The 97,953-nt window shown below is 71.0% G+C and carries 80 protein-coding genes, 1 rRNA gene and 5 pseudogenes (1 of these 86 cut by a window edge); 29 read left to right on the top strand and 57 right to left on the bottom strand.

The genetic code is table 11. The features are described from left to right. The 4 genes from AB0927_RS07690 to thyX form a co-directional block, all read right to left on the bottom strand. Positions 1-92 (bottom strand): 16S ribosomal RNA (locus AB0927_RS07690); the annotation flags it as partial. 490 nt (positions 93-582) lie between these two features. After that, a complete protein-coding gene (locus AB0927_RS07685; RefSeq protein WP_366666618.1) occupies positions 583-2,268 on the bottom strand; it encodes a ribonuclease J in 1,686 nt (561 codons plus the stop codon). 185 nt (positions 2,269-2,453) lie between these two features. Then, positions 2,454-3,353 carry a 4-hydroxy-tetrahydrodipicolinate synthase gene (dapA, locus tag AB0927_RS07680; RefSeq protein ID WP_366666617.1) on the bottom strand — a complete coding sequence of 300 codons (900 nt, stop codon included), beginning with the start codon at positions 3,351-3,353 and terminating at the stop codon, positions 2,454-2,456. 211 nt (positions 3,354-3,564) lie between these two features. Next, complete coding sequence (gene thyX, locus AB0927_RS07675; RefSeq protein ID WP_366666616.1) at positions 3,565-4,314, bottom strand: FAD-dependent thymidylate synthase; 750 nt, start codon at positions 4,312-4,314, stop codon at positions 3,565-3,567. Positions 4,315-4,491: 177 nt separating this feature from the next. Here thyX and AB0927_RS07670 point away from each other — a divergent pair, with 177 nt between their 5' ends. Both AB0927_RS07670 and AB0927_RS07665 read left to right on the top strand, forming a co-directional pair. After that, complete coding sequence (locus AB0927_RS07670) at positions 4,492-4,728, top strand: hypothetical protein (protein ID WP_366666615.1); 237 nt, start codon at positions 4,492-4,494, stop codon at positions 4,726-4,728. A 90-nt stretch (positions 4,729-4,818) separates the two neighbouring features. Then, positions 4,819-5,376 carry a phage holin family protein gene (locus AB0927_RS07665; protein ID WP_366666614.1) on the top strand — a complete coding sequence of 186 codons (558 nt, stop codon included), beginning with the start codon at positions 4,819-4,821 and terminating at the stop codon, positions 5,374-5,376. A 126-nt stretch (positions 5,377-5,502) separates the two neighbouring features. Here AB0927_RS07665 and AB0927_RS07660 read toward each other — a convergent pair whose 3' ends face one another. The 5 genes from AB0927_RS07660 to rpsO form a co-directional block, all read right to left on the bottom strand. Beyond that, positions 5,503-5,958, bottom strand: a complete 456-nt coding sequence (locus tag AB0927_RS07660) for a hypothetical protein (RefSeq protein ID WP_366666613.1) — start codon at positions 5,956-5,958, stop codon at positions 5,503-5,505. A 14-nt stretch (positions 5,959-5,972) separates the two neighbouring features. Continuing rightward, the gene (dapB, locus tag AB0927_RS07655; protein ID WP_366666612.1) at positions 5,973-6,725 is read right to left on the bottom strand and encodes a 4-hydroxy-tetrahydrodipicolinate reductase; all 753 of its coding nucleotides are present in this window, start codon (positions 6,723-6,725) and stop codon (positions 5,973-5,975) included. 82 nt (positions 6,726-6,807) lie between these two features. Beyond that, the gene (locus tag AB0927_RS07650) at positions 6,808-8,187 is read right to left on the bottom strand and encodes a pitrilysin family protein (RefSeq protein WP_366666611.1); all 1,380 of its coding nucleotides are present in this window, start codon (positions 8,185-8,187) and stop codon (positions 6,808-6,810) included. Continuing rightward, positions 8,184-10,400 (bottom strand): polyribonucleotide nucleotidyltransferase, encoded by a 2,217-nt coding sequence (locus AB0927_RS07645; protein WP_366666610.1) that lies wholly within the window; start codon positions 10,398-10,400, stop codon positions 8,184-8,186. Before AB0927_RS07645 ends, AB0927_RS07650 begins: the two co-directional genes overlap by 4 nt. Positions 10,401-10,717: 317 nt before the next feature. Further along, a complete protein-coding gene (gene rpsO, locus AB0927_RS07640) occupies positions 10,718-11,005 on the bottom strand; it encodes a 30S ribosomal protein S15 (RefSeq protein ID WP_030177470.1) in 288 nt (95 codons plus the stop codon). A gap of 284 nt (positions 11,006-11,289) precedes the next feature. Between rpsO and AB0927_RS07635 the strand changes: the two genes are divergently transcribed. Next, positions 11,290-11,583: a DUF397 domain-containing protein gene (locus AB0927_RS07635; RefSeq protein WP_366666609.1), complete on the top strand. Its 294-nt coding sequence runs from the start codon at positions 11,290-11,292 to the stop codon at positions 11,581-11,583. 91 nt (positions 11,584-11,674) lie between these two features. Here the strand turns inward: AB0927_RS07635 and eccD are convergent, their stop codons facing one another. Beyond that, complete coding sequence (gene eccD / locus AB0927_RS07630) at positions 11,675-13,180, bottom strand: type VII secretion integral membrane protein EccD (protein WP_366666629.1); 1,506 nt, start codon at positions 13,178-13,180, stop codon at positions 11,675-11,677. 301 nt (positions 13,181-13,481) lie between these two features. On the opposite strand from eccD, the gene eccCa reads away from it, so the two are divergent. From eccCa to AB0927_RS07605, 5 genes are all read left to right on the top strand, one after another. Next, complete coding sequence (eccCa, locus tag AB0927_RS07625; protein WP_366666608.1) at positions 13,482-17,447, top strand: type VII secretion protein EccCa; 3,966 nt, start codon at positions 13,482-13,484, stop codon at positions 17,445-17,447. A gap of 138 nt (positions 17,448-17,585) precedes the next feature. After that, positions 17,586-19,571: a lamin tail domain-containing protein gene (locus tag AB0927_RS07620; protein WP_366666607.1), complete on the top strand. Its 1,986-nt coding sequence runs from the start codon at positions 17,586-17,588 to the stop codon at positions 19,569-19,571. Between the two features lie 227 nt (positions 19,572-19,798). Beyond that, positions 19,799-20,254, top strand: a complete 456-nt coding sequence (locus tag AB0927_RS07615) for a hypothetical protein (protein WP_366666606.1) — start codon at positions 19,799-19,801, stop codon at positions 20,252-20,254. 6 nt (positions 20,255-20,260) lie between these two features. After that, positions 20,261-22,486 carry a hypothetical protein gene (locus AB0927_RS07610; protein WP_366666605.1) on the top strand — a complete coding sequence of 742 codons (2,226 nt, stop codon included), beginning with the start codon at positions 20,261-20,263 and terminating at the stop codon, positions 22,484-22,486. A gap of 14 nt (positions 22,487-22,500) precedes the next feature. Then, the gene (locus AB0927_RS07605) at positions 22,501-23,220 is read left to right on the top strand and encodes a hypothetical protein (protein ID WP_366666604.1); all 720 of its coding nucleotides are present in this window, start codon (positions 22,501-22,503) and stop codon (positions 23,218-23,220) included. A 67-nt stretch (positions 23,221-23,287) separates the two neighbouring features. Here the strand turns inward: AB0927_RS07605 and AB0927_RS07600 are convergent, their stop codons facing one another. From AB0927_RS07600 to AB0927_RS07575, 6 genes are all read right to left on the bottom strand, one after another. Continuing rightward, complete coding sequence (locus AB0927_RS07600) at positions 23,288-23,569, bottom strand: hypothetical protein (protein ID WP_366666603.1); 282 nt, start codon at positions 23,567-23,569, stop codon at positions 23,288-23,290. 242 nt (positions 23,570-23,811) lie between these two features. Further along, positions 23,812-24,111 (bottom strand): WXG100 family type VII secretion target, encoded by a 300-nt coding sequence (locus tag AB0927_RS07595; protein ID WP_366666602.1) that lies wholly within the window; start codon positions 24,109-24,111, stop codon positions 23,812-23,814. A 44-nt stretch (positions 24,112-24,155) separates the two neighbouring features. Further along, positions 24,156-24,515 (bottom strand): WXG100 family type VII secretion target, encoded by a 360-nt coding sequence (locus AB0927_RS07590; RefSeq protein ID WP_366666601.1) that lies wholly within the window; start codon positions 24,513-24,515, stop codon positions 24,156-24,158. Between the two features lie 71 nt (positions 24,516-24,586). After that, positions 24,587-25,801 (bottom strand): S8 family serine peptidase, encoded by a 1,215-nt coding sequence (locus tag AB0927_RS07585; protein WP_366666628.1) that lies wholly within the window; start codon positions 25,799-25,801, stop codon positions 24,587-24,589. A gap of 99 nt (positions 25,802-25,900) precedes the next feature. Then, positions 25,901-27,682: a hypothetical protein gene (locus tag AB0927_RS07580; protein ID WP_366666600.1), complete on the bottom strand. Its 1,782-nt coding sequence runs from the start codon at positions 27,680-27,682 to the stop codon at positions 25,901-25,903. Continuing rightward, the gene (locus tag AB0927_RS07575) at positions 27,683-28,138 is read right to left on the bottom strand and encodes a hypothetical protein (protein WP_366666599.1); all 456 of its coding nucleotides are present in this window, start codon (positions 28,136-28,138) and stop codon (positions 27,683-27,685) included. A gap of 418 nt (positions 28,139-28,556) precedes the next feature. On the opposite strand from AB0927_RS07575, the gene AB0927_RS07570 reads away from it, so the two are divergent. Next, on the top strand, positions 28,557-29,069 hold the full coding sequence (locus tag AB0927_RS07570; RefSeq protein WP_366666598.1) for a hypothetical protein: 513 nt from the start codon (positions 28,557-28,559) through the stop codon (positions 29,067-29,069). 57 nt (positions 29,070-29,126) lie between these two features. After that, a pseudogene (locus tag AB0927_RS07565) lies at positions 29,127-29,411 on the top strand (hypothetical protein); the annotation flags it as partial. Positions 29,412-29,623: 212 nt separating this feature from the next. Here AB0927_RS07565 and AB0927_RS07560 read toward each other — a convergent pair. Genes AB0927_RS07560 through eccB form a run of 3 tightly spaced genes read right to left on the bottom strand, consistent with a single transcriptional unit; the run spans position 29,624 to position 33,008 of the window. After that, the gene (locus AB0927_RS07560) at positions 29,624-30,223 is read right to left on the bottom strand and encodes a hypothetical protein (protein ID WP_366666597.1); all 600 of its coding nucleotides are present in this window, start codon (positions 30,221-30,223) and stop codon (positions 29,624-29,626) included. Continuing rightward, on the bottom strand, positions 30,220-31,464 hold the full coding sequence (gene mycP / locus AB0927_RS07555) for a type VII secretion-associated serine protease mycosin (RefSeq protein ID WP_366666596.1): 1,245 nt from the start codon (positions 31,462-31,464) through the stop codon (positions 30,220-30,222). The genes AB0927_RS07560 and mycP overlap by 4 nt, the downstream gene beginning before the upstream one ends. Before the next feature lie 11 nt (positions 31,465-31,475). Further along, the gene (eccB, locus tag AB0927_RS07550; protein WP_366666595.1) at positions 31,476-33,008 is read right to left on the bottom strand and encodes a type VII secretion protein EccB; all 1,533 of its coding nucleotides are present in this window, start codon (positions 33,006-33,008) and stop codon (positions 31,476-31,478) included. A 199-nt stretch (positions 33,009-33,207) separates the two neighbouring features. Here eccB and eccE point away from each other — a divergent pair, with 199 nt between their 5' ends. The 3 genes from eccE (at position 33,208) to AB0927_RS07535 (ending at position 38,641) form a co-directional block, all read left to right on the top strand. After that, positions 33,208-34,545 carry a type VII secretion protein EccE gene (gene eccE / locus AB0927_RS07545; protein WP_366666594.1) on the top strand — a complete coding sequence of 446 codons (1,338 nt, stop codon included), beginning with the start codon at positions 33,208-33,210 and terminating at the stop codon, positions 34,543-34,545. Positions 34,546-34,622: 77 nt separating this feature from the next. Then, entirely contained in the window at positions 34,623-35,321 is a 699-nt protein-coding gene (locus tag AB0927_RS07540) for a hypothetical protein (RefSeq protein ID WP_366666627.1), read from the top strand. A 311-nt stretch (positions 35,322-35,632) separates the two neighbouring features. Beyond that, positions 35,633-38,641: an SCO5717 family growth-regulating ATPase gene (locus AB0927_RS07535; protein WP_366666593.1), complete on the top strand. Its 3,009-nt coding sequence runs from the start codon at positions 35,633-35,635 to the stop codon at positions 38,639-38,641. A 107-nt stretch (positions 38,642-38,748) separates the two neighbouring features. Here AB0927_RS07535 and AB0927_RS07530 read toward each other — a convergent pair whose 3' ends face one another. From AB0927_RS07530 to rimP, 9 genes are all read right to left on the bottom strand, one after another. Continuing rightward, entirely contained in the window at positions 38,749-39,696 is a 948-nt protein-coding gene (locus AB0927_RS07530; protein WP_366666592.1) for a bifunctional riboflavin kinase/FAD synthetase, read from the bottom strand. A 141-nt stretch (positions 39,697-39,837) separates the two neighbouring features. Beyond that, positions 39,838-43,371 (bottom strand): serine protease, encoded by a 3,534-nt coding sequence (locus AB0927_RS07525; protein WP_366666591.1) that lies wholly within the window; start codon positions 43,369-43,371, stop codon positions 39,838-39,840. A 242-nt stretch (positions 43,372-43,613) separates the two neighbouring features. Next, positions 43,614-44,519, bottom strand: a complete 906-nt coding sequence (truB, locus tag AB0927_RS07520) for a tRNA pseudouridine(55) synthase TruB (protein WP_366666590.1) — start codon at positions 44,517-44,519, stop codon at positions 43,614-43,616. Then, positions 44,516-44,968, bottom strand: coding sequence for a 30S ribosome-binding factor RbfA (gene rbfA / locus AB0927_RS07515; protein WP_366666589.1), 453 nt, complete (start codon positions 44,966-44,968; stop codon positions 44,516-44,518). Before rbfA ends, truB begins: the two co-directional genes overlap by 4 nt. A 46-nt stretch (positions 44,969-45,014) precedes the next feature. Beyond that, entirely contained in the window at positions 45,015-45,308 is a 294-nt protein-coding gene (locus AB0927_RS07510; RefSeq protein WP_366666587.1) for a DUF503 domain-containing protein, read from the bottom strand. Between the two features lie 296 nt (positions 45,309-45,604). Continuing rightward, on the bottom strand, positions 45,605-48,646 hold the full coding sequence (gene infB, locus AB0927_RS07505) for a translation initiation factor IF-2 (RefSeq protein WP_366666586.1): 3,042 nt from the start codon (positions 48,644-48,646) through the stop codon (positions 45,605-45,607). 144 nt (positions 48,647-48,790) lie between these two features. Beyond that, entirely contained in the window at positions 48,791-49,087 is a 297-nt protein-coding gene (locus tag AB0927_RS07500) for a YlxR family protein (protein WP_366666585.1), read from the bottom strand. A gap of 112 nt (positions 49,088-49,199) precedes the next feature. Beyond that, a complete protein-coding gene (nusA, locus tag AB0927_RS07495) occupies positions 49,200-50,177 on the bottom strand; it encodes a transcription termination factor NusA (RefSeq protein ID WP_366666584.1) in 978 nt (325 codons plus the stop codon). 2 nt (positions 50,178-50,179) lie between these two features. Next, positions 50,180-50,686 carry a ribosome maturation factor RimP gene (gene rimP / locus AB0927_RS07490; RefSeq protein WP_366666583.1) on the bottom strand — a complete coding sequence of 169 codons (507 nt, stop codon included), beginning with the start codon at positions 50,684-50,686 and terminating at the stop codon, positions 50,180-50,182. Positions 50,687-50,916: 230 nt separating this feature from the next. Between rimP and AB0927_RS07485 the strand changes: the two genes are divergently transcribed. From AB0927_RS07485 to AB0927_RS07475, 3 genes are all read left to right on the top strand, one after another. Then, complete coding sequence (locus tag AB0927_RS07485) at positions 50,917-51,438, top strand: hypothetical protein (RefSeq protein ID WP_366666582.1); 522 nt, start codon at positions 50,917-50,919, stop codon at positions 51,436-51,438. Then, positions 51,435-51,962: a ferritin-like domain-containing protein gene (locus AB0927_RS07480; RefSeq protein WP_366666581.1), complete on the top strand. Its 528-nt coding sequence runs from the start codon at positions 51,435-51,437 to the stop codon at positions 51,960-51,962. Before AB0927_RS07485 ends, AB0927_RS07480 begins: the two co-directional genes overlap by 4 nt. A gap of 105 nt (positions 51,963-52,067) precedes the next feature. Next, positions 52,068-52,979 carry an aminoglycoside phosphotransferase family protein gene (locus AB0927_RS07475; RefSeq protein ID WP_366666580.1) on the top strand — a complete coding sequence of 304 codons (912 nt, stop codon included), beginning with the start codon at positions 52,068-52,070 and terminating at the stop codon, positions 52,977-52,979. Between the two features lie 81 nt (positions 52,980-53,060). Here the strand turns inward: AB0927_RS07475 and AB0927_RS07470 are convergent, their stop codons facing one another. From AB0927_RS07470 to AB0927_RS07455, 4 genes and pseudogenes are all read right to left on the bottom strand, one after another. Continuing rightward, positions 53,061-54,764, bottom strand: a complete 1,704-nt coding sequence (locus AB0927_RS07470; RefSeq protein WP_366666579.1) for a proline--tRNA ligase — start codon at positions 54,762-54,764, stop codon at positions 53,061-53,063. Between the two features lie 75 nt (positions 54,765-54,839). Then, the gene (locus AB0927_RS07465; RefSeq protein WP_366666578.1) at positions 54,840-55,370 is read right to left on the bottom strand and encodes a GNAT family N-acetyltransferase; all 531 of its coding nucleotides are present in this window, start codon (positions 55,368-55,370) and stop codon (positions 54,840-54,842) included. A 19-nt stretch (positions 55,371-55,389) separates the two neighbouring features. After that, a complete protein-coding gene (locus AB0927_RS07460) occupies positions 55,390-56,238 on the bottom strand; it encodes a GNAT family N-acetyltransferase (RefSeq protein ID WP_366666577.1) in 849 nt (282 codons plus the stop codon). A gap of 212 nt (positions 56,239-56,450) precedes the next feature. Next, positions 56,451-56,693, bottom strand: a pseudogene (locus AB0927_RS07455) (IS30 family transposase); the annotation flags it as partial. A 100-nt stretch (positions 56,694-56,793) separates the two neighbouring features. Here AB0927_RS07455 and AB0927_RS07450 point away from each other — a divergent pair. Beyond that, positions 56,794-57,827, top strand: a pseudogene (locus AB0927_RS07450) (site-specific integrase); the annotation flags it as partial. A gap of 44 nt (positions 57,828-57,871) precedes the next feature. Here AB0927_RS07450 and AB0927_RS07445 read toward each other — a convergent pair. The 3 genes and pseudogenes from AB0927_RS07445 to AB0927_RS07435 form a co-directional block, all read right to left on the bottom strand. Further along, the gene (locus AB0927_RS07445) at positions 57,872-58,285 is read right to left on the bottom strand and encodes a hypothetical protein (RefSeq protein WP_366666576.1); all 414 of its coding nucleotides are present in this window, start codon (positions 58,283-58,285) and stop codon (positions 57,872-57,874) included. A 507-nt stretch (positions 58,286-58,792) separates the two neighbouring features. Further along, entirely contained in the window at positions 58,793-59,080 is a 288-nt protein-coding gene (locus AB0927_RS07440) for a hypothetical protein (RefSeq protein WP_366666575.1), read from the bottom strand. Next, positions 59,073-59,422 (bottom strand): annotated as a pseudogene (locus AB0927_RS07435) (hypothetical protein). The gene AB0927_RS07440 and the pseudogene AB0927_RS07435 overlap by 8 nt, the downstream one beginning before the upstream one ends. A gap of 313 nt (positions 59,423-59,735) precedes the next feature. On the opposite strand from AB0927_RS07435, the gene AB0927_RS07430 reads away from it, so the two are divergent. Beyond that, entirely contained in the window at positions 59,736-60,734 is a 999-nt protein-coding gene (locus tag AB0927_RS07430; protein ID WP_366666574.1) for a transcriptional regulator, read from the top strand. A 483-nt stretch (positions 60,735-61,217) separates the two neighbouring features. Here AB0927_RS07430 and AB0927_RS07425 read toward each other — a convergent pair whose 3' ends face one another. Next, positions 61,218-61,523 (bottom strand): hypothetical protein, encoded by a 306-nt coding sequence (locus AB0927_RS07425; RefSeq protein ID WP_366666573.1) that lies wholly within the window; start codon positions 61,521-61,523, stop codon positions 61,218-61,220. 37 nt (positions 61,524-61,560) lie between these two features. Between AB0927_RS07425 and AB0927_RS07420 the strand changes: the two genes are divergently transcribed. Further along, complete coding sequence (locus tag AB0927_RS07420; protein ID WP_366666572.1) at positions 61,561-61,764, top strand: hypothetical protein; 204 nt, start codon at positions 61,561-61,563, stop codon at positions 61,762-61,764. A gap of 261 nt (positions 61,765-62,025) precedes the next feature. Here AB0927_RS07420 and AB0927_RS07415 read toward each other — a convergent pair whose 3' ends face one another. The 4 genes from AB0927_RS07415 to AB0927_RS07400 all read right to left on the bottom strand — a co-directional run bounded on the left by AB0927_RS07415 (position 62,026) and on the right by AB0927_RS07400 (position 65,056). Beyond that, on the bottom strand, positions 62,026-62,331 hold the full coding sequence (locus AB0927_RS07415; protein ID WP_366666571.1) for an Imm53 family immunity protein: 306 nt from the start codon (positions 62,329-62,331) through the stop codon (positions 62,026-62,028). A gap of 21 nt (positions 62,332-62,352) precedes the next feature. After that, complete coding sequence (locus AB0927_RS07410) at positions 62,353-63,831, bottom strand: RHS repeat-associated core domain-containing protein (RefSeq protein WP_366666570.1); 1,479 nt, start codon at positions 63,829-63,831, stop codon at positions 62,353-62,355. Positions 63,832-63,962: 131 nt separating this feature from the next. Continuing rightward, entirely contained in the window at positions 63,963-64,220 is a 258-nt protein-coding gene (locus AB0927_RS07405; protein WP_366666569.1) for a DUF397 domain-containing protein, read from the bottom strand. Then, positions 64,217-65,056 (bottom strand): helix-turn-helix transcriptional regulator, encoded by an 840-nt coding sequence (locus tag AB0927_RS07400; RefSeq protein WP_366666568.1) that lies wholly within the window; start codon positions 65,054-65,056, stop codon positions 64,217-64,219. The genes AB0927_RS07405 and AB0927_RS07400 overlap by 4 nt, the downstream gene beginning before the upstream one ends. Before the next feature lie 135 nt (positions 65,057-65,191). Here AB0927_RS07400 and AB0927_RS07395 point away from each other — a divergent pair, with 135 nt between their 5' ends. Beyond that, positions 65,192-65,611: an ATP-binding protein gene (locus AB0927_RS07395; protein WP_366666567.1), complete on the top strand. Its 420-nt coding sequence runs from the start codon at positions 65,192-65,194 to the stop codon at positions 65,609-65,611. A 23-nt stretch (positions 65,612-65,634) separates the two neighbouring features. Here the strand turns inward: AB0927_RS07395 and ispG are convergent, their stop codons facing one another. The 7 genes from ispG to AB0927_RS07360 form a co-directional block, all read right to left on the bottom strand. After that, positions 65,635-66,792, bottom strand: a complete 1,158-nt coding sequence (gene ispG, locus AB0927_RS07390; protein ID WP_366666566.1) for a flavodoxin-dependent (E)-4-hydroxy-3-methylbut-2-enyl-diphosphate synthase — start codon at positions 66,790-66,792, stop codon at positions 65,635-65,637. A 192-nt stretch (positions 66,793-66,984) separates the two neighbouring features. Next, positions 66,985-68,286: a site-2 protease family protein gene (locus AB0927_RS07385; RefSeq protein WP_366666565.1), complete on the bottom strand. Its 1,302-nt coding sequence runs from the start codon at positions 68,284-68,286 to the stop codon at positions 66,985-66,987. Then, the gene (dxr, locus tag AB0927_RS07380) at positions 68,283-69,554 is read right to left on the bottom strand and encodes a 1-deoxy-D-xylulose-5-phosphate reductoisomerase (RefSeq protein WP_366666564.1); all 1,272 of its coding nucleotides are present in this window, start codon (positions 69,552-69,554) and stop codon (positions 68,283-68,285) included. The genes AB0927_RS07385 and dxr overlap by 4 nt, the downstream gene beginning before the upstream one ends. 144 nt (positions 69,555-69,698) lie before the next feature. After that, complete coding sequence (locus AB0927_RS07375; protein ID WP_366666563.1) at positions 69,699-71,636, bottom strand: acyl-CoA dehydrogenase family protein; 1,938 nt, start codon at positions 71,634-71,636, stop codon at positions 69,699-69,701. A 191-nt stretch (positions 71,637-71,827) separates the two neighbouring features. After that, the gene (locus tag AB0927_RS07370; RefSeq protein WP_366666562.1) at positions 71,828-73,273 is read right to left on the bottom strand and encodes an aldehyde dehydrogenase family protein; all 1,446 of its coding nucleotides are present in this window, start codon (positions 73,271-73,273) and stop codon (positions 71,828-71,830) included. A gap of 130 nt (positions 73,274-73,403) precedes the next feature. Continuing rightward, positions 73,404-74,999, bottom strand: a complete 1,596-nt coding sequence (locus AB0927_RS07365; protein WP_366666561.1) for a PucR family transcriptional regulator — start codon at positions 74,997-74,999, stop codon at positions 73,404-73,406. Positions 75,000-75,076: 77 nt separating this feature from the next. Further along, entirely contained in the window at positions 75,077-77,488 is a 2,412-nt protein-coding gene (locus AB0927_RS07360) for an ATP/GTP-binding protein (RefSeq protein ID WP_366666560.1), read from the bottom strand. A gap of 257 nt (positions 77,489-77,745) precedes the next feature. Here AB0927_RS07360 and gabT point away from each other — a divergent pair, with 257 nt between their 5' ends. Continuing rightward, positions 77,746-79,080 carry a 4-aminobutyrate--2-oxoglutarate transaminase gene (gene gabT, locus AB0927_RS07355; RefSeq protein WP_366666559.1) on the top strand — a complete coding sequence of 445 codons (1,335 nt, stop codon included), beginning with the start codon at positions 77,746-77,748 and terminating at the stop codon, positions 79,078-79,080. A gap of 438 nt (positions 79,081-79,518) precedes the next feature. Then, entirely contained in the window at positions 79,519-80,187 is a 669-nt protein-coding gene (locus AB0927_RS07350) for a phosphatase PAP2 family protein (protein ID WP_366666558.1), read from the top strand. On the opposite strand, the gene AB0927_RS07345 is transcribed toward AB0927_RS07350, so the two are convergent. The 8 genes from AB0927_RS07345 to AB0927_RS07310 form a co-directional block, all read right to left on the bottom strand. Then, positions 80,126-81,955: a glycoside hydrolase family 18 protein gene (locus AB0927_RS07345; protein WP_366666557.1), complete on the bottom strand. Its 1,830-nt coding sequence runs from the start codon at positions 81,953-81,955 to the stop codon at positions 80,126-80,128. The genes AB0927_RS07350 and AB0927_RS07345 overlap by 62 nt on opposite strands. A gap of 85 nt (positions 81,956-82,040) precedes the next feature. Next, entirely contained in the window at positions 82,041-82,499 is a 459-nt protein-coding gene (locus AB0927_RS07340; RefSeq protein WP_366666556.1) for a hypothetical protein, read from the bottom strand. A gap of 124 nt (positions 82,500-82,623) precedes the next feature. Further along, positions 82,624-84,054, bottom strand: coding sequence for an FAD-dependent oxidoreductase (locus tag AB0927_RS07335; RefSeq protein ID WP_366666555.1), 1,431 nt, complete (start codon positions 84,052-84,054; stop codon positions 82,624-82,626). Positions 84,055-84,092: 38 nt separating this feature from the next. Further along, the gene (locus tag AB0927_RS07330) at positions 84,093-84,893 is read right to left on the bottom strand and encodes an ABC transporter permease (RefSeq protein WP_366666554.1); all 801 of its coding nucleotides are present in this window, start codon (positions 84,891-84,893) and stop codon (positions 84,093-84,095) included. Continuing rightward, on the bottom strand, positions 84,894-85,823 hold the full coding sequence (locus AB0927_RS07325) for an ABC transporter permease (protein ID WP_366666553.1): 930 nt from the start codon (positions 85,821-85,823) through the stop codon (positions 84,894-84,896). Beyond that, complete coding sequence (locus tag AB0927_RS07320) at positions 85,823-86,968, bottom strand: ABC transporter ATP-binding protein (protein WP_366666626.1); 1,146 nt, start codon at positions 86,966-86,968, stop codon at positions 85,823-85,825. The genes AB0927_RS07325 and AB0927_RS07320 overlap by 1 nt, the downstream gene beginning before the upstream one ends. An 8-nt stretch (positions 86,969-86,976) precedes the next feature. After that, positions 86,977-88,224, bottom strand: coding sequence for a spermidine/putrescine ABC transporter substrate-binding protein (locus tag AB0927_RS07315; protein ID WP_366666552.1), 1,248 nt, complete (start codon positions 88,222-88,224; stop codon positions 86,977-86,979). Positions 88,225-88,331: 107 nt separating this feature from the next. Beyond that, the gene (locus tag AB0927_RS07310) at positions 88,332-89,867 is read right to left on the bottom strand and encodes a gamma-aminobutyraldehyde dehydrogenase (protein WP_366666551.1); all 1,536 of its coding nucleotides are present in this window, start codon (positions 89,865-89,867) and stop codon (positions 88,332-88,334) included. Positions 89,868-90,075: 208 nt separating this feature from the next. Between AB0927_RS07310 and AB0927_RS07305 the strand changes: the two genes are divergently transcribed. Beyond that, positions 90,076-90,669: an NADAR family protein gene (locus AB0927_RS07305; RefSeq protein ID WP_366666550.1), complete on the top strand. Its 594-nt coding sequence runs from the start codon at positions 90,076-90,078 to the stop codon at positions 90,667-90,669. A gap of 25 nt (positions 90,670-90,694) precedes the next feature. On the opposite strand, the gene AB0927_RS07300 is transcribed toward AB0927_RS07305, so the two are convergent. Further along, positions 90,695-91,468 carry a DUF4190 domain-containing protein gene (locus AB0927_RS07300; protein ID WP_366666549.1) on the bottom strand — a complete coding sequence of 258 codons (774 nt, stop codon included), beginning with the start codon at positions 91,466-91,468 and terminating at the stop codon, positions 90,695-90,697. A gap of 219 nt (positions 91,469-91,687) precedes the next feature. Here AB0927_RS07300 and AB0927_RS07295 point away from each other — a divergent pair, with 219 nt between their 5' ends. The 3 genes and pseudogenes from AB0927_RS07295 to AB0927_RS07285 all read left to right on the top strand — a co-directional run. Beyond that, positions 91,688-92,830, top strand: coding sequence for an adenosine deaminase (locus AB0927_RS07295; RefSeq protein WP_366666548.1), 1,143 nt, complete (start codon positions 91,688-91,690; stop codon positions 92,828-92,830). A 19-nt stretch (positions 92,831-92,849) separates the two neighbouring features. Then, a complete protein-coding gene (locus tag AB0927_RS07290; RefSeq protein WP_366666547.1) occupies positions 92,850-93,533 on the top strand; it encodes a glycerophosphodiester phosphodiesterase in 684 nt (227 codons plus the stop codon). A gap of 260 nt (positions 93,534-93,793) precedes the next feature. Then, positions 93,794-94,726: pseudogene (locus AB0927_RS07285) on the top strand (serine hydrolase domain-containing protein); the annotation flags it as partial. Here the strand turns inward: AB0927_RS07285 and AB0927_RS07280 are convergent. Beyond that, positions 94,713-95,237: a hypothetical protein gene (locus AB0927_RS07280; protein ID WP_366666546.1), complete on the bottom strand. Its 525-nt coding sequence runs from the start codon at positions 95,235-95,237 to the stop codon at positions 94,713-94,715. The pseudogene AB0927_RS07285 and the gene AB0927_RS07280 sit on opposite strands and share 14 nt — an antisense overlap. Before the next feature lie 162 nt (positions 95,238-95,399). On the opposite strand from AB0927_RS07280, the gene AB0927_RS07275 reads away from it, so the two are divergent. The 3 genes in view from AB0927_RS07275 to AB0927_RS07265 are tightly spaced (at most 30 nt apart) and all read left to right on the top strand, a layout consistent with a single transcriptional unit that may run on beyond the window. Continuing rightward, positions 95,400-96,569, top strand: coding sequence for a DUF1343 domain-containing protein (locus AB0927_RS07275; RefSeq protein ID WP_366666545.1), 1,170 nt, complete (start codon positions 95,400-95,402; stop codon positions 96,567-96,569). A 30-nt stretch (positions 96,570-96,599) separates the two neighbouring features. Further along, entirely contained in the window at positions 96,600-97,577 is a 978-nt protein-coding gene (locus AB0927_RS07270; RefSeq protein ID WP_366666544.1) for a GNAT family N-acetyltransferase, read from the top strand. Continuing rightward, positions 97,574-97,953, top strand: the 5' end (the start) of a protein-coding gene (locus AB0927_RS07265) for an extracellular solute-binding protein (protein ID WP_366666543.1). The gene runs 937 nt beyond the window's last position; only the first 380 of its 1,317 coding nucleotides appear in the window; it begins with the start codon at positions 97,574-97,576; its stop codon lies off the right edge, out of view. Before AB0927_RS07270 ends, AB0927_RS07265 begins: the two co-directional genes overlap by 4 nt.

Below are 97,953 nucleotides of genomic sequence, written 5' to 3'. Positions count from 1 at the left end.
CTAATCCACCCCGAAGGGCTTCATCGTTCGACTTGCATGTGTTAAGCACGCCGCCAGCGTTCGTCCTGAGCCAGGATCAAACTCTCCGTGAATGTGTACCGGTAATCCGGTGAGACACCACGGGGAGCGGAACGGTCGGAGGAATAGTCCGACCGTTCACAGCGTCCTCGCTGTGTTTTTTCAAAGGAACCTCGACCATCGGTTGTCCGATGGACGGGGTATCAACATATCTGGCGTTGACTTTTGGCACGCTGTTGAGTTCTCAAGGAACGGTCGCTTCCTTTGTACTCACCCTCGCGGGCTTTCCTCCGGGCGCTTCCCTTCGTTCTTGCGTTTCCGACTCTATCAGATCTTTCCGATCCGATTTCCTCGGTGCTTTCCAGGTTTCCGCTTCCGCGTTTCCCTTTCCGGCGGTTCCGACTTTATCAGAAGTTCTCAGTCGGTTTTCCCACCCGGTCCGGGGCACCATGTCCAGCGCGTGAAGTGCTGGGGTTCCCAACCGGGCGAGGTCGCAAACGTACTGGAGCGGGGCGCCCCGATGCAAATCGAGGCGCCCCGCTCCAGGTCCGAGCCGACGGGTCGTCAGACCTCCACGACCACAGGCAGGATCATCGGCCTGCGCCGGTAGTGGTCCGAGACCCACTTGCCGAGGGTACGGCGGATCAGCTGCTGGAGCTGGTGGGGTTCCACCACGCCGTCCTGGGCGGACCGTTCCAGGGCGTCGTTGATCCGCGGGATGACGTCGGTGAAGGCCGAGTCCTCGATGCCCGAGCCGCGGGCCTGGACGTGCGGACCGCCGGTGATCTTGCCGGTGGAGGAGTCCACGACCACGAAGACCGAGATGATGCCCTCGTCGCCGAGGATCTTGCGGTCCTTGAGGGCGGGTTCGCCCACGTCGCCGACGGAGAGCCCGTCGACGTAGACGTAACCGGCCTGGACCTTGCCGGAGATCTTGGCCTTGCCCTCGACCAGGTCGACCACCACGCCGTCCTCGGCGATGACGATCCGGTCGTGCGGGACGCCCGTGAGCGCGCCCAGTTCGGCGTTGGCGCGCAGGTGGCGCCATTCGCCGTGCACCGGCATCAGGTTCTTCGGGCGGCAGATGTTGTAGAAGTACAGCAGCTCGCCCGCGGAGGCATGGCCGGAGACATGCACCTTGGCGTTGCCCTTGTGGACGACGTGGGCGCCCCAGCGGGTCAGGCCGTTGATCACGCGGTAGACCGCGTTCTCGTTTCCAGGGATCAGCGACGAGGCCAGGATGACCGTGTCGCCGTCGACGATGCGGATCTGGTGGTCGCGGTTGGCCATCCGGGACAGCGCCGCCATCGGCTCGCCCTGGGAGCCCGTGCAGACGAGGACCACCTCGTGGTCGGGCAGGTCGTCCAGCGTCTTGACGTCGACCACCAGGCCCGGCGGGACCTTCAGGTAGCCGAGGTCACGGGCGATGCCCATGTTGCGGACCATGGAGCGGCCGACGAAGGCGACCCGGCGGCCGTACTCGTGCGCCGCGTCCAGGATCTGCTGGATGCGGTGGACGTGGCTGGCGAAGCTCGCCACGATGATCCGCTTGCGGGCGCCGGCGAAGACCTGGCGCAGCACGTTGGAGATGTCCCGCTCGTGCGGGGTGAAGCCGGGGACCTCGGCGTTCGTGGAGTCGGTCAGCAGGAGGTCGATGCCCTCCTCGCTGAGCCGCGCGAACGCGTGCAGGTCGGTAAGGCGGTTGTCCAGCGGCAACTGGTCCATCTTGAAGTCGCCGGTGTGCACCACCATGCCCGCGGGGGTGCGGATGGCGACGGCCAGGGCGTCCGGGATGGAGTGGTTGACCGCGATGAACTCGCAGTCGAAGGGGCCGATGCGCTCGCGGTTCCCCTCCGCCACCTCCAGGGTGTACGGCCGGATGCGGTGCTCCTGGAGCTTGGCCTCGATCAGCGCGAGGGTCAGCTTGGAGCCGATCAACGGGATGTCCGGCTTCTCGCGGAGCAGGAAGGGGACGCCGCCGATGTGGTCCTCGTGGCCATGGGTGAGGACGATGCCCTCGATGTCGTCGAGGCGGTCCCGGATGGACGAGAAGTCCGGCAGGATCAGGTCGATTCCGGGCTGCTCCTCCTCGGGGAAGAGCACTCCGCAGTCGACGATCAGCAGACGGCCGCCGTACTCGAAGACCGTCATGTTCCGGCCGATCTCGCCGAGACCGCCGAGCGGGGTGACCCGCAGGCCGCCTTCGGGGAGCGACGGGGGCGCGCCGAGTTCAGGATGCGGATGACTCAAAAGACTCTCCTCAACCACACACGCCACGTACCGGTACGGCACGTGGCGTGCATGACGTTCGTGCGAAGCAGTTGTCGTGGTGGGATGCGGGCACCGGTGGCCCGCGTATTCGGTTGTCGTGCCTTCAGTGGTGAAGCCCGGGGGCTTCTGGACCGCGAGGGTCCGGGTGGTGCTGAAGTCTGTTGCTAGAGCTGTACCCCGCCGGCGGCAAGATCGATCTTGAGCTGGGCGATCTCCTCGGGCGAGCACTCGACCATGGGCGAGCGCAGCGGGCCCCCGGGCAGTCCGAGCAGGTCGAGCGCGGCCTTGGTGGTCATGACGCCCTGGGTGCGGAACATGCCGGTGTAGACCGGGAGCAGCTTCTGGTGGATCTCGGTGGCCTTGACGACGTCGCCGGAGAAGTGGGCGTCGACCAGGGCACGCAGGTCGGGCGTGACCAGGTGGCCGACCACCGACACGAAGCCGACCGCGCCCACGGAGAGCAGGGGCAGGTTCAGCATGTCGTCGCCGGAGTACCAGGCGAGGCCGGACTGGGCGATGGCCCAGCTGGCGCGGCCGAGGTCGCCCTTGGCGTCCTTGTTGGCGACGATCCGGGGGTGCTCCGCGAGCCGGACGAGCGTCTCGGTGTTGATCGGGACGCCGCTGCGGCCGGGGATGTCGTAGAGCATGTTCGGCAGGCCGGTGGCGTCGGCGATGGCCGTGAAGTGCCGGTACAGGCCCTCCTGCGGGGGCTTGTTGTAGTACGGCGTGACGACCAGGAGGCCGTGGGCGCCGACGCGCTCGGCCTCGCGGGCCAGTTCGATGCTGTGGTGGGTGTCGTTGGTGCCGACGCCGGCGACGACCTGGGCGCGGTCGCCGACCGCTTCCAGGACGGCTCGTACCAGGTCCGATTTCTCCGCGTCACTGGTGGTGGGGGACTCGCCGGTGGTGCCGTTGACGACCAGGCCGTCGTTGCCTGCGTCCACCAGGTGGGCGGCGAGCCGCTGCGCGCCGTCGAGGTCGAGTGCGCCGTCCGCCGTGAAGGGCGTGACCATGGCGGTGAGGACCCGCCCGAAGGGGGTCTGCGGAGTCGAGGTCGGAGCCATGGGTAACACGCTACTCGGTGCTCCGTGCGCGGTCTGCCCTCGGGGGGCCGGGTAAGTCAGGACAAATGCGGAACCCGGCACTGCCTGCTCGGGGGTTCAAGCAGTGCCGGGTCCGTTTGATCAGGCTAGATGAACTTCTCTAAATGCCGCAATACGGACACTTCAGGAGGCTGACCCGTACATCCGTTCCGCGCGGCGGGACAGTGCCTCGTTACGGGGCCACGCGGCCGTTCGCGTTGTAGGCGGCGTATGTCAGCGGCATGAGCTTCGCCCACTCCGCCTCCATCTTCTCGCCCACCATCTCGATCTCCCGCTGCGGGAAGGACGGCACCTTGGCCAGCTCGTGCTGGGTGCGCAGGCCGAGGAAGTGCATCAGGGAGCGCGCGTTGCAGGTGGCGTACATCGAGGAGTACAGGCCGACGGGGAGCACCGAGCGGGCGACCTCGCGGGCGACGCCCTCGGCGAGGAGCTGCTGGTAGGAGGCGTACGACCGCTCGTACGACTCTTCGAGGGTGCCTTTGACCGCGGCGTGCTGCTCCGGGGTGCCCTCGACGAAGACGTACTTGCCGGGGCGGCCCTGCTGCACCAGCTTGCGGGAGGTGTCCGGCACGTAGAAGACGGGCTCCAGCTCGCGGTAGCGGCCGGACTCCTCGTTGTACGACCAGCCCACGCGGTGCCGCATGAACTCGCGGAAGACGAAGATCGGGGCGCTGATGAAGAAGGTCATCGAGTTGTGCTCGAACGGGCTGCCGTGCCGGTCGCGCATCAGGTAGTTGATCAGGCCCTTGGAGCGCTCGGGGTCCTTCTTCAGCTCGTCCAGGGACTGCTCGCCCGCGGTGGAGACACGGGCGGCGAAGAGGACGTCGGCGTCCGAAGCGCTGGACTTCACCAGCTCGACGGTGACATCGCTGCGGAACGTGAGCGACTCGGGGGTGGTCACGGGGGTTGGGGTCCTTCCCATCACTTCGGTGGTTCGCGCCCACCTTACGGGGCACCCGCGGGGGCCCGAGCGGGACCTCACCCGCAAAAAACGTGCCGACGATTTTTTCGGACATGGGCACCTTTTGCGGTACTCGATCGTCTGTACCGGTGAGTCCCGCACGTTCGATCACGAACCGGAAAAGGAGTGACACCCGCGATGTCCCGTCGGCGCGAGCCCATACCCTTCGCCTTCCTCGCCGAGGCCGACACGTTCCGCAGCAACGTGACGCCCCCGCCGCGGCACCGGGCGTCCTTCGGTGAGGCGGCCGGGCGCTGGCTGCTGGGTCTGACCGTGGTGGCCGGGCTGGTGGGCGCGCTGATCATCGGCATGCCGGCGCTGTCCACGCCGTCGGATGCGCCGGTGCCGCAGTCCCAGGCGTCCCAGGGGCGCTGACCCTTACGGCGGCTCCGGGCTGGTGAGCGGGAAGGCGGCCGGATAACCTCACCGGGCACAGCCCCCGCGAGGACCGAGTGAGGAACCGCCGTGCCCCTGCCCTTCCTGACGGCCGACCGTACCTTCGAGGCGGCCTCCGAGAGCGCACTGCCGTACGACGACCGGGACCGCTGGCGGCGGCCCTACCGGCCCGGTCCCTGGCGGGTCGGGGTGGCGGCGCTGGTGCTGATGGTCGCGTCGTTCGTGCTGTTCGCGGCGGTGCTGATCGCGTTGACCGGGACCCCGTCGTCCGCGGGTGCCGTCCTGGGCATCGGTCTGGTGGTGATCGCCGGGGCGTTGCGGCTGCTGCGGATGGGGGTGTGGGTGAGTCCGCGGGGAGTCCGGCAGGTCGGACCCGTGATGACGCGGACCGTGCCGTGGGCGCGGGTGGTGTCGGTGCGGACGGTGCAGCAGCCGGTGCGGTGGCTGGGGCTGCCGCGGACGGTGCAGGGGCAGGCGCTGGTGCTGGCCCGCAAGGACCGGGCGGCCGGGGAGACGGCGCCGCTGCTCACCACGCACTCGTTGGACTTCCTCGGCCGCCCCGCGGCGTTCGACCGGGCGGCGGACGCGGTGGAGGCGTGGGAGGCGGAGAACCGGCGCGACGGCTGAGGCCCGACGGGGTCGCTCGCCCGGCGCCGGTCGCGGGCCCGACGCCCGGCCCTGCCTGGGGGCGGGCCGCCCGCCCGGGGCCGATCGGAAGCCGCCTCCCCCGCGTGCCGCCGCGGCGGCGGTGGGTCAGGCGTCGCTCGGGATCCGGCCCGCGTGGAGGGCGATGGCCCGCTGCATCGCCTTGCGGGCGCGGGGCGTGTCACGGGCGTCGTGGTAGGCGACGGCCAGCCGGAACCAGCAGCGCCAGTCGTTCGGGGAGGACTCCGTCTCGGCCTTGCGCCTGGCGAAGACCTGGTCGGCCGAGTCACGGTCGATCCGGCCGCCCGCGGTGCGTTCGAGCTCGTCCACGGGCAGGCCCCCCTCCGCGTCGAGTTCGGCGGCGAGCTGGTTGGCCCGGCGGACGAACTGGGTGTTCTTCCACAGGAACCACAGGCCGATGACCGGCAGGATCAGCACCGCGATCCCGAAGGTGACGGTGAGGGCCGTACCCGTCTCTATGAGCAGCACGCCGCGGCTGCCGACCAGGACGAAGTAGAAGACCAGGACGGCGGCCGTGACAAGGTAGTTGATCTTCGCGCGCATGGCAGGGACTGTTCTCAGCTCAGGTCGAGGAAGTGCTCCAGGCCGAAGGTCAGGCCCGGAGTGGTCACCACGCGGCGCGCGCCGAGCAGGATGCCCGGCATGAAGCTGCTGTGGTGCAGGGAGTCGTGGCGGATGGTGAGGGTCTCGCCCTCGGCGCCGAGCAGCACCTCCTGGTGGGCCAGGAGACCGCGTAGCCGGACGGCGTGCACGGGGACGCCGTCCACGTCGGCGCCGCGGGCACCGTCGAGCGCGGTGACCGTGGCGTCCGGCGCCGGGGCGGTGCCGGCCGCGCGGCGGGCCTCGGCGATGAGCTGCGCGGTGCGCGTGGCCGTGCCCGAGGGCGCGTCCACCTTGTTGGGGTGGTGCAGCTCGACCACCTCGACCGACTCGAAGTACGGCGCGGCGATCTGCGCGAACTTCATGGTCAGCACGGCCCCGATGGAGAAGTTCGGGGCGATGAGCACGCCGGTCTGAGGGGACCGGTCGAGCCAGCCCTTCAGCTGCGCGAGGCGGTCCTCGGTCCAGCCGGTGGTCCCGACGACCGCGTGGATGCCGTGGCGCACGCAGAAGTCGAGGTTGCCCATGACCGAGGCGGGGGTGGTCAGTTCGACCGCGACCTGGGCGCCGGTCTCCGCCAGCGTCTCCAGCTTGTCGCCCCGGCCGAGGGCGGCCACCAGCTCCATGTCCTCGGCGGCCTCGACCGCCCTGACCGCCTCGGCCCCGATCCGGCCCTTGGCCCCGAGGACCGCCACGCGCAGCTTGCTCATCTTCGCTTCCCTACCGATCTCGCTGACGTACCGACTTGCTGACGTACCGACTTGTCGACGTGCCGTCCGGGGACGGCGGGGGTCAGGCGACGGCGTCGTGCAGCCGCGCGGCCTGTTTGTCCTTGAGCGGGCCGATGACCGACAGCGACGGGCGCCTGCCCAGGATGTCGCGGGCGACCGCGCGGACCTCGTCCGGGGTGACCGCGGCTATCTTCGCCAGCATCTCGTCCACGGACATCTGCTCGCCCCAGCACAGCTCGCTCTTGCCGATACGGTTCATCAGCGCGCCGGTGTCCTCCAGCCCGAGGACCGTGGAGCCGCGCAACTGGCCGATGGCGCGGGCGATCTCGTCGTCGGTCAGCCCGTTGGCGGCGACGTGGTCGAGTTCGTCGCGGCAGATCCGCAGCACGTCGTGCACCTGGCTGGGACGGCAGCCGGCGTAGACGCCGAACAGACCGCAGTCGGCGAAGCCCGAGGTGTACGAGTACACGCTGTAGGCCAGGCCGCGCTTCTCCCGGACCTCCTGGAAGAGCCGCGAGGACATGCCGCCGCCGAGGGCGGTGTTGAGGACGCCCATGGCCCAGCGGCGGTCGTCGGTGCGGGCGAGGCCCGGCATGCCGAGGACCACATGGGCCTGCTCGGTCTTGCGGCCGAGCAGTTCGACCTTGCCGAAGGTGCGGATCGTACGGCTGCCGTCGCGCGGGGCGATGGGCTGTGCGTCCGGGTTCCTCAGCGCGCCCGCCTTCTCGAAGGCCGCGCGGACCTGTCGTACGACCTTGTTGTGGTCGACGTTGCCCGCGCAGGCGACCACGAGGTGGGTCGGGTCGTAGTGCTTCTTGTAGAAGCGGCGGATGCGGTCGGCGGTCAGGGCGTTGACGGTGTCGACGGTGCCGAGGACGGGGCGGCCGAGGGCGTTGTCGCCGAACATGGTGTGCGCGAACAGGTCGTGCACGCAGTCGCCGGGGTCGTCCTCGGTCATCGCGATCTCTTCGAGGATCGCGCCGCGTTCGACGTCGACGTCCTCCTCGACGATGAGCGAGCCGGTCAGCATGTCGCAGACGACGTCGATGGCCAGCGGCAGGTCGGTGTCGAGCACGCGTGCGTAGTAGCACGTGTACTCCTTGGCCGTGAACGCGTTCATCTCGCCGCCGACGGCGTCGATCGCGGCGGAGATGTCCAGGGCGGAACGGCGCTCGGTGCCCTTGAAGAGCAGGTGCTCCAGGTAGTGCGTGGCGCCGTTCAGGGACGGGGTCTCGTCACGGGAGCCGACGTGCGCCCAGATGCCGAAGGTCGCGGAGCGGACCGAGGGCAGGGTCTCGGTGACGACGCGCAGGCCCCCGGGGAGGGTGGTCTTGCGGACGGTGCCGATGCCGCCGGTGCCCTTGATGAGCGTTTGGGTACGGGCGACGGCCCGCGCCTCCGAGGAGGAGCGGGCCGTCACCTTCGAGCCACGGGACGTCACTTGTCGGTGTCGTCCTTCGCCTCGTCGCCGTCCTCGCCCTCGATCACCGGGATGAGGGAGAGCTTGCCGCGCGAGTCGATCTCGGCGATCTCGACCTGGACCTTCTGGCCCACGCCGAGGACGTCCTCGACGTTCTCCACGCGCTTGCCGCCGGCGAGCTTGCGGATCTGCGAGATGTGCAGCAGACCGTCCTTGCCGGGCAGCAGGGAGACGAACGCACCGAAGGTGGTCGTCTTGACGACCGTGCCCAGGTAGCGCTCGCCGACCTCGGGCATCGTCGGGTTGGCGATGCCGTTGATCGTGGCGCGGGCGGCCTCGGCGGCCGGGCCGTCGGAGGCGCCGATGTAGATGGTGCCGTCGTCCTCGATCGTGATCTCGGCGCCCGTGTCCTCCTGGATCTGGTTGATCATCTTGCCCTTGGGGCCGATGACCTCACCGATCTTGTCGACCGGGATCTTGACGGTGATGATCCGCGGAGCGTTCGGGGACATCTCGTCGGGCCGGTCGATGGCCTCCATCATCACGTCGAGGATGTGGAGACGCGCGTCGCGGGCCTGCTTGAGGGCCGCGGCCAGGACGGACGCCGGGATGCCGTCCAGCTTGGTGTCGAGCTGGAGGGCGGTCACGAACTCCTTGGTGCCGGCGACCTTGAAGTCCATGTCGCCGAAGGCGTCCTCCGCACCGAGGATGTCGGTGAGGGTGACGTAGTGCGTCTCGCCGTCGATCTCCTGGGAGATCAGACCCATGGCGATACCGGCGACCGGGGCCTTCAGCGGCACACCGGCGTTCAGCAGCGACATGGTGGAGGCGCAGACCGAGCCCATGGACGTCGAGCCGTTGGAGCTCAGCGCCTCGGAGACCTGGCGGATCGCGTAGGGGAACTCCTCGCGCGTCGGCAGCACCGGCACGAGGGCGCGCTCGGCGAGGGCGCCGTGGCCGATCTCGCGGCGCTTCGGGGAGCCGACGCGGCCGGTCTCGCCGGTGGAGTACGGCGGGAAGTTGTAGTTGTGCATGTAGCGCTTGCGGGTCACCGGGGAGAGGGTGTCCAGCTGCTGCTCCATGCGGAGCATGTTGAGGGTGGTGACGCCCAGGATCTGGGTCTCGCCACGCTCGAACACCGCGGAGCCGTGCACCCGCGGGATGGCCTCGACCTCGGCGGCGAGCGTACGGATGTCCGTCACGCCGCGGCCGTCGATGCGCTTCTTCTCCTTGATGACGCGCTCACGGACCAGGGACTTGGTCAGCGAGCGGTACGCGGCGGAGATCTCCTTCTCGCGGCCCTCGAACTCCGGGAGGAGCTTCTCGGCGGCCAGACCCTTGACGCGGTCCAGCTCGGCCTCGCGCTCCTGCTTGCCGGCGATGGTGAGCGCCTGGGCCAGCTCGGGCTTGACCGCGGCGGTCAGGGCCTCCAGGACGTCGTCCTGGTAGTCCAGGAAGACCGGGAACTCGCCGGTCGGCTTGGCGGCCTTGGCGGCGAGGTCGGCCTGGGCGCGGCACAGGACCTTGATGAACGGCTTCGCGGCTTCGAGGCCGGCGGCGACGATCTCCTCGGTCGGCGCCTCGACGCCGCCCTCGACCAGCTTGAGGGTGTTGTCGGTGGCCTCGGCCTCGACCATCATGATCGCGACGTCGCCGTCCTCCAGGACGCGGCCCGCGACGACCATGTCGAAGACGGCCTCCTCAAGCTCGGTGTGCGTCGGGAAGGCGACCCACTGGCCGCGGATCAGCGCGACGCGGACGCCGCCGATCGGGCCGGAGAAGGGCAGGCCGGCCAGCTGCGTGGACGCGGACGCGGCGTTGATCGCGACGACGTCGTACAGGTGGTCGGGGTTGAGCGCCATGACGGTGCAGACGACCTGGATCTCGTTGCGCAGGCCCTTCTTGAAGGACGGGCGCAGCGGGCGGTCGATGAGGCGGCAGGTGAGGATCGCGTCCTCGCTCGGCCGGCCCTCGCGGCGGAAGAAGCTGCCGGGGATCTTGCCGGCGGCGTACATCCGCTCCTCGACGTCCACCGTGAGGGGGAAGAAGTCGAGCTGGTCCTTGGGGTTCTTGGAGGCGGTGGTGGCCGACAGCACCATGGTGTCGTCGTCCAGGTACGCCACGGCGGAGCCGGCGGCCTGCTTGGCCAGGCGGCCCGTCTCGAAGCGGATGGTACGGGTGCCGAAGGCGCCATTGTCGATGACGGCCTCGGCGTAGTGGGTCTCGTTCTCCACTAGCGTTTTCTCCGTTACTTATCGTCTTTTGTCCCTGGCCTGCCCGTGTGGCAGGGGGACGGTGGTGGAGAAGCGCGCCTGCGGTGCGGGCCGGTCTTCGATCGAAGCACCCGGGGTTCGCTTCCCCCGGGGGCCACTACCGAGGACCGGCGGCGGCGTGGTGCGCATCTCCTCGTTCTGTGTCGTGCGTCCTGCGTGTTGCGTTGTGCGTGTGCTACCACACTACAAAGCGGGTGTGACACCGCGCACGTTTCCGTACGTACAGCAAAGGGAGCGGCCCCCGAGTCCTGCCGGGAACCGCTCCCCTCACGGCGTCCTTACTTGGCACCGGCCGCACCGCGGCGGATGCCGAGGCGGTCGACCAGCGCACGGAAGCGCTGGATGTCCTTCTTCGCCAGGTACTGCAGCAGGCGACGGCGCTGACCGACCAGGATCAGCAGGCCACGACGGCTGTGGTGGTCGTGCTTGTGGGTCTTGAGGTGCTCCGTCAGGTCGGAGATCCGACGGGACAGCAGAGCGACCTGGACCTCGGGGGAGCCGGTGTCACCCTCCTTGGTACCGAACTCGCCGATGATCTGCTTCTTCGTAGCGGCGTCGAGCGACACGCGTACTCCTCATAGTCTGTGTTGAGGCCACCGAGTGCCCCCGGTCTGCATCTCGGGGGAGCTTCCGTGACTCGGAAGGCGGGGATCCGCTGCGCGCGGCCTCCAGGGCACGGGGCTCCGGGGGTGCGTACACGAACGGCCGTCACTCAGGGTACCAGGAGGCGGCGGGCCGGTTTCCCCCGGTCGGCGAACGTCTCCGCGGGGCGGCGCACGGCCACTAGGGTGAACGCCGGAACCGTACGTCACCGGGACCGTACGTTACGTCGGGAAGGGGTCGCCGCACGATGGCGGAAACGGAAGCCGAGACCAAGGCACGCAAGGAGCGCGAGCGCGACGAGCTGTACGCGCTCGACATCTCGGGCGTCGAGTGGCACTGCGCCCCGGGCACCGAGGAGCACGAGGAGCGCGTGGAGATCGCGTACCTCCCCGAAGGGGCCGTGGCGATGCGTTCCTCGCTGGACCCGGACACGGTGCTCCGGTACACGGAGGCCGAGTGGCGGGCGTTCGTGCTGGGGGCGCGCGACGGGGAGTTCGACCTGAAGCCCATGGCGCACAACGGGGGGCTGGACGCGCAGTAGGGGCGTCGGGGACGGCGAAGGGGCGGCACCCGGGGGTGCCGCCCCTTTTGCTTCCGGCCCTTGGTTCAGGTGCGGGGCCCGCCTCACCGCGTCATTTGCTCGTCATCGCCCGCGCGCTCGCGTACACGTCGAAGACCGCCAGGGCCAGCGGGATCAGCGTCAGCAGCACGAAGCCCTCGCAGATCTCCAGGAAGCGGCCCCAGAAGGGGGTGAGCCCGCCGCGCGGCAGGATCAGGCCGAGTGCCGTGACGACGGCCGCGGCCGCGGCGATGGCGGCGATCAGCCAGATGGTGCGCAGGTCGAGGCCGGCACGGTCGCCGGCCAGGGCCTCGCGCATCACGTCCTGCGGCGGGTTGAGGGCGAGGCCGAGGCCCAGCAGGACCAGGCAGGAGAGGCCGGCCGCGAGGACGGGGGCGACCTGGGCGGTGTAGCGGAAGAGGCCGGCGCGCATCAGCATCGCGATGCCGGTGGCCAGCGCGAGCAGTTGGGCCCAGAGGTCGGCGGAGAAGCCCAGCACCGCGGCGGCGCCCACGGCGAGCAGCGCGCAGCCGCCGACCAGGCCGACGAGGAGTTCGTGACCGCGGCGGGCCTGCGCCTCGATGCGGCCGGTGTCCACGGGTTCCGGCGCGGCCGACTCGGTGCCGTAGGCGGAGCGGGAGGTGCCGCTGCTGGGGTTCTCGAAGCCGATCGGCAGCCGGGCGAAGCGCATGGACATGCCGGGCAGGAAGGCGAGGGCGCCGACGGCGACCGGTGCGCACACGGCGGCCATCTCGGTCGCGGACCAGTGGACGAGGGTCGCGACGAAGACGACGACCAGGGCGACCGCGGAGGCGAACACGAAGGCGACGAACGGGCCGTCGCCGTGCGGGGAACTCAGGGTGAGGACCAGGGCGGCGACGAGCACGGCCGCGCACGCCAGCAGGAACTGGAGCCTGCCGATGCCCTCCCCGTCGCTCAGCGCCAGCAGTCCGCTGCCGGCGACGCCCAGGTTGGGCAGGGCGCCGAGGCCGAGGGCGACGGCCGAGCCGCGGTCGGTGTAGACGCGGGCGCGGACGCAGGAGAGGACGACCAGCAGGACGCCGGTGACGGCGGCGAGGATGCCGGCCAGGCCGTGCATGTCGTGGCGCGGGTCGGCGGTCCAGGCGACGAAGGCGAGCAGCGCGGGCAGCACTCCGCCGCCGACCAGGCCCGCGGCCCGGGTCAGGTCCCCGTGCCAGAGCCTGTGCTGCTTGGTGACGGCGGACGCGACGGCCTCGGCGACGTCGTCGAAGACGGCCGGCGGCAGGGACTCGGCGAACGGCCGCAGGGTGAGGAGTTCACCGTCGAGGATCCGCTGGGCGGCGAAGGAGCGCGCGCTGTCCAGCACGGTGCCGTCGGTGCGGACGAGGTGGTAGCCGACCGGGGCGCCCGACCCGGGGCTCTGCTGGGACAGCCGGAGGATCTCCGGGTACAGGTCGGCGACCGGGACATCGTCGGGCAGCGCCACGTCGATACGGCTGTCCGGCGCGACGATGGTGACCCGGCAGAAGCCGAGTCCGTTGGTGCCGGACCCGGAAGGGGCTCCCGTCCCGGGTCCGCCGTTGGCGGCGGCCGTCATGCTCACCTGCTGCTCCCCCTCAGTGGTGGTGGTGCGTCTACTTCGTGAAGGTCTCGTGCCGGCGTACGCCGTACCCCGGTGGCGCCACTGCCGCGCGCCGGGCTCCCGGGGCCGTTCCGCCTCGCCATCAGGGGAGTTGCCCCGTTTTGCCCTGCCCGCTCGACATATGCTCACGCGGACATCCGGCACCCTACCGCTCACCCACTGCGCGGGAACTCAGTAGGATCGCGCGGCGGCCTGCGCTCGCCGGACACGGGGCGGTGGGCGGAACGCCTGGGTCGGGCAAGGGAATTGGTGAGCAGTGAGCCAGATCGTCGTCAAGCGCCCGTCCAGGGCGCTGCCATCCGAAGTGCCCACGGATGAGATCCTTGTCCAGGCACCGCCCGAACTGCCGCGGGGGCATCAGGAAAGCGTGCTGATGCAGCTCCTGCCCACGCTGGGCATGGGCGGCTCGGTGGTGTTCTTCTTCACGAACGGTCAGCCGTTCATGAAGATCATGGGCGTGATCATGATCGCCTCGACGGTGGCGATGTCCATCGCGATGGTGATCCGCTTCCGCCGCGGTTCGCAGGGCCAGTTGGCCGACATGCGCCGCGACTACCTCAGCTATCTGTCGCAGATCCGCAAGGCCGCCGTGGAGACGGCGAAGGCGCAGCGGGACGCGCAGTACTACCTGCACCCCGCGCCCGAACAGCTCTGGGCGCTGGTCGCCGAGGGCAGCCGGGTGTGGGAACGGCGGCCCGGCGACGAGGACTTCGCACATGTGCGCGTCGGCCTGGGCCAGCAGCCGCTGGCGACCCCGCTGATCGCCCCGCAGACCGGTCCGGTGGAGCAGCTGGAGCCGTTGACCGCGGGCGCGATGCAGCGCTTCCTCGCCACCCACGGCACCCTCGGCGACCTGCCGATGGCGGTGTCGCTGCGCGCCTTCTACCACGTCACGGTCAGCGGCGAGCCGCAGGCGGTACGGGCCTCGGCCCGCGCCCTGGTCGGCTCGCTCGCCTCGCTGCACTCCCCCGAGGACCTGGTCATCGCGGTGGCCGCGGGCCGCGAGGCGCTGGCGCACTGGGACTGGGCCAAGTGGCTGCCGCATGTGCAGGTGTCGGGCGCGGTGGACGGCGCGGGCACCCGCCGGCTGATCGGCCCCGACCCGCGGGAGCTGGAGGACCTGCTGGCGTCCCGGCTGACCGGCCGCCCGCGTTTCCATCCCGCGGGCGCGCCGCTGCTGGACCAGCCGCACCTGGTCCTGGTGCTCGACGACCTCTCCCTGCTGCCGGACTCGGTGCTGGCCAACCCGGAGGGACTGCAGGGCGTCACCATCGTCGAGGTGGTGGCGGGCGAACTCACCAAGGCGGGCGGCGACCTGTCGATCGTCGTACAGCCGGGCCTGCTGCGCCTGGAGTCCGGACACGGTGAGGTCTACGACGGCACTCCGGACACCCTGTCGTACGAGTCGGCCGAGGCCCTGTCCCGGCAACTGGCGCCGCTGCGCATGGCCTCGGGCGGCGACGACGACGAACCGCTGCTCGCCAACCTGGAGTTCACCGACCTGCTGAGCCTCGGCGACGCCGCCTCCGTGGACACCAAGCGGACCTGGCGCCCGCGTGCCCTGGCGGAGCGGCTGCGGGTGCCGATCGGTGTGGGCGAGGACGGCCGCCCGGTGATGCTGGACCTCAAGGAGGCCGCCCAGGAGGGCATGGGCCCGCACGGCCTGTGCGTGGGCGCGACCGGTTCCGGCAAGTCGGAGCTGCTGCGCACCCTGGTGCTGGGCCTCGCGGTCACCCACTCCTCGGAGACCCTGAACTTCGTCCTCGCCGACTTCAAGGGCGGTGCGACCTTCGCCGGCATGGCGCAGATGCCGCACGTGGCGGCGGTCATCACCAACCTGGCCGACGACCTCACCCTGGTCGACCGCATGGGCGACTCGATCCGCGGCGAGCTCAACCGCCGCCAGGAGATGCTGCGCGACGCGGGCAACTACGCCAACATCCACGACTACGAGAAGGCGCGCGCGGCCGGCGCCCCGCTCCAGCCGGTCCCCTCGCTCGTGCTGGTGATCGACGAGTTCTCCGAGCTGCTGACCGCCAAGCCGGACTTCATCGAGATGTTCGTGCAGATCGGCCGCATCGGCCGTTCGCTGGGCGTGCACCTGCTGCTGGCCTCGCAGCGCCTGGAGGAGGGCCGGCTGCGCGGCCTGGAGACGTATCTGTCGTACCGGATCGGTCTGCGCACCTTCTCCGCGGCCGAGTCCCGCGCGGCCCTCGGCGTGCCGGACGCCTACGAACTGCCGAACGTGCCCGGTTCCGGCTTCCTGAAGTTCGGCACGGACGAGATGGTGCGCTTCAAGGCGGCCTACGTCTCCGGGGTCTACCGCTCGGGCGCCCAGCGCGCGGCCCTGCCCGGCGGTCAGCTCCCGGTGGACCGGCGCCCGGTGCTGTTCACGGCCACCGAGGTGCCGGTGCGGTACGCCGCCGTCCCGCAGCAGCGCGCCGAGGCGGCGCACGAGGTGGACGAGGCACTGGCCGACACGGTCCTCGACGTGATCGTGCGCCGGCTGGAGGCGCAGGGTCCGGCGGCCCACCAGGTGTGGCTGCCGCCGCTGGAGAGCCCGCCGTCGCTGGACGCCCTGCTGCCCGGCCTGGCGGCGGTGCAGGGCCGTGGCCTGACCCAGCCCGACTACGAGGGCGCGGGCCGCCTCGTCATCCCGGCCGGCCTGGTCGACAAGCCGTACGAGCAGCGCCGCGACCGTCTGATGCTCGACTTCTCGGGCGCGGCGGGCCACATGCAGATCGTCGGCGGCCCGCAGTCCGGCAAGTCGACGCTGCTGCGCACGCTGATCTGCTCGTTCGCCCTCACCCACACCCCGCACGAGGTGCAGTTCTACGGCCTGGACTTCGGTGGCGGCGGCATGGCCGCGCTGGACGGCCTGCCGCACGTCGGCGGCATCGCCTCCCGCCTGGACCCGGAACGCGTGCGGCGCACGGTGGCCGAGGTGTACGGCGTGCTGACGCAGCGCGAGGAGTACTTCCGCTCGGCCGGCATCGCCTCCATCGCGGACTTCCGCGCCCGCCGCGCCCGCGGCGACATCTCGGTGACGGAGCAGCCCTGGGGCGACGTCTTCCTGGTCATCGACGGCTGGGGCAACTTCCGCAGCGATTACGAGGGCCTGGAACAGCTCGTCCTGGACCTCGCCGCCCGTGGCCTGGGCTACGGCATCCACGTGATCATCACGGCGTCCCGCTCGATGGAGGTCCGCGCGAACCTCAAGGACCACCTGATGAACCGCCTGGAACTGCGGCTCGGTGACACCATGGACTCCGAGATCGACCGCAGGGTGGCGGCGAACGTCCCGGCCGGCGTGCCCGGCCGCGGTCTGTCCCCCGAGAAGCTGCACTTCATGGCGGCGGTGCCACGCATCGACGGCCTGACCTCCGACACCGACCTGGCCGACGCCACGGCGGCGCTGACCGGCGAGATCGGCCGCCACTGGCAGGCGCCGGGGGCGCCCCGGGTGCGGCTGCTGCCGCGCCGGCTGGAGGCGGCCGAGCTGCCGCCGGGCGACCGCTTCCCGCGGCGGGGCGTCGCCTTCGCCCTGGACGAGGACAACCTGGAGCCGGTGTTCCTGGACTTCGAACAGGACCCGTTCTTCCTGGTCTTCGGCGAGAGCGAGTCCGGCAAGTCCAACCTGCTGCGGCTGCTCATCCAGCAGCTGACGCTGCGGTACGGCGGCAACGAGGCGAAGTTCTTCGTCGTCGACAACCGGCGCGCCCTGCTGGACGTCACGCCGGCCTCGCACCTGGCCGAGTACATCCCGATGTCCAGCCAGATGGACCATCACATGGCGGCGCTGGCGGACCTGATGCAGCGCCGCACGCCCACCGCCGACGTGACCCCCCAGCAGTTGCGGGACCGAAGCTGGTGGCGGGGGCCGCAGGTCTTCGTCGTCATCGACGACTACGACCTGGTCTCCAACTCCAGCGGCAACCCGCTCAGCGGTCTGACCGAGATGCTGCCGTTCGCGCGTGACGTCGGCGTCCGCTTCATCATCGCCCGCTCCTCCGCGGGCGCGGGCCGCGCCGCCTACGAGCCGTTCATGCAGCGCATGAAGGAGCTCGGCGCCCAGGGCCTCGTCCTCGCCGGTGACCCGGCGGAGGGCGACCTCATCGGCGGGGTCCGGCCCCGGCCGATGCCCGCGGGCCGGGGCGTCTTCGTGTCCCGCAAGCGGGGGAAGCCGTTGGTTCAGACGGGCTGGGTGGACGTGGAGTACTGAGCGGGGCGGGGAAGGGAGGACGCCGTGCCCGCCGCGTCCTCCCCCCGCTGCCACGCCCGTCCGGCGTTCCGACGGCCAGCAGGTGGCGTTCAGCCGAAGTACACGCCGAGTCAAGGTCGTTTCAGCAACGTCTGGTCCATGCCAACCTCACGCTCGCGTGCCTACGCCGCCTCTGTGTGCACCGCGGCCCTGACCCTTTCGGGACTCTTCCTCACCGGGGTGGTCGCCGCACAGCCCGCGGCCGCCGCGGACCCGGCCGACTACCAGAACATCCGGATCAACGAGGTCACCTCGTCGGACGACGACACGGTGGAGCTGTACAACACCGGCTCGACCCCGGTGAGCATCAGCGGCTGGAAGGTGTCCGACGACGGCTTCTCGCCGCAGTCGTTCAGCCCGTCCGCCGGCACCGTCCCGGGCCACGGCTTCGTCACCTTCGACTCGCCCAAGGGGCTGGGCGACTCGGACAAGGTGGTGATCTACACCTCGGCCGGCACGGTGGTCGACCGCGTCGAGTGGGCCACCGGCAAGGCGAAGCCGGCGATGGCGCGTTGCGGCGGCGACGGCACCGGGGCGTGGGTCACCACGGCCACGGCGACCACGTTCGGCGCCGCGAACGCCCCGGGCTGCCCGGCGTCGGTTCCGGCGGCGAGCCAGGTGCGGATCAACGAGGTCACCTCCAGCGACGCCGACACCGTGGAGCTGTACAACGGCGGGAAGAGCGCGGTCGGCGTCGGCTCGTGGAAGTACGTCGACGGCGACACCGGCCACTCCGCGGCCTCCGTCTCGTCCTCCTCGCCGAGCGCGACCAGCATTCCGGCCGGCGGCTACGTCACGTTCGACTCCGGCATCGGCCTGGGCGACAACGACTCGCTCTTCCTCACCGACGGCAACGGCGACACGATCGACTCCGTGACCTGGGCGACCGGTGGCGCCAAGCCGTCGGACGAGCGCTGCGCCGACGGCACCGGCTGGTTCCAGACCTCCACGGCCGCGACGCTCGGGAGCGCGAACTCCTGCCCGGACGGCAGCGGCGGCAGCGGCGGTGACCCCGGTGGGGACACCGGCCGGCTGCTGGGTGGCGGCGGCTCGCTCACCAGCGGCTGCACCCCCGAGGCGCCCACCGGTACGGGTTCCGCCCCGGCGGGCACCCTGGCGTGGCCGGGCGGGAAGGACGTCACGATCGCCGACGACGTCTGCGCCTTCACCACGTCCACCGGGCCCGAGGGCCGTGACCTCAGCGGCCTGGCGTTCGACCCGTCGAACCCGTCGGTGCTGTGGGCGGCCAAGAACAAGAACTGGCTGTTCAAGCTGGTCAAGAGCGACGGCAAGTGGATCCCGGACCCGTCGTGGAGCGCGACCGGCAAGCAGATCCGCTTCCTGGGCGGCTCCGGCGAGCCGGACTCCGAGGGCCTGACGGTCGGCGGCAACGGCCACCTCTACGTGACCTCCGAGCGCGACAACACCAAGAACACGGTCCCCAAGGACACGATCATGGAGTTCGATCCCTCCGCCACCGGATCGACGCTCACGCCGGTCCGCCAGTGGGACATGACCGCGCAGTTCCCGCAGCTGAACACCGGCGACAAGGACATCGCCAACCTGGGCTTCGAGGGCGTCGCCTACGTGCCGGACGGCTGGCTGACGGCCAACGGCTGGGTCGACCCGCTCACCGGCGCCGCCTACGACCCGGCGAACTACCCGCTGCACGGGTCGGGCCTGTTCTTCGCCGGCCTGGAGCGGGACGGCACGCTGCACGTCTACGGCCTGAACTCCGACGGCACGTTCACCACGTTCGGCACGGTCTCGACCGGCAAGGCCTCCGTGATGGACGTGACGTTCGACGCCGGAACGCAGCGCGTCATCGCCACCTGCGACAACACCTGCGGCGAGACGCACACCCTCATGAAGATCAATGCCGCCGGCGCGCTCGTTCCCGACGTGACGTACACGAACCCGGCCGTCATGCCGGTCGACAACCTGGAGGGCTTCGCCCTCGCGCCGGCCTCGACGTGCGTCGACGGCTCGCGCGAAGCGGTCTGGACCGACGACGGGATCTACGGCTTCGGCTCCGGAAGCTCCTCGTCCGGACACGCCCTGTACAGCGGCACCTTCCCCTGCTGAGCCGTCCGCGGGAACGAAGCTCCCTGCAGGCGGGTCCGCGATCACCCGCCGTTTGCCGGGAGCTTCGTCGTATCCGTCGCCGTCGCCCGGAAGCCAGGAAGCCGCTGTTTCAGGCCAGGACCGCGAACAGTCCGTGCCGAGTCGAGTACGCACCGCCACGCCGCTGGTAGCGTGTCCGGACTCCCGCCTACGGGCGGGCCGGTGGGGAATCGGCGGAGGAAACGCGCATGCCGTGGGACGAATGGGAGCAGCTGAAGGCCGAAGCCGCGAAAGGACGGTCGCCGCACATGCGGCTCAACCAGCTGGCCGCGGATTCCGGGGGCGGGGGCGGCGCCTCCCGGCAGGGCGATCTCACCGTGCACCAGACCGACCTCGCCGCGGTCGGCTCCGCCGCGTACGACCTCTTCAACCAATTCACCACGTTCAGCACTCACGCCCGCGTCGCTTCCATGACGGCGGCCGGCGGACTCACAACCCAGGGCTTCGCCCTCGGCGCCGCCCTCGACCATGTCGCCGAACGCTGGATCGACCAGTCCCAGACTCTCCTCGACGCCTGCGCCCAGATCTCCAACCACCTGCGCTACACCCGCGATCGGCACGCCGCGGACGAGCACTACGTCGCCGGCACGCTCAGCAGCATCCACCAGCTGGACCAGGGCTTCGACCACCGGAAGGGTGCCTGACACCTCATGGACTTCGACGCCCTGCGCGACGGAAGCTTCTCCCAGCTTCAAGACGCCATCGCCGACTGGGAGCAGATGACCAAGAACCTCGCCACCCTCGCGAGCGATGCCCGCGACAATCTCAAGGCCAAAGCCAACAAGGCGAACTGGACCGGCGTCAACGCCCAGGTGAGTCGCGAGTTCATCGACAAGACCGCCGAGGAGTTCACGGACGCCCACACCCAGGCGGACTCCATCACGAGCATCCTCAAGGACACCCACGGCGAACTCCTCGGCTACCACGGCCAACTCCACGACGCCCTCACCCGAGCCCAGCAGCACAACATCGTCGTCACCGACACCGGCCACGGCACCTTCCGCGTCATGTCGGGCCCCGCCACCGGCGACACGACCCAAAAAGACGTCGACGCCGTTCGTGACGAGATCCAGCGCATCCTCACCAAAGCCACCACCAGCGACACCACCGCAGCCAGGGCGCTGCGGATGCTGGTCGACGAGACCAAGTACGGCTTCTCCGACGCCTCCTACAGGAACCGTGACCAGGCCGCCAAGGCCCTCCAGGAAGCCGACGAGTTGGCGAAGCTCGCGAAGAAGAACCCACGGGATCTGACCGCGCAGGACATCGAGGCGATCAACGAGGGCCTGAAGAAGTACCACAACGACCCCTTGTTCTCCCAGGAGTTCACCGAACACCTAGGCGCCAAGGGCACGGAGAACTTCTGGCTCGGCCTCACCGACGGCCGCGAAGGTGCACCCGTGGGCTACGAGATCACCACCAAACTCGCCGATCTGCAGAAAAACCTCAGCCTCACCCTGGCCACCGCCAGCCACTCCGACAGTCCTGACATGACGGCCTGGAAACAGCAGGTCATCGGCAACGGCGGCGAGGCCGTTGGCACTCGTGGCAACGTCCTCGGTTTCCAGGTCATGAGCAACCTGATGCGCGACGGCGACTTCGACGACACGTTCATGACTAATTACGGCCAAGCGTTGATGAAGACCGAGCGCTTCTACACCGACGACGGCAAGAACATGGCCTGGCAGCACAACCCGACCGGCCTCAGACTCAACTACGAAGGTGGCAAGAACGGCGACGACGGCTGGGACCCCGTCAACGGCTACCTGAAAGGCCTCTCCCACAACCCCGACGCCGCGACCGACTTCTTCAACGACGATTTCATTTCCCAGGACTCACACCACAAGTCCGCAGTCTCCAACTTCAAGTATCTATTCACCGAGCGTCACTGGCCCAACGACTCCATCAACCTCAACAACACCGCCGGCCAGAAGTACCTCAGCCAGGCCATCGAAGCCGCCACCACCGGCCACCCCGCCGGCGAGAGGCCGACACTCGCCCTCACTGGCCACAGTGCCGGCGAAGCACATCTGTACTCAGATCTCGTCAACACCATCGCCGACAAGCCCGAGCTCCTCACCGACCGCAGTTATATGGCCGGCAACTTCGGGCAGATCACGTCGGAGTATCTGCCCGACATCAACCGGGGTGTCAGCGACTCGCCGAACAAGGATCATCTGTATCCCATCAACGGCTCCTCGGCCCAGCTCGGTTTGACGAACACAAGTAAATTCCTGTTCGCCCTGGGGCAAGACCCGCATGGTTACGCACCGGTCGAACTGAGCCAGAAGGCATACCTGTCGAACCTGCTCCAGTATCAACTGGACCCGGACCTGCCCGCCAACCAACACGCCGGTCTCTCGCCCATGTCGATCGTACGGGACACCACGACGGACACCGGACAGATTTCTGGCATGCTCCACGAGGGCCGTATGGAGGCCATCGGAAGCGCGGCAACCGGAAAAGACGATTCTTACGGTCATGCTGCCGCCCAGTATCAGAATTTGATCTCCGGCGTCGTCGGCACCGGAATCGGAGCCGGCACGTCATGCATCGGCTCCCCTCTGGCCGGGGCGGTCGTGGGCGGAGCCGCAGGAACCGCAACGAACGCGGCCCTGCAGTGGCTGTTCCAGGACGCAGAAGGGAATGCGACGGACGACGCCCACAGCGACGAGGGAGACGCTTGGGACCATGGCCTGGATATCAATAAATCCTACGCGGGAGAGGCAACAAAGCTGGCTGTCCAACGCTACCACCTAAAATCAGGCGCCGACCTCGAAGACACCGCAGAAATTGAAGCAGGACGCGGCTATCGAAGCGCACAACAAACTTTGCACGGCGTGGCTCCGGGCATCAACAAAGACGTCACCGGCTGAACGGAATAATGCCTTTGAACGCCATAAAGGTCGGCACAGTGGTGCGGCCTCGAACAATGGTGGTAGCCGCTGCCGCGACGATACTCAGCCTGAGTGTTTCCGCATGCAGCCATCACACAGCAACGGATCCGACCGCGACCACAGCAGCCCAAGCCTGCGACTCCACGCTCGACGCCTCCGGAGTAGCGGCACTCCAACGCCTACTCGGCACGGACACCGGCAAGTTCGTCGAGACCACCGGAGACGGCCTCAGCGACAAGTTCTCCCTGCGGGAAGCAGCAAAGAATGTTCGTAACAACACGCAAGCCAAAGGGCGAAATTACTGCATCATCGGCAAATACAAAAAAGGGGGGAAGCGCACGATCTCGGAAATATCTTTTGATGCCGTTCAGCGATCCAAGGTCGCCCACTTATTCTCTGACGGAGTACGAGTGCGCTACCCCATGGGCATCCGCGCAGAAACGATGACCGATGGACCCAGCGACGACGTCGCCTACACGACCTACATCGATTTCACGTGCCCTCTCCGGACAACCGGCAAAAAGAGCAGCTTAACGCAATACGTCGAGGCAGTACTCTCCGTCACCAGAACAGGGGAGCACGCCGGTGGCGAGGCGAGGGACACCATGCTCGTCCTCAACCCCGTCGCTCGCGCCATGGCGAAAGAGCTCGGGTGCCTCTCCCAGGCAAACCTGCCCCTGCATGTACCATCGCCCACCCCGCGCAAGAGCTGATCACCATCCCAGCACTCCAGGGTGATCGGCACCGGCGAGGGACAGTTCGTCGACATATCGGCGATGGTCAGAGAGACGCGGTGGCCGGCGAGGGCGAGGTCGACGGCCATGATTCAAACGGCTGTGGCATCGGGATGGTCCAGCGGATCCCCGCGTCCGGGCGCCGTACTGCGGCCAGCCGGTGGTCCTTCGTCAGGACGTACACCGCCTCCGCATGACGGCCAGCAGCGACGTGGCTTCGGCGGGCGCCGTCCACTTGGCTCGCCCGTGGACGGCACGAAGTCGCTTCGCCGCCGATGATGTAGTCGCTCTCGTCGGCATCGAGGACGCGTGCCGTCGGCGTCTTCACGGCGGGCGGGATGGTGAACAGCTCCTCGCGGCCCGGACGGGGAAGTGCGAGAAGAACGGTGGGCCGGCCGTCGACGCAGGGACCCTGGGCGGGGGTCGGTCCTCCAGAGTGGTGATCAGGTGGTACAGGCCCACATGCCGCCGCGTCTGCGTGGTCCTGCGCGTCGCTGCGCCGGGTGCGTACCGGACATGGCAGAGGGTGGGCACCCTCCGTGCGTGCCCACCCCGCCGTCGCACTGCCGCTTACGCGAAGTAGCTGGCGGCTTTCTTGTCGCCGCCCATGTAGTCACCGCCGGCCGCGTGCACGGCGTGACCGATGGCGACCAGGGCCTCGTGGATGCCGCGGGCCTCGCGGTCCCAGGCGGTCATCTGGTGGAGGTACTCGGTGTGCGCCTCGCCCTCCCACATGCCGGAGACGTTCTGGATGTCCTGCTTGATCTTCGCCAGGGAGGCCTCGAGCTTCTCGGCCGCCTTGCCGATGTCGGTCGCCGTCTGGTCGAGGCCGTCGTAGTGGACCTCTGTCACGCCGTCGTGGGCGCCCATGTTTTCCTCCGTTGGTGAGAAGTGGTGGTTCGGACCGAGCGGTATCAGTAGCCCGCGAGCACGGACTGCGAGCTCGCCGCCGAGTGCGAGCCGCCGTAGTCCACGTCGATCTTCTGGACCTGGGCGCGGACCTGGTCCTCGGTGCTGTCGTTGATCTTCATGGTGGAGTTCATGGCGTCCATGAACTTGACCAGGATGTTGCCGATCCGGACCATGCGCTCGTTGATCTCGGTCTGCTTGGCGTTGAACGCGCCGGCGCCGATGCCCTTCCAGTGGCCCTCAAGGGTGTCGATCAGGTGCTGGAGGGTCCGGAGCTGCGTCTGGATGTGCTCGAACTGCGTCTTGAGACCCTGTTCGAGCTTGACTACGGAATCGACGGTGATTTTCTGAGTGCCTGCACTCATTGCGATGCCTTTCTCTGTGAACTGACGGACCTCTGCCCGTTCGGCGAACGAGCAGTAGTACGGGAGACCGGTCAGGCGTTGCGTCGCGAGCGCAGCACGGCGAAACCGGCGCCTCCGAGGACCAGTACGGCGGCTGCGGCACCGATGATCACCCACGTCTGGGTGCTGCCGCCGGAACCTGTCTCCTTCGCGGCGGAGGTGGAGCCGGTGGCGGCGGCTCCGGTGCCCTTGGCCTTGCCCTCGGCCGAGGACGGGGGCGCGGCGGAGAGGCTCGGGGTGGCTGTGACGTCCGCGTCCGCGGCCGTTCCGTTCTCGGCGTACAGGGGATCCCTGTTGGCCGCGCCGGGATCGATGTTCTTGTCGGACAGCACGAGGCGCGGGCGGAGGATGCCGTAGCCGAGGTAGGTGCTGGGCGTGTTCTTCGGCCAGTCACGCCCGGCGGTGTCGATGAGGGTCCGCAGGACCTGGTTGGCGGTCCAGTCGGGGTGGGCGGACCAGATGAGGGCGGCGGAGGCGGAGGCGACGGCGGATGCCTGGCTGGTCCCCCCGGACATGCAGTACTGGGTGAACTTGGTGTCGCACCACATGGGGACGTTCTCACCAGGTGCCGCGACGTCCACAGAGTTGCCGTGCGTGGAGTATTTGGCCACCGTTCCGCTTTTGTCGACAGAGGACACACCGACGACATACGGGTCAGCCGCAGGGTAGTTGGCCTTGTTTCCCTTGTCTGCCATGTTGCCGGTCGCGGCGAACAGGAGCTTCCCCTTGGAGGCCGCGTACTTGAGGGCGTCCGCCTCGTCGGAGTCGAAGTAGACACTGCCGTAGGACATGTTGATGATCTTGGCGTCGCTGTCGGCAGCCGCCCTGATCGCCTGGGCGGAGGTGGGGGACTTCGCCCGTTCCTTCTCGTCCTTCAGCTCGTCGGATCCCACCCGGATCGGAATGATCTTCGCGCCGGGCGCGAGGCCCTTCACGCCGCCACCGGCTCCAGTGCCCGCGATGATCTCGGCCATCGAAGTGCCGTGAGCGTCGAAGTCCGTAGTGGCGCCGTATGCAGCGGATTTGGGCACCTCGTTGACAAGCACCTGCCCCTTGAGGGAAGGGGTCCTCGGATTCACGCCACTGTCGATGACCGCGACCTTCACCCCCTTACCGGTGCTGGACTTCCACATCTCATCGGCGTGCATCGAAGTCAGGTACCACTCCTTCGACTGAGTGTCCGAGGCCACGGCGGCGGGAGCCAGCCCGGCGCAGACGACGGTCAGCGCGCCCAGCGCCGAGCACATCGCCGCCAGACGTCTCGCGTTGCGCCTTGTCACGAAAACAGTCGTCCTGCCTCGTCGGCCGGTCCCTGGCTCCATGCCCGTGTACGTCCTCGCTCGTTCTCAGTCGCTCTTCTGCGCATCACGCCGCCGCTTCAGCGACAGGCGATGCCGGTTCTTCTCCGCGGGCTCGTCGCGGTGATCGGCCTGGCGCTTCGAGCCCTGTCCGCCACCTACGGCCCCGCGGCCGAGACCTCTGGCACCGGCTTCGCCGTCAGCGCCCTTCGAGAGGGCGCCGGCACCGCCCCGAGGCGCTCCGACCACTCCCTCGGGGTTGCTCGCCGAGCGCAACACCGCCCTCTCCGCGCCGGGTTCGGCCTTCGCCGCAGGCGCTCCGATGACACCTCGCTGCCCCACGGCGCCCTTCTGCGACGCGGCAGAGGAGATCGGTTCCTCGGCGCCGACGACGGTTCCGCGCGGCACCCTGGGGCCGGAGGCCGCTCCGGGCGTACGTTCCGGGACCGGCTTTCCGCCCAGGACACCGTTGCGCATCGCGCTGGTGGGTCCCTTTGCTCCTCCGCGTCCGCTCGATGTACCGGTCGGCCTCGGTGTTCCGCCGGTGACCGCGCGTCCCATGGGTGACCGTTCGACCGGCTCGGCCGCGCCTCTCGCCGTCGACCGACCGGTCTGACCCGTCCGCCCCATGGCGCGAGCGGCCTGCCCCATCGGTCCCTGCGCCCCCCTGCCACCGCCGACGGCACGTCCCGTCTGGCCCTCGGGGCCTTCCGGCACCCGACCCGTACCGGAACGACCGTTCGCCGTGCCCGTGCGACCGAGGCGTTCCTGCGCCGAGATGGGCGACCGGTTGTTGGGGCCGTACCCGAAGGAGCGCCCGACGGTCGGCGTGATCGGCGGCCCCATCGGGCCCGGGAACGACAGCGGCGGATGCCCTCCGCCGCCTCCGGTGGTCGGAAGGGTGGGCGCGGGAGCGGCGGGCGGTGCCGCAGGGGTCTGCTGCGGAGGCAACGTGCCCACCGTGTTGATTTCCGTACCGACGTCGTGGCCGGGATGCGCGGTGGGCTGGTGGACCTCGTGGAGGGACTGCGCGTGCCCCATGACCGTCGGTGCGTCCGGGGGCGTCACCGTCTCGTGATGGGCCGTCGCCCCTTCTCGGACCTCGGCAGGAGTGGAGGATTTTTTCGAAGTGCCCTGCCCGACCCAGCCTTTCGTATCCCCCGTCGGCCTGGCCACCCCGAAACTCGGAATCTGCGAGATCTTCGGCTCTTCCAGCGCCTGCATCCCGCCCGCCGCCACCGAGTAGTACGACCCCAGCCGGTTCATCTGGTTGATGGCCTCTTGGCGGTGCTTCTCGACCTGCTGGGCAAGCGTGTAGTCCGGGTTGCTTGCCGTCTGGTCGGCCTTGGGCATCAGCCAGGGCCGCTTCTGCTCGTGGGCCGGGCGGGTGTCCCGGGGCGGCATGGAGTTGCGCACCGAGGCCAGGCCGGTGGCGGCGGCGGTGATCTCCGTACCGACCGCGTGCGTGTACTTCTCGAACCCCTGGGTCCATTGGAGGACGGACTTGGCGCAACTGTGGAAGGAGTTGGCGCCCTCGCCGTCCCAGTCGACGCCGGCGACGTAGTTGGTCAGGTCCGTGGCGGCCTCGCTGATGGCGTCGCGGGCGTCCCACAGGGCCTTGCCGGCCATCTCCAGATGCTCGGGGTTGGCGTGCTGGACCAGGTCGAGCATGTCGTTCAGATCGTGCTCGTCGAACTCGGTCCTGCCGCCGAACGGCATGTTCCTGAGGAAGTTCCGCACCGCGCCGAGCGCGTCGGACGCCGTGGCCTGCTCGTCGACCTGCTGGAAGTCGGACTTGTAGTGAGGGTCGTGCTGCCAGTTGTCGCCCACTTAGAAACCATCCCCCACGGACTTGCCCCCGGAGTGCTTCGGTCCGGCCTTCCCAGGCTGTTCGGGCGCCTTGGGAGTCGGGTGCGTCTCCGCGTACTCCTTGTCGAGCTGGGACTTGATCGCCCAGAACCGACGCCGCACTTCTTCCTCGGTGCCGTCGTAGGTCCCGTCGGCCGCCTGCGCCGCCAGCGTCATCGCCTCGACGTACAGTCCGAGGGTCTTGGACATGCTCACGATGCGGTCATGGACGTTCTGGTACTGCTCGTGCAGGCCGGACGCCTCCGGGAAGGCGACGTTCGTACCGCTGAACGAGGAGCGCTCCAGTACGTGATGCGAAAGACTGGACGCGCTGCCAGAAGACCCGTCGAACGTCTTCAGCGCCTTGTCGAAGCCGCTCTTGAGTTTCGAGAGCGCATCGGCACCGCGCCTCAGATCCGCGCCGCCACCGTCACCCACCGTGGCCCCTTCCCCGTTTCCCCGTTGCTACAGCCGTCGACGGTCGGGGGTCCGCCCCCCGGATCCATCGCCGTCCACTGTAGTCACTGCGCAAATCGCGGCCAACTGAACTCTGCGACAGTTCAGTTGCAATGGTGTCCCGAAGTGACCGGCTCCGGATGACGCATGACCGATATGACCGCCATCAGGGACGAAGCGGCCCGACATCTTCGCAGAAGCTTCACGTCTGCCGGGCGGTCCGGGAGGGTCGGCGCGCAGGACTCAAGGCTCCCCTCGCCGGCCCCGCCACCTCGACGAACGTGTCTCCCGCGGGACTTCGCCGCCGATAATCCAGGCATAGCAGACATGGTAAAGATTTTTCCTGTACTGGGTTGGTAATTTACTGGCCTTCGGGATGTCGGCACGGGGAGGCCCCTCCATGGCGTGGGACGAGTGGGAACAGCTCAAGGCGCGGGCGGCGGCGGGGGATTCGGCGCCGATGCGACTCGACCATGTCGACGCCGGCGGCGGGACGTACGGGCCGTACGTCGTGCCCGCCAGGACCGGTGACCTCAAGGTGGGGCACGACGACCTCGTCAAGATCGGCACGGCCGCCCATCACCTCTACGACCAGCTCTGGGACAAGGCCCGCGTGGCGGTCCCCAACAGCGACTCCGCGGCCGGTGACCTCTCCGGGCAGGGCTTCGCGGTCGGCGCGGGGCTCCAGCACGTGGCGGACCGGTGGGAGGAGCAGTTGAAGTCCCTGATGGACGCCTGCGCGCAGATCTCGAACCGCATGCAGACCACGAAGGCCGTGCACGCGGACGACGAGAACTACATCCTGCGGCAGATGAGCGGCATCGACGTCCTGGACGCCGGGTTCGACGAGCGGGTGGGGGCTCCGGGCAAGCCCGACTCCGTCCACGGGGAGCCCAAGGACGAGAAGGAGTAGGGGCGGCGGGACGAGACGCCGATCAGCCGGACCATCTGACTCACCGCCTCGCCGGGGATGACGACCGACGGACTTCAACACTCTCTTTTCCACGCCAACTTCAAGTCGTTCGACGACGCCGTCACCGACTGGTCGACGCTCGTCAAGCACCTCGAAGAACTCAAGAAGGACGCCGAGGACGGCCTGCACCAGCCTGCGAACAAGGCCGACTGGGCCGGCGTGAACGCCCAGGTCTCCAAGGAGTTCATCGGTAAGACGGCGGGCGAGTTCGGTGACGCGCACACGCAGGCCACCACAATCCACAACACCCTCGGCGACACCCGCGACGAGCTGAAGAGCCACGGGAGGTGGTCGAGCAGTTCGCTCCGGCTTCCTCCCTCACCCCCGTTCGACGCCGGGGACAAGGCGGTCGCGACGGACAAGGTCGCCGCCATCTGCGTTCCTTGCCTCGCGCGACCTGCCGGGCACCTGAGTGTGGTCGTGGAACTGAAGCGGCCCGGCAGTGCCCCGGCGGCGGAGCGGCGAGAAGGCGCGCCGCGACGCGCCCTCGGGTGTCAGCACTCCCCGTGCGAGCTGGTCACCTTGAGCACGTACGCGTAGACCTTGACGGAGCCTCCGCCGGCGGCGGGGACGTCGTGGTCACCGGACTTGTCGCGCACGGCGTTCACCCGCATGCAGAACGTCGAGCCCGCTCCGTCGGCCGTGACGACGTATTCCCTTTTGTTCGAGCCGTCGCCGCCGGGCTCGCCGCCGGTGACGTCCAGTGCGAAACGGGGAGCACTGCCGCCGGCGTGTTCGGCGACGGTGTCCTCGATCGTCATTTCGAATCCGTTGTAGAGGTCCGAGGTGTCCTCGTACGGGGTGTCGGTGCGCTTGCCGTTCAGATCGTCCGTGGCGGACCGGACCGCCGCGGCCAGTTCCTCCTTGCTCCACTGGTTCTGGTCCGAGATCCGCAGGTCATGGAACCCGTAGTAGAGACCGAAGGCCGCCATGCCGAGCAGCACGACGCGGACGACGACGAAGTACCCGTCCCCGAGGTCCGGGGCCGAGGGGTTGACCGAGGAGCGCCAGGAGCGGACGCGATCCGCCTTGACGCAGGCCATGAGGATCATGACGGCGGACAGGGCGAACATCACGAACGCCATCGACCTCATGCCCGGCCCTCCGGCCTCCGGCGCCTGCGGCGGGCGTCCCGCAGGGCCACCGCTCCGCCGCCGAGTCCGGCCACCGCGACCGCGGCGCCGATCACCACGTACGTGGCCACCCGGGCCGTGCGCTCCTGGGGGGTCTCACCGAGGATGATCCTGCCCGAGGTGGGGGCCTCCACATGGGTGAGTCCCGCGTCGGGGTGCGGTGACTCGATCGGGTGATCGTCCTCGGTCAGCGCGCGGACCGGGTCGACCACGCCCCAGCCGACGCGGATGTCGTGGCCGGTGATGGTGCGTTCCGCCGACTGTTCGATCTGGGCCACCACCTCGCGGGACGTCCAGTCGGGGTGCTTGGCCTTGATCAGCGCGGCCACGCCCGCCACGTAGGGCGCGGAGAAGCTCGTACCGTTGTCGGAGCAGTGGCCGCCCTTGGGGACGGTCGAGACCATGTCGACGCCGGGGGCGGCCACGCCCACCCAGTCGCCGGACTGGGAGAAGGCGGCACGCTCGTTGTTGCGGTCGGAGGCGGCGACGGCCAGCACTCCGGCGTAGGAGGCGGGGTAGGTCGGCTTGACGTTGGCGTCCAGGCCGTCGTTGCCCGCCGAGGCCACCACGACGATCTTGTTGGCGAGCGCCTCGTCGATCGCGTTGTGCAGGTCCTCCGCGGGCGGTACGGCGTTCGCCGTGTCCTGGGAGATGTTGATGACCTGCGCCTTGGCCGTGATCGCGTACCGGATCGCACGGGCGAGAGTCGTGGCCGTGCCGTGTCCTTCGGCGTCGTTCTGCTTGATCGGGATGATCGTCGCCTCGGGGGCGAGCCCCACGAAGCCGGTGCCCTTCGCGGGACGGGCGGCGATGATGCCCGCCACCCGCGTGCCATGGCCCACCGTGTCGGTCGTGGCCTTGGACTTGTATCCCTCGACCGCCTGCCCCTTGTCGTCCTTGGGAGGCAGCATGTTGACGCCGAGGTGGGCGTCCACCGCGCCGGTGAGCTGGGGGTTGGTCGTGTCGACCCCGGTGTCGATGACGGCCACCTTCACGCCCTTGCCCTTCGACTGGCTCCACAGCTCGTCGAGGTTGACGCGTTGCAGTGCCCAGGGCGTGCCGGCGTACTTGTGGTTGGTCTTGGAGAAGGTGCACTCGTCGGAGCTGGTGTCCGCGGCGGCGGCCGGCGCGGTCAGCAGGACGGCCGACAGCGTGCCGGCGACCGTCGCCAGGGTGGCGAGTATGCGCGGTGTCGACGGCATGGGCGCTCCCCTCAGGAACCCTGCGGCTGGTGGGCCGCCGCGGTCGACAGGCGGGGGCCCGTCGGCAGGAACTCGGACCAGGCGGCGGGGATCGGGGCCGGTTTGACGTTGGCGTAGCCGAGCAGGGTCTGCGCCAGCTTGGACTCCTGCTGGAGCTGCTTGCGCTCCTCGGGAGTGACGCCGACACCCTTGTCCTCGGTGCCGCTGTCGTCGTTGGACTGCAGGACGTAGCGCAGTCCGGTGTCGGTGACCAGGAAGACCGGTCCGGCGGTGGTCTCGCTGCCCTGGAACTGCCGGTAGAGCTGGCCGGAGCCCGCGGTGACGTACGCGCTGGAGGCGCCGGTGGGCAGCAGGGCGGGGAAGTCGGTGCCCGCCCAGGTGCTCAGGGTCGTGGTGCCGTGGCGGGAGTCGACGTGCTCCAGGACGTTGCAGACGGTGTTGCGGCTGCCCGCCCTGGTGGATCCCTCGTTGACGGCGGTGGGCTTCGCGGTGGGCCACGTGTACTCGGCGGCGAACGGCTTGCCCGGCTGCCCGATGGCGCCCGCGCTGACCTCCTGCGGGTGCCCGGCCTGGCCGAGCCTGACCAGGTCCTTGCTGGCCAGGAGCAACTGGGCGACGAAGTCGGAGACGGGCGCGATCCGGCCGGGCAGCACCACGTAGTAGTGCTCCGTGCCGTTGACCGGGGCCCGCAGGACCATGCCGACGCGGTTGGCCCGGGTGTCCAGCTCGCCGGGGGCGCCCGCCGGGGCACCCGCGGTCCCGGTGACCGGCGGGAAGCTGATCGGATCGCCCTTGTGCAGGGTGTCCATCCACTGACGGGTCACCTGCTGGGGCTGCCGGCCCGGGCCCACGAGGGTCTGCAGAAGGAGGCTGTCGGCCGGATCCACCGAGTACGCCCGGCCCCGCGCGTCGACGACGTACTGCTTCTTGTCCGGCGTGGTCACGTAGAGGAGTTCGCCGCCGCTCAGTTTCTGCTTGGCGTGCTCGGTCTTGCTCAGGTCCCGCTTGGCCAGCACGAACGCGGCCTTCTGGATGGAGCTGCCGCTGCCGCTGGGGCGTTCGCACACCGCCCAGCGCTTGGCGGCGCCCGCCTCCTCGGCGGAGGGCAGCCGGTCGGGGGCGTAGGGGATGCCGATGGTGATGCCGTGCGGGATCTTGCCGTTGTCGAGGATCGACTCGTCGACGGTGACCACGTCGACGTTGCCCTGGTTGTTGAGGACCAGCCGGGCGGAGGCCATGTTCAGGACCGGGTGCAACTGGGGCTTGCCGTTGGTCTTCAGGACCACGTAACGGGTGGTGGACTTGCTGGCGATGATCACCTTCTGGCCCGGCGCGTCCCAGCCCTGCGGGGCCGTCGGCTTGAACATGCCCCAGGCGCCGAAGGCGGCGAGGACGATGGCGCCGACGATGGTGCCGGGCAGGATGGCGCGCAACGGCCGGGGCGCCCCCTCGTCGGAGGCATCCGGTGACGACTGGACGAAGGACGCGAGCATGCGGCGCTTCGCGAAGGTGTAGGCGTTGAGTTGGTCCCGCCGAGATGCCATCTGTGCCCGTTTCTCCCCGTGTCTCACCCGGAGTTCACCCGGGGGAACACCGCTCCCCCGCCCTCCGCCGTCGGACCCGGCCCCTACTATGCCTGGTACGGAGCGGGTCGCGTGGAGCGGGTAGGGTACCTGGGCCCTCAAGGGCCTTGTTCTGTGGCCTGGTTCCAGCGAGTTGTGAGCAAATCGGGGGGATGGCGTGATGGCTTCCGGGACGCGGGCGCGAACGCGCGGACGCTCTGCGGCACGAGAGCGCGCGGCCGGGTCCGCACCCGCGCCGGGCGAGACCGCCGCGCGGCGTGACGCGGCGCGGCAGCCGGTCGCACCCGGCCTCAGGGCCCGCCCTGGCCAGGCCGGTTCGTTCCGTCTGCAACGGCTCGTGCTGGTGGAGCTGGCGGCCGCCGTCCTGGTCGTCGGCTGGGCGGTCGGCATGATGGTGCTGGTACCGGCCGCGGTCGTCGCGGTGGTCCTGGTACTGCTGGGATTCGTCCGGCGCCGGGGCCGCTCCCTGCCCGAATGGCTGTCCACGGCACGGGAGTTGCGGGCACGGCGGAAGCAGGCCGCGCACACGCCGATACCGCCGGGCACCGAGCCAGGTCTGGTGCCGGCGGTGGAGTGCGAACCCGCGCTGCGCACGTACTCCTACGACCCTCGCGACCGCCGTCCCGTCGGCATCGTCGGCGACGGCACCTTCGTCACCGCCGTGCTCCAGGTGGAGGCCGACGCGACCGCGTTGCGGGCGGAGCGGAGCCGACAGCCGCTGCCGCTCGGTCTGGTGCGGGACGCGCTGGAGGTGGACGGGATACGGCTGGAGTCGGCGCAGGTGGTGCTGCACACGCAGCCGGCGCCCGCGTTGCACCTGCCGCAGCAGTCGGTGGCCGTCGCCAACTACCTGCCGTTGCAGGAGCAGACGGGCGCCCCGGCCGTGCGGATCACCTGGATCGCGCTGAAGCTGGATCCGGAGGCCTGCGCGGAGGCGGTGGCCGCGCGCGGGGGCGGGCTGCTCGGGGCGCAGAAGTGCGTCGTGCGGAGCGCGGACCATCTGGCCAGCCGGCTGACCGGGGCGGGTTTCCGGGCGCGGGTGCTCGACGAGGAGGAGCTGATCGCGGCGCTCGCCACCTCGGCCTGCGCCAATCCGCTGGTCACCGCCGAGGCGGGGCGCAACGCGACGCGGGAGCGGCGCACGGAGGAGTCCGGGCGCAGCTGGCGGTGCGACAACCGGCGGCACACCACCTACTGGGTGCGGCGCTGGCCCCAACTCGGGGGCGGGCGCGGCGAGTCGCTGCCGCAGCTGATCGCCCGGGTCACGGCGGTACCGGCGCTCGCCACCACCTTCAGCCTCACCCTGGCGCGCGGGGACCGGCAGGAGGTGTCGCTGTGCGGTCACCTGCGGGTGACCGGGCGCGGCGACGACGAACTCGTGGCGGCGCGGCGCGCGTTGGAGGCGGCGGCCCGTAAGGCCGGGGCCGGTCTGGCCCGCCTCGACCGTGAGCAACTGCCCGGCATGCTGGCCACACTGCCCCTCGGAGGCGCGCGGTGACGACGATTCCCACGGCTTCCCCCGGCCCGCGCCGGGCGACGGCGGCCGGCTCCGGGCCGCGCGGCCTCGGCCAGCGGCTGCGGCACGGCCTCGGCCTGCTCGGCCCCCGGCACGGCCGCCACGCGCTGCCCGCCCAACTGCTGGACACGCTCGCGCTGCCCATCGGCGACGACGGCGTGGTGGCCGGCGTGGACGCCGAGGGCCAGCCGGCCGTGCTCGGCATCAACCGGCCCACGCCGTACGACGTCGTGCTGATCGGCGGTCTGTGGACCGCGCAGGTACTGGCGCTGCGCTCGGCGGCGACCGGCGCGCGCGTGGCCGTGGAGACCGGCCGGCCGCAGGCCTGGATGCAGATGGTGCACGCCATGGGCGGCGGCCAGAACGGGCTGTCCGTGTACGAGGTCGGGCGCGTCCCGCCGCAGGGCGCCTCGGCCGGTACGCCGGTGCTGGTGGTGCGTGACTGCGGTATGCGGCCTCCGCGCGGCCGGGTGGTGTCCGGGCCCTGGCAGTCGGTGCTGACCCTGCTGCCGTATCTCAGCCCGGTCGCGCCCCGGCTGCTGCGCCAGGCCCGACTCGCCGGCATCCAGCGGGTCTCGCCGGACGAGGCCGCCGAACTGGGCCGCACCATGGGGCTCACGCGCACCGAGGTGGAGTCGCTGCCCGCGCTGCCGGACGGCGTCACCCTGTGGTGTACCGACCGGGATCGGCAATATGTGCTGACCCAACCGACCGACGCGGAGACCGGGTTGCTGGGCACACCACGACGCATGGACTGAATTGCCCTTGCCCGTAGCGTTTGTTCGTTTTCCCTCCCATTCCCGTTCGTCCCCTCTCTTCCGGTTGCTCCTGGTTTCGTGCGACAACTCGGGTGGCGGACCGGGGGCTTCGCCGTGCCCTCTGACCTGGTGTGCGCGAGCCGACAGGCGGGCGGGCCTGCCGAGGGGCGGCTCGTGGTGATTAGGCTGGGAGCGGGCGTGATGGCAGGACCCGTGGATCGCACTGCCCCTGACGACTACGGACGACTCGAACGACACGACATGGTCGCCCCACCACGGCATGAGGGTGCTCGACCACACCAGGAGGAACTGTGAGCAGCGATCGGGACGGGATGCGCGGGGGCTGGGCCACACCCGGCGATGACCAGCCCGACGCGGAGGCCGTCGAGACCACCGGCGAGTTCACCATCGACTACGCTCCCCCCGCCTGGTACACGCAGAACGCGTCCGGCGGCGCGGGTTCCGGCGGTTCGATCGGTGGCGCGGGGGGCGTGACCGGCACGCAGGGCGGGACCGACGGATCGGGAGCCTCGGGCGCGTCCGGGCTTCCGCCGTTCTCCCCCTCGGGGGGTGTGGGGGCGCCTGGCCCGGAGGCGGGGGCGATGCCGCCGCCGATCGGTACGCCGCCGGTGGGTGCTCAGCCCGTGGGTACGCCGCCGGTGGGTGCCCCGCCGGTTGGTGCTCAGCCGGTCGGTACGCCGCCGATCGGCGCTCGGCCCGTGGGTGCTCAGCCGATGGGTGCTCAGCCGGTCGGTGCTCAGCCGGTCGGTACGCCTCCGATCGGCGCCCAGCCGGTCGGCGCCCCGCCGGTCGGCGCCCCGCCGGTCGGTACGCCGCCGCAGGGGACGCCGTTCGCTCCGCCGCCGCCCGTGCCGCCGCAGGCGCAGCCCGCGCAGTCGTTCGGTGACTCCGTTCCGATGCCCAGGCTTCCCGACGGGTTCGAGTTGCAGCAGCCGCAGGTCCAGCCCGCGCAGCCCACCCAGCCCGAGGCCGCGCCCGCCGAGCCCGCGCCCGCGCTCGTCGAGCCGGAGACCGGCAACGGGGATCTGGAGAGCGGGGCGACCATGCGGTTCTCCGCCGTCGCCCTGAAGCGTGAGATGGCCGAGATCGCCGAGCGCGCCGCCGCCATGCAGAAGGCGGCCGCCGAGTCCGAGGCCCAGGACCGACCCAAGACCGAGACCGAGGCCGAGTCCCAGGCGGAGTCCGAGTCCGAGGTGGAGGCGGAGGACTCCGGGGACGGCGCCGCCGCTGCCGAATCCGGTGCGGGTGAGGGGCCGGGCGAAGGAGACGGCGCCACCGCCGAGCGGGACGAGGAAGACTCCTCGCCCGAGACCTCCGAGACCTCCGAGGTCCCCGAGAACCCCGACTCGAACAGCGTGGCCGCGGACACCGCGCCGGAGGGCGCCGTCCAGGACGCGCCCCCGCAGGACGCCGTCACGCAGCCCGCTCCCCCGGCGCCGCAGGACTTCCCGGCCGCGTGGACGCCCCCGCCCGCGCCGCAGCAGGGCGTGCCCCCGCTGCCGCCGTCGTACCAGCCCGCCGCCCCGGCCCCGGCGAACCAGTGGCCCGCGCAGCAGCCCATGCCGCAGCAGCCGGGACCCCAGCAGCCCCTGCCGCAGCAGGCCGGACCGCAGCAGCCCGCGCCGCAGCAGCCGCCGTTCCAGCCGCAGGCGCCGCAGCCCGCCCCCGCGGTCTGGAACCAGCCGAACCAGTCCGGCCAGCCCCCTCAGCCGCACCAGGGCGGCGGCCCGGTCGCCGGCGGTTACGGCTTCCCGCAGCCCCCGGCGCCCCAGCCCCAGCCCCAGGTGCAGCCCCAGCCCCCCACCCCCTCCACCGGCTACGGTTTCCCGCAGCCCGGCCCGGCCAACAACGCCAACAACCCCGCCCAGCAAGGCGCTTACGGCTTCCCCCAGCCCAACAACCCTCCGCAGCAGGGCGGCTACGGCTTCCCTCAGCAGGACCAGCAAGCCCAGCAGGCTCCGCAGGCCCCGCAGCCCCACACCCCCCAGCCCCCCGTCGACCCCCGCGCCGGGGCCGCCTGGCCGCAGCCGATCCAGCACGACCAGCGGCAGCCCACCAACCCCGGTGCCGCGCCGCTGGGTTACACGGCGGCCGTGGAACTCTCCTCGGACCGGCTGCTGAACAACCGCCGGCAGAAGGCGAAGAGCGGGCGGCCCGCGGCGGCCGGGTCCCGGTTCAAGCTGGGCGGCAAGAAGGAGGAGGCCGAGCGGCAGCGGAAGCTGGAGCTGATCCGCACGCCGGTGCTGTCCTGCTACCGGATCGCGGTCATCAGCCTCAAGGGCGGTGTCGGCAAGACCACCACGACCACCGCGCTCGGCTCCACCCTCGCCACCGAGCGGCAGGACAAGATCCTCGCCATCGACGCCAACCCGGACGCCGGCACCCTCGGCCGACGGGTGCGCCGGGAGACCGGGGCCACCATCCGCGACCTCGTCCAGGCGATCCCCTACCTGAACTCGTACATGGACATCCGCCGGTTCACCTCGCAGGCGCCCTCCGGTCTGGAGATCATCGCCAACGACGTGGACCCGGCCGTCTCGACCACGTTCAACGACGAGGACTACCGGCGCGCGATCGACGTGCTCGGCCGCCAGTACCCGATCATCCTCACCGACTCCGGCACCGGCCTGCTGTACAGCGCCATGCGCGGGGTGCTCGACCTCGCCGACCAGCTGATCATCATCTCCACGCCGTCCGTGGACGGCGCGTCCAGCGCCAGTACGACGCTGGACTGGCTGGCCGCGCACGGGTACTCCGACCTGGTCTCCCGCTCGCTGACCGTGATCTCCGGCGTCCGCGAGACCGGAAAGATGATCAAGGTCGAGGACATCGTGTCGCACTTCGAGACCCGCACCCGCGGGGTCGTGGTCGTGCCCTTCGACGAGCATCTGGCCGCCGGTGCCGAGGTGGACCTCGACATGATGCGGCCGCGCACCCGCGAGGCGTACTTCAACCTGGCCGCGATGATCGCCGAGGACTTCGTGCGGCACCAGCAGGCGCACGGGCTGTGGACCAGCGACGGCAACCCGCCGCCGGTGGCCGCCCCGCCGATGCCGGGCCACCAGATGCCGGGCCAGCCGTACCCGCAGGTTCCGGGCCAGCAGTACCCCGGCCAGCCCGGTCCCGGCCAGCCGTACCCCGGACAGCAGGGGCAGCCCTATCCGCCCCAGGCCCCGGGGCCCTACCCGCCCCAGCAGGGACAGCCCGGACAGCAGCCGTACCCCCCTCAGCAGGGCCAGCCGTACCCCGGCCAGCCCTACCCCCAGGGGCAGCCCCCGCAGCCCCCGCAGCAGCCGTAGCGCCGCTCGCGGCATGACGAAAGGGCGGCCGGTGCTCCACGCACCGGCCGCCCTTCACCGTCGTGACGGAACAAGAACGGAAGCAAGAAACGGGCAGCGAGCAGGGGCTACCGCTCCGCGGCCACGAGCTCCCGGCACCGCTTCACGTCCACCGCCATCTGTTCGAGCAGCGCCTCCAGCGAGTCGAACTTCGCCTGGCCGCGCACGTAGGCGAGGAAGTCGACGGCGACGTGCAGCCCGTACAGGTCGAGGCCGACGCGGTCGATGGCGTACGCCTCCACCGTGCGCTCGGTGCCGTCGAACTGCGGGTTGGTGCCCACCGAGATCGCGGCCGGCATGGCCTCGCCCTGGGCGTGCAGATAACCGGCGTACACGCCGTCGGCGGGGATGGCGGTGTGCGGCAGCGTCTCGACGTTCGCGGTGGGGAAGCCCATCTCGCGACCGCGCTGGGCGCCGCGGACGACGACGCCCTCCACCCGGTGCGGGCGGCCCAGGATCTCGCGGGCGCCCTCGACGTCGCCCTCGGCGACCAGGCGCCGGGTCAGGGTCGAGGAGAACGGCAGGCCGCCGCCCGCCGCGCCGGACACGTACAGGTCGATGACCTCGACCTCGAAGTCGTAGACCTTGCCCTGCTCGGCGAGGAACTCGACGTTGCCCGCCGCCTTGTGGCCGAAGCGGAAGTTCGGGCCCTCCACGACCGCCTTGGCGTGCAGCTTGTCCACCAGGACCTTGACCACGAAATCGGCGGGCGACAGCTTGGAGAACTCGCTGGTGAAGGGGAGGATCAGCACCGCGTCGACGCCCAGTTCGGCCATCAGCTCGCAGCGGCGGTGGTGCGGGGCGAGCAGCGGCGGGTGGCTGCCGGGGCGCACGACCTCGCTGGGGTGCGGGTCGAAGGTGACCACGACGGCCGGGACGCCCAGCTCGCGGGCGCGGTCGACGGCGTGCTTGACGATCAGCTGGTGGCCTCGGTGGACACCGTCGTAGGAACCGATGGTGACGACGCTGCGCCCCCAGTCCTCGGGGATGTCCTCCAAGCCACGCCAGCGCTGCACTGTGACCGCTCCTCGAACCCGTGTCCGTGTCTACCTTGACGATTGTGCAGGTCTAAGGGTGCCATGCCGGGTGCCCGGGGCCCGCATCGGTAGGGGTGCTGTGACCGGGCGCACGTTCGCCGTGGCAGCTCAGGGGCGGTGTCAGGCGGGTACTCGCGCGCCCGCGAGGTTCTCCAGGGTGCGGCGGGTACTGGGGCCCACCACGGCGGCCCACTCGTCGGGAGTGTCGGCGAGCCAGCGGGTCATCCGGGTGGCGAAGCCGGGGACGTGCCGGCCGAGGTCGACCAGGGCGCGGTCGAAGCGGGTGGCGCCCTCGGGGGTGCGGCCGAGGAGCAGTCCGGTGCGGTGGACGAGACCGCGGACACCGTCCGCCGGCACGTCCGCCGGCGCGTCCGCCGGTCCCGTCTCGGAGGCCGCCGCGTGCAGGACGGCGACCAGGACGGACGGTTCCCGCTCGCGGCCGAGCAGGAAGTCCAGGAGTTCGCGGCGCAGCGGGCGGGAGGCGGGCGCACCGGAGGCGGCGAGGATGGTGGCGAGGGCGGCCCGCAGCGGTTCGGGGCCGTCCCTGAGCAGGCCGGTGACCAGGGGAAACAGCACCGGGCGGGCGCTGGGGCCGTGGTCCAGGCGGCGGCCTGTGGCGGTGGCGACGCGTCCGGCGGTCTCCGGGTGCGGTCGCACCGCTTCCCGCAGCAGGGTCGCGGCGGCGCGGGCGAGGGCGGGGGTCGTGACGTCGGCGAGGAGGCGGTGCGGGCAATCGGCCGCCTCCCGGTGCGGGCCGCGCAGCCGGGCCCGGAAGGCATCCAGGACCGGTTCCGGGTGGGTGCTCAGGGCGGGGAGCAGGGCGGTCGCGGGGATGAGCGGGTCGCCGTCGGCGAAGTGGCGCAGCGCCTCGGTCAGGTGCCGTTCGCGGGTGCCCGGAGGGCCGGCCAGGAGGGCGTGGGCGCCGCCGTGCAGGGCGTGGTCGGCGGGGCGGGCGAGCACGGCGTCCGCGCCGCGGCACAGCAGCTCACGGTCGGCGGCCGTGCGCAGATGCGGGGCGGCGCGCAGCGCGAGCGTCACCGCGGCCGTGTGCCGGGCGGGCCGCTCGTCGTGTGCCCAGCGGTCGACGGCCCGGCACAGCGCCGACGGCTCCTCCTCGGCGAGCGCGGTGAGCAGCTCCCGCGCGTGCGGGTGGCTGCTCGCGGCCAGCGCCTCCGTCAACGCGTCCAGGGCGCCGCGCCGGTGGGTGTGCAGCAGGGCCTGCGCGGCGGTCGCCACGGTGGCGTGCGGGGCCGCGGGCAACGGCCGCTCGTCCTCGAACCACCGCGTCAGGTACGGCTGTACGGCATCGGGCGCGGCGGCCAGCAGCCGGGCCACGGCGTCGAGGTACCGCTCGCCCGGCGTGCCCGCCGCCGGGTCGGCGAGGACGAGCCGGCGCAGCAGGTCCAGGCGCTCGGCGGCGGGCACGGGCAGGGCGGTCCAGAAGGCGGGGCCGAACTCGCCCGGCACCGGCCGCAGTTCGCGCCGCCAGGCCACGATGCGCTCGGCGAGCAGCCGCAGCACCTCGGTGTACGGCGTCGCGTCCGGCACCTTCAGCAGCGTCCCGGCGAGCAGCCGGGCGGCCCACCAGGAGCCGGTGTCCAGGTCCAGGGCGTCCACCAACTCACGCAGCCGAAAGGCGAGTTGACGGGAGCCTTGCCCCCGGCCGAGGTGCAGCAGGGCCTGCACGACCGGCCCGACGCGGTGCCTCGGCACGGGCACCACGGCCTCCCCCGCCCTCGGGTCGCGGGCGCGGTGCACCAGGGCGTGCACGGCCTCGTCCAGGTCGAGGTGCATGCCCTGGAGCCAGTCGGCCAGTTCCTCGTGGGCGAAGCGGTAGCCGCGGCCGGCCGGGACGAGCAGGCCCTCGGCGAGCACCGCGGCGGCCCAGCCGGTGCCGCCGCCGAGCCGGTCGGGGGCCGGCCCCCAGGGGAACACCGCCTCGAAGGACGCCCGGTCCAGCTCCCCCTGCCCCGGTCCGAGGGCCCGCCGGGCGGCCTCGTGCACCTGCCCGGCGACCCGCGCGGCCAGCCGCCGTACGGCGGTGCCGCGCAGCCCGTGCTCGGCGGCGAGCCGCACCGCGACGCGCAGGCACATGAGGTCGAGGTGGGCCGCGAACACCTCGTGCCGGTCGACGGGGCCGGTGAACGGCGCCGCCCGCAGCACGGCCCACACCTCGGACAGCAGCCGCAGGGTGAGCGGATGCCGGGCGTCGGTCCCGGTGAGCAGGCCCTCGGGGATCCCGTACCGTGCCCGCGCCCTGCCGGCCTCGTCGGCGTCGAGGTCGCCGAGTCCCGTCGCCTGGGCGGCCTCCGGGGGGAACGCGGCGTGCTCCCAGTACTCCTCCCGGCAGGCCACCACCAGGCGGGCGCCGGTCTCCCGGAGCCAGGCGAGGGTGCCCTCGGTCCACTCGGGGAGGCGGTGGGCCAGGGCGGCGGGCATCTCCTCGGGGCCGTCGAGGAGGAGCACGAGGGGGCGGCCCGCGCGGGCGGCGAGGTGTTCGGGGGTGAGATCGCCGAGGCCGGAGGGGTCGAGGTGGCGGGCGGCGGCGACGATCCGGGCGGCCCGGTCCAGGGCGCGGCGCGCCGCGTCGGCCACCGAGTGGTCGCTCTCCTCAAGGTCGGCGCCGCGCAGCCACAGCGTCGGCGCGGCCGCCCGGTCGCGGCGGGCGGCGAACGCCGCGAGTTCCGTCGTACGACCGCTGCCCGGGGCGCCGACGAGGCCGAGCACGCACCGCTCGCCGGCCATGAAGTCGGCCAGCGCCCCGGCCACCGACTCCCGTTCGACCGGCTGCACCAGCGCCCTCGGCGGGCCGTCCTGGCCCACCGAGGTGGCGGTCAGCTCCAGGACCCCGGCGAGGTTGAGGTCGGCGCCGTAGGCGGGCACGGTGGCCGCGTTGCGGGCGAGCAGGTCGGCGAGGGGACCGTCGGCGGCGATCGGCAACGCCGCGAAGCCGGCTTCGCGGTGGGGGGCGCGCAGGACGGTGCCGAGGACGCCGAGGACCGCGCCCGTGCGGGCGTCCACCACCGGTCCGCCGGTCGCTCCGCCCCCGGGCCGCAGCGCGTCCCGGCCCGCCGTCCCGATGGCCAGCTCCAGCGCGTCGCCGATGAGGTGGCGGCCGTAGGAGACCTCGGTGGCGGCCAGCACCCGTGCCTCGCGCCAGCACCCGGCGGCGACCCGCACGTAGGTGCCGGTCTCGACGCCTTCCCGGACGCTCAGCGGCAGCGGCGGCACGTCCAGGCCCTCGGCGCGCACCAGCGCCAGGTTCCGGCCCGGCAGCCGGGTCACGTCCTCGGCGGCGACCACGCGGGTGCGGTCCCCGGCGCGCAGCATCAGCCGGTCGAGGCCGTCGACGGCTTCGTGGCTGGTGAGGAGGGTGCCGTGGTGGTCGGCGAGGAATCCGACGCCGCGGGGGTGACCGGCGGGGTCGAGGATCCGGACCAAGGGGTCGGTGGTGCGGGCGCCCGGCAGGGGGGCGTCATCGGGACGGCGTACGCCGGGGACGCGCGCCGCGTGCGGACGGGGGACTGTGAGCACTCTCGCGCCCCGCGCCCCGCGCATGGGGTCGCCCGCCGGTCCCGCCGCGTCCGTCATGTCACCCGTGCCGTGCGCCGTGGCCCCGCCGGCGCCGTCGGTTCGCGGGTCTCCTGCCGTCATCGTCTTGCCTTCCCGCCCTTGCCCTTACCTGTGGCGACGGTAGGCGGGTGATGATCGGCGGGGCGGGACGGTCGGAGAACGCGCCCCCTTCCGCTCCCCCCGTTCACTCCGAGCGCCTGCCCGGACGGGTGAATAGACGGGAGCGGCTGGATAACCCTAGGGGTGGGGGAAGAGGGGGGACCGTGGAGCGGCGGCAGGGGCGCGCCCCGTGCCGGCCGCCGCTCCACGGCAGGGGCCCTCGCTCAGCCGAAGACGGCCACGCTCTTGGCCTTGCCCTTGGACAGCTCCACGAGCGCCAGGAAGCGGCCCTCGGGGTCGAACACGGCGACGGGACCGGCGTCCGCGTACTCGTCGGGCATCTCCAGGCGCACCCCGTTCAGCAGCAGCCGGGCGCGCCGGGCGTCCACCTCCCAGCGCGGGAAGGCGGCCGTGGCGGCCTCGGCGATCGGCATCACGGTCAGCTCCTGCTGGAGCTGGTCCAGCGTCTTCGCCGCGTCGAGCTTGTACGGCCCCACGCGCGTGCGGCGCAGCGCGGTGAGGTGGCCGCCGACGCCCAGGTCGGCGCCGAGGTCGCGGGCGAGCGCGCGGATGTAGGTGCCGGAGGAGCAGACGACGGAGACGACCAGGTCCAGCACCGCGGTGCCGTCCTCGGCGACGGCGTCCCGGACGTCGTACACCGTGAAGGAGGAGACGGTCACCGGCCGGGCCGGGATCTCGAACTCCTCGCCCTCGCGGGCCCGCTTGTACGACCGTACGCCGTCGATCTTGATGGCGCTGACCTTGGACGGCACCTGCATGATGTCGCCGGACAGCTTGGCGATGCCGGCGTCGATGGCCTCCCGGGTCACCTTGGAGGCGTCGGTGGACGAGGTGATCTCGCCCTCGGCGTCGTCGGTGAGGGTGGTCTGGCCCAGGCGGACGGTGCCCAGGTACTCCTTCTCGGTCAGTGCGAGGTGACCGAGGAGCTTGGTGGCGCGCTCGACGCCGAGGACCAGGACACCGGTCGCCATCGGGTCGAGGGTGCCCGCGTGGCCGACCCGGCGGGTCCTGGCGATCCCGCGCATCTTGGCGACCACGTCGTGCGAAGTGAAGCCCGACGGCTTGTCGACGATGACAAGGCCGTCGGGCGTGGTGTGCTTCTGCGTCATTCCGCGGCGTCGCCGTCCGTCTCGTCGTCCGCCGGCTTGCGGTAGGGGTCCGCGCCGCCCGCGTAGTTGGCGCCCGCGGAGGTCTCCCGCACCTTGGCGTCGGACTGCCGGGCCTTGTCGAGGAGGTCCTCGATGGTCCGGGCGGTGTCCGGCAGGGCGTCCGCGACGAAGGTCAGGGTCGGGGTGAACTTCACCCCGGCCGCACGGCCCACCTCGGAGCGCAGGATGCCCTTGGCGCTCTCCAGGCCCGCCGCGGCGGCCTCGCGCTCCTCGTCGTCCCCGTACACCGTGTAGAAGACGGTCGCCTCCCGCAGGTCACCCGTGACCCGGGTGTCCGTGATGGTGACGTGCGAGCCGAGCCGCGGGTCCTTGATCCCGCGCTGCAGCTTCTGGGCCACCACCTCTCGGATGAGGTCCGCCAGCCTTTTCGCCCGCGCGTTGTCGGCCACTGGTCCAGCTCCCGTTCTTTCCTTGGTCTTTGTTCTGTGGTTTGTGTCAGTCGTCGTCGCCGTGGAAGCGGCGTCGTACGGACAGCAGCTCCACCTCGGGGCGGGCGGCGACCAGCCGTTCACACCGGTCCAGTACGTCCGTGAGGTGCGCCGCGTCTCCGGAGACCATGGCGAGGCCGATGATCGTCCGTCGGTGGAGGTTCATGTGATCCACCTCCGCCGCGCTCACGGCGTACTTCCGCTGGAGTTCGGCGACGATCGGGCGGACGACGGAGCGCTTCTCCTTCAGCGAGTGGACGTCGCCGAGGAGGAGGTCGAAGGACAGAGTCCCCACGTACATGTGTGTTGCCGGTTCACCCGCCGGTACGGGATCGATGGCCCCTGGGCCGGACGGCCGGGGACATCAAGAAACGGTACCGCGTACCCGTCGTCGGCTCGACAGGGTTTCGGTGCGGCCAAGAGGCCCCGCCGGACCGGCTCGGGACCAGGAGGCCACGAGCCGTCCGGCAACAAGAATTCACGGGGTCGGCCAAGGGGGCCCGATGGCCGACCGGGGGGGCCGAAGGCGAAGGCCCGGGAACGGCCACGCCGGCCGACAGGACACGTCCCGTCGGCCAGCGTGAACCGTCAGCCGGGTTACACCCGCGGCTTCTCGCGCATCTCGTACGTCGCGATGACGTCGTCGACCTTGATGTCGTTGAAGTTTCCGAGGTTGATACCACCCTCGAAGCCTTCGCGGATCTCGGTGACGTCGTCCTTGAAGCGACGCAGACCCTCGATGTTGAGGTTCTCCGCGACCACCTTGCCGTCTCGGATGAGGCGGGCCTTGGTGTTGCGGCGCACCTCGCCGGAGCGGATGAGGACACCGGCGATGTTGCCCAGCTTGGACGACTTGAAGACCTCGCGGATCTCCGCCGTACCCAGCTCGACCTCTTCGTACTCCGGCTTGAGCATGCCCTTGAGGGCCGCCTCGATCTCCTCGATCGCCTGGTAGATGACCGAGTAGTACCGGACGTCCACGCCCTCGCGCTCCGCCATCTGCGCGGCACGGCCGGCCGCACGGACGTTGAAGCCGATGACGATGGCGTCGGAACCCATGGCCAGGTCGATGTCGGACTCCGTGACCGCACCGACACCGCGGTGCAGGACGCGGATGTCGACCTCTTCGCCGACGTCCAGCTGGAGCAGCGAGGACTCGAGGGCCTCGACCGAACCGGAAGCGTCACCCTTGATGATCAGGTTCAGCTGCTGGATCTCGCCGGCCTTGAGCACCTTGTCCAGGTCCTCCAGGGACACGCGGCGCGTGCGCTTCGCGAAGGCCGCGTTGCGCTCGCGAGCGGCACGCTTCTCCGCGATCTGGCGGGCCGTACGGTCCTCCTCGACCACGATGAAGTTGTCGCCGGCGCCCGGGACGTTGGTCAGACCCAGGACCTGGACCGGCGTCGACGGGCCGGCCTCGGCGACGGTGTTGCCGCTGTCGTCCAGCATCGCGCGGACACGGCCGTACGCGTCGCCGACCACCATGGTGTCGCCGACCCGCAGGGTGCCTCGCTGCACCAGGACCGTGGCGACCGCACCGCGGCCGCGGTCCAGGCGGGACTCGATCGCGATGCCCTGCGCGTCCTGGTCCGGGTTGGCACGGAGGTCCAGCGCCGCGTCCGCGGTGAGGACGACCGCCTCCAGGAGGCTGTCGATGTGCAGACCCTGCTTGGCGGAGATGTCGACGAACATGGTGTCGCCGCCGTACTCCTCGGCCACCAGGCCGTACTCGGTCAGCTGACCGCGCACCTTGGTCGGGTCGGCGCCCTCGACGTCGATCTTGTTGACCGCGACCACGATCGGCACCTCGGCCGCCTTGGCGTGGTTCAGGGCCTCGACCGTCTGCGGCATGACGCCGTCGTTGGCCGCGACGACCAGGATGGCGATGTCCGTCGACCGGGCACCACGGGCACGCATGGCGGTGAACGCCTCGTGACCCGGGGTGTCGATGAAGGTGATCGCCCGGTCCTCGCCGTTGACCTCGGTCGCGACCTGGTAGGCACCGATGTGCTGGGTGATGCCGCCGGCCTCGCCCGCGATGACGTTCGTCTTGCGGATGGCGTCGAGCAGCCGGGTCTTACCGTGGTCGACGTGACCCATGACGGTCACGACCGGCGGACGGACGACCAGGTCTTCCTCGGTGCCCTCGTTCTCGCCGAACTCCAGGTCGAAGGACTCGAGCAGCTCGCGGTCCTCCTCCTCGGGGCTGACGATCTGAACCGTGTAGTTCATCTCGCCGGCGAGGAGCAGCAGCGTCTCGTCGGAGACGGACTGCGTCGCGGTGACCATCTCGCCGAGGTTCATCATGACCGCGACGAGGGACGCCGGGTTGGCGTTGATCTTCTCCGCGAAGTCGGTGAGCGACGCGCCGCGGGAGAGACGGATGGTCTCGCCGTTGCCGCGCGGCAGCATCACGCCGCCGACGCTCGGGGCCTGCATCGCCTCGTACTCCTGGCGACGCTGCCGCTTCGACTTGCGGCCACGACGCGCGGGACCGCCGGGACGACCGAAGGCGCCCTGCGTGCCACCACGGCCACCGGGACCGCCGGGACGGCCACCAAAGCCGGGACGACCGCCGCCACCGGGGCCGCCGCCGAAGCCGCCACCGCCACCGGGACGACCGGCGAAACCGCCGCCACCGCCCGGACGGGCACCGCCGCCACCGCCACCGGGGCGACCGGCGAAGCCGGGACGACCGCCGCCGCCACCGCCAGCGGGACGACCGGCACCGGCCGGACCACGGCCGCCGGGGCCGGGACGCGGGCCGGCAGCGGGACGCTGCGGCATCATGCCGGGGTTCGGACGCGGGCCGCCCGGACGCGGAGCGCCGCCCTGCGGACGGGGCATCGAGCCCGGAGTCGGACGGGCACCGCCGGCAGCCTGCGGACGCGGACCGCCGCCCTGGGCGCCGGGCGCCTGCGGACGGGGACCGGCACCGGGGGCGCCGCCGGGACGCGGACCACCCTGCGGACGGGGCGCCTGCGGGCGCGCCATGCCGGTGGAGCCGCCGGAGGTGAAGGGGTTGTTACCCGGACGCGGACCGGACGGACGGGCACCCGGACGCGGGGCCTGGCCACCGGAACGCGGCGCGCCCTGGCCCGGACGGGCCTGACCCTGACCGGGGGCCGGACGGCCACCGGGCTTGGGGGCACCGGGACGGGCGCCGGGACGCGGACCCTGCGCGGCCGGGGCCTGCGGGGTCTGGGCGGCCGGAGCTGCCGGGGCGGCCGGCGGAGCGGTGAACTCCGGGGCGGCCGGGGCCGGACGCGGCGCGGGCTTGGGACCCGGAACCGGACGCGGACCCGGGGCGGGCGCGGACGCCGCGGGAGCCGACGGGGCCGCCGGCTGCGGGGCGGCGGGCGCCGGGGGCTTGGGGGCCGCCGGCCTCGGGGCACCCGGACGAGCCGCCTGCGCCGGAGAGGGCGCGGCGGGCTTGGGGGAGGCCTTGCGCGGGGCGGGCTTGGCGGACTTGCCGCTGCCACCACCCTGGAAGGCGTCGGTCAGCTTGCGTACAACCGGCGCTTCGATGGTCGAAGACGCCGAACGGACGAATTCACCGAGTTCCTGGAGCTTGGCCATGACGACCTTGCTCTCGACACCGAACTCCTTGGCGAGTTCGTAGACCCGGACCTTAGCCACTTCGCTCCTTTGAGGTCCGGGTGAAGCCGGACCGTCGCTAGTTCATGGGCGTACTCATCGCGTACTCATCGAGTGCTCATCGCAATCTCGACCTGCTTTCGACTCGCGAGGTACCAGACCGCACGGTGTTCCGTACGGCATGTCTTACGGCGTTGCCTGCTCGGCAACTGTTGCCTGCTCGACGTGTCGGCGCAACGCCTTTGTGTCGAGCGCTCCCGGGGCGCGCAGTGCCCGCGGCAACGCCCGGCGGCGTACCGCCTGGTCGAGACAGGCCAGGGCGGGATGCACATACGCACCCCGGCCGGGCAGCGTACCGCGAGGATCGGGGACACATTCGTCCTCGATCATCACGATCCGCACGAGATCGTTCTTGGCCGCCCGCTCCCGGCACCCCACACAGGTGCGTTCAGGGCATGCTCCGGTGTGCGTCCGGCCAGACACGGCTAAGTCTACCTCCCCGCACCGACCTCACCCCTTCGGGGGAAAGATCGAACGGTTGTTGTCGTAATCCAAGCCGCTTGCGGCCCGGATTCATTCCCTCGCTGCGGCGCGCCTACTCCGCCGGCTGCTCGGTGTCGGGCCGGATGTCGATGCGCCAGCCGGTGAGCCGGGCGGCGAGGCGGGCGTTCTGCCCCTCCTTGCCGATCGCCAGCGAAAGCTGGTAGTCCGGCACGGTCACCCGGGCGGAGCGGGCGGCGAGGTCCACGACCTCCACCTTGCTCACCCGAGCGGGTGACAGGGCGTTCGCCACCATCTCGGCCGGGTCGTCCGACCAGTCGACGATGTCGATCTTCTCGCCGTTCAGCTCGCCCATCACGTTGCGCACCCGGCCGCCCATGGGGCCGATGCAGGCGCCCTTGGCGTTCAGACCCGAGCGGGTGGAGCGGACCGCGATCTTGGTGCGGTGGCCGGCCTCGCGGGCGATGGCCGCGATCTCCACCGAGCCGTCGGCGATCTCCGGCACCTCCAGGGCGAAGAGCTTCTTCACCAGGTTCGGGTGGGTGCGCGAGAGGGTCACGGAGGGTCCGCGCACGCCCTTGGCGACCCGGACGACGTACGACCGCAGGCGCTGGCCGTGCGGGTAGGTCTCGCCGGGCACCTGCTCCTGCACCGGCAGGATGGCCTCCAGCTTGCCGATGTCCACCAGCACGTTCTTCGGGTCGCGGCCCTGCTGGACCACGCCGGTGACGATGTCGCCCTCACGCCCCGCGTACTCGCCGAGCGTCGCGTCGTCCTCGGCGTCGCGCAGACGCTGGAGGATCACCTGCTTGGCGGTGGTGGCGGCGATGCGGCCGAAGCCCGAGGGGGTGTCGTCGAACTCGCGCGGCTCCTGCCCCTCCTCCAGGTCCTCCTTCGCCCACACGGTCACATGCCCGGTCTGCCGGTTGAGCTCCACGCGCGCGTGTCGGCGGCTTCCCTCGGTGCGGTGGTAGGCGATGAGGAGGGCCGACTCGATCGCCTGGACCAGCAGGTCGAAGGAGATCTCCTTCTCCCTGACCAAGCCCCGCAGGGCGCTCATGTCGATGTCCACGGCTACGCCTCCTCCTCTTCCTTGTCCTTCTTGTCCTTGCGGTTGAACTCGACCTGCACGCGCGCCTTCGCGATCTCCGGGAAGGCGAGGCGGCGGGTGGTGGCCTTGCGGCCCTTGACGCCGGGCACCTCGACGTCGAGGCCCTCCTCGTCCACGGTCAGGATCCGCGCGACCAGGTCGCCGCCCTCGGTGAGCTGGAACTTCACGAGGCGGTCGACCGCGCGCACGAAGTGCCGGTGCTCGGTGAGGGGGCGCTCCGCGCCGGGGGTTCCGACCTCCAGGTCGTACGCGCTGTCGCCCATCGCGTTGGTCTCGTCCAGCTTCGCCGAGAGCGCACGGCTCACATCGGCGATCGCGTCCAGGTCCGCTCCGGCGTCGGAGTCGACGACCACGCGCAGCACCCGCTTGCGTCCGACGGAGTCGACAGCGATCTCTTCGAGATCCAGCCCCTGAGAGGCGACGAGCGGTTCCAGCAGCTCTCGCAGCCTCTCGCTCTGGGTGGTGCTCATCCGGGTGACTCCTCGGCCGCGTGTGCTGTTGTGGGATGGGTCGCGTGTCTGGTCAAAGGGTATCCGGTCGCAAGGTGTGTTGCCGTCCACCTGTGGACAACCCGGCGCGGGGCAGGTGAGGCCGGGCGGTGCCGGTGAGTGGTATCGGACACGTGCGCGGGTACGGTGATCACGGGCGTGCCCCCGATCGCCGCTCTTCTTGTCGTACGAGTTCCCCGAGGACGTCTGCCGTGCCGTATCCGTCGCCACCGCGCATCCCCTCGGGGCCGCGCAGAAGAACCCTGCTCGCCTCGGCCGCCGGCGCCGCCCTGCTGGCGGGCTGCACGACCGGTCCGGACTCCGGCGGCGAGCGCCCCTCGGCCACCGCGCGGGCACAGGCGCGGGCCGCCGGTGACAGCAAGGCCCTGCTGGCACGCTACGACGCCGTGCTCGCCGCGTTCCCGGGCCTCGCGGAGCGGCTGCGTCCGCTGCGCTCCCAGGTCGCCGCGCACGTCACCGCGTTCACGGAGGGCACGACCCCCACGGCCACCCCCTCGGCGACCCGTTCCGCCTCCCCCGCCGCCTCGCCGGCCCCCGTGCCGGCGACCGAGAAGGACGCCCTCGCCTCGCTGGCCGCCGCCGAGCGGACGCTCGCCGACCAGCGGGCCAAGGCGCTGCTGGACCTGCCGGGCGAGCCGGCGCGGCTGCTGGCCTCGGCGGCGGCGGCCGGGGCCGCGCACGCGTACCTGCTGACGACGGGGGCCACGAAGTGAGCGACGGATCCGGCAAGACCGAACTGGCCGCCCTCCAGGCCGCGTTGGCTGCGGAGCACGCGGCGGTGTACGGGTACGGCGTCGTCGGCGGCCGCGTCGACGACCGGCGCCGCACCGACGCGAAGGCGGCGTACGACGCCCACCGGGCCCGGCGGGACGCGCTGGCCCGTGAGGTGCGGGACCTGGGCGGCCGTCCGGTGGCGGCGAGCGCGGCCTACACCCTGCCGTTCACGGTGCGCGGCCCGGCCGACGCGGTGCGGCTCGCCGCGCAGTTGGAGGAGCGGGTGGCCGGGGTCTACGCGGACCTGGTGCGCTCGTCGGCCGGCGCGCGACGCGCCTCGGCCGCGGGGGCGCTGCGGGAGGCCGCGGTGCGGGCGGTGGGCTGGAGCGGACAGAGCGTAGCCTTCCCGGGACTCGCCGAGCGGGCGGGCGAGGGAACGGGGCCGGGAGCCGGGACGGAAACGGGGACGGGGGCCGGGGCCGCGGGTGCGGCGCCGTCCGGGTCGGCGCCGACGGGCCGCTGAGCGCGTCGTACGGCTGACGCACGAGGGCCACGGGGCTCACGGGCTCACGGGATCCACGGGCTCACGGCATTCATCGGGATTGACGAGGAAGGGAACGGCTCGCGCATGGCTTTCGAACCGCCGCGGCGCCTGGTGCGGGCGCTCGGGGAGACGGCACCGGCCGGGGACGACTGGCTCGCCCGGCTGCCCGAGGTGACCGAACGGGCCGTGGAGCGGCGGGAGTTGACCGTCGAGCGGGTTCAGGTGCCGGGCGGCCGCAGCAGCCTGGTGCTGCTGGTGCGGCGGGCGGACGGCACCCCGGCGGTGCTGAAGCTGGCCCCGCCGCGGGCCCGGCCTGAGAGCGAACGGGCGGCGCTGGCGCACTGGGGCGGGCGCGGTGCCGTACAGCTTCTGGAGTCGGACGCGCGGGACAGTGCGGAGGGGGTGCTGCTGCTGGAGCGGCTGCATCCGGACGTGTCCGTGCGGTCGCTGCCGGAGGCGAAGGCGCTGCTGGAGGCGGCGGGCACGTTGCGGCGGCTGTGGGTGCGGCCGCCGGCGGACCATGTCTTCGAGACCGTCGCCGAGCGCACCGGGCGGCAGGCGGTGGCGATGCGGGCGGGGGCCGAGCGGGACCCGGACGTGGCGCCGCTGGTGGACGCGGCGCTCGCGGCGCGGGACGCGTTGCTGGCGGCACCGCAGGAGGACCGGTTGCTGCACGGCACGTTCCGGCAGAGCAAGGTGCTGGCCGGGGACCGGTTGCCGTGGCTCGCGGTGGGTCCGGACCCCGTGGTCGGGGAGAGCGCCTTCGATCTGGCGCGGCTGGTGCGGGACCGGGTGGAGGATCTGATCGCCTCGCCCGCCGGGGCGTCGATCACCCGGCGGCGGATCAAGCGGCTCGCGGAGTCGCTGGAGGTGGACCAGGAGCGGTTGCGCGGGTGGACGCTGTTCCGGGCGGTGGAGTCCGGGGTCCGCGCGGTGCGGGTGGGGCGGCCGAAGGACGGGGAGTTGCTGCTGGAGTTCGCGGGTTGGCTCCAGTAGCCGTTCGCTCCGGGGACGCCGATGCCCCCGGGAAGGCTCCCGGGGGCATCGGCGGTGATCCGGTGTCAGGCGGTCAGGCCGTCAGGCGGTCAGGCGCGCGATCGCGTCCTCGACGGACAGTTCCTCGCGCTCGCCCGTCTTGCGGTCCTTCAGCTCCAGGACGCCCTCGGCCGAGCGGCGGCCGGCGACGAGGATCTGGGGGACGCCCATCAGTTCGGCGTCGGTGAACTTGACGCCCGGGGAGACGCCGGCGCGGTCGTCGACGAGGACGCGGACGCCGGCGGCGGCCAGCTTGTCGGCGACGTCGAGGGCCAGCTCGGTCTGCACGGCCTTGCCCGCGGCGACCACGTGGACGTCGGCCGGGGCGATCTCCTTGGGCCAGCACAGGCCCTGCTCGTCGGCGGTCTGCTCGGCGAGCGCGGCGACGGCGCGGGAGACGCCGATGCCGTAGGAGCCCATGGTGACGCGGACGGGCTTGCCGTTCTGGCCGAGGACGTCGAGCTTGAGGGCGTCGGCGTACTTGCGGCCGAGCTGGAAGATGTGGCCGATCTCGATGGCGCGGTCCAGCTTCAGGCCGGTGCCGCACCGGGGGCAGGGGTCGCCCTCCTGGACCACCACGACGTCCACGTACTCGTCGACCTCGAAGTCACGGCCCGCGACGACGTTCTTGGCGTGCGTGTCGGCCTTGTTGGCGCCGGTGATCCAGGCGGTGCCGGGGGCCACGCGGGGGTCGGCGATGTACTTCACCTTCTCGCCGAGGCCCTGCGGGCCGACGTAGCCGCGCACCAGGTCGGGGCGGCCCGCGAAGTCCGCCTCGGTGACCATCTCGACGGTGGCGGGGGCGAAGTGCTCCTCGACCTTGCCCATGTCGACCTCGCGGTCACCGGGCACACCCACGGCGACGATCTCGCCGTCCACCTTGACCAGCAGGTTCTTCAGGGTGTCGGAGGCCCGCACGCCGAGCGAGGCGGCCAGCGTCTCGATCGTCGGGGTGTCGGGCGTGGGGATCTCCTCCAGCGCGGGCACGGCGGAGCCGTCGACGGGCTGGAGCGCGTAGTTGATCGCCTCGGTGTTCGCGGCGAAGTCGCAGTTCGGGCAGTCCGCGAAGGTGTCCTCGCCGGCCTCGGCGGGGGCCAGGAACTCCTCCGACTTCGAGCCGCCCATGGCGCCGGCGGTGGCCGCGACGATGCGGTAGTCCAGGCCGAGGCGCTCGAAGATCCGCTGGTAGGCCTGGCGGTGCAGGGCGTAGGACGCGGCGAGGCCCTCGTCGGCGAGGTCGAAGGAGTACGAGTCCTTCATCAGGAACTCGCGGCCGCGCAGGATGCCGGCGCGGGGGCGGGCCTCGTCACGGTACTTGTTCTGGATCTGGTAGAGGATCACCGGCAGGTCCTTGTAGGACGTGCACTGGTCCTTGACCAGGAGGGTGAAGATCTCCTCGTGCGTGGGGCCGAGGAGGTAGTCGCCGCCCTTGCGGTCCTTGAGCCGGAACAGCTCCTGGCCGTACTCGTCCCAGCGGCCGGTGGCGTCGTAGGGCTCGCGGGGCAGCAGGGCGGGGAGCAGCACCTCCTGGGCGCCGATGGCGTCCATCTCCTCGCGTACGACGCGCTCCACGTTGGCGAGGACCTTCTTGCCGAGCGGCAGCCAGGACCAGACGCCGGCGGCGGTGCGGCGGACGTAGCCGGCGCGGACGAGGAGCTTGTGGCTGAGGACCTCGGCGTCCGCCGGGTCGTCGCGCAGCGTCTTCGCCATCAACTGGGACATGCGCTGGACCGGTGCGTTGGCCATGGTTCTCGTACTCCTGCCGGATAAGCGGTGATGGCATAGGAGGTTAGCCGGGCTCGCCGCGAGGGCGGAAATCGGTTATCGCCTGCGCAGCGGCAGCGGGGCCCCCATGACCGCGTACGGGCGCGGTGCGCTCGGGAAGTGGACGCGGCGGGCGAGGTCGACGTAGCCCAGGGAGTGGTAGAGGCCGCGGGCGGGGCTGTCGGTGTCGATCGCCGAGAGGATCGAGCGGGGTTCGGTGGCGGTGTCCGTGATCATGGTGATCAGACGGCGGCCGATGCCCCGGTTCTGGTGGTCCGGGTGCACGTGCAGCTCGGTGATCACGAAGGAGTCGTCCAGCCAGGAGTCGTTGCCGGCCGCGCGCAGGTACGGCTCGACGACCGTCGACCACCAGTGGTGGCGGGAGTTCGGCATGCCGTAGACGAAGCCGACGAGGAGGCCGCCGGCGGTGGCGCCGAGGGCCCGGGCGCCCGGGAACTGCATGTGGCGCTGGACGATCTGGCGCCGTACGGCGACTTCGTCCGGGCCGAGGCCGAACGCGACCGCTTGGACCGCCAGTGCCTCGTCCACGTGGGCTGACAGGTCCAGGGGGCCGATCACTAGGTCCATGCCGGGAGGGTACCGGGGTTCAGAACAGCACACTCATGAAGGCGCCGATCTCCTGGAACCCCACCCTGCGGTACGTGCGGCGCGCCGCGGTGTTGAAGTCGTTGACGTACAGGCTGGCCACGGGGGCCACGTCGGCCAGGGCGTAGCGCAGGACCGCCGCCATGGCCGGGGCGGCGAGGCCCTTGCCCCGGTGTTCGGGGGCCACCCACACGCCCTGGATCTGGCAGGCCTGGTTGGTCGCCGCGCCGATCTCCGCCTTGAAGAGGACCTTGCCGTCCTTGCCCAGGCGGGCGAAGGAACGCCCCGAGCCGACGAGTTCGGCGACCCGGGCCTGGTAGAGCAGGCCGCCGTCACCGCCCAGCGGGGAGACGCCGACCTCCTCGGTGAACATCGCCACACAGGCCGGCATGATCGTCTCCATCTCGTCCTTGCGGACGCGGCGGACGTAGGGGTCCGGGGCGATGTCGTCGGGCATGCGGTCGGTGACCATCAGCGGCTGGCGGGTCCTGACCTCGCGGGCCGGGCCCCAGTGGGGTTCCAGCAGGCGCCACAGCGCGGCGGTGGCGTCGGCGGGGCCGACGATGGAGGAGCAGCGCCGGCCCGCGCGCCGGGCGCGGTCGGCGAAGCCGCGCACGGCGCGGGGGGTGGCGCAGATCGGGACCAGGTTGGCGCCCGCGTAGCACAGGGACGTGAGCATGCCGTGCTCGTACCAGCCCCACATCTCGCCGCCGAGGCGCCAGGGGTCGAGTCCGGCGATCTGGACGCGTGCGGCCACGAAGGCGTTCACGACCGGCTCGCGGTCGAGGACGGCGAGCGCGGCGTCGAGGTCACTCGGATCGAGCACCCGTGAGGTGGTCTGGGTCAACACGTGGGGGGGCCTCACCCTGGGGTTTGCGCTGGTCTTGGCACTATAGCCGCGTGTTCCCGGCGGCGCGTCGAACAGTCCGGGATCCCGGAGGACGGGGGATCGGCGGCGGCCGGGCGGAGATTTCTGTACGCGGCGGCTCCCCGATCGATTTCACCCCAGGTTCGTTGCGAACACTGTCGACATAGTCACTCAGTTTGCAGTTGTGAACGAGGACCTACGATCAGATCGCCTTCCCAGTGGCCGGGAACCGCCCGGTCCTCGACCTCGGCAGGACGCTGGGAGATCATCACCATCTCAGCGGTCGCACCCGCCGCAAGCCTCGCCGCACGCAGTGCGACCGCGATCTCGCGGCGCAGGCCGCCTCGGGCCTGGACGTAGATGGCCTGGCAGATCGTCTCCGGACTCACCCGCATGCTCTCGTCGTCGGGGAACTCGATGACCACAGCGTGACTTAAGGTGCGGGTTCGGCCGGGGTTGTTCGTGGTTGTTGCCGTCACTACTGCCGTCAACGGTCTTGACCGATCCGGCGGGCACTCACGCGGTGACTCGGCGGTCGGCAGGAAGAAGCTCGGCCAGGTCACCACCAAGGACGTCCGCGCCTTCCTCGACCAGCTCCGCACCCGCTGCCAGTGCTGCGCACGCGACCAAGACGCAGGAAACGGCTGCTGCTGCTCGATCGGCGTGTGCTGCGGCAAGCGGCTGTCCCCGCTCACCGTCGCCTACGTCCACTCCGTGCTCAAGGCCGGGCTCCAGCACGCCATACCCGAGGACGAACTGCCGCGCAACGTCGCCCGGAACGTCATCACCGCTACCACCCGGCCCCAACGCGTCGAGCCGCTGACCGCCGTCGAGGCCCGCCAGGTCCTCCAGGCCGCCGAAGGACACCGCCTCCAGGGCCCTGTTAGAACTCGCCCTGGGCACCGGACTCCGCAAAGGCGAGTTGCTCGGCCTGTGCTGGGGCGACCTCGACCTCAACAGCGGCACCGCCAGCATCCGCCGTACCCTCCAGCGCACCCACACCCGGGGCCTGACCACCCTGCCCACCAAGACCGCCAGCTCCGAGCGCCGCATCGCCCTGCCTACCGAGTGCATCCGCTCACTGGACCGACACCGCGAGCGGCAGTGTCAGGAACGAGTCGCTGCCGGGACCGCCTGGCCCGACAGTGACTACGTCTTCACCGCGCCCACCGGCCAGCCGATCGGCCCCAGCAACCTCACCCGGGCCTTCAACGCGCTGTGCCCCCAAGCAGGAATCCGCCGCATCCGGTTTCACGACCTCAGGCACTCGGCGGCCACCCTCCACTGGAACAGGGCGTCGAACTCGTCGTGATCAATGAACTCCTCGGCCACGCCCACATCGGCGTCACCGCCCCGCCGTCTACGCCCACGTCCGACCCCGCCTCCAGCGCCAGGCGATCAACACCCTCGGCGACGCGCTTCGAGGCCCCGAGGCCCCTGACACCCCGCCGCACGCCGCAGCCACCTGTGACCCACCCGAATACGCCGGAGCCCCCGCGAGTACCTCGTGGGGGCTCCGGGCGTCCGGCTGCGTTGCCGTCACCTGCGGCGGGTCTCTACCACCCCGATGAAACGCGCGGGCTCGACGCGCCAGAGCCGGGCCCAGAGATAGCCACTATTCACCGGTTCTTTTATCACGTACCCGGATACATGAAGCCACGGAAGAAAAGTCTTCACTCGCCCATACCATGTAACCGAATCCGGAACTTCGGAGCATGATAAGAACCAGGGATTCACCTTCGAACCTAGACAGCTCCTCGACAACTCTCCGGAGCTCATTGGCCATCCCCGTATCCAGTGCCGACGCAGTCTCCTGCCTGGCGCCGTACAGCTCAATCCAGTATTCTTTCGCCTCCAGATCCCCTGCGAGCGTTTTCGTGCGCTTATCTTCCAGCAGGTTTCGCCAGTCCTCGACCGCAGACACTTCCGCAGACAGAAGATACTGCATGACCAACCCCACGAATACTTTTCCTGCTACTTCGATCCTCATCCGTTCACTGCAGCCTCTCTGCGCCACGAACTGCATCATTTATAAAGACTTCCGATTCGCCGAAGTAGTCTGGCGACTCAACTGTCGGATACTGCTCAGCCGGCACGCGTAGAACGACGCCTCCCTTGGCCCTTTGAAAGGCCAAGTCCTTGTTGGTTGTCCAGGACACTAGATCGCTCAGTCCCTTAACTCCGCCATTGTGTTCTTCAGGCGTCAATTTCGGTCCTGGTTTCCCCCAACCCGTGGGCACTGCGTCACCATTCATAGCAGCCTCGTAGTCTGGATGATCGGGCCAAACTCCCCGGTATAGATAATCCGTCTCATCACAGTTATGAACGAGTACCGGCGTGGCCCCCGCCAGCACATAGTACGTGTGCTACGCGACCCCTCTCTATCTGCGTATTCGCAGATCAGCGACGGTTTCGGGTTCCGCTGGTGTCCGTGGTTGTGCGGGGGAATCCGTGGGTGTTGCCGTCGCTACTGCCGTCAGGCGGTAGGGGCCGCGCGCTGGCGCCGTACCTTGAAGTGGTGATGGTGCAGGGGACTTTACTGCCATGCGCCGGGCTCGGCACGGAGAAGGCTACGGGTGGTCTGTTCGTACAGCTCGTGGCCAGTGGCGGCGCAGTGTCCGGCGATCCAGCGGGTCAGCTCGTCCTGGGTGTGCAGGGTGCCGGAGGTGGCACCGCAGTTGCGGTCTTCGCCGGTGACGCACTCCGCCGCGACGGTCGGCAGGGCCAGGGGGTCGGGGACGGTGGTCACGTGGTACTCGCGGAAGCGGTAGCGGCCACGGACAGTACTGCGGGCCGGTACGTCGGTGTTCGTGGCTTCAGACATCGTCATCCTCCTCCTTTTCCTCCTCCAGGTCCGGGAGGCGTTGTCCGCGTGAGTCGGCGACCCGGAGTGCGTCAGCCAGGGCTTCGGTCAGCCGGCAGGCCAACCAGCGGTATTCGGTGGCCGACAGGATCTTCGCGCCGGGGGCCGTGGTGTCTCGGGCGTACTCCAGCAGCTCCGCACCATACCGAGTTGTACCGACTCGATGTTGTCGGCAAGGGTGGCGAGGTAGCCGCGGCCGTCAGTGCTGAGGTAGCAGGGCTTCCCTTCGGCGGTGGCCCACGGCAGCAGGCGCGGCCCCTGCACTGCGGGACCCTCTGGCCACGGTGTCGCATGCTCAGCCATCGTGTTGCCCTCTCCTCGACTCGACCCGGGGTTGCTGATCAGCGTCTCGCTGGCGTGAACCTTGCGGAGGAGCCAGCGTGTCTGCCTTGCTGTCTGCCAAGCTGGTGGGGTGCGGGAGACGGTCGGGGAACTGGTCAGGCGGCTGCGTCTGGCGCGTGGTTGGAGTCAGCGGCGGCTCGCCGAGGCTCTGGCTGAAGCTGCTCCTGGGCGCGTTCCGCCGACGCGAAATGACGTGTCCCGTTGGGAGATCGGGACGCGGTCTCCGCGGGAGTGGCTGCCCTTCCTCGCCCGGGTGTTAGAGGTGCCACGCGAGATGCTGGAGGTGGCGAAGGCCGTTCAGCCGGTCGAGTCCGCGCCGCGTGTCCTGTCCGTGGCCGACTTCCTGCCGGAGGGCGACCCGCTGGCCCCGTTGTGTGCTCGTACGGGCCGCCGGATCGGGTCCGGGCAGGTGGCCGATCTGGCCCAGCGGGTCCACGGCCTCCGGCTGGCCGATGACGTTGTGTACGGCAAGGACCTGATCGGGCCCGCCCTGCGCGAGCTGCAGGCGGCGGTGAAGCTCTACCGCGAGGGCACACATACTGAAGAGGTGGGGCGCGAACTGCTCGGGGCCATCGGGGAGTTGGCGCAGATCGCCGGGTGGGTTGCCTCCGATGCGGGGGAGCATGCCGAGGCGGAGCGCATCTATCGGCTCGGCATGAGCGCCGCGCAGGCCGCCGGGGACGGCGTGCTGTCCGGGAACGTGGCGGGCTCACTGGCCTACCAGTGGAGCAACACTGGCCGGACAGCGGACGCAGTGGGACTGGCCCGCGCCGCGCTGGAGGATGCGGGTCCGGGCGCCCCGGCGAAGGCTCGCGCGCTGTACCTGGACCGTGTCGCCTGGGCGCATACCCGTGCCGGGCAGGACCGCCCGGCGATGGCCGCCCTCGGGGAGGCGGCCGAGGCGCTGTCCGAGGACTCGGCCGGCACCGAATCTCCGTCGTACCTGTACTGGATGGACGCCGGGGAGTTGCAGGTCATGGAGGCCCGCGTCTATACCGAACTGCGGCGCCCGCTGCGGGCCGTGCCGCTGCTGACGGATGTGCTCGGACGATACGACGCCAGCCATGCGCGGGAGTTGGCGCTGTACCTTTCCTGGCTGGCGGTGGCCTACGCCGACGCCAACGAGCCCGAGGCCGCAGCCGAGACGGCGGGTCGGATGCTCACCCTTGGGCAGAGCGGCAGCGAACGCACGGCGGAACGCACGCGGATCGTGCTCGATCGCCTGCGGGCCTATCGCGACGTGCCCGAGGTCGCCGAACTGCTGGCGTCCTGAGCGCCCTCGGAGTTGGCCGTCCGCCAGCCGGAGTCAGCCTCCGGCAGATTCCGGGCCTGAGCGGGTGGGGTCCCTCGTCGGTCGGGCAGCTTCGCCGGACCAGGGTTCTCCGGGGGCCGCCAAGGCTCACTCCGTGACGCGTGCGCTCGGCCTTGGCGGCCCCCGGGGGTTCCTGGTACGCCTCCGGTAACCGGGCGACGAGGGAGCCCACCCGCGATCCGCGACCACTCACCCCGACGAAGCCGCACCCGCACTCGGTCCCGCCGCCCCTCAGAGGGAGGGCCGGGGTCTGGGGCAGCGCCCCAGGTGGTTCGCTCTGCTGACTGCTGCGCGCCCGGACCGGCGGGGTTGTCGCCAGCGAGGCGGAGACAGGAGCGGGCGGCGGCCCCGCAGGGCCGGAGCGCGCGCGGGCCGCGCCAGCGGGCCGCCTTGATCCAGTAAAGAAACTCTGAACAGCTCCGCTCTCTGCGGCGCGTCCTGTGCCTACTGGGTGTGGCGCATGCCTCGGCGGTCCAGCGCGGACCGAAGCTCCGCTGCTCGCTTCGCCGCTTGTCCTGGGTCGATTTCGCCGCGCCGACGTGCACGGCGTTTTTGGGTCTTCGACCATGGCGTTGATCCGTGCCATGATCGCGTCGAGGTTGGCGTGGCCAGGTCCATTCCGGCCGCGTTCGCCGGGGTCAGGCCCAGCACCGCGCCGGACACGGAGAACGTCGCCTTGTCCTCGGTCCTCGGCAGGGGCCGCAGCACATGCAACTGCCGCTGCGGCCCCTGGTGGTCGAGGCCGGCCACCGACCGATTTCACGACCTCAGGCACTCAACTGCGACCTTGCTTCTGGAGAACGGCGTCGAGCTCATCGTCATCGAGGAACCCCTCGGCTCCCACAGCGGCGTCACCGCAACCGTCCACGTCCACGGCCGACTCCGCCTCCAGCGAGACGCCATCAACGTGCTCGACACGGCGCTCGACTGCGCTAAAACCAGCACGCCCGAAGGCGACGACGCACCAACCTGCGCAACCCGCGTCCGCTGACGTTGCCGTCAACTACTGCCGTCACCACCACGCAGAAGCCCCACCAGGATGTCCCTGGCGGGGCTTCAATTTACTGTCGCGAATCCATCGGGGCACGGCTTGTTGCCATCATCACGGCACCCTTGCGCAGGAGAGCTGACGTGCCCACGGGCGGATTGCCGAGCGGCGCGGACCTACTCACCTGTCCGCGGACCCCTGGCAAGTTCCCTGGAGAACGGAACCCAGCCCCTCTCCCACTACCCCTCAACCACTCAGTCAGGGTCAACGTTCCCAGCTCGCGAGTTGATCGATGAGGACCCTAAGTGCTTCCTGCAGGCATCTAGGTCCGCTTGCCGCATGAAGAACACGGCCATCAGACCAATAATGAAGCCAGCGGTCCTGGGATATTTCCACCACCACTCGATCCAGCACACAGCCTTCGGCAGCTGTGCCCGAAAGGTCGAAACTGACTAGCCAGCCTGGATTGTCGATAGTCTCGACTTTGATACCAGAACCATGCTCCCACTCTCCATTACAGTGGCTTGCATACCAGTCTTCGAGCCTGGCCAGCAGATTCAGGTCGTTCATTTCGACGCACCTCCTTCCCAATCACCGCCACGTCTCCTCCCATGGTTCTGTTGCTCTAGCAGTGCCATCGGGAAGGTTTACGTGGGGCGTCGGTATTACTTCACCAGTGACCTTGTCATAGTGAGGGACCCCCTGCATGTCGACGCGCTTCACCAGTTCCCAGGGAGCAGGATTACGGGGGTTCGACTGCTCGGCCCACTCAGCATAGTGATTCACCTTTCCAGTGGATGCATCCCTCCGGAAAGTCACATGGGGGCCTTCGGCATTTGGATCCGGTCGCAATCCTTTAGGACGCCCGCCAGCTGCGCAATTGTGAACGAGTACCGGCGTAGCCCCCGCCAGCACATAGTACGTATGCAGGCCGGCGATGGTGAGGTCGTACGTGACGGCGGTGCTGTGGTAGTTGCGGATCTTGGTGACGGTGGCGTAGGTGCCGTCGGGTTCGCGGAGGTGGGTTCCCGGGGTGAGGCGGGAGGCGTCGGTCCACTGGTTTGTGGTGGCGTTCCAGAAGGGGTGGTGCCAGGTGGTGGTAAGGGACGCGCTGGTGGGTCTGGTGTGGTTCTTGCCGGGTTTGGTGGTCCGGATCGTGAGGTTGGTGAAGTCGCGGTCGGTCGTGGTCTTGATGACGCGTTCGACGGTGTGGGCGGCGGTGACTCCGGTCTGGGGGTCGGTGGCTTCGACCTTGTCGCCGACCTTGATGTTCTTGATGGGCTCGCTGTGGCCGTCGGATTTCAGGACCGGTGTGGATCCGGTGAAGCTGTGCGGCTTTTTCAGACAGGCTGTAGCTGCCTTCTCGGCGACGGACGCTCCGTCGTCCTCTGCTGCTTCCAGTGCCGCTACTTCGAGTTCGTCCTCGCCTCCGGTGGCGACGAAGCCGAGGACGAGCGTTCCCGCCTTGATGCATCCGCCGAGGGTGGGGTTCGTCGCGCATCCGACGACGTCCTTCGCGCCCGAGTAGTCGTAAGCGACGCTGGCGGCCTTCTTGAGATAGGAAGTCCAGCTGGTGCCGGACGACTTCTTCTTGGGCTTCGGCTGCGGGTGCGTCGTCTGGTAGTAGTAGGCGTCCCAGTCGCGGTTGTAGTCACTGAGGTAGTTCTGGTACTTCTGCGTGGATTTGCCGTGGCTGTCGGTGTAGCCCTCGTCGTGCATCCAGTCCTGGAGCACATGCGCGTTGCCGAATGACCCGAATTGCGGGTCGACGAGCATTTGGCCGGTGGGGTCGGAGTAGGTGACGGGGTCGTTGCCGGAGTATTCGTAGCCCCCGAGCTGGGTGGGTGATGTGGTCTCCAGGACGGGGTCGGCGGAGATGAAGCGGCCGGTGGTGGGGTCGTATTCGCGAGCGCCGAGGTTTTCCGGGCCGGTTGATGTGTCGGGAGTGCCGCCGATGTAGCCGTCGTCGCCGGGCCAGTTCGTGGGCGGGGTGCCGCGGTCCTGGCCGAAGGGCAGGTAGGCACGGCGGGTGACGGCGTAGGTCAGGTAGTCGCCCTCAGCGACGTCCAAGCCTGGAACTACACCCTCGACGCCGACCAGGTGACGGCCCTCTACGACCAGATCCCCTCATGACCGACGGCCACCACTGACAGGCGGGGGCGCGACAGACCATACGTCGCGCCCCCGCCGTCGTGCTTCTCTCAAGCCTGTACGAGCCCCAGGAATGCCTGCCAGGCCGTCGTCGGCACGGAGAGGGTGGGGGCGGTGGTGGGGTTCTGCTTGGAGTCGCGGATGTGGATGGTGGTGGGGCAGGTGGCGATCTCGACGCATTCGCCGCCGGCCCCGCTGCTGTAGCTGGACTTGCGCCAGGCGAGGGCGACTCGGACGCACTCCCCGCCATCGCCACTGCTGTAGCTGCTCGTGAACCACATGAGGTCCGACGACTTTTCGACGTTCATGTCTCTCCCAGCAACTTCTCTACGAATGCTACCGACTGACGTGGTGTCAGGGATTGCGCGCGCAGGAGACCGTACTGCTCCTCCGCCTCCCTGACCGTCGAGCGGTCAGTGAAGAGGCGGCTGTGCTTGTGCGCCTCCACGTAGGCGATCCTGCGCCCTTTCGTCGTCTCGATCAAGGTGAATGGACCGTCGAGCGCCCCATGCTCCTCACGGTCATTCGGCATGACCTGAATCTCCACGTTACGCCGCTGGCTGTCCAGCAGGATCTGCTCCAACTGGCCGCGCCAGGTAACGAGTCCACCCAGTTGCCTGCACAGAACGGACTCCTCCAACACGAAGGTAACCGTGGGCGCCGGTTGTCGCGCGAAGATCTCCTGCCGGGCCAGTCGTGCCGTCACCCGCTGCTCGATCGTCTCCGCACTCAGCACCGGCCGCCACATCGTGAACACCGCCCGTGCGTAATCCTCCGTCTGCAACAGACCCGGCACCGCCTGTACGGCGAACACGTGCAGCGCGACCGCCTGCTTCTCCAAGGCCGCCGCATCCCTGAAGAACGCCGGATACTGCGCCCTCTCCATGTCCTCGACGAAGTCGATCAGCAACCCGCCCGCGCCCAGCACCTCGTCCGCCTGCCGGATGAACTTGCCGTTCGGGATCCGCCTGCCCACCTCGTACGACGTGATGGTCGCGGCCGAGTAACCGGTACGGCGGCCCAACTCGGCGCGTTCCAGGGCCGCTTGGACACGTAGCCGCTTCAGCACCCGCCCGAAGACGAGCGGAATGCCCGAGCCCGGCGACTCCTGGTCTTCCTGTGCTTCCTGCGTTTCCTCGCTCATGTACACCCCCAATGGCCTCGCGCCACCCTCGGTCACGGTGCGCGCGTGTACAACGGCGCCCGGCCCTTGTACAACGCCTGGTGGTCCTGGGGCTGCCGCTGTTCAACGCTACTGAGCGTGCGGGACCGTAACCGCGTGAAACCAGAAATCTCCACCCAGGAATTCGCCATGCGCTTCACCTCCACCCCGCGTGGCGCGCGGCTCGCCCGGCGGCTGGTCTCGCTGCGGCTGGACGAGTGGGGGCATCCGTACGACGGCGGGGTCAACGAGACCGTGACGCTGATCGCCGCCGAGTTCGCCGCCAACGCCGTACGGCATGGGCACGTACCCGGGCGGGACTTTCATCTGCGGCTCGCCGAGGAGGGCGGGGTCGTACGCCTGGAGGTCTCCGACACCCGGACCGAGCGGTTGCCCGAGCCTCGGGTGCCGTGCGGGGAGTCCGGCCGGGGGCTGATCCTGGTCGAGGCGCTCGCCGACAAGTGGGGGGTGGCGCCGCGGCAGCCCGGTAAGACCGTCTGGGCGGAGGTACGGCTGAGTCCCGCCACCGAGGGGTGACGGGACTCGTGATGTCGTACGGGTCAGCCCGCCACCGAGACCGACGGCTCGCCGGACTCGGCGCCCTCGTCCTGCATCTTCTCGGCCAGCTTCATGGCCTCCTCGATGAGGGTCTCGACGATCTTGGACTCGGGGACGGTCTTGATGACCTCGCCCTTGACGAAGATCTGGCCCTTGCCGTTACCGGAGGCGACGCCGAGGTCGGCCTCGCGGGCCTCGCCGGGGCCGTTGACGACGCAGCCCATGACGGCGACGCGGAGCGGGACCTCCATGCCGGTGAGGCCCGCGGTGACCTCTTCGGCGAGCTTGTAGACGTCCACCTGGGCGCGGCCGCAGGAGGGGCAGGAGACGATCTCCAGGCCGCGCTGGCGCAGGTTCAGCGACTCCAGGATCTGGATGCCGACCTTGACCTCCTCCACCGGGGGCGCGGACAGCGAGACGCGGATGGTGTCGCCGATGCCCTGGGAGAGGAGGGCGCCGAAGGCGACGGCCGACTTGATGGTGCCCTGGAAGGCGGGGCCGGCCTCGGTGACGCCGAGGTGGAGCGGGTACTCGCACTGCGCGGCGAGCTGGCGGTAGGCCTCGATCATGACGACCGGGTCGTTGTGCTTGACGGAGATCTTGATGTCCCGGAAGTCGTGCTCCTCGAAGAGGGACGCCTCCCACAGGGCGCTCTCGACCAGGGCCTCCGGGGTGGCCTTGCCGTACTTCTGGAGCAGGCGCCGGTCCAGGGAGCCCGCGTTCACGCCGATGCGGATCGGGGTGCCGTGGTCCTTGGCGGCCTGGGCGATCTCCCTGACCTGGTCGTCGAACTTCTTGATGTTGCCCGGGTTCACGCGGACCGCGGCGCAGCCGGCCTCGATCGCGGCGAAGACGTACTTGGGCTGGAAGTGGATGTCCGCGATCACCGGGATCTGGGACTTGCGCGCGATGGTGGCGAGGGCGTCGGCGTCGTCCTGGGTCGGGCAGGCCACCCGGACGATCTGGCAGCCGGACGCGGTCAGCTCGGCGATCTGCTGGAGGGTGGCGCCGATGTCGGACGTGCGGGTCGTGGTCATCGACTGGACCGAGACGGGCGCGTCTCCGCCGACGGGCACGGTTCCGACCTGGATCTGCCGGCTCTTGCGGCGTTCGGCGAGCTTGGTCGGAACGGACGGCATGCCGAGAGAAATCGCAGTCATCTGCTGTGCAACCCCAAGTCGTGGATCAAGATCCGGCCCCGTGCTACGGCGGGCTCCAGGGTCCGAGATTACGGCACCGACGCGGGCGCGGGCACATCACACCCGGGAATTGCGCCCGTTTGCGGACGGCCCGGCACGGCACGGGAAGCGGCCCGGAACCCCAGGGTCCCGGGCCGCCGTGAACGCCGGGGGCTAGGAGATCTTCACCGGGTTTACCACGTCCGCGATGAGCACCAGGACGGTGAAGCAGACGAAGATCCCGGCCACCACGTAGGCCAGCGGCATCAGCTTGGCCACGTCGAACGGGCCGGGGTCCGGGCGGCGCAGCACCCGGGCCAGGTTGCGCCGCAGCGCCTCCCACAGGGCGCCGGCGATGTGGCCGCCGTCGAGGGGGAGCAGCGGGAGCATGTTGAACAGGAACAGCGAGAGGTTGAAGCCGGCGAGCAGCATCACGAACATCGCCACCTGCTGGGAGGCGGGGATGTGCAGGGTGGCGATGTCGCCGGTGATGCGGGCCGCGCCGACGATGCCCATCGGGGAGTCCGGCTGGCGCGGGGCGTTGTCGAACGCGGCGTTCCACAGGGCCGGGATCTTGCCGGGCAGGGCGGCGAGGGAGTCGACGGCGTCGCCGACCCGGTCGGTCATCCAGGTCACGGAGTCGCCGAAGCCCTGCTTCTCCACGCCGGTGGCGGGGCTGAAGCCGAGGAAGCCGGCCTTCACGGTGCCCTCGACGTAGTTGCCGCTGGAGTCCTTCTTGGCGACCTCGTTGGTGGCGATCGTGGCGTGCAGGGTCACCTGCTCGCCCTTGCGGTCGACCACGATCACGACGCTCTTGCCCGCGTCGGCCCGGATGAGGTCCGAAAGCGTGTTCCAGTCATTGGTCGCATGACCGTCGAAGGAGACGATCCGGTCGCCCGCCTTCATGCCGGCCGTGGCGGCGGGGGACGCGGGGTCGGACTTCTTGCAGCTGTCGCGGTGCTGGCTCTGCGCGATGACGCAGGGCGAGACGGACTCCACGTGGGTGGTTTCCTTCTGGATGCCGAAGCCCATCAGCGCGACGAGGAACAGGGCGACCGCGAGGATCAGGTTCATGAACGGGCCCGCGAACATGACGATGACGCGCTTCCACGGCTTGCGCGTGTAGAACATGCGCGTCTCGTCGCCGGGCTGTAGCTCCTCGTAGGCCGCGGAGCGGGCGTCCTCGATCATCCCGCGCCAGGGCGAGGTGGAGCGGGCGGAGATCCGGCCGGCGTTGTCCGGCGGGAACATGCCGATCATGCGGATGTAGCCGCCGAGCGGGACCGCCTTGATGCCGTACTCGGTGTCGCCCTTCTTGCGCGACCACACGGTGGGGCCGAAGCCGACCATGTACTGCGGGACGCGGATGCCGAAGAGCTTGGCCGTCGACAGGTGCCCCAGCTCGTGCCACGCGATCGAGACGAGCAGACCGAACGCGAAGACCACTATGCCGAGGATGAACATCAAGGTCGTCATGCACGCGCCTCCGCGGTCGCCGTCTTGGCTGTGATCTCACGGGCCCGGGTCCGTGCCCAGGTCTCCGCTTCGAGGACGTCCGACACCGTGAGTGAAGTTCCCGTGTCCGGGGTGCCGTGTTCCTCGACGACCCGGGTGACGGTCTCCATGATCCCGTTGAAGGGCAGCACGCCGTCCAGGAAGGCCGCGACGCACTCCTCGTTGGCCGCATTGAACACCGCCGGCGCCGTCCCCGCGAGCCGCCCGACGTGCCGGGCGAGATTCACCGAGGGGAACGCCTCGTTGTCCAGCGGGAAGAACTCCCAGGTCAGGGCCTTGCTCCAGTCGAAGGCGGGCGCGGCGTCCGGAACCCGTTCGGGCCAGCCGAGACCGATGGCGATCGGGCCCCGCATGTCCGGGGGCGTGGCCTGGGCGATCGTCGACCCGTCGGTGAACTCGACCATCGAATGGACGTACGACTGGGGGTGGACGACCACCTCGATGCGGTCGAACGGGATGTCGTACAGCAGATGCGCCTCGATGACCTCCAGGCCCTTGTTGACCAGGGTCGCGGAGTTGACCGTGATCACCGGGCCCATCGCCCAGGTGGGGTGGGCGAGCGCGTCCTGGACGGTGACGTCCGCCAGGTCCGCCTTGGTACGGCCGCGGAAAGGGCCGCCGGAGGCGGTGACGACCAGCTTGCGCACGTCGGCGCGGGTGCCGGAGGCGAGCGCCTGGAAGAGGGCGGCGTGCTCGGAGTCCACGGGGATGATCTGGCCGGGCTTGGCCAGCGCGGTGACCAGCGGACCGCCGACGATCAGCGACTCCTTGTTGGCGAGCGCGAGGGTGCGGCCCGCCTCCAGGGCGGCGAGGGTGGGCGCGAGTCCGATGGAACCGGTGATGCCGTTCAGCACGGTGTGGCAGTCGGAGGCCGCGACCTCGGTGGCCGCCTCCGGCCCGGCGAGGATCTCGGGCAGCGGCTCACCGGGCCCGTACGCGGCGGCGAGCGCCTCGCGCAGGGCCGGCACGACGTCCTCGCGGGCGACCGCGACGGTGCGCACCCGCAGCCGGTGCGCCTGCTCGGCGAGGAGGGCGATCCGGCCGCCGTTGGCGGACAGCGCGGTGACGCGGAAGCGGTCGGGGTTGCGCAGCACGAGGTCGATGGCCTGGGTGCCGATGGATCCGGTGGAGCCGAGGACCACCACGTCCTTGGGGCCGTCGCCCGCGAGGGGGTCGTAGACGAGGTGGGGATCGGCGAGGGGTGCCGGACGGGCAGGGCTGTCGGTCATCCCCCCATTGTGGCCGCACCCGGTGGCGGCCAGGACAGGGTGTCCCCCCGGACGGACGCGTGGCGCGCTCCCGGCACCCGCGAACGTGATGTTCCGCTCATGGCGCCCATATGAAGATCACCACGCCCGCCCGGTCGGCCCGCGCTAGCCCCCGTACGGCTGCCGGACGTTCTCGCACGTCGAAGGGCCCGGTGTCGCGTCGGCGATCCACGGGCCGTCCTCGGACGGGTCCACGACGCCCTCTTCCAGCCACGTGTAGGCGCCGCCGAGGACGCCCTTGACGACCTTGCGGTCGAGGTCGTCGGTGTTGGCCCACAGGCGGCCGAACAGTTCTTCGACGCGCAGGCGGGCCTGGCGGCAGAAGGCGTCGGCGAGCTGGTAGGCCTCCCGGCCGTGCTCGTCGCGGGTGCGCAGCCGCTCGGCCCGCACACAGGCCGCGCTCATCGCGAACAGTTCCGCGCCGATGTCCACGATCCGGCCGAGGAAGCCCTGCTTGGTCTCCATCCGGCCCTGCCAGCGGGACATGCCGTAGAAGGTGGCGCGGGCCAGCCTGCGGGCGGCGCGCTCGACGTAGCGCAGATGCCCGGACAGGTCGACACCGTGCCGGAACTCGCCGTACGACGACGGCAGTTGACCCGGTCCCGCGACCAGCCTCGGCAGCCACTTGGCGTAGAAGACGCCCGCGTGGGCGCCCGCCTTCGCCTTGTCGGAAAGGGACTTGGACGGGTCGATGAGATCGCCGGCGACCGAGAGATGGGCGTCCACGGCCTCGCGGGCGATCAGCAGGTGCATGATCTCCGTGGAGCCCTCGAAGATCCGGTTGATGCGCAGGTCGCGCAGCATCTGCTCGGCGGGTACGGCCCGTTCGCCGCGCGCCTTGAGGGACTCGGCCGTCTCGTAGCCGCGCCCGCCCCGGATCTGGACCAGCTCGTCGGCCATCCTCCAGGCCATCTCGGAGCCGTAGAGCTTGGCGAGGGCGGCCTCGATGCGGATGTCGTTGCGGTCCTCGTCGGCCATCTGGGACGACAGGTCGAGCACCGCCTCCAGGGCGAAGGTGGTCGCCGCGATGAAGCTGATCTTGGCGCCGACGGCCTCGTGCAGCGCGAGGGGCTTGCCCCACTGCTCGCGCTCGGCCGACCATTCACGGGCGATTTTCAGACACCATTTACCGGCGCCGGCGCACATCGCGGGCAGTGAGAGGCGACCGGTGTTGAGAGTGGTGAGCGCGATCTTCAGACCGGCGCCCTCGGGCCCGATCCGGTGCGCGGCCGGCACCCGCACCCGGTGGAAGCGGGTCACGCCGTTCTCGATGCCGCGCAGCCCCATGAAGGCGTTGCGGTGCTCGACGGTGACGCCCTCGGAGCGGGCCTCCACGACGAACGCGGTGATGCCGCCCTTGTGCCCCTCCGATTTCGGCACCCGCGCCATGACGACCAGCAGGTCGGCGACGACCCCGTTGGTGGTCCACAGCTTCACGCCGTCGAGGACGTACTCGTCTCCCTCGGGCACGGCGGTGGTGGCGAGCCGCGCGGGGTCCGAGCCGACGTCGGGCTCGGTGAGCAGGAAGGCGGAGATGTCGGTGCGCGCGCAGCGCGGCAGGAAGGCATCCTTCTGCTCCTCCGTGCCGAACATCTTCAGCGGCTGGGGCACGCCGATCGACTGGTGCGCGGAGAGCAGGGCGCCGACCGCGGGGCTCACGGAGCCGACCAGGGCGAGCGCCTTGTTGTAGTAGAGCTGGGTGAGGCCGAGACCGCCGTACTTGGGGTCGATCTTCATGCCGAGGGCGCCGAGTTCCTTCAGGCCCGCCACGACCTCGTCCGGGATGCGGGCCTCCCGCTCGATGCGGGCGGAGTCGATCTCCGTCTCGCAGAAGGCGCGCAGCTTGGCCAGGAACTCCTCACCGCGCCGTACGGACTCCTCGGCGGGCATCGGGTGCGGATGCACGAGATCGAGCCGGAAACGCCCGAGGAACAGCTCCTTGGCGAAGCTGGGCTTGCGCCAGTCCTGTTCCCGGGCGGCCTCGGCCACCTGACGGGCCTCACGTTCGGTGACGTTGCTGCGGTGCGTGGAGGGGGCGGACATGGAGGCTCACCTCGCCGCGAAGAGGGACGACCGGGACCGTTCGCTACCGACCAGGTCTACTGGCTCGTTGGTACCTGAATCGGGCCCGCCCCGCCACCCCTCGCGCGCACGGCGGGGCCGTCCGGGTGGAGAAACCCCCTGGCGGAAGAAGAACGGCTGGTACCTCCGCACAGTAGGTACCAGCCGTTCGGTCAGAGCGCGAGCCCCGTCAGGACGAGCACGCGCTCGTAGGTGTAGTCCTCCATGGCGGAGCGGACGCCCTCGCGGCCGACGCCGGACTGCTTGGCGCCGCCGTAGGGCATCTGGTCGGCGCGGTAGGACGGGACGTCGCCGATCACCACGCCGCCGACCTCAAGGGCGCGGTGGGCGCGGAAGGCGGCCTGGAGGTCGTGGGTGAACACGCCCGCCTGGAGGCCGTACTTGGAGTCGTTGACCGCGGCGAACGCCTCGGCCTCGCCGTCCACCTTCTGCACGCTGAGGACCGGTCCGAAGACCTCCTCGCGGGCGAGGGTGACGTCCGAGGGCAGGTCGGTGAGCACGGTCGGCGCGTAGGAGGCGCCGTCGCGGTCGCCGCCGGTGAGCAGCGTGGCGCCGGCCTCGACGGCCTCCTTGACCCAGGACTCCACGCGCTTGGCGGCGTCCTCGCTGACCAGCGGGCCGACGTCGGTCTTGTCGTCGTTCGGGTCACCGGTGACCTGGGCCTCGACGGCGGCCACGATGCGCGGCAGCAGCCGGTCGTACACCGGGGCGTCCACGATCACGCGCTGCACGGAGATGCAGGACTGGCCACCCTGGTAGTTGGAGAAGGTCGCGATACGGGTCGCGGCCCAGTCCAGGTCGGCGTCGGAGGCGAAGTCGCCGAGGACGACGGCCGCGCCGTTGCCGCCCAGCTCCAGCGTGCAGTGCTTGCGCGGCACCGAGTCCATGATCGCGTAGCCGACCTTCTCGGAACCGGTGAAGGAGATGACCGGCAGGCGCTCGTCCTGGACCAGGGCGGGCATCTTCTCGTTGGCGACCGGCAGGATCGACCAGGAGCCGGCCGGCAGGTCGGTCTCGGCGAGCAGCTCGCCGATGACCAGGCCGGACAGCGGGGTGGCCGGGGCCGGCTTGAGGATGATCGGGGCGCCGGCCGCGATCGCCGGGGCGATCTTGTGGGCGCACAGGTTCAGCGGGAAGTTGAACGGCGCGATGCCGAGCACGACGCCCTTCGGGAAGCGCCGGACGAGCGCGAGCCGGCCCTCGCCGCCGCCGTCGGTGTCGAGGCGCTGGGCCTCGCCGCCGTTGAACCGGCGGGCCTCCTCGGCGGCCCAGCGGAACACCGAGGCGGCGCGGCCGACCTCGCCGCGGGCCCACTTGATGGGCTTGCCGTTCTCGGCGGAGATCAGCCGGCCGATCTCCTCGGTGCGCTCGACCAGGCGCTTGGCCACGTGGTCGAGGGCGGCGGCCCGCACGTGCGCCGGGGTGGCGGCGAACTCGTCGCGGGCGGCGTACGCGGCGGCCACGGCCTCCTCGACCTGGGCGTCGGTCGGCACGCTGACGGTGCCGACGAGCCGGCCGTCCCACGACGAGGTGACGTCGAAGGTGTCGTCGCCGGTGACCTGGCGGCCGGCGAGCCAGAAGGCAGTGGTGGAAGTCATGTGCGATTCCCGGCCTTTCCGCGTTTTGGGGGCGTCCTTGGCTTTCGTGCTCCACGGTAGGGCGGCGGGGGCCGGGGGTCGCTTGTCCGTGCCGTAGCAGTAGGCGCCGTGGGCACTACTGATTGGACTACTACTGCTCGGTCGAGGTGGCCTTCAGCGCGAGCCACAGCTCCATGCGGACGTCGGCGTCGTCCAGCGAACGCCCGAGGATCTCCTCGACCCGGCGCATCCGGTAGCGCAGCGTGTGCCGGTGGACGCCCAGGTCGGCGGCGGCCGCGTCCCACTGCCCGTGCCGGGAGAGCCAGGCCCGCAGCGAGGCGACCAGGTCGCCGCGGCCGGTGGCGTCGTGCTCGTACAGCGGCCGCAGCAGCCCGTCGGCGAACGCCTTCACCGCGTCGTCGGCCAGCAGCGGCAGCACGGACCCGGCGGCCAGTTGCTCGTGCTCGACCAGCACCCGCCCCCGGCGCCGGGCCACCGACAGCGACTGCTCGGCCTGCTTGTAGGCGGCCGCGGCGGCGATCGGACCGGCCGGCGCGGACAGCCCCACGACGAGTTCGTCCTCGTCGGCGGTGGCGTGCTCGGGGGTGGCGCGGACCACCTCCAGCTCCGCGGCCCAGCCGACGCAGGCGGCCACCGCCGCGCCGCCGTCCGCGGCGAGCACCACCAGCCGCTCCCCCTCCGGCACCACCAGCACCGCCTCGCCGGAGCGCGCGGCGGCGGCCTCCATGGCCTCCGCGAGGGCGCCGAGCCGGTCGCCGGCGGCCGCGGTGCCCCTCGGCCCGGGCACCGAGTCGGCGACGATCACCCGGAACGGCGCGTCCAGCAGTCCGCCGTACAGGTCCCCGGCCACGGCGCGGGCGTGGTCGGGCTCGCCGGCGAGCAGCATGCGCAGGACCGCGGTGCCGATGCGCTGCTCGGCGGCGTGCAGGGAGCGGGAGCGCTCGGTGGTGAGGGTGAGCAGGGCGATGGCGGAATGGACGGCGTAGCGCTCGGCGGTGCCGAGGGCGGCGGCGGTGCCGACGGCGAGGGCGGCGCGCGGGCGGCGGCCGGTGCCGAGGGAGTGCAGTTCGACGCGGTCCTCGTGCTCGGGCCCGCCGACCACGGAGGAGGCGGGCGCCGGGCGCTCGCGGAGCCGCTCGACGTCGCCGGTGAGCCGGGCGGCGCGGCGGCCGGCCCACTCGGGGGCCGCGGCGACGACGGTGCCCGAGGCGTCGTACAGCGCGGCCCATCCGTCGAGCTGGGCGGCGAGCGCGGTGAGGAGTCCCTCGGGGCCGGCGTTCAGGGCCTGCCTGGTCAGCTCGCGCTGGGCGGCGAAGCCGGCGGTGACGGCGCGGTACTGGTCGGCGGCGATGGCGGCGGAGACGGCCTTGCTGATGGCGAGGAAGGGGGTGCGGCGGGGGACTTCGAGCAGCGGCAGCCCCTCTTCCTGGCAGGCGTCCACCAGTGCCTTCGGGATCTCCTCGTAGTTCACCCCGACGGCGAACCCGAGGCCGACCACGCCCGCGCCGGCCAGCCGCCGCACGTACCGCCGCATGGCCTCCGGGTTCTCCGCGTCCAGCTTGAGCGCGGTGATCAGCAGCAGCTCGCCGCCCTCCATGTACGGCACCGGGTCGGCCAGCTCGCTGACGTGCGCCCAGCGCACGGGCACGCCGAGGCGGTCGCCACCGGCGCGGACGGTCAGCTTCAGCGCCGAGTGGTGGACGAGCGAGGCGAGCGTCGGGGGCATGGTGCCTTCACGGTGACGGAGATCTGTCTTGGCCGCCACGTACCAACGGCCTCCCCCGATTCTGCCTCACCGTCCCCTCACCCCCGCAGATCCACCAACAACGGCGGCGCGTGCTCCCCCCGCACACTGGTCAACGACAACACCGCGTGCCCCGCCGGAACCCCGTGCGCCAACTCGGACGCGGACCAGCGCTCGCGTTCCACTTGGCGGATGGTGACGGCCTCTGTGGTCACCGCCTTGCCGGTCACCAGCTTGCGCAGGGCATGGATCGCCCTGGTCATCGGCTGGTCGGCGAACACGGTGTGCCGGGCCACGTCCCGGGTCTCCACCCACTGCGTGCCCCAGGCCTCCGCGAACCTGCTGCCGTCCCACGTGGTGACCCCCGAGAAGGCCATCCGGCAGCCGACCGCCGCGTACAGCGGCCCGTGCAGCGACTCGGGAACGTCACCGACAGTGCGCAGGGCGAGCACCACGCCCGCGTCGCGGGAGCGCAGGCGCTGGATGCGCCGGACGGACTCGGCCGTCACCGCGCCCGTGGCGTCGTCCAGGACGAGGCAGGCGAAGTGGTTCCGGCCACCTGCCATCGCCACGGCGCCGAACTGCGCGAGCACCAGCCGGGTGATGATCCGGGACACCTCCTCGTGTCCGCGGTCCGGCAGGTCGATACGGACCCGCAGCGGATGCGGGGCGATGGCGCGCAACGAAAACGGCCGGCCGCCCCCTCCGCCCGCACCGAAGAACTCCGCGAACGCCGGACGGACCAGCAGCGCGAGCCGGTCGGCCAGAACCGGCCCGGGGTCGCCCGTACTCCCCGCCTGCCGGACGCGTGCGTCGAGTTCGCGGCGCATCACCGTGTGCTCGTCCGCCGCGAGCGCCACCCGTAGCGCACCCAGGGCCGACGGGTCGCCCTCCAGTAGTTCCCGCAGCTCGGGCAGGGTCGGGAAGCGTCCGTACGCGGCCCGGTACGGACCGAGGAGCTGGGCCAGCGCGGTGACGGCCCGCTGCCCGCTCACCGTGTCCAGGTCACCGGCCAGTCCCTCCGCCAGGAAGGCGGCCGCCTCGTCCGGGTCATCGGAGTCCGCGTAAGGGTCGAGGTCGTGCACCGACACGGGGTCGCCGAGTCGTACGACGACGTCGAAGCCGGAGTCGGGGCCGAGCGGGGTGCCTGCGGCGCACACGGCGACGACGGCGCACTGTCCGGCGAGCGCCTGCAGGGTCAGCGACTCGACGACGGGCTTGATCAGATGACGTGTCTTGCCCGAGCCCGCGGGCCCGACGGCCAGCAGTGAGGTGCCCAGGGTGTCCGGTGCGAGGGCCGCGCCCGCGCCGCCGTAGGCGAGCGGGGTGCGCTCGCCCGCCACCCACTGCCCGAGGCGTACCTGCCCGGCGAGCAGGTCGTGCCTGGCGCTCCGGCCCGGCAGGTCGCGGGCGCCGGAGGGGTGGGTCCAGGAGGCGCCGGCCTCGCGCAGCACCGTGTCGGTGAAGGAGGACAGCCGTGCCTGGGCCCGCGCCACGGTCCACATGTGGCCGACCCTGGCGCAGTCCACGTCGTTCATCCGGCCGGTGTGCACCTCGGCGGTGAGCAGGTCCGCGGCCTGATGCTGACCGGCCTCCCGCAACTCGGGCCACTGCGACGGACGCCGCTCGGCAGCCGGTTGCGCGGCCCCCGCGGTCTTCGCCCGCTCACGCGCGGCGAGCTTCTGCTTCGCGAGCGGCCACCAGCCGCCGATCCGGGCGAACGGCCACAGCACCAGCAAGGTGATCAGCGCGTACAGGCTGTCGGTGACCAGGACCGACGCGAACACCTCGTAGCTTCCCGTGATCAGGACGATGAGGGAGAACAACGGATCCTGGACGGGCAAGGGGTCCCAGCCGACCCCGAAGGCCCTGGGGAAGACGAAGGACAACGCGATCAGGGCGCCCAGGGCCGCGAGGAGGGCGCGAGTGGGCTGGGGCCGGCCGGTGACGACGTGCCGGACGATGTCGCGCCAGCTTCCCAGGCGCGCCATGGCGTAGACGAGGATCGCGAAGAACACACCGTCGGCGACCGTTATGGCCTCGGCGCCCTGGTAGCCCTTCGGCGACGTGGTCCCCGGCCACCACCAGCCGTCCGGGGTGAGCAGCTTCAGGACCGCCCACTGATAGGGGATGCTGCCGTGTCGCCACAGCGACCACACGAGAAGCCCCGCCGCCAGGGGAATGAAGAAGCCGACGATGGTGACAGGCGCCAGGCGCTGTTCCCGGCGCGCGGCCCCGGGCTGCCGGTAGCCATGGCGCCAGATGCCCGGCGCGGCGACCGGGCGTGGCTCGTCGAGCCAGTCGGCGACCGGGGAACGGGGATGCGGAGGCTGCGAGGCATAGGAGGAGTGCGGGGCGACGGGCGGTGTCGTCGGGCGAGGTGGGGTGTTCGGGGGGGCCGATGGGCGGGTTGGATGGGGGATCGCGTCGGGTTGGGTTCTGTTTGTGTGGTGGGTTTCGTCGTTCTGCATCCGCCCTGCCCCCTGACCAGCCGTTCCGTCCACCGTCTGCGAGCAATCTAGTGCCTGGGGAGGGGAGTTCACCGGTTACATCGCCGCGGGGGTGCGGCGGGGGCGCCCGGCGGCTCCCCGGGCCGTAGGCTCGCTATGTCCACCGCGGACAACCGCGGCACGCCACAACGCCCACATGGAGCATGCCCACCTCCCCGCACCCGTCTTAGCCTGCGAGAAAAGAAGGCAAGCGTCCGTAATACCCCCAGGAGCCCCGCATGACCGCACTTCCGCAGGAGCGCCGCGTCGTCACCGCCATCCCCGGCCCGAAGTCGCAGGAGCTGCAGGCCCGCCGTAACGCCGTGGTCGCCCAGGGTGTGGGCTCCACGCTGCCGGTCTTCGTCACGCGCGCCGGCGGCGGTGTCATCGAGGACGTGGACGGCAACAGCCTGATCGACTTCGGCTCCGGTATCGCCGTGACCAGCGTCGGCGCCTCCGCCGAGGCCGTCGTACGCCGCGCCTCCGCCCAGCTCGCGGACTTCACCCACACCTGTTTCATGGTCACCCCGTACGAGGGCTATGTGGCCGTCGCCGAGGCGCTGGCCGAGCTGACGCCGGGTGACCACGCCAAGAAGTCCGCGCTGTTCAACTCCGGCGCCGAGGCCGTCGAGAACGCCGTCAAGATCGCGCGCGCCTACACCAAGCGGCAGGCCGTCGTCGTCTTCGACCACGGGTACCACGGGCGCACCAACCTCACCATGGCGCTGACGGCGAAGAACATGCCGTACAAGCACGGCTTCGGCCCGTTCGCGCCCGAGGTCTACCGCGTCCCGGTCGCCTACGGCTACCGCTGGCCGACCGGTGCGCAGAACGCCGGCCCCGAGGCCGCCAAGCAGGCCATCGACCAGATCACCAAGCAGGTCGGCCCGGACAACGTGGCCGCGATCATCATCGAGCCGGTGCTCGGCGAGGGCGGCTTCATCGAGCCGGCCAAGGGCTTCCTGCCGGCCATCCGCCAGTTCGCCGCCGACAACGGGATCGTGTTCGTCGCCGACGAGATCCAGTCCGGTTTCTGCCGGACCGGGCAGTGGTTCGCGTGCGAGGACGAGGGCATCGTCCCGGACCTGATCACCACCGCCAAGGGCATCGCCGGCGGTCTCCCGCTCGCCGCCGTGACCGGCCGCGCCGAGATCATGGACGCCGCCCACGCCGGTGGCCTCGGCGGCACCTACGGCGGCAACCCCGTCGCCTGCGCCGGTGCGCTCGGCGCCATCGAGACCATGAAGGAGCTCGACCTCAACGGCAAGGCCAAGCGCATCGAGGAGATCATGAAGGGTCGCCTCGCCGCCATGGCCGAGAAGTTCGACGTCATCGGCGAGGTGCGCGGCCGTGGCGCGATGATCGCCATCGAGCTGGTCAAGGACCGCGCGACCAAGGAGCCGGCCCCCGAGGCCACCGCCGCGCTGGCCAAGGCCTGCCACGCCGAGGGCGTCCTGGTCCTGACCTGCGGCACCTACGGCAACGTGGTGCGCTTCCTGCCCCCGCTGGTCATCGGCGAGGACCTGCTCAACGAGGGTCTCGACGTCGTCGAGCAGGCCCTGGCCCGTATCTGAGGTTCCGGGATCCGGCTGCGGCAGGCCTTGTGAAGAAGGTGTGCGGGGTGCATGACGGGACGGGGATCCTCCTGCCCAAGCGCCTCGGCCTGCCGTAGGTTCTACCCAGATGAGAGATACACCCCGCCCACGGGGGACCGTGGGCGACCTCAGGCCGGGGCCTCCCCAGCTTCGACCTGGTCGTGCCTGCGCGCACACATCCGGCGCCTGACGCCGGGATCTCCTCACCGATCGGACGGTCGCCGCCCCAAACCCCCCGGGGCGCGCGACGTTCCGGTCCGGACGGCCGCCCCGTGACGACCCCCCCCCTGTTCCGGGGCGGCCGGCCTCCTCCCTCCGGACAGCCGGAACAAACGGATCTCCGGGTTCCCGTGCGGACAGCCTCCGTATCCGGCCCCGGTACGACCCCTCCCGCGCGCGCCTGCGAAGCTGGCCCCCGTGTCGAACCCCGCCCGCCGCGCCCTTCTCCTCGGCGTCCCGGCAGCCGTCCTCTTCCTGCTGATCACCTGGCAGGTCGTCGGCCACGGCCCGCTGCTGCGCGCGGACGCCCGCCTCAGCCGGGACCTGGTCCACCCGGACCGCTTCTCGCAGTTCCTCTCCGACCTCGGCGACGTCCAGGTCGCCGCCCCGGTCCTGGCCGTCGCCGTGGGACACGGCCTGTGGCGCGGCCGGGGCGCCGGGCACGCGCGCTGGTGGCTGCCCCCCGTCGCGGCCGCCGCGCTGCTGGCGCTGCTGCCGGCGCTCGTGGTGCCGCTGAAGGACTGGGCCGCCCGGCCGGGGACCCCCGTGGTGCCCCCGGCCGTCGGCTACTTCCCCTCCGGGCACACGGCGACCGCCGCCGTCGCCTACGGCTCCGCGACCCTCCTGCTGCTGCCCTGGCTGCGTTCCCGCGCCGCCCGCCGCGCTGTCCTCGCGCTCTGCGCGGCCCTGGTCCTGGGCGTCTCCTACGGCCTCGTCCGCCACGGCTACCACTGGCCCCTGGACGTGCTGGCCAGTTGGTGCCTCGGCGCGGTCCTGCTGACCGCGCTCGGCGCGGTGCCCGGGTTCAGCCGAAGTAGCCGTCGAACGTCTTCTGGAACTCCCAGTTCGAGTAGCGGTCCCAGTTGACCGACCAGGTCATCAGGCCGCGCAGGTCCGGCCAGGTGCCATGGGTGGTGTACGAGCCGCAGCCCGACTTCTTCGTCAGGCAGTCCAGGGTCTTGGTGACCTCGGCGGGGGACACGTAGCCGTTGCCCGCGTTGGTGGACGCGGGCATGCCGATCGCCACCTGGTCGGGGCGCAGCGGCGGGAAGACGTTGCCCGGATCGCCGGCGACCGGGAAGCCGGTGAGGAGCATGTCGGTCATGGCGATGTGGAAGTCGGCGCCGCCCATGGAGTGGTACTGGTTGTCCAGGCCCATGATCGGGCCGGAGTTGTAGTCCTGGACGTGCAGCAGGGTGAGGTCGTCGCGCAGGGCGTAGATCACCGGGAGGTAGGCGCCGCAGCGCGGGTCCTGGCCGCCCCATTTGCCGGTGCCGTAGTACTGGTAGCCGTTCTGCACGAAGAAGGTCTCCGGCGCCATGGTGAGCACGAACTTCGCGCCGTACTCGGCCTTCAGGGTCCTCAGCGCGGAGATGAGGTTGACGATCACGGGCGTGGTCGGGTTCTTGAAGTCCGTGTCGCTGGTGTCCAGGGACAGCGAGTGGCCCTCGAAGTCGATGTCGAGGCCGTCGAGCCCGTAGTCGTCGATGATCTTCGAGACGGAGGCGACGAAGGCGTCCCGGGCCGCCGTGGTGGTGAGCTGGACCTGGCCGTTCTGGCCGCCGACGGAGATCAGCACCTTCTTGCCCGCCGCCTGCTTGGCCTTGATCGCCGCCTTGAAGTCGGCGTCGCTCTCGGCGTTCGGGCAGTCGGTGACCGGACAGCGGGTGAACCGCACGTCCCCGGAGGTGGCCGAGGTGGGCTCGGCGAAGGCCAGGTCGATGACGTCCCAGCTGTCGGGGACGTCCGCGAGCCGGGTGTATCCGGAGCCGTTGGCGAAGCTCGCGTGGAGGTAGCCGACGAGGGCGTGCGCCGGCAGCCCCGCCGAACCGCCGCCGGACCCGCCGCCCGAGCCGCCCGAGTCGTCCGACCCGGTCGTCACCACCACCGCCGCCGACTTCGCGGACTCCCCCGCGGGGCCGACCGCCGTGACCTGGAAGCTGTACGCCGTCGAGGCCGTGAGCCCGGTGACGGTCGCCGAAGTCCCGCTCGGCGTCTGGACCTTCACCCCGTCGCGGTAGACCGCGTACCCGGTGGCGCCGGGCACCGCCGACCAGGACAGCGCGACCGAAGTGGCGGTGACGGAGGAGGCGTTGAGGCCGGTCGGCGGGGCGGGCGGCTGCGTGGTGCCGCTGCCGCCGGGCCCGGTGAGCGAGAGGTCGTCGGCGTCGTAGGCGCCCGTGCCGTACCAACCGTGGATGTAGACCGTCACGTTGGTGGTCGAGGGTCCGGTGGTGAAGGTGGTGCTCAGCGGCTGCCAGTCCGGTGCCGACTGGGTCCAGGTGGAGACGTCGGTGGTGCCGGTGCCGCTCGCGCCCAGGTAGACGTACGAGCCGCGGACGTAACCGGCCAGCGTGTAGCGCGCGTTGGGCTGGACGCTCACGGTCTGCGCGCACTGGGCGTTGTCGCTGCCGGCCGGGGTGGCCTGGAGCGCGGAACTGCCGCTGTGCACAGGCGAGTTGACCGTCCTACCGGAAGCGGCGGAACAGGTCCAGCCGGTCAGGCCGGACTCGAATCCGCCGTTCTGGAGCACGTCCGCGTCGGCCGCCCGGGCGGCCGGCGCGAGCGCGGTGAGGCCGGGCACGGCGAGGGCCGTCGCCGCGAGAAGGGCGAGCAGGGGTCTGGAGCGGTCCACGAAGACCTCCGGGCAGGGGGGAGTTGGAGGGTGGAACGGCACTCAATTTGGTCCAGACCAATCCTGGTGTCAAGACAGCCGGGCGCTACCCGTCCTCCCCCGCCCCCAGCACCAGCCGCGCCGCCGCCTCGTGCATCGCCAGTTCCAGCAGCGCCGCGTCGGTCAGCGTGCCCGAGCCGTCCGGCGGCACCAACCAGCGCACCCCCCGGGCCGCCCGGCCCGGATGCGGTACGACGATCCAAGTGCCGGCCCCGGCGGTGCGGACACCGGTGCCGAGCCAGCGTCCCGCGGTGCCCGGCTGCACCAGGAACCCGACCCGGTGGTCGCCGGAGTCGGCGAGCACCGGGCCGGGCCGGCCGAGCACACGGGTCAGCACGTCCAGCGTCGGATGGCCCAGGTGGCCCGGCAGGATCAGCACGTCCCAGGCCCGCCCCGCGGGCAGCAGCGCCACCCCGTGCGGATTGCGCTCCCACTCCCTGCGGCAGCCGTCGGGGTCCGGCGCCACGGACGCCAGCCACTCCACCGCCGTCTTCGCCCTGGTCATCAGCAGGCCTCCCGCTCTCCTCGGTGACCGACGCGGTCGCGTCGCCTCGGCAGGAGAGAGGGAGGCCGTCCGGGAGCATTACGCGGGTTGCACGCCCCTTGGGAAGTGACGTGGGTCACACGAACTAGCTGTCGAAGCCCAGGCCCAGCTTGTCCATCGTGCGCAGCCACAGGTTCCGGCGGCCGCCGTGGGCGTCCGCGCGGGCCAGCGACCACTTGGTGAGGGCGATGCCGGTCCAGGCGAACGGCTCGGGCGGGAACGGCAGCGGCCGCTTGCGCACCATCTCCAGTTCGGTGCGCTCGGTGCGCCGCCCGTCCAGCAGGTCGAGCATCACGTCCGCGCCGAAGCGGGTCGCGCCGACGCCGAGGCCGGTGAAGCCCGCCGCGTACGCCACCTTGTCCTGGTGGGCGGTGCCGAAGAACGCCGAGAAGCGGGAGCAGGTGTCGATCGCGCCGCCCCAGGCGTGGGTGAAGCGGACGCCCTCCAGCTGCGGGAAGCAGGTGAAGAAGTGCCCCGCGAGCTTGGCGTAGGTCTCGGGGCGGTCGTCGTACTCCGCCCGGACCCGGCCGCCGTAGTGGTGGATGGCGTCGTAACCGCCCCACAGGATCCGGTTGTCGGCGGACAGCCGGAAGTAGTGGAACTGGTTGGCGCTGTCGCCGAGGCCCTGCCGGCCCCGCCAGCCGATCTCCGCGAGCTGCTCGTCGCCGAGCGGCTCGGTCATCAGCGCGTAGTCGTAGACCGGGACGGTGTACGAGCGCACCCGGCGCAGCAGGCTCGGGAAGATGTTGGTGCCGAGCGCGACCTTGCGGGCGCGCACGGCGCCGTACGGGGTGCGGACGGCCATCCCGGCGCCGTACGGCTTGAGGGTGAGCGCGGGCGTGTGCTCGTACACCCGCACCCCGAGCCGCAGGCACGCCTGCTTCAGGCCCCAGGCGAGCTTCGCCGGGTGCAGCATGGCCACGCCCCGGCGGTCGAACAGGCCCGCCTTGAAGGTCGGCGAGTTCACCTGGGCGCGCACGGCGTCGGCGTCCAGGAAGTCGATCCCGTCCGCGAGGCCCTGCTCCCTCAGTTCCCGGTGCCAGTCGCGCAGCTCCGCCGCCTGGTAGGACTCGGTGGCCACGTCGATCTCGCCGGTGCGCTCGAACTCGCAGTCGATGCCGTGCCGGGCGACGGCCGCCTCGATCTCGTCGAGGTTGCGCCGGCCCAGCTCCTCCAGCTTGTGGATCTCGCCGGGCCAGCGGGTCAGCCCGTTGGGCAGACCGTGGGTGAGGGAGGCGGCGCAGAAGCCGCCGTTGCGGCCGGAGGCGGCCCAGCCCACCTCACGGCCTTCCAGCAGGACCACGTCCCGCCCCGGATCGCGCTCCTTTGCGTTGAGCGCGGTCCACAGCCCGCTGTAGCCGCCGCCGACGACCAGCAGGTCGCAGGTCTCGGGGCCGGTGAGGGCGGGCTCGGGCTGGGGCTTGCCAGGGTCTTCCAGCCAGTACGGGACCGGCTGGGCTTCGGAGAGAGAGGCGATCCAGTTGTCTCGGCCACGATTCATGGCGCTTGGGGCCATGATTTCAACTCCCTACAGAGCTTTGTGCTTTTTTCGGCTTACGCCTTTTGGCTGTTACGGCGATTGTTGACCAGCATCGACACCAGGACCAGCAGCACCGCGAGGAGGAACATGGCCGTGCCGATCACATTGATCTGGACGGGCGTTCCGCGCTGCGCCGAGCCCCACACGAACATGGGGAACGTGACGGTCGAGCCGGCGTTGAAATTGGTGATGATGAAATCGTCGAAGGAGAGCGCGAAGGACAGCAGCGCGCCCGCGGCGATTCCGGGTGCCGCGATCGGCAGGGTGACCCGCACGAAGGTCTGCACGGGCCCGGCGTACAGGTCCCGGGCGGCCTCCTCAAGGCGCGGGTCCATCGACATCACACGCGCCTTGACCGCGGTGACGACGAAGCTGAGACAGAACATGATGTGGGCGATCAGGATCGTCCAGAAGCCCAGCTTGGCACCCATGTTGAGGAACAGGGTGAGCAGCGAGGCGGCCATGACGACCTCGGGCATCGCCATCGGCAGGAAGATCAGCGAGTTGATGGCGCCGCGGGCGCGGAAGCGGTAGCGGACCAGCGCGAAGGAGATCATCGTGCCGAGGACGGTGGCGCCCAGCGTCGCCCAGACGGCGATCTGGAGGCTGATGGACAGCGAGCCGCACATGTCGGCGACGCCGCACGGCTGTTTCCAGGCGTCCAGGGAGAACTGCTGCCACTGGTAGTTGAAGCGCCCCTTCGGTTTGTTGAAGGAGAACACCGTGACGATGATGTTCGGCAGCAGCAGGTACGCGAGGGTGAAGATTCCCGCGATGACGACGAGATGGCGCTTGAGCCAGTTGACGACGGGCATTTAGACCAGGTCCTCCGTCCCGGACCGGCGGATGTAGATCGTCACCACGGCCAGGATCGCGGCCATGAGGATGAAGGAGAGGGCCGCCGCCGTCGGATAGTCCAGAATTCGCAGGAACTGCGTCTGGATCACGTTGCCGATCATGCGGGTGTCGGTGGAGCCGAGGAGTTCGGAGTTGACGTAGTCACCGGCCGCCGGGATGAAGGTGAGCAGCGTGCCGGAGACCACGCCCGGCATCGACAGCGGGAAGGTCACCTTGCGGAAGGTGGTCCACGGCCTGGCGTACAGATCGCCGGCCGCCTCGTGCAGCCGTCCGTCGATCCGCTCCAGCGAGGTGTAGAGCGGCAGGATCATGAACGGCAGGAAGTTGTACGTCAGTCCGCACACCACCGCGAGCGGGGTGGCCAGCACCCGGTCGCCGGCCGTCCAGCCGAGGAAGTCGGTGAGGTCCAGGACGTGCAGCGAGTTGAGCACGTGTACGACGGGGCCGTTGTCGGCGAGGATCGTCTTCCAGGCCAGGGTGCGGATCAGGAAGCTGGTGAAGAACGGCGCGATCACCAGGATCATGATCAGGTTGCGCCAGCGGCCCGCGCGGAAGGCGATCAGGTAGGCCAGCGGGTAGCCGAGCAGCAGGCACAGCACGGTGGCGCCGGCCGCGTAGCACAGGGAGCGCACGAACTGCGGCCAGTACTCGGACAGCGCGTCCCAGTAGGTCACGAAGTGCCAGGTGACCTTGTAGCCCTCCTCCAGCGAGCCCGTCTGCACGGACGTGGAGGCCTGGTAGACCAGGGGCAGCGCGAAGAAGACGACCAGCCACAGGATGCCGGGTAGCAGCAGCCAGTACGGGGCGAACCGGCCGCGCCTGCGCGGCTTTTCGGCCGCCGGTTCGGCGGGGGCGAGCGGCGGGGGCGCCTCGGTGAGCGTCGGCATCAGACGGCGACCTCTTCCTCGGTGCCCGCGTCGATGGCCTGGCTCGCGTCGAGACCGAAGGTGTGCGCGGGGCTCCAGTGCAGGACGACGTCCGCGCCGGGGACCAGGCGGGCGTCCCGCTCGACGTTCTGGACGTAGACCGAGAGGCCGGCGCAGGCCGGGCTGTCGATGACGTACTGCGTGGAGACGCCGATGAAACTGGCGTCGGCGATCCTGCCGGTGAGGCGGTTGCGGCCCTCGGGTATGGCGCCCGCGTCGTCGGCGTGGGCCAGGGAGATCTTCTCGGGGCGGATGCCGACCAGCACCTTGCCGCCGGCCGGGGTGGGCGCGCCGCAGCGCGCGGCGGGCAGCACCAGCTTGTCGCCGCCGGCCCTGAGCACGACGTCGTCGCCGCTCTTGGTGTCGACCTCGGCCTCGATCAGGTTGGAGGTGCCGAGGAAGTTGGCGACGAAGGTGGTCCGCGGGTTCTCGTACAGGTCGGTGGGCGCGCCGAGCTGCTCGACGCGTCCGCCGTTCATCACGGCGACGGTGTCGGCCATGGTCATGGCCTCCTCCTGGTCGTGCGTGACGTGGATGAAGGTGATGCCGACCTCGGTCTGGATGCGCTTGAGCTCCAGCTGCATCTGGCGGCGCAGCTTGAGGTCGAGGGCGCCGAGCGGCTCGTCGAGCAGCAGCACCTTGGGGTGGTTGATCAGCGCGCGGGCGACGGCGACGCGCTGCTGCTGGCCGCCGGAGAGCTGGTGCGGCTTCTTGCGCGCCTGCTCGCCGAGCTGGACCAGCTCCAGCATGTCGTCGACCTGCTTCTTGACGCTCTTGATGCCGCGCCGGCGCAGGCCGAAGGCGACGTTCTCGAAGATGTCGAGGTGCGGGAAGAGCGCGTAGGACTGGAAGACCGTGTTGACCGGCCTCTTGTACGGCGGCAGATGGGTGACGTCCTGGTCGCCGAGGTGCACGGTGCCGCTGCTCGGCTCCTCCAGGCCCGCGATCATGCGCAGGGTGGTGGTCTTGCCGCAGCCGGAGGCGCCGAGCAGGGCGAAGAAGGAGCCCTGGGGAACGGTCAGGTCCAGCGGGTGGACGGCGGTGAAGGCGCCGTAGGTCTTGCCGATACCGGAGAGGCGGACGTCGCCGCTGTTGTCTGTCGTCATCGTGGTCGTCACGCCCCTGTGAGCTTGGAGAACTTCTGCTGGTAGGCGGTCTCTTCCTTCTGCGTCAGGGCGCGGAAGGGGTGGGACTTCGCCTGCATGGCCTTGTCGGGCACGATCAGCGGATTGCTCGCGGCCGACTTGTCGATCCTGGCGAGGTAGGGGACCACCCCCTCGACGGGGCTGACGTAGTTGACGTAGGCGGCGAGTTCGGCGGCGGGCTCGGGCTGGAAGTAGTAGTCGATGAGCCGCTCGGCGTTGGTCTTGTGGCGCGCCTTGTTCGGGACCATCAGGTTGTCGGTCGACGTCATGTAGCCGCTGTCCGGGATGATGAAGCCGACCTCCGGGTTGTCGGCCTGGAGCTGGACGATGTCGCCGCCCCAGGCGACGCAGGCGGCGATGTCGCCCTTGGCCAGGTCGGAGGTGTAGTCGTTGCCGGTGAAGCGGCGGATCTGGCCCTTGTCGACGCCCTTCTGGAGGCGGGCGATGGCCGCGTCGTAGTCGTCGTCGGTGACCTTCGCCGGGTCCTTGCCCAGGTCGAGCAGGACCATGCCGATGCTGTCGCGCATCTCGGTCAGGAAGCTGACGCGCCCCTTGAGCTTGGGGTTGTCCAGGAGGTCGGAGACCGACTTCACCTCGACGCCGTCCAGGGCCTTCTTGTTGTAGGCGATGACGGTGGAGATGCCCTGCCAGGGGTAGGAGTAGGCGCGGCCCGGGTCCCAGTCGGGGGCGCGGAACTGGTCCGAGAGGTTGGCGAAGGCGTGCGGCAGGTTGGCCGGGTCCAGCTTCTGGACGTAGCCGAGCCGGATCATGCGGGCGGCCAGCCAGTCGGTGAGGACGATCAGGTCGCGGCCGGTGTCCTGGCCGGCGGCGAGCTCCGGCTGGATCTTGCCGAAGAACTCGTCGTTGTCGTTGATGTCCTCGGTGTACTTGACCCGGATGCCGGTCCCCTTGGTGAACGCGTCGATGGTGGGGTGGCGTTTGCCTTTGTCGTCGACGTCGATGTACTCGGGCCAGTTGGAGAAGTTGACGACCTTCTCCGTGGCCGAGTGGTCGTCCGCGGACACGCCGCCCTGGGTCTTGTTCGCGGCGGGGATGCCGCAGGCGCTCAGCGTCCCGAGTCCGCCGACCGCGAGCGCGCCCCCGGCGGAGGCGCGCAGCAGCGAACGGCGGGTGAGCGCGGCCCTGCCGCTGCGGAAACTGCGGCGTATGGCGGCGGTTTCGACCGGAGTGAGGCGGTCGGACTCGTAACTCTCCATGCGCGTGGTGGCCTTTCGGGAAGGGAGGGGGTGCCCGGTGGAGGGGACGGGCGTCGTACCCGGTGGAGCGGACCGCGGGCGAGGGTCCCGCGGTCGGGGGTCGGCTCCTACCGGTCCCCGAAGATCGTGCGGTGCCAGTCCTTGCGGGCCACCGCCGTGTTATCGAACATTACGTGCTTGACCTGCGTGTACTCCTCGAACGAGTACGTCGACATGTCCTTGCCGAAGCCGGAGGCCTTGTAGCCGCCGTGCGGCATCTCGCTGATGATCGGGATGTGATCGTTGATCCACACGCAGCCCGCCTTGATGTCGCGGGTGGCGCGGTTGGCCCGGTAGACGCTGCCGCTCCAGGCGGAGGCGGCGAGGCCGTACGGGGTGTCGTTGGCGAGCCGGATGCCCTCGTCGTCGGTGTCGAAGGGCAGGACGACCAGGACGGGACCGAAGATCTCGCTCTGGACGATCTCGCTGTCCTGGGCGGCGTCGGCGATGAGGGTGGGCCGGTAGTAGGCGCCCGCGGCCAGGTCGCCGCCGGGGGCCTCGCCGCCGGTGACCACGCGGGCGTAGCCGCGGGCGCGGTCCACGAAGCCGGCGACGCGGTCGCGCTGGGCGTGCGAGATGAGCGGCCCGAGGTCGGTGCCGGCGGCGAAGGGGTCGCCGAGCCGCACGGTCTCCATCAGTGCGGCGGTGCGCTCGACGAACGCCTCGTACAGCGGCCGCTGCACATAGGCGCGGGTGGCGGCGGTGCAGTCCTGGCCGGTGTTGATGAGCGCGCCGGCCACGGCCCCGTTGACGGCGGCGTCCAGGTCGGCGTCGTCGAACACGACGAAGGGGGCCTTGCCGCCCAGCTCCAGGTGGAGCCGCTTGACGGTCGCGGTGGCGACCTCGGCGACGCGCTTGCCGACGCCGGTGGAGCCGGTGAAGGAGGTCATGGCGACGTGGGGGTGCCCGACCAGGTGCTCGCCGGCGACCCGGCCGGTGCCCGTGACGATGTTGAGCACGCCGTCCGGGATGCCCGCGTCGGTGGCGGCCTGGGCGAAGAGCAGCGAGGTCAGCGGGGTCAGCTCGGCGGGCTTCAGCACGATGGTGTTGCCCGCGGCGATCGCCGGGAGCACCTTCCACGCGGCCATCTGGAGCGGGTAGTTCCACGGCGCGATGGACCCGACGACCCCGATCGGCTCGCGCCGGACGTACGACGTGTGGTCGCCGGAGTACTCACCGGCGGACTGCCCCGTCAGGTGCCGGGCGGCGCCCGCGAAGAAGGCGGTGTTGTCGATCGTCCCCGGCACGTCGAACTCGCGGCTGAGTTTGAGGGGCTTGCCGCACTGGAGCGACTCCGCGCGGGCGAAGTCCTCGGCGCGGTCGGCGAGCACGGCGGCGAAGCGGTGCAGGGCGTCCGAGCGTTCGCCCGGAGTGGCCGCGGCCCAGCCGGGGAACGCCTCGCGCGCGGCGGCCACGGCCGCGTCGACGTCGTCGGCGCCGGCCAGGTCGTAGCTGTACACCTCGGCACCGGAGGCCGGGTCGACCACGGCGTGCCGGTGCCCCGAAGTACCCTTCGTCAGACGGCCGGCGATGAACTGAGCGCCCTCCGCGAAACGGTCCGCTGCGGGAAATCGTTCCTGGGTGGCGGTGCCCGGGTAGTGCATGTCGCTCTCCTCCGCCGATCACCCCTTCTCAGGGGCGGGTGGCGTAGCTCCAGCTCGATTTGAGTGCCGATCCTGACAGAGGGACACGCCTCCAACAAGTGATTCCGTTGTTGCCTTTTGGTTACGCGACGGAATCTGTCGACCAGGTGTCGAGTCGGCCATGGAAAAGCCGGACGGAGTGTCAGTGGTGCGTGCCACACTCGCGTGCATGGGGAGGATCGACGGGCTGGAAGCCCTGGTCAGCGAGGTCCGGGCAGGGTCCCGGATCAAATATCTGCACTTCTGGGGCCACCGCCCCCGGCCGGACGGCGGCATCGGCGCGAGCTGTCTGAGCCAGTGGTGGCCCTCGCCCTTCGTGGCCGACGGCAGGCGGTACGCGACGGCGGAGCACTGGATGATGGCCGCGAAGGCCCGGCTCTTCGGCGACGCCGAGGCCGAGCGCCATGTCCTCGCGGCGGCGCACCCCGCCCAGGCGAAGAAGGCGGGCCGTCTGGTCCGCGGCTTCGACGAGGCGATATGGGAGCGGGAGCGGTTCCGGATCGTGGTCGAGGGCAGCCTCCACAAGTTCGCCGCCGACCCCGGCCTGCGCGCCTTCCTCGTGGGCACGGGCAACCGGGTCCTGGTCGAGGCCAGCCCCCTCGACCGGGTCTGGGGCATCGGCCTCGCCGCGGACGACGAGGCCGCGAGCGACCCGGAGCGCTGGAGGGGGCTGAACCTGCTGGGCTTCGCGCTGATGGCGGCGCGGGAGGAGCTGGCGGGAGGTCAGGCGGCCGTGCCGCCGCGCCCGGCCCGCTCGGTGTAGGGGGCGGGCGCGGCCGCTCCGGGGGTCAGCGCTCCGCGGCCACCGTCGCCGAGAGGGTGTGGACGGAGCCGTAGTACGGGTCGGAGCTGTCCGAGTCGTTGTTGATCGCGGCGGTGATGCCGATCGCGAGCAGCACGATCACGGCGACGCCGACGATGATGCCGATGACGCCCATGATCAGGCCGGCCTGGGCCTGTCCGTGGTTCGTGGCCTCGCCGCGCTCGGCCCGGCGGCGGCCCTTGGTGCCGAAGACCACCGCGAGGATGCCGAGGATCACGGAGGCGATGCCGTACAGGCAGAACAGGCAGATGGACAGGATGCCCAGCACCATCGCCGCGGTGCCCATGCCGTTCTGCGGGGCCAGGGGCATGCCGGTCCAGCCGTAGCTCCCGGTCGGGTAGCCGGGGTAGCCGTAGCCACCGGACGCCGGGGGCGGCGGCATGCCGGGCCCGGTGGGCGCGATCGGCGGGGGCGGCACCGGGTCACCCGTGCCGGGGGCGCCGTACGCGGGCGGGGTGGGCGCGCCGAAGGCGGGCGGGGCGGGCGCGCCGTACGCGGGCGGGGTGGGCGCGCCGAAGCCCGGGGTGCCCGCGGCGGGCGGGGCGAAGTCGGGCTGGGCGAAGCCGCCGGTCGGCAGGTCGGTCACGGTGGCCTGGTCGTGCACGGACGGCGGCTGGACCGGGGGCTGTCCCGCGCCCGGCGCGGCGGGCTGGTTCTTGTCGAGCGGTATCCGCTGCTCGGGCGGCGCCCACGGGTCGTGGCCGCCGGCCGCCCCACTCGACTGCGTTCCGTCTGACACGCGCACTTCCCCCTCGGTCGTTCGTCCGCCCATGCTAAGGCCTTCCCGGCCCACCGAGACCGGCCGGTCCCGGCCCTCCCGCGCACCGGAATCCGGGCACGCCCGTACCGCCGCCGCGCCGTCTCCCCCACCGTCTCCCCGCCGTCTGCCTGTCGTCATGCCTGTCGGGTGCCCGCCGCCCCGGCCCCTCGCCCCTTCCCCGCCGCTCCCCCGCCTACGATGTCTCCTGACGATCAGCCGATCACCCGCGCCGCGCCCGCAGGGCCCGTCGGCGCCCTGCCCGGGGAGGACCCCTTGAACGACAGTTCCGTACCCGTCGCCGGCCCGGCCGGCCGCGACCTGCGCTCGTTCATCGCCGGACTGCCCAAGGCCGAGCTGCACGTCCATCACGTGGGCTCCGCCTCCCCCCGGATCGTCTCGGAGCTGGCCGCGCGCCACCGCGACTCCAGGGTGCCGGCCGACCCCGAGGCCCTCGCCGAGTACTTCACCTTCACCGACTTCGCGCACTTCATCGAGGTGTACCTGTCGGTGGTGGACCTGATCCGCACCCCGGAGGACGTCCGGCTGCTCACCTACGAGGTGGCCCGCGACCTGGCCCGCCAGCAGGTGCGCTACGCGGAGCTGACCCTCACCCCGTTCTCCTCCACCCGGCGCGGCATAGACGCACACGCCTTCATGGACGCGATCGAGGACGCCCGCAAGTGCGCCGAGGCCGAGTTCGGCACCGTACTGCGCTGGTGCTTCGACATCCCCGGCGAGGCCGGTCTGGAGTCCGCGGAGGAGACCCTCCGGCTCGCCACCGACGACCGGATCCGCCCGGAGGGCCTGGTGTCGTTCGGGCTCGGCGGCCCCGAGATCGGCGTGCCCCGCCCCCAGTTCAAGCCGTTCTTCGACCAGGCCATCGCGGCCGGCCTGCGCTCGGTCCCGCACTCCGGCGAGACCACCGGCCCGCAGTCGGTGTGGGACGCGCTCAACGAGCTGGGCGCCGAGCGCATCGGGCACGGCACCAGTTCCGCCCAGGACCCGGCGTTGCTCGCGCACCTCGCCGAGCGGCGCATCCCGCTGGAGGTCTGCCCGACCTCCAACATCGCCACCCGCGCGGTCCGCACCCTGGACGAGCACCCGATCCGGGAGTTCGCGCGGGCCGGGGTGCTGATCACCGTCAACTCCGACGACCCGCCGATGTTCGGCACCGACCTCAACAACGAGTACGCGGTGGCCGCCCGCCTCCTCGACCTGGACGAGCGCGGCGTCGCGGACCTCGCCAAGAACGCGGTGGAGGCGTCCTTCCTGGACGCGGCGGGCAAGGCGCGGATCGCGGCGGAGATCGACACGTACACCGCCGCCCGGCTCGCCGGCTGAGGCACACCACAATGGGGCCATGCAGACCGTGACCGCCGTGGCCCACCGCGGCGACCCCTACCGCTTCCGTGAGAACACCCTCGACTCGCTGCGTTCCGCGCTGGACCGGGGCGCGGACGCGGTCGAGTTCGACGTACGGCTCACCCGCGACGGCGTGCCCGTGCTGCTGCACGACGACACGCTCCAGCGGCTGTGGGAGGTGGCACGCCCGCTGGGCGCGCTCTCCGCCGAGGAGGTGCGCGGGCTCACCGGGGGCCGGGTGCCGACGCTGGCGGAGGCGCTCGCCGCGACCGGTGACAGCCGGGTGATGGTGGACCTGTGCGGGCGGGTGACGCGGCGGACGGTGCAGCGGACCCTGGACGTGGTCCGGGAGAGCGGGGCCGGGGACCGGGTGTACTACAGCGCGGGCGCCGAGACGACGCTCGCCCTGCGCGCCGCCGACCCGGCCGCGGAGATCGCCCTGACCTGGACGACGCTGGCCCCGCCCCGCCCCGCGCTGCTGGCCGCGATCAACCCCCGCTGGCTCAACTACCGCTTCTCCCTGGTCGACCGTGACCTGGTCGCCCGCGTCCACCGCGACGGACGGCTCGTCTCCGTCTGGACCCCGGACACCCGGCGCTCCCTGCGCCGGCTGATGGACCTCGGCGTGGACTCGATCACCACGAACCGCATCGACGTCCTGCACGACCTGCGCTCCCGCTAGGGCCTCGGAGCCTCCCTCAGGGGCTTGCCCTGAGCACCATCCCTGTTCCGAGGCCGGTTCCCTCAGGGCCGCGCCAGGGCCGCGCGCCCTCCTCGGTGAGGATCCGCGCGCGGGCCGGTCCGCCGGAGACTGCTCGGGTCCCGGTCGCCGAACCCCGAGGAGTCCCGTATGCACCGCCGCACCCGTGCCGCCGTACTCACCGCGTCCGCCCTGGCTCTGGCCCTGGCCGCCGGGCCGCTGGCGGCCCCCGCCCTCGCCGCGCCGGGGTGCACGATCTGGTGAGCGGGCGGCCGGCGGACCCGGACGCCCGGTTCCGCGCCGGGTCGACCACGAAGGTGGTGACGGCGGCGGCCGTGCTGCGGCTCGCGGCCGAGGGGCGGATCGACGTGAACCGGCCGGTCCAGCACTATCTGCCGGGCCTGCTCGACAAGCGGTTCGAGCCCGTCACCGTACGGCAGTTGCTGAACCACACCAGCGGCATCCAGCCGGCCGACGGCTGGGGCGACGACTTCGCCGCCCAGTACGCGCACCGTTTCGACACCGTCACCCCGGCCCAGGTGGTGGCGTCGGCGGTGGCCAGGGGTCCGGAGTTCCGGCCGGGCGAGCGGCAGGACTACCTGAACATCAACTACACGGTCCTCGGGCTGCTGATCGAGAAGGTGACCGGGCGGTCGTACGCCGAGGAGGCGACGCGGCTGGTGCTGCGGCCCGCCGGCATGCGGGACACGTACTTCCCGGGCGCCGACCCGCGCATCCGGGGCCCGCACAATCACGGCTACCAGAAGCTGGAGCAGGCCGACGGGACGGTCCGGTTCGTGGACGTCACCGACTGGAACCAGGCGGGCATCCGGGCGGCCGGTGACATGATCTCCACGACGGCCGATCTGGAACGGCTGGTCACGGCGCTGTTCTCGGGCCGGATCGTCCCGGGGCCGCAGCTGCGCGAGATGTTCCGGGTGCCGAAGGTGCGGGAGGGCGAGGCGAGTTACAGCGCGGGACTTCAGCGGTTCGCGTACGAGGGCACGGTGTACTGGGTCAAGTCCGGTGCGCGGTACGGCTACTCGAACGGCATCGCCGCGACCCGGGACCTGCGCCGCACCCTCGTCTTCTCGGTCGGGGCCACGGACGCCAAGGGCGATTCGATGAACGCCGTGACCCAGCGGATCGTGTTGGCGGCACTCAAGCAGCCGTAGCAACAGGTGAGTTGGCGCCGGTCAGCGCCTCCAGGCGCTTGATCTTCGCGCGGACGACGTACAGCGGGACGACGCCGAAGACGCCGAACGACATGTCGATCACGCTCCACCAGAACGGGATGCCCCGGACCGGGCCGCAGACGAGGGCGAGCGGGATGATGCCGGCGCAGGCGATCATGCCGAACTCGATGACCCAGATGTTGCGCACCGGGTCGCGGTACGGGCCGTAGAAGGCGACCGCGATGACGAGATGGGCGAAGGCCAGCCAGTCCGTGCCGTACAGGACGAACGGGTACTTCGCGTCGACGGTGTCCAGCCCCTCCCGCACCCGTTCGATCCACCCGGCCAGGGCGGGCCACCACTCCGGCCCCCCGGACGCCCTCAACACGCCGTCCGTCCAGCGCAGTTCGTGCACCAGCGGGAAGGCCGTGGCCCCGCTGAGCACCAGACACACCACGAAGAAGACCAGCCAGCCGCGAATGCCCTCCAGGAGGGCGGCTCTGTCGCTCATGACGCAGAGCGTACGCGTAATTGAACGCGTTCAAAACCTGTTCCGGCGAACGCGCACGCGGTTCGCGGGGCCTCGACCGGCCGTCAATCACGCCCCACTCCCCCACATGCCTGTACATTTCGGACCACCGTTTCGAGAGGTGACCGGCAGACGGGGCAAGGGATGAACGCGGACGGACGGGGCGCGGTGGAGACCGGGGTCGCGCGGCTGTGCGCGGCGCCGGCGCTCGCCGGGAGCGGGCGGGTCGGGCTGGTGGGGAATCACACCACGGTGCTGCCCGATCTGCGCCCGGCCGCGCCCGCGTTGGCGGCGGCGGGGCTGCGGCTGACCGCGTTGTTCGGGCCCGAGCACGGGGTGGACGGGAGCGGACAGGCCGACGAGGGCGGGGACGCGGAGCGCGCCACGGGACTGCCGGTGTACGACACCTACGGCTGCGACGGGGAGCGGCTCGACAAGTTGCTGGCCGACAGCGGGGTCGACGTCCTCGTGTACGACCTCCAGGACGTCGGAGCCAGGTTCTACACCTACGTGTGGACCATGTTCGACCTGATGGTCTCCGCGGCCCGCACCGGGGTGCGCTTCGTGGTCGCCGACCGGCCCAACCCCCTCGGCGGGACCGTCAGCGAGGGCCCGCTGCTCGAACCGGCCTGGGCGAGCTTCGTGGGGCGGGTGCCGATTCCCGTCCGGTACGGCCTCACCACCGGCGAACTCGCCCGGTACTTCAACGCCGAGGCCGTCCCCCGGCAGGCGGGCGCGCCCGTCGAGTTGTCCGTGATCGAGGCGGCCGGCTGGCGGCGCGCCATGGACGCCGGGGCCACCGGCCTGCCCTGGATCGCGCCCTCACCGAACATGCCGACCCCCGCCACCGCCGCCGTCTACCCCGGCACCTGTCTGTTCGAGGGCACGAACCTCTCCGAGGGCCGTGGCACCACCCAGCCCTTCGAGATCGTCGGCGCGCCCTACGTCGACGCCCGGTTCGCACCCTCGCTCGCCGAACTCGCCCTGCCCGGAGTGCACTTCCGTGATCTGCGTTTTGTCCCGACCTTCCACAAGCACGCCGGACGGCCCCTGCGCGGAGTGCAGCTCCACGTCACCGACCGCGCCGCGTTCCGGCCGGTGCGCACCGCCGTCGCCATGCTCGCCACACTGCGGGCGCTTTACCCGGACGACTTCGCCTGGCACACCGCAAAGGGCGCGCACGTCATCGACCTGCTGTGGGGCTCCGACCGGCTCCGGCGGACCATCGACGCGGGCGCGGACCCGCTGCCGCTGTGCGAGCCGCCCGCGCCGCCGGGCACCTGGGCGGGCGCCGACGTGCTGCTGTACTCCTGAGCCGCCCCGCCGGGACGGAGGACCCCGTCGATGACCCCGACCGCGCTCAGTGGCCCGGTGGTCCGGGGCTTCAGGGCGGGTGACGGCCCGCCGCTCGTGGACGCCTGGTGCCGGAGCGCCCCGGCCGATCCGATCACCCCGGACCGCTTCCGTTCCCTCGTGCTGCTCGACGCCAACTTCGACCCGGAGGGGCTCCGGGTCGCGGTGGCCGGCGGCCGTGTCCTCGGCGCCGCCCACGCGGTGCGCCGGCTCACCCCGATGAGCGGCACCGACCTGGAGCCCGGCCAGGGCTGGATCCCGTTCTTCTTCGTCGACCCGGCCGCCCGCGGGCACGGCCTCGGGCGCCTGCTGCTGACCGACGCCCTCGACTGGCTGCGCACACACGGCCGTACCACCGTGGACTTCTCCTGCTACACCCCGAACTACTTCCTCCCCGGCCTGGACGCCGACACCTACCCCGAGGCGGCGAAGCTCCTCGGCTCGCTCGGCTTCCGGACGCGGTACGAGGCGGTGGCGATGGACCGCTCGCTCGTCGGCCACCGCGTGCCGGACGCCGTCGCCCTGCGCCGGGACGAACTGACCGCCGTGGGCTACCGGTTCACCACCCCCGCCGACGACGACCTGGTGGAGCTGATCGCACTCGCCCGGGACCACTTCAACCCGGACTGGGCGCGGGCGATCCGGGAGTGCGTGGCCACCGGCACCCCCCTGGACCGGATCGTCGTCGCCCGGGAGCCCGCCGGGCGGCTGGTGGGCTGGGCGATGCACGGCGCGTACGAGTCGGCGATCGAGCGGTTCGGCCCGTTCGGGGTGCGGGCGGAGACGCGCGGCAGCGGGCTCGGCAAGGTGCTGCTCCACCTGGTCCTCGCGCGGATGCGGGCGCGCGGCGCGCACGGGGCGTGGTTCCTGTGGACCGGCGAGCGGTCACCGGCGGGCCGGCTGTACCGGGGCGCCGGGTTCACCACGACCCGGGTGTTCCGGGTCCTGCGCCGGGAGGCCGCCCGATGACGGCGCCCCGGCGCGGCCCGAGCCGGCGGCACGTCGCGCTCGCGCTCCCCTCCGCCGTGCTCGCCGGCGGCTGCGCGGCCCCGCACCAGGGCACCGGCCGCCCCGGGGATCCGATCGTCCTCACCCTGCTCTCCCACTACTCCAGCGGGGTGCTGAAGAAGGCCCTCCAGGACCCGGTGGACGAGTGGAACGCCACGCACGACCGGGTCAAGGTCCGCACGACTGCGGTGGACTTCGCCGACCTGCTGACCACGTTCATGGTCCGGCAGGCCGCGGGCCGGGGCGCCGACCTCCTCCAGCCGTACTGCCTGTGGACCGGCCAGCTCGTCCGGGCCGGCGTGCTGCGGCCCGCCCCGCCCGAGCACGCGGCCGAGAT

This window comes from Streptomyces sp. NPDC048106 (genome assembly GCF_040706415.1).
Taxonomy (GTDB): domain Bacteria; phylum Actinomycetota; class Actinomycetes; order Streptomycetales; family Streptomycetaceae; genus Streptomyces.
The sequence above is the reverse complement of the archived record's forward strand: the minus strand, read 5'-3'. Positions and strand labels throughout refer to the sequence as shown.

What these genes read in the sequence shown, in the direction of transcription:
- mycP (WP_366666596.1), bottom strand. Translation starts at nt 31,464, where the DNA reads ATGCCGTCGACACCGCGCATACTCGCCACCCTGGCGACGGTCGCCGGC.
- AB0927_RS07610 (WP_366666605.1), top strand. Translation starts at nt 20,261, where the DNA reads ATGGACTTCGACGCCCTGCGCGACGGAAGCTTCTCCCAGCTTCAAGAC.
- AB0927_RS07295 (WP_366666548.1), top strand. Translation starts at nt 91,688, where the DNA reads ATGTCTCCTGACGATCAGCCGATCACCCGCGCCGCGCCCGCAGGGCCC.
- AB0927_RS07320 (WP_366666626.1), bottom strand. Translation starts at nt 86,968, where the DNA reads ATGACGACAGACAACAGCGGCGACGTCCGCCTCTCCGGTATCGGCAAG.
- thyX (WP_366666616.1), bottom strand. Translation starts at nt 4,314, where the DNA reads ATGGGAAGGACCCCAACCCCCGTGACCACCCCCGAGTCGCTCACGTTC.
- eccD (WP_366666629.1), bottom strand. Translation starts at nt 13,180, where the DNA reads ATGACGGCCGCCGCCAACGGCGGACCCGGGACGGGAGCCCCTTCCGGG.
- dapA (WP_366666617.1), bottom strand. Translation starts at nt 3,353, where the DNA reads ATGGCTCCGACCTCGACTCCGCAGACCCCCTTCGGGCGGGTCCTCACC.
- AB0927_RS07360 (WP_366666560.1), bottom strand. Translation starts at nt 77,488, where the DNA reads ATGCAGAACGACGAAACCCACCACACAAACAGAACCCAACCCGACGCG.
- truB (WP_366666590.1), bottom strand. Translation starts at nt 44,519, where the DNA reads ATGACGCAGAAGCACACCACGCCCGACGGCCTTGTCATCGTCGACAAG.
- AB0927_RS07310 (WP_366666551.1), bottom strand. Translation starts at nt 89,867, where the DNA reads ATGCACTACCCGGGCACCGCCACCCAGGAACGATTTCCCGCAGCGGAC.
- AB0927_RS07635 (WP_366666609.1), top strand. Translation starts at nt 11,290, where the DNA reads ATGGCGGAAACGGAAGCCGAGACCAAGGCACGCAAGGAGCGCGAGCGC.
- AB0927_RS07465 (WP_366666578.1), bottom strand. Translation starts at nt 55,370, where the DNA reads ATGGACCTAGTGATCGGCCCCCTGGACCTGTCAGCCCACGTGGACGAG.
- AB0927_RS07330 (WP_366666554.1), bottom strand. Translation starts at nt 84,893, where the DNA reads ATGCCCGTCGTCAACTGGCTCAAGCGCCATCTCGTCGTCATCGCGGGA.
- gabT (WP_366666559.1), top strand. Translation starts at nt 77,746, where the DNA reads ATGACCGCACTTCCGCAGGAGCGCCGCGTCGTCACCGCCATCCCCGGC.
- AB0927_RS07325 (WP_366666553.1), bottom strand. Translation starts at nt 85,823, where the DNA reads ATGCCGACGCTCACCGAGGCGCCCCCGCCGCTCGCCCCCGCCGAACCG.
- AB0927_RS07615 (WP_366666606.1), top strand. Translation starts at nt 19,799, where the DNA reads ATGCCGTGGGACGAATGGGAGCAGCTGAAGGCCGAAGCCGCGAAAGGA.
- AB0927_RS07375 (WP_366666563.1), bottom strand. Translation starts at nt 71,636, where the DNA reads ATGTCCGCCCCCTCCACGCACCGCAGCAACGTCACCGAACGTGAGGCC.
- AB0927_RS07370 (WP_366666562.1), bottom strand. Translation starts at nt 73,273, where the DNA reads ATGACTTCCACCACTGCCTTCTGGCTCGCCGGCCGCCAGGTCACCGGC.
- AB0927_RS07340 (WP_366666556.1), bottom strand. Translation starts at nt 82,499, where the DNA reads ATGACCAGGGCGAAGACGGCGGTGGAGTGGCTGGCGTCCGTGGCGCCG.
- AB0927_RS07475 (WP_366666580.1), top strand. Translation starts at nt 52,068, where the DNA reads ATGGCTTTCGAACCGCCGCGGCGCCTGGTGCGGGCGCTCGGGGAGACG.
- ispG (WP_366666566.1), bottom strand. Translation starts at nt 66,792, where the DNA reads ATGACTGCGATTTCTCTCGGCATGCCGTCCGTTCCGACCAAGCTCGCC.
- AB0927_RS07585 (WP_366666628.1), bottom strand. Translation starts at nt 25,801, where the DNA reads ATGTGCTCGGCGCTGGGCGCGCTGACCGTCGTCTGCGCCGGGCTGGCT.
- AB0927_RS07430 (WP_366666574.1), top strand. Translation starts at nt 59,736, where the DNA reads ATGCTGGAGGTGGCGAAGGCCGTTCAGCCGGTCGAGTCCGCGCCGCGT.
- AB0927_RS07590 (WP_366666601.1), bottom strand. Translation starts at nt 24,515, where the DNA reads ATGAGTGCAGGCACTCAGAAAATCACCGTCGATTCCGTAGTCAAGCTC.
- rimP (WP_366666583.1), bottom strand. Translation starts at nt 50,686, where the DNA reads ATGAGCACCACCCAGAGCGAGAGGCTGCGAGAGCTGCTGGAACCGCTC.
- AB0927_RS07595 (WP_366666602.1), bottom strand. Translation starts at nt 24,111, where the DNA reads ATGGGCGCCCACGACGGCGTGACAGAGGTCCACTACGACGGCCTCGAC.
- AB0927_RS07470 (WP_366666579.1), bottom strand. Translation starts at nt 54,764, where the DNA reads ATGGCCAACGCACCGGTCCAGCGCATGTCCCAGTTGATGGCGAAGACG.
- AB0927_RS07570 (WP_366666598.1), top strand. Translation starts at nt 28,557, where the DNA reads ATGGCGTGGGACGAGTGGGAACAGCTCAAGGCGCGGGCGGCGGCGGGG.
- AB0927_RS07335 (WP_366666555.1), bottom strand. Translation starts at nt 84,054, where the DNA reads ATGGCCCCAAGCGCCATGAATCGTGGCCGAGACAACTGGATCGCCTCT.
- AB0927_RS07670 (WP_366666615.1), top strand. Translation starts at nt 4,492, where the DNA reads ATGTCCCGTCGGCGCGAGCCCATACCCTTCGCCTTCCTCGCCGAGGCC.
- dxr (WP_366666564.1), bottom strand. Translation starts at nt 69,554, where the DNA reads ATGACCGACAGCCCTGCCCGTCCGGCACCCCTCGCCGATCCCCACCTC.
- AB0927_RS07270 (WP_366666544.1), top strand. Translation starts at nt 96,600, where the DNA reads ATGACCCCGACCGCGCTCAGTGGCCCGGTGGTCCGGGGCTTCAGGGCG.
- AB0927_RS07415 (WP_366666571.1), bottom strand. Translation starts at nt 62,331, where the DNA reads ATGAACGACCTGAATCTGCTGGCCAGGCTCGAAGACTGGTATGCAAGC.
- AB0927_RS07560 (WP_366666597.1), bottom strand. Translation starts at nt 30,223, where the DNA reads ATGAGGTCGATGGCGTTCGTGATGTTCGCCCTGTCCGCCGTCATGATC.
- AB0927_RS07525 (WP_366666591.1), bottom strand. Translation starts at nt 43,371, where the DNA reads ATGACGGCAGGAGACCCGCGAACCGACGGCGCCGGCGGGGCCACGGCG.
- AB0927_RS07280 (WP_366666546.1), bottom strand. Translation starts at nt 95,237, where the DNA reads ATGAGCGACAGAGCCGCCCTCCTGGAGGGCATTCGCGGCTGGCTGGTC.
- AB0927_RS07445 (WP_366666576.1), bottom strand. Translation starts at nt 58,285, where the DNA reads ATGATGCAGTTCGTGGCGCAGAGAGGCTGCAGTGAACGGATGAGGATC.
- AB0927_RS07405 (WP_366666569.1), bottom strand. Translation starts at nt 64,220, where the DNA reads ATGAACGTCGAAAAGTCGTCGGACCTCATGTGGTTCACGAGCAGCTAC.
- AB0927_RS07365 (WP_366666561.1), bottom strand. Translation starts at nt 74,999, where the DNA reads ATGCCCCCGACGCTCGCCTCGCTCGTCCACCACTCGGCGCTGAAGCTG.
- AB0927_RS07290 (WP_366666547.1), top strand. Translation starts at nt 92,850, where the DNA reads ATGCAGACCGTGACCGCCGTGGCCCACCGCGGCGACCCCTACCGCTTC.
- AB0927_RS07275 (WP_366666545.1), top strand. Translation starts at nt 95,400, where the DNA reads ATGAACGCGGACGGACGGGGCGCGGTGGAGACCGGGGTCGCGCGGCTG.
- AB0927_RS07315 (WP_366666552.1), bottom strand. Translation starts at nt 88,224, where the DNA reads ATGGAGAGTTACGAGTCCGACCGCCTCACTCCGGTCGAAACCGCCGCC.
- eccB (WP_366666595.1), bottom strand. Translation starts at nt 33,008, where the DNA reads ATGGCATCTCGGCGGGACCAACTCAACGCCTACACCTTCGCGAAGCGC.
- eccE (WP_366666594.1), top strand. Translation starts at nt 33,208, where the DNA reads ATGGCTTCCGGGACGCGGGCGCGAACGCGCGGACGCTCTGCGGCACGA.
- AB0927_RS07400 (WP_366666568.1), bottom strand. Translation starts at nt 65,056, where the DNA reads ATGAGCGAGGAAACGCAGGAAGCACAGGAAGACCAGGAGTCGCCGGGC.
- AB0927_RS07385 (WP_366666565.1), bottom strand. Translation starts at nt 68,286, where the DNA reads ATGACGACCTTGATGTTCATCCTCGGCATAGTGGTCTTCGCGTTCGGT.
- AB0927_RS07510 (WP_366666587.1), bottom strand. Translation starts at nt 45,308, where the DNA reads ATGTACGTGGGGACTCTGTCCTTCGACCTCCTCCTCGGCGACGTCCAC.
- AB0927_RS07440 (WP_366666575.1), bottom strand. Translation starts at nt 59,080, where the DNA reads ATGTCTGAAGCCACGAACACCGACGTACCGGCCCGCAGTACTGTCCGT.
- AB0927_RS07620 (WP_366666607.1), top strand. Translation starts at nt 17,586, where the DNA reads ATGCCAACCTCACGCTCGCGTGCCTACGCCGCCTCTGTGTGCACCGCG.
- AB0927_RS07660 (WP_366666613.1), bottom strand. Translation starts at nt 5,958, where the DNA reads ATGCGCGCGAAGATCAACTACCTTGTCACGGCCGCCGTCCTGGTCTTC.
- dapB (WP_366666612.1), bottom strand. Translation starts at nt 6,725, where the DNA reads ATGAGCAAGCTGCGCGTGGCGGTCCTCGGGGCCAAGGGCCGGATCGGG.
- AB0927_RS07305 (WP_366666550.1), top strand. Translation starts at nt 90,076, where the DNA reads ATGGGGAGGATCGACGGGCTGGAAGCCCTGGTCAGCGAGGTCCGGGCA.